This is a genomic window from Streptosporangium sp. H13245 (genome assembly GCF_055690525.1).
Map to the genome: position 1 here is coordinate 56,217 of NZ_JBSZKT010000002.1, position 111,246 is coordinate 167,462.

Genomic DNA, 111,246 nt, shown 5'->3' on the forward strand with positions numbered 1-111,246 from the left:
GACATCTGGTGCGCGCCGGCCGGTGTCCCGGCCAGGACGGGACGCCGCGCCCCGGCCGCGAGGTCGCGGAGCATGTCGGCGAACGCGAGCGCCTGCTCCGGTGTCATGCGGGGCTCGGTGCCGACGTAGAAGACCACGATGTCGCCACTCGGGGACGTCGTGGCCGTGAACGGGAGAGACGGGGAGATGACCATGATGGGACTCATCATCACCTGTCCCACCGACAGTTCGCAGTTCCTTTACGCGCGGCACGAGAGGCGTACAACATCAACTAGAGCCTTCGCGGGAGTATGATGCGCGGAAATGAAGTGTCGGCGACGATCGCCCGACGCGGAACGAAGCGTGAGCGGAGGTCGCCGATGGGCGCGGGATCGTCGTTGCCGCACCGGGAGGAACCGGGCCGGACGGGGTCAGGCCAGAGGTCAGAGCAGAGGCCGGGCCAGGGGTCGGCTCAGGAGACGGGCCGGATGTCGGGCTGGGCGAGTGAGCGGTTCGGCGACCGCGCCGACGTCGTACGGCGGCAGCTGGCCGCGTCGCTGCTGGAGGCGATGGGCAACGCGCAGGACGCGCAGAGCTCCGGGCAGAGCGACAAGCGGTACACCTACGGCTTCACCATGATGGCCAGGCGCTACGAGGCGCTCGCCGAGGGGCTGCGCGACGAGCCGGGTTTCCAGCTGGTCAGGCCGCACGGCTCGCCGCACCATCTGGTGGTCCTGGGTGGCAACCTGCTGCTGCCCTTCCGCTACGCCGAGGACGACCGCACCCCGATCTCCGAGGCCCGCGTCAGCGACGGCCGCATCTCCTCGCTGGTCCGCGAGCTGTTCGACCGGTTCGGCCCGGCGACCTCCTACCGCCAGGAGGAGCTGGACCTCGCACTCGAAGGGCCCGGGGAGCCCGGGGAGGAGGCCGCCCAGGAGGAGCTGGACCTGACCGCCGGGGCGGACGGGCCGGACGGACCCGACGGGCCCGTCACGGTGCGCCCCGCGCTCACCGGGCTGCCCGGCGACACCCGGCTGATCCCCGTCGCCTACGCGGGCAACGCGCAGGCCGGCCTGCTGCGCCTCTACTGGGGCGAGGCGGAGCTCATCGACGAGTTCGGCAGGATCCGGTGGCTGCACCACGAGCCGATCCCGCTGCCCGCCGCCTCCCCCGGCACCCTTCGCGGCCCGGGGGCGGCCGAGGCCGGTGCCGCGTCGCGCTTCGACGACGGCCTCGTCCCGGCACTCGCGCTGAGCACGAGGTCTCCGGCCGAGCGAAAGAATGGCAAGATCTTCCCCGTAAGCAGCGAGGCACCCGAGGAAACCATGGTCACCGGCGACAATGAGCAACCGTAACCAGACCCCGCTGTTCGGCGCTCCCGGCGTCCCCGGGAGTGGCGGGCCGAGCCCGCAGGCCGTCGCCGACGCGTTCGACCAGGGACGGCTCACCCAGGCGCGGCAGCTGGCGGGGATGACGAAGAAGGACCTGGCCGAGCGGATCGGCGTCACTCCCGCGGCGGTGGGGCAGTACGAGACGGGCATGACCCGTCCCCGGCCCGACCTCGTCCCCCGCCTGGCCGACGCGCTCGGCGTGCCACCGGCGTTCTTCCTGCTGGGCCGTCCGCACGGCAAGCTGGACGGGTCCATGGCGCACTTCAGGAGCCTGCGCTCCACCCGCGCGCACCAGCGGGCCAAGGCCGCGGCCTTCGTCGAGCAGGTGTGGGAGCTGGCGCACGCCCTGGAGAGGCAGGTCAGGCTGCCGCACGTCGCCCTTCCCGGCTTCTCGGGCGGCGAGGTCCACTCCGGCGTGGAGCTGCCCGGCGACCCCGCCCAGGCCGCCCGCGCCCTGCGGCGGCTCTGGGGACTGGGCACCGGCCCGCTGTCGCACGTCGTCCGGCACATGGAGGCCCACGGGATCGTCGTGGTCTTCCCGCCGCCCGACGAGGACGCCACCACGGTGGACGCCTTCTCCACCTCCCAGCTGCCCCGCCCGATCGTGGTGCTCACCGCCAACCGGTTCGACGACATCCACCGCTACCGGTTCACCGCCGCCCACGAGCTGGGCCACCTGGTGCTGCACGGCGACACCGCCTCGGGAGACACCCAGCAGGAGCGGGAGGCCGACGTCTTCGCCGCCGAGTTCCTCACCCCGCGCGACAGCATCCTGCCGGAGCTGCCCGGCCGCCTCGACCTGCGCAGGCTGGTCGAGCTCAAGCACACCTGGGGCGTGTCGGTCGACTCCCTGCTGTACCGCTGCCGCGAGGTCGGCCTGATCTCCGACTCGGCGGCGAGCCGCGCCTACCAGCGGCTCAGGACGCTGCGCGACCAGCCGGGCTTCGCCGCCGAGCCGATCAGCGGCTACCCCGGCGAGCAGCCCGTGCTGCTGCGCCAGGCCTTCGAGCTGGCCGTCTCCGAGACGGGCCTGACCATGGCGCGGCTCGCCGCCCAGCTGGCCTGGCCCGTCTCCCGGGTACGCGAGCTGCTCGACCTGCCCGACCACCGCCCGGCGCTGCGCCTGGTGCCCTGACCCCGCTCCGGCGGGCACCGGTCGCCGGTCCCGCCCGGACGGGAAGGCCGACGATTGTCACCGGCAGGACTGCCCTACTCGCCCTCGACGCGCTCCCTGATCCACTCCAGTCCGTCCTGCCAGGAGGCGAAGGCCTGGAGGTAGCGGCCGTCGCGTGCGTGGAAGGCGTGATACCGGAAATCTCCGTCGCTGCCCGTGCGAATCAGGTCGTAGAGATCGCCCTTGGAGCGATACCACACGCACTCGCCGTCAGCGGGACGCGAGGACGATGCGTAGGCGAACTCACGTGTGATGGACATGGGACGGATGCTACGGACCGGCGAATCAGCAGGCAATGCCGTATCTATTTCATTCAGGGATAAAGTTCGCCCTTCCGGGGGCCCGGCCGGAACCGATCGAGCCGGTCCCCTCGGTCAGCGACGCCGCTCGCACACCCGGCACCGCCGTGACAGGCCGGGGAGCCGGTCCGGTCCGCACCGGGCGCGCTCGCCCGGTGCGGACCGGTCCCGCGTGTCATCCGGCGGGCGGCGGCGTGGGGGTCGGGCTCACCCGGTGGTCGGTCAGGTGCAGGTCCCCGCCGAGCGTCACGCGCAGCTCGTCCAGGACCTTCCTGGCACCGAGCACGGTCCACAGCTCCCCGACCAGGTGGGGGTTGTACTCCGGCGCCTGGTCCATCCACTGGTCCTTGCCGGACTGGGTGACGAAGGTGCTGATGAAGAACTGGCCGACGTCGGTCTTGCAGGCTCCCGTGCGGATGTCGACCGCGTCGACCTGGATCTGGGGCTTGCAGTCGACCTTCTTGGCGAGTTGCTCGACGGTCGGGGGCGGGCCCGAGGGGACCGCGGGGGCCGCGTTTCCGGCCGCGGCGGGGGTGCCCGCGGACTGGTCCGCGCTGCAGGCGAGGGAGAAGGACAGGGCGAGAATCACCGTGGCGACCGCTCGGACGTTCCTGGCGACACCGGTCTGGCGCGAATGTGTCAACATCCTTCAGATACGCTCACCGCCCCCGGCGGGTTCACCGTTCCCCGGCCCGCTGTCGGCCGGGGGCGCTCGAAGGGATCCGAGGGCGTCCAAAGCCGGACCTATCCGTCCGCGCTCCCCGCAAGGAACGCGGACGGGACGTGGCCCCCCTACCGCACCCGTCCGACGGCTCCCACGGTGACGGCGCCCGCTCCCGGCGGGATGACGACGTCACCGGAGTCGGGCCGCCAGTCGTAGACGGGCACCAGGCCGGGTTCGAGCATCTCCAGCCCGTCGAACAGGCCGCGGATCTGGGTGAGGGTACGGGGGAAGATGCCGCCCGCGGTGGTCGTACCGTAGACGCCGCGGCCCTGGCGGACCTGCTCCTCGGTGAGGTCGCCGGAGGTTACGTGGGAGATCACCACGTGGCTGCCGGAGGCCAGCCGCTCCCCGAAGGAGGCGGCGATGCCGGAGACCTCCTTGTCGTCGGCGACGAAGTGCAGGATGGACACCATGAGGACGGCGACCGGCAGGTCGAAGTCGATGCGCTCGCGGACGTCCGGGTGGTCGAGGATCGCCCCCGGCTCCCGCAGGTCACCGGGGATCACGATGGTCCGCGTGTTGTCGGCGAGCAGCGCGCGGGCGTGGACGAGCACGATGGGGTCGTTGTCGACGTACACGATCTGGGAGTCCGGCGCCTCGCGCAGGACGACCTGGTGCACGTTCTCCTGCGTCGGCAGGCCCGTGCCGATGTCGATGAACTGGCGGATCCCCGCGGCGGCGAGATGCCGCACGGCGCGTCCGAGGAAGGCGCGGTTGGAGCGGGCCACGTCCTTGACGTTGGGGACGAGCTCGACGATCCTCTCACCGGCGATCCGGTCGGAGGCGAAGTTGTCCTTACCCCCCAGGTAGTAGTCATACATACGAGCCACACTCGGGACCGTAGGGTCGATTCCCGGCGGAGCCTGCTCGTGCTCAGTCATATCCTCGCCTTCGCCATGTCTTTCCCGCATGGTAGACGAGCGATCGACAGCTTTAGATCATGACCCGATATTTCGGCTTATAGCTGGACAAGATGGCCTCAAGTCGTCAGGAATCTTAATTGCCCTGAAACTATGCCAAGCCACATCAGCCCGCGAGTTCCTCGCGGAGGTCGCGCAGGAACCGCTTGCTCTCGGAGACGGAGTACGCCTGGATGCACAGACGGTCCATGACCTGCATGTAGTGGTCGGTCTCTTCGAGCTTGTCCAGGTAGAGGGCGCTCGTGAGCTGCTCCATGTAGACCACGTCGGGCAGGTCCCGCTCGGGGAAGCGCAGGATGGAGAACGGGCCACCGGCCGCGGCGTGGCCGCCCCGCTCGAACGGCATGATCTGCAGCTTGACGTTGGGCATCTCGACCGCTTCGAGCAGGTGGTCGATCTGGGCGCGCAGCACCGTGGGCCCGCCGATGGGCCGCCGCAGCACGGCCTCGTCCATCACGGCCCAGAGTGTCGGGGCGTCCGGCGCGCTCAGGCGCTCCTGGCGGGCCATCCTGAGCGAGACGCGGCGGTCGACCTCGTCCGCGGCGGCGGCGCCGTGCACGAGCATGATGACGGCCCGCGCGTACTCGGGACTCTGCAGGAGACCGGGGATGAACTGCACCTCGTAGGTCCGGACGATCGAGGCGGCCTCTTCGAGCCCGACGTAGACCTGGAACCAGTTGGGCAGCAGGTCCCCGTACTTGTGCCACCAGCCGGGGGCGCTGGCCTGGCGGGCCAGCGTGAGCAGCGGGGCCCTTTCCTGGGTATCGGTCACCCCGTACATCGTCAGCAGGTCCGCGACGTCGCGTTCCTTGAAGCCGACCCTTCCGAGCTCCAGCCTGCTGATCTTGGCGTGGGAGGCGCGGATGGCGTACCCGGCCTGCTCGCGGGTGATGTCCTTGGCGACGCGCAGCCTCCGCAGCTGGGCGCCGAGCAGAATCCGCAGGATGGTGGGGCCACCGCCACCCGCGTACGCGAGAACGCCACCTTGCGCACCGCTGTCTTCCGCGGCCTGTCTGGCCATCTGAGCTCCCTGTCGCACCTTCCTACGGTGCCACAGTTTCACACATATGGCGTGTTTCGCACAGCTCCGGCGCGTATGCGCTTGCGCAAATACTTGCAACCGTACGTGTGAATCGAGACAAATCTCCCCCGTACCGCGCGTTCCCCGTCCGGCGGAGCGTGTCCGAAACCCCTCTGCGCTACAGTCCCGACGCGAGGTCGTACGCGTCCTCGTACACGTCGTCGCGGAAGGTCCCCCGGCTCGCGGCGGTACGGCGCGACAGCATGCCGCGCACGATGTCGCACAGCTCGCTCGTCTCCCTCGGCGACAGCACCTGGCTGAGACGGCGCTCGACCACGCCCCCGCTCAGCGGCCCCGGCGCGCTCGTCACGTTGAGGTAGCCGGACAGGAACGCGATCCTGAACAGCTTCTCCTGCGAGGGCGACTCGGCGGGGGGCCGCCCGGCCATCTTGACCGGCCCCGCCGCGCCCTCCCCCTCGCGGGACACCTCCAGCCCGGGAAGCAGCAGGTACGCGGCGGCCCGCTGCAGGGCCAGCCCGTACGCGCGCATGGACGCGTCGGGGGAGAAGGAGGCGATCGAGCGGCCGACGGCCTCGGCGGAGTCCGGCGACAGGTCGGCGATGCCAGTCTCCTGGCCGAGGCAGGTGTAGACGCGCACCACCCGCTCCCCCACGTACCCCGGCTGGACGTGCTGGGAGAGCGTGACGGTCACCGTGGATCCGTCGGGGTTGCGCAGCTCCGCGATGTCGGCCGCGTGGGTGACGTACGTGGTGGAGTGCTCCCGCTCGCACCACGAGGGGCACGAGTCCTCGGAGCGGGGGCGAAGAGTCCCGACGGAGGCCGTGATGTCGTCCATCCCAATCCTTCCAGCCTTCCAGCGTGGAGATCCGCGGCATCGAGGGCGCGGGGCACGACAGCGGATCGCGCCCGGCCGCGAGCCGGGACCACAGCTCGGGTCCGGGCTCGCGCCGTCGATGTCGAGGTCGCTTTCACTGGCAGGTACGCAGGACCGGCACGCCGGGTTCAGCCGACGTCACACGCCCAGTCCCCGGGGCCCCGTGGTCAGGGGTCAGAAGGTGATCAGCGGGTCACCGATGAAGTCGGCGATGAAATTCGCGAAGAAGAATCCGAAGAACAGGAAGTTCAGCACCAGGATCACGTAGTGCCACCAGCGGGGACGTGCCGGGCGGGGCAACCTGGCGTTGAGGTACATGAGCATGAACGGGTAGATGAGCGCGCCCAGGTTGGACATGTTGGCCGACCACTGCACCAGGCTGATCGGGAGCGCCAGGTGCAGCACGACGGCGATGACCACCATCAGGCCGAACATGAACGGGTAGTAGAACCTGCGGGGATCGCCCTCGATGAGCACCCGCAGCCGGGGGCTGGTGGCGTGGGCGGCGTCGGTCACCACCCGGACCATCGCCTCGAAGATGCCGAGCTGGGTGGAGAAGAGGATCAGCACCCCCAGGATCAGCGCGCCGACGAACATGGCCTGGCCGTACTCGTCGCCCAGGGCGCTCGCCACGAACGTCGGGACGTTCTCCTGGGTCGGCCGCTCGCCGGACAGCTCGACCGCCCTGGACATCAGGATGGTGGGCAGCAGCATCCCGAGGACGGCCCCGACGAAGAAGACGCCCCACATGTCGACCAGCAGGAGGCGGTACCAGCGGCGCCAGCGGCCCGCGTTGGCCTCGTCGTCGGGGAAGGTCACGCCGCTGGCCAGCAGCTCGCTCTTCGGCCCGCGCATCCCGGCGATGAAGCCGGTCCGGTAGCCCATGCCGTAGCCCTTGTCACGGTAGTGGCCCATGACGTACCAGTTCAGCCCGGAGGCGAGCGCGGTGAACCCCGCCAGCGCGCCGAGCTGGGTGGCGGTGATCCCCGCCGGTGGCGCCGAGGGGGTGACGAAACCGCGGATCGCGTCCCACCAGATCTCGAACGGCACCACGAACAGGTCGATGACCAGCAGCGCGACCAGGATCGCGCCGACCATGCCCCAGTTGGCGAGTTCCAGGGCCCGGCTGATCCTGCGGGCGGCGGCGGTGATGACGAAGACGAGCAGGAGCAGGCCGATCGCCCACAGCCTCGGCTCCTCGGCCCCGGCGGGCGCGACCTCCCCGTGGATGAGCGCGTAGACGCCCTGCCCCGCGGAGGCGGCCCAGCCCCCGGCGATGAACGCGAAGATCACGACGAAGACCGAGAGCGGCACCCAGAGCTTGAAGCCGGGCGGGACCCGCCCCCAGCCGACCACCGGCGACTCGCCGGTGGCCAGGACGTACCGGGAGCACTCGACGTTGTAGAAGGTCTGCAGGATGGCCGAGACCAGGATGACCCAGCCCACGCCGACGAACCCGTACTGGCCGACGGCCTGCGGCCCCAGCAGCCACTCGCCGCTGCCGATGGAGATGCCGAGCGCGATGAGGCTGGGGCCGACGGCGTACTTGAACAGCTCCTTCTTGCCGAGCCGGGAGACTCCGAAGACCTCCTCGGGCTCGGGCAGGTCCGCGACGGTGAGATCCGGGCGGCTGACTCCGAGCGGATGGGACCGGGTGACTTCTGTCATGGCGATCCTCCAGGGTTGCGGAATCCCCCCTGCTCCGACAGTGATCCTCGGACCGCACTTCGACAAGACCCCATTCGTGATGTCCCGGCTCCCCGTCCCCGCGCGCCCCCCGGCGACCGGACCGGGTTCCGGACCCGCTCGACGGCCTTAACCTGCCTTCCCCGCGCGCCCCCCGGCGACCGGACCGGGTTCCGGACCCGCTCGACGGCCTTAACCTGCCTTTAGGGTTGCCGCAGCGTGCCGCTAACGGGGACCCCGGCAAGCTTTGGGACATGCGAAACACGACGAAACTCACCATCGCCGCCGCCGGACTCCTCGCCGTCGTCTCCGGGGGTGGCGCGGTAGCCTTCGCCGGAACCTCGACGCCCACCCCGGCCCCCAGCGGTACGGCGACGACTCCCGCGCCGGTCGAGGAGACGCCCGGGACCGGCACCGCTCCCGCGACCCCCGCGCCCGGAGAGGCGGAGGCCAAGGTCAAGCGGGACGCGGCCATCAAGATCGCTCAGGACAAGGTGCCCGGCGCCAAGCTCGTCAAGGCCGAGTTCGACGGCGACGAGACGCCCACCAGCTGGGAGGTCGAGTTCCTCCAGGGTGACGTCGAGCACGAGTTCGACGTCGACGCCACCACCGGCGCGATCCTGGAGCAGGACCAGGAGACCGAGACCGCCGCCGAACGGGCCGCCGACGCCACCGATGACGCCAACGGCACCGACGATGACACCGACGACGACCGGGACGGCCAGAACGGCCAGGACGGTCAGGACGGCCAGGACGACGACTGACGGGAAGGACCCCGGGCCCGGGCCCGTGACGCCTCGCGTGTCACGGGCTCGGTGCCCGGACACGGGAGCAGGTCATCGACGCGGGGTGCCGGTGACCTGCTCCCGGCATGTGGGCACCACCCTGGACGGTTCCGGGAAGAACCGGCCACGGTGACGGACGACGCCCGGCACGCACAAACGGGGAGCACGGGGAACGCGGGCCCACCCGCCGGGCGAGCCCCGCCCGGTGGTCAGCGTCGCCGTACCCGGTAGGCGAGGGCGGAGAGGGCGGCGACCCCCAGGAGCGCCGTCACCACGTACGAGGGCCGCCACCAGGATCGCTGTTCCACGACCGCGACGGTGGTCGTCTCCCCTGACGAGCCCCCGGCGGGCGCCGCCGCCGGGGTGGCGACGGGCGTGGGGGTGGCGGCCCTGGAGGGCGGGACGCCGGGAGTGACGTCGCCGACGGGGACGCTCGGCGGGCGGACGGCACCCCAGTGATCCTTCTGCGGCGGCTGGTTGGCGATCATCTGCCTGAACTCCCGGGGGACCGGGGCGACCTTCAGCCGCCCCGGCACGGTCAGGGTCCCGATCTCGTAGGGCGCGAACCAGCCCTGGATCCCCTTCACCGCCCACGTGCCCTTGGGCAGGGAGACCGCGGCGGCGTAGTGGGCGGGCTCCTTCAGCTCCACGCCGGGGAACCGGAGACTCCTCTCGCCGTCGGTGAACTCCAGCGCGACCTCTCCCAGTTCACTGCCCTGGTACGGGTGGGTGCCGTGCTGGAGCAGCCAGAAGCCGAGCGTGTACGTCGTGTCCGGGCTCGTCGCCGGGACCGGGTCCATCACGGTGAGCGCCCAGCCTCCCGCCCGCGCCGGGGCGCCGAGGGCAAGCAGGGGAACGATGAACGCCAGGAGGAAAAGGATTCGTCTCATGCGGGAGGTACACCGGCCGGGCCGATCGGGTTCCCGGTCACCTCCCGATCACCTTCCCGGTCACCGGGGGCGCGGGACCGACGGGCGGGGCCGTGGAGTCGAGGCCGAAAGCAGGGGTATGGACAGCGAATGAGCCTTCAGGAAGAACTGCGGCAGGTCGAAGAGGATTTGGGGAGACTGCGTGCCGAGGTCGCCGAGTTGCGCAGGCAGGTCGGGGAGGTCGGCCCCACCGACTCCACCGAGCGGGCGATGCTGATCAACCTGGCCGACGAGCAGGACATCCTCATCGGCGAGCTCGAAGCCAGGCGCGAGGGCCTTCTCAAGCGCCTCGGCGAGGAGGGGCACGCGAAACCCCGCGAGACGACGTAGGGCGACGCGGGACGACGCGGCCCACGCCTCCGGCGAAGCTTCCACCTGCGGTTCGCCACATTCGGTTACCACCGATTTCCGAGGGTAACCATAAGAACGAACCATCATCAGGGGGATGAAATGATCAATACGCTTCACAAGATGGGCTTGAAGTCCAGCATGATGTACGTCGCCGGACTCGCCTCGATCGGCGCGTCGGTCGCGGTGTGGTTCACGTCGAACTCGAAGGAGAGCGCGGGGGTCGACCGGGCGGACCGCTGGGGCATCTTCATCGGCGAGTGGGCGCCGACCTTCTTCGCGATAGGGATCGCGCTGCGCATGGAGGAGACCCGCGAGGAGATGCAGCCCTCGTCGGAGTACGACTCGTCCCGCGGTACGTACTCCGAGGGCAGGATGCCCTCACGCGCGGGCGTGTAGCGCCGCCACCGGAGGATCGAAAGCAGGGCGCGTCCCCAGGGGACGCGCCCCGCTTCCACGTCCGGCCTCCGCCCCGCCCCCTCGGTTCCCGTCCCGCTTCCGCGCCTTCCACGCTCAGCCTCGAACCCGGCCTTCGAGGCTCCCGCGCCTTCCACGCTCAGCCCCGGCCTTCGAGGCTTCCGCGTCCGGCCTCCGCCGGGAGACGGCTCACGACGGTGTGACCAGGGCCGGGTGTCTCGGGTCGTCGACGCGGACGACCACGTCGGCGGTCTCCGCGGGGGCGACCTCCTCCTCGTAGCGCGCGTAGGCGGGCAGCGTCCAGTGCTGCTCGTCCGGGGTGCGCCGGGCGAGCGCGCCCGGTGAGAGCCTCAGGTGCACGGTCAGCTCGAACGGCAGCCCCCGGCCCAGCAGCAGGGGTCCGGCCAGCAGCAGCACGCCTCCCGGGGGGACCGTGACGTACGACGCGCGGGTGGCCCTGTCGATGACGCTGTTCCACAGCGTGGGCAGCACCTTCCCCGAGCGGCCGGGGTCGAGCGGCCCCAGGACCTCTCTGACCAGCCCGCCGTAGTCGAACCAGTCGGCGTAGAAGGAGTCCGGGTCGGTCCGGCCGTACTCGAAGCGGAGCGAGGCCGGGCGCAGGAAGTCGGCGGTGGAGACGCGGAGCACCTCCCTGCCGCGCGACCGGAGCGGGTCGGCCAGCGCGGCGGCGAGCTCCTCCGGCCGCGCCGCCGGAGCCCCGTCGAGCGCGACGCGCACCCAGGAGTCGCGGGGCCGCGCGGCCACCCGGTCGGCGAGTTCTTCCACCAGCGACGACGGGGAGATAGGCCGTATGTCCACCCCACCATCCTGGCCGACGCGCGCCCGCCTCCGACCGGTGGCCGGTCAACCATCATGGCCGGGTCAAGGTCGAACGTGATGCCGATCAAATATCGGTCTGTCCGGGTTGTCCCGCCGCTACGGGCGGTAACGATCCATATGGATCGACGGCTCGGCCGTGACCGGGCGTCGGCCTCCCGGTCGCGCCACGTCCATGTCGGCACGATCGGTAGTTGGCGTGATCTTCACGTCTTTCCGCAACCGAGATCACGGCACGTTACGCACGGAGACAGCGATGTCAGGAGGATTTCAGTGATCAAGCGCGGTAAGCCGACCAAGAACGGCCAGGTCAAGCTGACTTTCACCATAGCGGAGAGCCCGACCGTCGGAGGGGTCTCGCTGGTCGGCGACTTCAACGGCTGGGACCCCTACGCCCATCCCATGCAACGCAGGGACGACGGCACCTACCAGGTGAGCCTGATGGTTCCCGCACGGCAGCCCATCCGCTTCCGCTACCTCGCGGACGGCGGTGTGTGGTTCGACGACGCCGACGCCGACCACCACGACGAGCACGGCGGCCGGATCAACCCCGCGAACGTCCAGGAGGCTCCGGAGGGCCCCGGCGCGGCGCGTACTGCCGTCGGCAAGCCGATGCGGCAGACGCTCTCGGCCGGGCAGCCGGTCACGGCCTCGGTGGCCGCCCCCTGAGCACCTCGGTGACCGTTCGCAGGACGTGATCTCCTTCGTGGGACAGACCGTTCCACCGTCTCCGCGATCACCGTGGCGGCCCGCGCCTTCCCATCTCCGAAGAAGCCCGGAAGGGGCGGGCCGTCCCGTGGGGACGCGAGGGAACCCGGGGGAACTCGGGCGGGCCCTCACGGGTGCCGGGCGAGCGCGCCGAGGGTCTCCCTGGCGAGTTGCAGTTCCTCTCTCGGCCGGACCACCAGCACGGGCACAGACGCGCCGGGCGCGCTGACCGTCCCGTCGATGTCGAGGCCGGTACGGGCGGGCGGCTCGACACCGAGCAGCGAGAGCCTGTGGCAGACGGCCTCGCGGACCTCCGGCTGGTCCCAGCCGATCTCCCCGGTGAACACGAGCGCGTCGAGCCGGTCCAGGCTCGTCGCGGCGGCGGCGATCTCCCGGCTCACCCGGTGCGCGAACACCTCCAGGGCCAGCGCGGCGGCGGGGTCCCCGGAGGCGACCAGCTCCCGGGTGTCGCCCGACTTCCCGCCCGAGAGCCCGAGCAGCCCCGACCGGTGTTCCAGGCCGTCGCGCAGCTCGTCGAGCGTGAGCCGGGAGCCGGACAGCAGCCACAGCAGCATGCCGGGATCGACGCTCCCCGACCGCTTGCTCATCGGGACCCCCTCCAGCGGGGTGAACCCCATCGAGGTGTCCACGCTGCGGCCCTCGCGGACGGCGCACACCGAGGAACCTCCGCCGAGGTGGGTCAGCACGACCCGCAGGGTGCTCGCGGGCCGGTCGAGCATCTCCGCGGCCCGTTCCAGCGCCCAGGCGTACGACAGGCCGTGGAAGCCGTAGCGGCGCAGGCCGTAGCGGCTCCTCCACTCCTCGGGAAGCGCGTAGGTGACGGCACTGGCGGGGAGCCCGGCGTGGAAGGCGGTGTCGGGGCAGAGCACGTGCGGGATGCCGGGCAGCCTGCGCCGGGCGGCCTCGACGAGCGCGAGCGCGGGCGGCACGTGCAGCGGGGCGAGGTCGGCGTACTCCCCCACCGCCTCCAGCACGCCGTCGTCGACGACCGTCGGTTTCCGTACTGCCTCGCCCCCGTGGACGAGGCGGTGTCCGGCCGCGGCGAGATCGGGGGCGTCGTCGAGGAAGTCCGCGATCGCCCGCTCGGCCGCTCCGGGGTCGAGGCTCCGCTCGCTGTGCTCGGTGCGCAGGACCTGACCGTCCCGGACGAGGTGGAGCTGGAGGCTCGACGATCCCGCGTTGACGGTGAGCACCGCCGGATCAGTGGTTCCCATCTTCCAGGCGTGCCCGGGGGCGGGTGGGGCAAACGGTACCCGGTGGCGGGCCCGTCTCCCGTCACCCCGCGTGAGCGTCCGGAGGGAGGTCACCGGGGTTCGTCTCACCGCGACGACCTGGGACGGTGAGGTCCGGGAGCGAGGGCCGGAACGGGCCGTGACGTCCGGCCACCGGGCTTCCTGACCGCCGACGGTTCGCAATCACTTGTTGAACTGTCATGAGCGACGGGCGTACGGTGGAGCCAATGGCACCCGTCCTTCGTACGGCTCCCGACAGGGCGCTGTCTCCAACTGCCGTAGACAGCGGGGCAATATGACTCGACTTTCCGTAACCGTGGACGCGCACCCGTACTTCTCCGTGGTGACCCTGGTCGGCGATCTGGACAAGTCCTCGGCACCTCTGCTTGAGGAAAGACTCGCGGAGTTCATGAGGCGTGGTCACATCTGTCTGGTCGTCGACACGACGGGGCTGGGGTTCTGCGATTCCACGGGCATCTGGGTGCTGCTGACGAGCCTGCGGCGCGCCTACGAGCAGAAGGGCTGGCTGCGCCTCGTCGGCGTACACGGGTTCCTCGGCCGCCTGCTCGACCTGACCAGGCTGCGAGAGGCGTTCCCCATCGACTCCACCATCGAGGAGTCACAGCGCGCGGTCTCCGACGGGCACATCCCCGTCCCGCGCTGATCCCCGCCGATTCCGGCCGCCGGGCCGCGTCCACCCCGTGACGGCGTCAAGCGGGCCGAACCGGGACTCCCCCGAACTCCCGGAAGGGCCGCCTGTCCGGGAACGGACAAGGCCGGTCGCTTCCGGGAGCGGGAGACGGATCAGTCGCGGGAGACCAGGCGGACGAACTCCTCGAACGAGAACCTGCCGTCGCCGTCGGAGTCGCCGTTCTGGTTCAGCGACCCGATGGCCTCGGCGGGCATGGCGGGAAAGTGCTCGCCGAACTCCCGCTCCGTGATGAATCCGTCGCCATCGGTGTCGATGGCCGCGAACGCCTGCCTGAGCTCCGCCAGCCGCTCCCCGTTGGGCTCTGTCGACATGGTGACCCGCCTCTCTCAACGACCCGCACTTCGATCAGCAGCCAACTTACGGGAGAAGTCCCCTGTGCAGCCACACGACCCCACATAACACGTTTTATCACCAAAAATCCGGTTTAACGGCCTGGACCGGCCACGGCCCACACCTAGACTTCGGGCATGATTCGCCCCGCAACGCCGGACGACGTCCCGGCGATCATCGACATGATCCGCGGACTCGCGGAGTACGAGAAAGCGCTGGACGAGGTCGAGAACACCCCCGGCATGCTCCACGAGGCGCTCTTCGGCCCCTCCCCCAGCGTGTTCTGCCACATCGCCGTCGACGGGGAGAGAATCGCGGGATTCGCGATCTGGTTCGTCTCCTACTCGACCTGGCTCGGCACCCACGGGATCTACCTCGAAGACCTCTTCGTCCATCCTGACCACCGGGGCGGCGGGTACGGCAAAAAGCTGCTCGCCGAACTGGCGGGCATCTGCGTGGAGCGCGGCTACGGGCGCTTCGAGTGGTCGGTGCTCGACTGGAACACCCCGGCCATCGACTTCTACCGGGCGATCGGCGCGGAACCGCTCGACGAGTGGGACAGGTACCGCCTCTCGGGACCCGCGCTGGAGAAAGTCGCGGCGGGAAGAACCCGGTAGCCCCACCGACGCCCCGCCCTCGCGCCGAAGACCGGCCGAAGCCCCTCTCGGCCGGTTTTCCGTTTTCCCGCTTTCCCTTTCTTCGTTTCCCCGGTTTTCCGATCAGCGTTCTGCCATGCCGCGGAGTCCCGCGCGAAAGCTCACCGCGCCACGCTCCGGCTGTGAACCTTTCATCTCCCGGAACCGCCCCATACCCTCCCTGAGCTGGTACGACGAGCCGTCACCGCGTCGCGGGAAAGGCGCTCCGTTTACACCCCGGGACCGGCGACCTAGAGTCCGTCTCGCGTGAGCGCCTCACCGCCATTGATCAGTGACTCGTCACCCCTCGAAAGGGAGGGTAATTCTGTGAGTAAATGGCGAAGTATGGCTGTCGCCGGTGTGGTCACGTTCATGACCGCGCTGCTCGCCGTCGTCCTCATTCCCCAGTCGGCCTCGGCGCACGGCGCCATGATGACGCCCGGCAGCCGGACCTTCTTCTGCTGGCAGGACGGTCTCTCCCCGCAGGGGAACATCGTGCCCATCAACCCGGCGTGCTCGGCGGCGGTGGCCCAGAGCGGGGCCAACTCGCTGTACAACTGGTTCAGCCTGCTGCGGTCCGACGGGGCCGGGCGAACGCGCGGGTTCATCCCCGACGGCCAGGTGTGCAGCGGCGGCAACCCCGGCTACAGCGGGTTCGACCTCCCGAGCGCCGACTGGCCGGTGACGCATCTGACCTCGGGCGCGTCCATCCAGTTCAAGTACAACAAGTGGGCCGCCCACCCCGGCTGGTTCTACCTCTACATCACCAAGGACGGCTGGAACCCCAACCGGGCGCTGACCTGGGATGACCTGGAGACCAACCCCTTCCACACGGCCGACCACCCGCAGAGCGTCGGCTCCCCGGGCACCAACGACGCCCACTACTACTGGAACGCCACGCTCCCTTCGGGCAAGTCGGGCCGCCACATCATCTACTCGGTGTGGAAGCGCTCCGACAGTAACGAGACGTTCTACAACTGCTCCGACGTCGTCTTCGACGGCGGCAACGGCCAGGTGACCGGCGTCGGACGGCCGGGCACCACGCCCACCCCGAACCCGACCCCCACCCCGACGCCGACGCCGACCGTGACGCCGACCCCCGGGCCCGGCGGAGCGTGCACCGCCTCCTACCGGACCGTCAGCTCCTGGTCGGGCGGCTTCCAGGCCGAGGTGACCGTGAGCAACCCGGGCTCGGCCGCCCTCAACGGCTGGACGGCGAGGTGGACACTCGGCAGCGGTAGCACCGTGAACAGCCTGTGGAACGCCACACACACCACGTCCGGGTCCACCGTCACGGCCAAGAACGTCGACTGGAACCGGACGTTGGCGGGCGGTAGCTCGACCACCTTCGGATTCACCGGCACGGGCACCAGCGGCACCCCCTCCGTCACCTGCTCCAGCCCCTAGCGGGACACGGTCCCCGCCGGGCACCACCCCGGCGGGGACCGACCCGCGCCCGCCCCCTTCCACCGCACCACCGCACCGACAGACCAGCGAACCGGTAGACCGCCGGGCCGCCGGATCCGCGCCGGATCACCGCCTCCCCACGGCCGCCGCGCCCTCGTGAAAGGGCGGAAGGAGTCCTGTGCCGCCCACCACGAAGATCGCGCCACTGCTGGGCCTCGTCTCTCTCGGAGCGGCGGTGGCCCTGGTCTCGTCGGCCTGCGCCGCCCAGACGCCGGAAAAAGGGCACGCCGTGGCGCACCCGCCCTCCCAGCACGCCACCCCGATGCCCCCGCCCGCTCCCGAGAACACTCCCGCTGCCCCCGGAAACACCCCCGCGCCCCCAACCGCCCCCGGAAACACCTCCGCGTCCCCGTCTGCCCCCGGAAACGCCCGCCGGAACACCCCGGCAACGGCCACGACAGCGGCCTCCGCGAGGTGCCGGGCGACGGTCACCCTGGTGGAGTCATGGCCCGGTGGCTACCGGGGCGCCGCGACGATCAGCAACACCACCGACCGGCCGATGCGCGACTGGTACATCCAGTGGATGCAGCCGCGCGAGGCGACCTTCACCCAGTCGTGGAACGGCACCCACATGCAGAGCGGTCCCGTCGCGATGCTCCACGCTCCCCCCGAGAAGCCGTCGCTGCCGCCGGGGGCGACCGTCTCCGACATCGGTTTCGTGGGGGCCGCCACCGCTCCCCCGGACTTCACCGAGATCACCTGCGGCTGACGGGACCGGCGACCGTACCCGGCCCCCACCGGCCCGGACCGTACGCGGCACTCCCACCGCCGCGTGACCCGGCAGGGGCCGGGATCGGTCCGGCGTCAGCTCTTCCCGTAGCGCTGCTTGAAGCGCTCGACGCGCCCCGCCGTGTCGACGACCCGGCTGCGCCCGGTGTAGAAGGGGTGGCTCGCCGAGGAGACGTCGACGTCGACCAGCGGGTAGACGTTGCCGTCCTCCCACTCGACGGTCTTGCGGCTGGTGACGGTCGAACGGGTCAGGAAGGCGAAACCGGCGCTCGGGTCGCGGAAGACGACCGGGTGGTAGTCGGGGTGGATGTCCTTCTTCATAACTATCTGTCCTCTCGGAACGGGACGTGCTGGCGGACGATCGGGTCGTACTTGACGAGGGTGAGCCGGTCGGGGTCGTTACGCCGGTTCTTGCGGGTCACGTAGGTGAAACCGGTGCCCGCCGTGGACCTCAGCCTGATCACTGGGCGCACCTCGTTCCTGGCCACGGTCGGCTCCTCTCGGGGTGGTGGATTGCACGATGCCGACGATAACGGTTTTCATTTGCCCGGTATTCCCGCCCGGACATTCACCCCCGAAGCGGCACAGATCCCGTGTCACCCCGCCGCCGTACCGCACCTGCCGTGAGTGTGAGCGCGGGACGACGGCCGTGTGGGCGTCACCTCCCGGTAACCTCCCGTCCATCCGCCCCCTGTTCGCTGTGATCCATGCCCTGGCCGGAAACCGAGATCGTCGGATCAGATGTCAGCCGTCCAGTCATCGTGTACGGCAAGGTCGACAGGAGTCCCGACGGAGAGCTCGCCCACGAGGGCAACAGGGTTCCCGACATCGTCGCCCTGGACCACCGGCGGCTGGTGGTCGCCTGGCGGGCCGGTGTCAGGGACGCGCGGGACCCGACGCCGACCGATCAGGGATCCATCCTGTACGCCCGCTCGGAGGACGGCGGCCTGACCTGGACGACGGGAACGCTGGCCGCCGCCACCGCCACGACCCGCTACCACTACGTGATCTTCCTCAACGACGCGGGCACGCTGTACGCGCTGCTCGGCCTGATCTCCGTCGAGCGCGACCGCGACCGCGAGGGCGACGTCGACGGCTTCCCCACCTCACTGGTCGTCAGGAGGAGCACCGACGGCGGCCGTACGTGGACCGCCTTCCCCGTCACCGTCGACGTGCCGGACAACGGCAGGGGCGTGGTCGTCGCGGGCAAGCCGCTGCGGCTCGGCGGCGTGTGGCTGGTGCCGTACTGGCGGCACTCCGGCGGTACGAACAAGGCGGGCGTGCTGCGCTCGGCCGACCTGAGGACCTGGACCTCGGGCGGGATCGCGGAGAACCCGCCGGGGGTCGCGATCGAGGAGCCGCAGATCGCGCTCTCCCAGAACGAGCCGGGGACGCTCGTGATGGTGACCCGCGCCCTGGACCTGCGGAGCGGCACCTCGGCGGCGGCGCGCGACGCCCGCTACCGCTCGGGCGCGGCCCACAGCGCCACGGCGACCAGCACCGACGGCGGGCTGACGTGGTCGCCGCTCAGGCTGGACCCGGACCTGCCCAACTACTACGTCAAGACGTTCTTCACCCGAGACTCCGCGGGACGCCACCTGGCCATCTTCAACACGCTGGCCGGGCCGTTCACCGGCTCCTCCGCGAGCAAGCCCGACCAGTACCGCGAGGTGCTCTACTACAAGGTCAGGCGGCCGGGCGAGCCCTGGGAACCGGCGCGGCTCTTCGCCGACGGTCCCCGGCTGACGAAGGGCGCGGCCCGGGGGTGGGACGTCTATCCCAGCGCCGACGAGTACGAGCCCGGCCGGTTCTTCGTCGCCTGGGAGCACAACCAGACCAACATCAAGGTCGCCAGGCTCGACATCTCCCGTCCCGCCTCCGACGCGCCCCTCGCCTCGGGCGACTGGACCGCGGGCGCGAACGCGAGGGGCTGGACGCTGGGCGGCGGCGCGCGGGCCGCCGGTGGCGGGCTCCGGCTCAGAAGCACCGGCACGGCGGCGTGCCGGGCGTCCTTCGCGCTCGACGCTTCCAAGGGATGCGACTTCACCCTGGAGTTCCGCGGCGGGGTGGACGACGACAGCGCGCTCGACCCGCGTACCGGCAACGGTGTCTGCCTCGGCGCGAAGGTGGCCAACGGCGCCAGGCGGCTCATGCTGACCGTGCAGCGGAGCGGGGTCTGGACGATGCGCAAGGGATCCGCCGTCTGGGAGAAGGTCTACTCGCTGGACACCGCCGGCCGGGCGGCGACCTGGAGGGTACGGGTGGACAGCGCCGGGACGGCCCGCCTGTTCAGGGACGGCACCGACACCGGGGCGACCTGGGTGATCCAGGACAGCAGGGAGAGCCCCCAGCTCACGCACTGGGTGACCGGCACCCCCGGCGGCAACGCGGCCGGGGCCACCGTCGAGTGGACCCGGCTGACCCCCACCTTCGAGGTGCTGCCCTGACTCTTCCGCTCCCGATACGGCCACGGGCTTCTTTTCCTGCTCTCATGTGATTCGTCCCTCCGGCTCCCCGGTCCGCCAGGGGGGTGAGGCGGTAGCTTGGGACTGCCATCACAGAGGAAGAGAGATCGTGACCACGTCTATTCATCAGCGGATCGCCGAAGAGCTGGGTGTGCGTGAGCGACAGGTGAGTGCGGCGGTGGACCTGCTCGACGGCGGGGCCACCGTGCCGTTCATCGCCCGCTACCGCAAGGAAGCCACCGAGATGCTCGACGACACGCAGTTGCGCACGCTGGAGGAGCGGCTGCGTTACCTGCGGGAGCTGGAGGAGCGACGCACCGCGATCCTGGAGTCGATCCAGGGCCAGGGCAAGCTCGACGACGACCTGCGGGCGCGGATCCTGGCGGCCGACTCCAAGGCCCGGCTGGAGGACATCTACCTTCCGTACAAGCCCAAGCGGCGGACCAAGGCGCAGATCGCCAGGGAGGCGGGGCTCGAACCGCTCGCCGACGGCCTGCTGGCCGACCCGTCGGTCGATCCGCGGGCCGCGGCGGAGGCGTTCGTCGGCGAGGGGGTGGCCGACGCGGCCGCCGCGCTGGAGGGTGCCCGCGCGATCCTGGTCGAGCGGTTCGGCGAGGACGCCGACCTGGTCGGCGAGCTGCGCGAGCGGATGTGGACGAAGGGCCGCCTGGTCGCGGCGGTCCGCGAGGGCAGGGAGGCGGAGGGCGCCAAGTTCTCCGACTACTTCGACTTCGCCGAGCCGTTCACCAAGCTGCCCTCGCACCGGATCCTGGCGATGTTCCGCGGGGAGAAGGAGGAGGTCCTCACCCTCACCTTGGAGCCGGAGCAGGAGCCCACCGGCACCTACGAGGGCCGCATCGCGCACCGCTTCGGCATCTCCGACCAGGGGCGGCCCGCCGACGCGTGGCTGGCCGACACGGTCCGCTGGGCCTGGCGCACCCGCGTCCTCGTCCACCTCGGCATCGACCTGCGGATGCGCATGTGGCAGGCCGCCGAGGAGGAGGCGGTGCGCGTGTTCGCCGCGAACCTGCGCGACCTGCTGCTCGCCGCGCCCGCCGGGAGCCGCGCGACCATGGGGCTGGACCCCGGGCTGCGCACCGGCGTGAAGGTCGCGGTGGTCGACGCGACCGGCAAGGTGCTGGCCACCGACACGATCTACCCCCACGAGCCGCGCCGCCAGTGGGACCAGTCCCTGGCGACCCTGGCCGCGCTGGCCAAGAAGCACGACGTCGAGCTCGTCTCGATCGGCAACGGCACTGCCTCGCGCGAGACCGACAAGCTCGCGGGCGAGCTGGTGAAGCTCGTCCCCGGCCTGACCAAGATCGTGGTGTCGGAGGCCGGGGCCTCGGTCTACTCCGCCTCCGCGTTCGCCTCCCAGGAGCTGCCCGGCATGGACGTGTCGCTGCGCGGCGCCGTGTCGATCGCCAGGCGGCTCCAGGACCCGCTGGCCGAACTGGTCAAGATCGATCCCAAGTCGATCGGCGTCGGCCAGTACCAGCACGACCTCGCCGAGACCAAGCTCTCCCGCTCGCTCGACGCCGTGGTGGAGGACTGCGTGAACGCGGTCGGCGTCGACGTCAACACCGCTTCCGCGCCGCTGCTCACCCGGGTCTCCGGCATCGGCTCCGGGCTCGCGGACAACATCGTCCAGCACCGCGACGCCAACGGCCCGTTCCGTTCCCGCAAGGCGCTGAAGGAGGTGCCCAGGCTCGGCCCGAAGGCCTTCGAGCAGTGCGCGGGCTTCCTGCGCATCCGCGACGGCGACGACCCGCTCGACACCTCCAGCGTGCACCCGGAGTCGTACCCGGTGGTGCGGCGCATCCTGAAGAGCACCGGCGGCGACCTCGCGTCCCTGATCGGCAACGGTACGGCGCTGCGGGCCCTGCGCCCGCAGGAGTTCGTGGACGACACCTTCGGCCTGCCGACCGTCACCGACATCCTCACCGAGCTGGAGAAGCCGGGTCGCGACCCGCGTCCCGCCTTCAAGACCGCGACCTTCAAGGAGGGCGTGGAGAAGCTCTCCGACCTCACGCCCGGCATGCTGCTGGAGGGCGTGGTCACCAACGTCGCCGCGTTCGGCGCGTTCGTCGACGTCGGCGTGCACCAGGACGGCCTGGTCCACGTGTCGGCGCTGTCGCACACCTTCGTCAAGGACCCGCGCGAGGTGGTCAAGCCCGGCGACATCGTCCGGGTGAAGGTGCTCGACGTCGACATCCCGCGCAAGCGCATCTCGCTCACCCTCCGGCTGGACGACGACGTCAAGCCCTCGGGCCCGCGAGGACCGCGCGACCAGCAGGGCGGCAGGCAGGGCGACGGCGGGCAGGGCGACGGCGGCGGCAGGCGCGGTGGCGGGCAGGGCGGCGCGCAGGGACGCGGCGGGCAGGGCGGCCAGGGCGGACAAGGCGGGCAGGGACGCGGCGACCGGCAGCGCCAGGAGGGCGGGGGACGGCAGCGCAACGCGCCGAGCGGCGCGATGGCCGACGCCCTGCGCCGCGCGGGACTCGACGGCTCCGGCCCCGACTCCGGCGGCAAACGCTAGAGGTCCGTACGGAGCGGTTCACCGGGCTCCGGCGACGAGCACTAAAAGCCCGTACGAGGCTCCGGCGGCGAACACCGGAGCCTCGTACGAAGCGGTTCACCAAGCTCCGGCGGCGGATGCCGGTCGTGGAGCCGCGCCACCGGCGTCCCGGCTCCGGCGGCGTTCGCCGACCTCCGCTCAGCGGGGGCGGCGGCCCCGGCGGAGGGCGGAGACGGCGAGGACGAGGCCGACGGCGAGGGTGGCCAGGCCGATCCAGAACCACTCCCGCGCACCGCTCATGGAGCTGCCGCCCACGTAGCCGAGACCCTGGAGCGCCCAGAGGCCGCCCGCCAGGACGAGCAGGACACCGAGGCCGACCGGCAGCCAGGTCTTCATCGCTCACAGATCCTTCGTCGTGGTGCGCGGGTCGTGGAACTCGGAGGCGAGGAGGCCGAACAGCACCTCGTCGACGAAGGCCCCGGCCACCCAGGCGTGCTCGCGGAGCACGCCCTCACGCCGGAAGCCGGTCTTCTCGGCGGCGGCGATCATCGCGCTGTTGGTGGCGAGCGTCTCCAGGCCCAGCCGGTACAGGCCGCGGATGCGGAAGGCGTAGTCGCACAGCACTCTCAGCGCGTCGGGGGCGTACCCGTGGCCGCGCGCCTCGGGGAGCAGCGAGATGCCCAGGTGCCCGTTGCGGTTGAGGGCGTCGATCCCCCAGACGATGCCGGACCCGAGCAGGTCCCCCGAGAGGGACTGGATGGCGAAGCCGACGTTGGCGGGGTCGGGCTTGCGCTGCTCGTAGCGGGCGATCGCCTGGTCGGCCGTCTGGGGCATCCAGGGCTCCGTGGTGGCCCCGGCCGTCGTCTCCACCTCGTCGTTCAGCCGGTGGAGCAGGCCCACGTCCTCCTTGGTGATGGCCCTGAGCAGGACCCTGTCTCCGCGAAGCATGAACGGAACCCTCACTGTCGATCGCCGGACGACGCGCAAAAGGGCTCGCCACCTTTCCGACATCACACCATACGAAAAGCCGGAAAGGACACCGAATAACGCCACGCCGCAGACGATCTACACGACTTCCACCACAGGGCACCAAACCACGCATGCGACACCGGACCGTACGATGCCACAGCCGGACACCGCGGCCCCGGCCGCCCGTTCCGCGACTTCTGACAGTAAATCCTGACATTGCCGCCCGTTGGAACGTTCCCTCCAGGCTTCCCTCGCCGACACATGCCTCCAGTTCACAGCGTTTCGCACAAACGGGAACCCGGAACCGTGAGGCTTTTTTTACTGCTTGTATTGACTAGAGAACGAAGCCTGCCTTAGGGTCCCGGGCAAGCGAGACCTTGCCGTGAAGGGACCCCCCATGACTCGCTTGCCCCGACGCCGCGTGGCGGCGGGCGCGACGACCGCGCTCACCCCACCGCCCTGACCACACCCGTCACGAGTGTGAGGCGCACTGGCCGCCCCCCGCCCGTGAAGGCTCCCTTCTCCCTGCCGTATCCGTCGCGGCAGGGCCCGGGACGCGCCGAGCAGCGCGTGCCGCCGCATGGCGGGCCCACCAGGGCCACCGTACGGCCGCCCGCGGAAGGCACGCTCGCCGCGTCCGGCACCACCCGCATGTCACCCCCTGATACGGGTCGTGACGTCACGCGCGCGCCGCGTCCCCACCGGGGCGGGGCGTACCCGTACGTCAGCTCCCCAAGACGGAAGGAAACTCGCGCATGGACAACGGACAGCCGTCTCCCCGGCGCCGTCGCATGTCGCTCCCCACCACTCTCGGCGGGATGTTCACCGTCGTCGCCCTCGCCCTCGCCAGCGTGGCGACCGCGTCGCCGGCCGCCGCCGCCACCGGGCAGATCACCGGTATCGGCGGCAAGTGCGTCGACGTCGCCGCGGCCAGCAGCGCCAACGGCACCCCCATCCAGCTGTACGACTGCAACGGCAGCACGGCGCAGCAGTGGAGCCGCAACGGTGACGGCACCGTGCGCGCCCTGGGCAAGTGCCTGGACATCACCGCGGCCTCCACCGCCAACGGGGCGCAGATCCAGCTGTACGACTGCAATGGCACCGCCGCCCAGCAGTGGAGCTACAACGCCACGACCCGGGATCTCGTGAACCCGGCCGCCAACAAGTGCCTGGACGCCACCGGACAGTCCAGCGCCAACGGCACCCGCCTGCAGATCTGGACCTGCACCGGCACCGCCAACCAGAAGTGGACCGCCCCGAGCGACGGCGGCACCCAGCCTCCCCCGGCCGGGAAGATGGCCGGAGCCCCGTACCTCTACATGGGCTGGGGCAACCCGCCGAGCCCGGCGACGATCATGAGCACCACCGGCGTGAAGTCCTTCACCATGGCGTTCATCCTGTCCGGCGGCGGCTGCACCCCGCGCTGGGACGGCTCCAGGCCGCTGACCGGCGGCACCGACCAGGCCGCGATCAACCAGATCAAGGCCGCGGGCGGCAGCGTCCAGGTCTCCTTCGGCGGCTGGTCGGGCAACAAGCTCGGCCCGAACTGCTCCACCCCGGCCGCCTACGCCGGCGCGGTGCAGCAGGTCATCAACGCCGTCGGCCCCGCGGTCGTCGACTTCGACATCGAGAACAACGACGAGTTCGAGAACTTCACCGTCCAGGACCGCATCCTCAACGGCCTGAAGATCGTCAAGCAGAACAACCCGAACGTCAAGATCGCCGTCACCTTCGGCACCGGGATCAACGGCCCCAGCTCGACCGGCGTCCGCCTGATCAACCAGGCCAAGGCGCTCAACGTGCCGATCGACAACTACACGATCATGCCGTTCAACTTCGGCGCCTCGAACATCTACAACGCCACCGTCAGCTCCTCCGAGGGCCTGAAGAACGCGCTCAAGGCCGCCAACGGCTGGACCGACGCGCAGGCGTACGCCCGGATGGGCATCTCCGGCATGAACGGCCTGTCCGACCAGGGCGAGCTGACCACCACCCAGGCGTGGACCCAGATCCGCGACTGGGCCAAGTCCAAGGGCCTGACCCGGCTGGCCTACTGGGCGGTCAACCGCGACCGTCCCTGCCCCGGCGGCAACGCGTCCTCCGAGTGCAGCGGCATCTCCCAGCCCAACTGGGAGTTCACCCGCATCACGGCCGGTTTCTAGGCCGTGGCCCCCTTCCAGCGGACACCGGCTCGAAAGGAACAGCCGATGATCTCCACCAGCCCGGCGCACCTTACCGGCCCCCGCCCCGCGCGGACCCGGCTCGCGCGGATCGGCGGCCTCCTCGCCGCGACGCTCCTCGCCCTCGGCTCCGCCACGCTCGTCCCCTCCCAGGCGGGCGCCGCGCAGTCCACCGCCCAGGCGGCTCTGGCGGCCCCCGCGCCCGGCCCCCTCGTGTGGTCGGACGAGTTCAACGCCGCCTCCGGCGCCGGTCCCGACACCTCCAAGTGGCGCCGGGACGTCGGTGGCGGCGGCTGGGGGAACAACGAGCGGCAGTACTACACGGCGGGCAACGAGAACATCGCCCACGACGGCGCAGGCAACCTGGTCATCACCGCGCGCAAGGGCAACCCCGCGGGGCTCGGCTGCTGGTACGGCTCGTGCGAGTACACCTCGGGCAAGCTGACCACCGCCGCGACCTTCACCCGTGCCTACGGCCGCTTCGAGGCGCGGATGAAGCTCCCCCGGGGCAAGGGCATGTGGCCCGCGTTCTGGATGCTGGGCACCGGGGGCGCCCCCTGGCCGTCCAACGGCGAGATCGACATCATGGAGAACGTCGGCACCGTCCCCGGACAGGTGCTCGGCAGCCTCCACGGCCCCGGCTACTCGGGGGGCAGCCCGCTGAGCGGCAGCTACAACCTCCCCGCGGGCCAGGCCTTCGCCGACGCCTTCCACACCTTCGCCGTCGACTGGGAACCCGGCGCGGTGACCTGGTACATGGACGGCATCCAGTTCTCCAGGAAGACCCCCGCCGACACGCGGGGCAACCCCTGGGTCTACGACCACCCGTTCTTCATGATCCTCAACCTGGCCGTCGGCGGGAACTGGCCCGGCTCGCCCGACGCCTCGACCAGCTTCCCCCAGCAGCTCACCGTCGACTACGTCCGCGTCTACGCCCCGCCCAGCGGTGGCGGCGGCGGCCGTACGGGACAGATCACCGGTATCGGCGGCAAGTGCGTCGACGTCGCCGCGGCCAGCAGCGCCAACGGCACCCCCATCCAGCTGTACGACTGCAACGGCAGCGGCGCCCAGCAGTGGACCCTGGGCACCGACGGCACCGTGCGCGCCCTCGGCAAGTGCCTTGACGTCACCGCCGCCTCCACCGCCGACGGAGCGAAGATCCAGCTGTACGACTGCAACGGCACCGCCGCCCAGCGGTGGAGCTACAACGCCGCGACCCGGGACCTCGTGAACCCGGCCGCCAACAAGTGCCTGGACGCCACCGGCCAGTCCAGCGCCAACGGCACCCGCCTGCAGATCTGGACCTGCACCGGTACCGCCAACCAGAAGTGGACCGCCCCGGCCTGATCCACCCCGCCTCGGGCCGTCTCGGCCCGAGGCGGGCCACCCCGGGCCACCCCGGGCTGTCTCAGGCTGTCTCGGCCCGTCGCGGGCCGGAACCCTCCCCCCTCGGTTCCGGCCCGCGACGGGCTTTCCCGGTCGTGACGGGCTTCCCTGATTCACTCGAAACGCCTCGGGGCGTGTGCTCGATATCTGACATTCCAGGGCGAGAAAAACCTCCCCCAAAACCTCAGGCGGCCCCCCTCACGACGTGGTGACCACGTCGCCGACCGCGATCGTCCCGAAGGCGCGCGGGATGCCGAGCCGCCCGAACATGACGCCTCGGTCGCCGTCGAAGACCCGGGTCCGGTAACCGGCCAGGGTCCGGAGGGGTTCGCCGCCCTTGCGCCCGGAGTCCTGGTCGACGTTGATGATGACGCAACGCCCGCAGGGCTTGGTCAGCTCGACCTCGGCGGCGCCGATTCGCAGCCTGGAGACCGTGTCCTCGCCGTAGGGGCCCAGGCCCTCCAGCACGACGTTGGGCCGGAACCGGTCCATCGGCAGCGGGTGGTCCACGCGCAGGTTCAGGTCGTCGAGGGACTCGCGCGACAGCACGGAGAGCGGATGGCCGTCGGCGAACGCCAGCGTGCCGCCGCCCCGCGCGGTGGGCCGGGTACCGGTGAAACGGACCAGGCGGCAGGGCGGTCCGAGGAGCTCGGAGAACCACACGGCGGCCTCCTCTCCCTGGTCCACGCCCTGGCAGGGCTTCCCGTGCACGGTCACGTCCAGCGCGGGACCGTCCACCGGCTTGTGGGCCAGGGACGCCGCCCCCGGCGCGCCCACGACGAGCTCCACCCCGTCGTACGCGGGCCGCAGCGTCGCCAGCCGGGGCACCTCCCGCTGTGACAGGTGCCGCAGGTCCGGCCGGACCAGCATGAACTCCCGGTCGTGCCGCAGCCCGGCCGGTGTCAGCTCGGCACGGGCCAGGGAGGTGCCGCCCGCGCTCTTGATCGGGAAGACGTTCAACCCAGCGACGACGGCGATCGCGATCGCGCTCTCCCCGCCGCGCGCCGAGCGCTCCCCCGCCTTCGCCCCGGTCTCCTCGCGGATGTCGTGCGTCATGTATCGGACGCTAGGACATCCACCCGGAAAAGAGACCGGGGAGGGGCGGTATCTAACAAAATCTCGTCAGTTTAACGAGCGTCCATCCGGCGGGAGGTCAGAGCAGGCGCCTGATGTCCCCGTACGCGCGGTAGAAACCGCCCCGCTCGGAGAAGCGGACGCCCTCGACGAGGTAGCGGGCCCCGGCCTCGCGGACGCCCTTGGGGAACTGCACGTTCCGCCGTACGTCGTAGCCCTCGCTGAGGACCCGCACCCGGAGCCGGTCACCCTCGCGGAAGCACTCCAGCACCACGCCGTCGCCGGTGTCCGGGACGGTGTCGAACACCACGGTCTCCAGCGTGACGGCGGGCTCCACCACCGCCAGCCCGGCGGACGCCTTGACGTCGACCGCCTCGGGGAGGGTGCCGTCCTGGGCCGCCCTGATCGCCTCCTCGGTGGCGTCGATGCAGGCCAGGGTGCCGTCGGTCGTCACGATGTAGAGGCGGTCGTCGAGATACTGCATGGAGAAGGCGGAACCGCAGCCGGTGGCCAGCTTCCACAGGCGCTCGCCGCTCTGGTCGAAGCAGTAGATCGAGGAGTGGTTGTCCCCGGCGAAGACGTACCGGCCGCCGGGGGCGGTGGCGCAGGAGAAGACGGTGGCGTCGCAGCGGTAGACCGCCTGGGAGGCGCCGTCCGACTTGCGCAGGCGGTGCACGGTGGAGCGCGCGGTGCCCGCGTAGACCGAGTCGGCCTCCTGCCAGCCGAACAGCACCGCGCCGTTGATGGGCGTCTCCCAGACCGGCGCGCCGTCGGCGGCGTCGTAGCGGGCCACCCCGGTGGAGTGACCGTGGTAGACGGCCTCGTCGTCGCAGCGGACCATCCAGGCCGAGTCGCCCCTGCCCTTGCGCGCCCACTGGAACTCGTCCTCGTGGTCGATCGTGGTGATCCGCCCCGCGCGGTCGGAGACGCCCAGCACGCCGTCGTGGATGTCGAGCCAGTAGATGTCGACGTCCTCGGCGATCTCGTACGCGACCCTCGGGACTTTGCCGCCGAGGTCGTAGACCTTGCCGTCGTCGGCGCCCGCGTAGATCCAGAAGTCGTCGCCGACGATGCACTTGACCCCGTCGGGCAGCTTGAAGCGGCCGGTGACGGTGCCGCCGTGGGTGACGGTGTAGACGTCGCCGCGCTGGTTGCCGACCCAGCAGCGCTCGGAGTCGACGAAGATGCCGAACGCCGCCGCGCCGCTGGCGAAGCGCCAGAGCACCGGCGCCTGGGTGGCGGTGGAACGGACGCTCTCCACGCTGCGCCGGGTGACCGCGCGGCGCTGGCGCACCCCCTGGACGGCCGGGGCGTACCCCTTGCGGACCTTCTCGTTGATCTTCTTCGCGGCGGCGGCCTGGGCCTTCGCCTCGCTCGCGAACGCCGACGCCTTGGCCTGGCCCGACTCGCCGATGCGGCCGTACCTGATCGTCACCTCGGTCCCATCGACCACGACCTCGTAGAACTTGTGCGAGCTTCCGCCGTCCTCGGACAGTTCCAGGTAAGTGCTCCGCGCGGCCATGCTCCACCTTCTCGGTCGATCGACTTTCCGGGAGCGTATGGCAGCCGTACGACAAATAATGAAAAGTCAGGAAAAGTAGCGGCGGGGATTGTCGATCAGCATCTGGTCCACCTGCGCGTCGCTCACCCCGGCCGCACGCAGGGCGGGGAGCACGTCGTCGTGGATGTGGCCGAAGTGCCAGTTGGGCGCGGCCAGCGGTATGCCCTCGTCCCACGCCTCGCCGAAGTAGTCCATGAAGCACGCGCTGTCGTGGCTGAGCACCATCCGGTCGGCGTAGCCCCGCTCGCAGAGCGCGGCGACGGTGGCGATCCGCGACGCCGTGGAGTTGTAGGCGTCCAGCCCGAAGCGGTCCATGCCGAGCGTCGCCCCCGTGTCGGCCAGCCGCATCAGGTGGTCGAGGTCGTTGGAGTCGCCCGAGTGCCCGAGCACGACCCTGGCCGGGTCGACCCCCTCCTTCTGGAACAGGTCCAGGACGACCAGCCCGCTCCCGGTGGAGGGGTTGGTGTGCACGGTGATCGGCACGCCGGTCCGCAGGTGGGCCTGGGCGACCGCCCGGCAGATCCGCTCGACGCCGGGGGTGAGTCCCTTGCTCTCGATCGCGCACTTGAGGAGCGCGGCCCTGACCCCGGTGTCGGCGATGCCCTCGACGATGTCGCGGGAGAAGTCCTCGACCATCGGCTCGGGCACGTCCATCATCAGGCCGGGGCCCCGATGCTCGTACTGGTGCGGGACGTCGTCGAAGGTGTAGATGCCGGAGGCGACGACGATGTTCAGCTCCGGGACCTGGTCCGCCACCCGCAGCACGCGCGGGATGTAGCGGCCCAGCCCCCACACGGTCGGGTCGACGATGGTCCGCACCCCCCTGGCCGCGACCGCCCTGAGCTTGGTGACGGCGTCGGCCACCCGGTACTCCTCGTCCCACCACGTGCCCCTGCCGTAGTTGTCGACGTGCTCGGGGGAGAGGACGAAGACGTGCTCGTGCATGAGGGTCTGGCCCAGGTCGGCGACGTCGACGGGACCTCGGACGGTGTTCACGACCGGCATGCGCGTCCTCCGGGGATGGTCCGACCGGACGGCGATGGCGTACCGAGCGGTCGCTTCCTGCGAAGGTAGGCCGGGGCACCGGGACCGTCAACCTGCCACGCCACGCGTCCTACGACCGGGCCGCGCGGGGCGGGCCGGACACGGACGGTCGGACGCGGGAGGTCAAGCGGGAACAGGTCAGGCGCGGACGGTCGGGCGAGGACGGGTCAGGCGCGGGCGGTCGCCGGGAGCGGGTGGCGGGTACGGCCGCCCCGCCTGGCCCCGGCCACCAGCCCCAGCATCGCCAGCACCGCCACCTCGAAGCCCACCACCAGCCGCTGGGTCACCCCGGCGGGGATGTCGTCGTTGGTCAGGTCCACCCCGAACACCCGCACCACGTACGGGAGGACCACCAGGACCAGCACCCCCAGGGCGGCCAGGCTGAGCAGCCGGACGGAACGGGCGTACGGGCTGGTCGCGTACCGCCTGGCCAGGAGCAGCCCGGCGATCGGCATCGTCAGGAAGGCCACGAACGCCGCGTACCTGTGGATGCCACCGGACATCGACAGCGGCACGCCGGGCTCGTCGGTGGGGAAGGCGCCGATCAGCAGCATGCACAGCCCCCAGACCCCGACCAGCAGGGCCGCCGCGCGGTCCTTCCCGCCCCGGGCCAGCATGGCCCCGATGATCGTCGCCGCGGCGGCGAAGAGCGTGAGCGACAGGGGCAGCAGCCAGCCGTCCGCCTCGAACGCGTACTCGCTGATCACGGTGTGCACCGGATCGAGACCGGTGACCACGTGCAGTCCGAGCATCGCGACGGCCCCGGCGCCGATCGCCGCGTAGCCGCCGAGGATCATCGTGTGCCGCGTGAGCGTCTGGCTTCCCATACCTCAACGATGGCGACGATCAAGATCACGGAGTATCGGAGACAGCCCCCGGCCGCCCCTGAGCGGTCCCGGATGGACCCCCGGGCAGGGTGGTGCCCGCCCCCGGGGGACCTCCACCGCGTCACCGCTCTGAGCTGCGCGAAAGCCCCCGGCAGTGAGGCGTTCCCCCTCAGGGTTCCGCCCTGGGAGCGGGTCCCGCGGGGTGATCCGTCCGGGACGCTCGAAGTCGCCGGAGATTTCGATGTGACCTTTCGCCGCCCCGCCTCGTCCCTGAGGGTATGAACGACCATCCCCTCGGAGGCGACCATCAGTGCGAGCATCGAACAGCTTTATCGTGATCACTGGTCCCTGGTGTGCGGATACCTCCTCCGGCGTACCCGTGATCCCCACCTCGCCGAGGATCTCGCGCAGGAGACCTTTCTCAAGGCGACCAGGGCCCTGCTCGGCTGGCGGGGCGAGTCACCGGCCGGGTGGCTGCTCAGTGTCGCCCACAGCGTGCTCGTCGACCACGCGCGGCGGCGCCGTACCGTCCTGTCCCTGCCCTCGGTGGAGGAGCTGGGCGTCGAGGACTCCGAGCCGGACAGGCTCGCGGTCCGCGACGTGCTCTCCCGGCTCGCCGACCCTTACCGGCGGGTGCTCACCTGGGTCTACATCGACGGATTCAGTCTCGCCGAGGTGGCCGCGATGACCGGCCGTACCCCCGGCTCGGTCAAGACCGCACTGTGGCGCGCTCGCGCCGCCTTCGCCGAATCCTACGGAGACAGCCGATGATGACGAAGACGATGACCGCCACCGACGACGGCCTGCCCCCGATCCCCGCCTTCGACCCGCGCAGGACACGGCGCGCGGTGCGGCGCGGCCTGTTCCGTACCGCGCTCAGGTCGGCCGCGCTCCTGGTCGGCGTGGCGCTGCTGCTCAACGCGGGCACGGCGCTGTTCCAGACGAGGGGCGACCGGGAGCAGCGCATGGAACGGGTGCTCGGCGGCGCCTTCCTGATCGCCCACCCCGACTACACCTCCAGCATGAGCTCGCTGGACCTCGGCCTCACCTCGATGACCCTCACCGTCGACGCCGACCCGGTCGAACCGGTGCCCGCGCCGGACGAGGCCACCCGCAGGCCGGGCACCACCACCTTCGAGATCACCCAGAACCTGCTGGGACACGTCACCGACGGCGTGTACGGGTTCCAGACTCGCCTCGGCGGGCCGCTCGGCCTGACGGGAGAACGTACGGGCACCCGTGAGGAGGCGCGCGAGCGGGCGGAGAAGGTGTTCGAGCGCCTCCCGGCGTCGCTGCTCGCGACGGCGGTGGTGGAGTTCGAGCGCCCGCTGACGGGCGAGGAGTTCACGACCTTCCATCGGGACCGCTACGAGCGGGACGACCCGGCGGCCCCCGCCCACACCTTCCTGCTCTCCCGGGCGAGCGGCGGCTCCACCTACCGGGTGCCTCTCGGCTGGCGGCCCCACCACTTCGTCTCACCGGCCCCGCGAGGGGAGACGGAGTACGATCCCGCCGCCGAGGGGGTGGAGGCGGTCGGAGACTTCCGCCGCTGGGTCGGCGAGCTCCGCGACCACGACGCCGAGAACCTGCTGCGGCTCGGCGTACCCCTGAAGAACCTGCGCGCCGCCGCCGCGGAGGGCCGGATCCACGGTTACGTGGCCGCCGGTGAGACGGTCGAGGGCCTTCGCGAGATCCTCGACGATCCCAGGGTCCGGACGGTCCGCCTCGGTGACGTCGCCTTCGACCTCTCCTGACCGCCCGCCCTCTCCCGGAAGGCCGGGAGCGGGCGGGCTCAGACGTCGAAGGGCAGTCCGACGTAGTTCTCCGCGAGCGTGGTCGCGGCGGCCTCGGAGGAGGTGACGTAGTCGAGGTGGGAGGTCTGCAGGCGCCGCCCGTAGGGGTCGTCGGCGTCGAGGGTGTGCAGCAGCGTGGTCATCCACCAGGAGAAGTGCTGGGCACGCCAGACCCGCTTCAGGCAGCTGGCGGAGTACGTGTCCAGCAGCGCGGTGGAGCCCGTCGCGTAGAACTCGTCCAGGGCGGCGGTCAGCAGCCGGACGTCCGCGACGGCCAGGTTGAGCCCCTTGGCACCGGTGGGCGGCACGATGTGGGCGGCGTCCCCGGCGAGGTAGAGGTTGCCGTGGCGCATCGGCTCGGCGACGAACGAGCGCATCGCCGACAGGTCCCTGGAGATGATCGGCCCCTCGGCCAGCGCGAACCCAGGGACCGTCTCCAGGCGCGCCCGCAGCTCGGCCCAGATCCGCTCGTCCGGCCAGTCGTCGAGGGAGGCGTCCGGAGGGACCTGGAGGTAGAAGCGGCTGATCTCCGGGGAGCGCATGCTGTGCAGCGCGAAGCCCCGCTCGCCTCGGGAGTAGATCAGCTCCTCGGACGACGGCGGGACCCGCGCGAGGATGCCGAGCCAGGCGAACGGGTAGTCACGCTCGAAGACCGACAGGACACCCTCGGGGATCGACGGCCGCGAGACGCCGTGGAAGCCGTCGCACCCGGCGATGACGTCGCAGTCGAGGCGCTCGCCCCGGAAGGTGAGGTAGGGGTCCTTCTCCAGTGAGTGCAGGGCGACGTCGGGGACGTCGAAGAGGATCCTTCCGCCGTCGGCCAGCCGCCGGGCGATGAGGTCCTTGACGACCTCCTGCTGGCCGTAGACGGTGATGGCCCGGCCGGGGACCAGCTTCTCGAACGCGATGCGGTGCCCGGCCCCGCCGTAGCGCAGCTCGATGCCGTGGTGCGGCAGCCCCTCGGCGCGCATCCGGTCGCCGACACCCGCCTCGTTGAGCACGTCCACCGTGCCCTGCTCCAGCACCCCGGCCCGCACGCGCTGCTCGACGTACTCCCTGCTCCGCGCCTCCAGGACCACCGAGTCGATGCCCCGCAGGTGCAGCAGATGGGAGAGGAGCAGCCCGGCGGGTCCCGCGCCGACGATCCCGACCTGAGTTCGCATGCACCGAAGCATTCCGCACCGTCGGCTCCTTGACCAGCCGGGGGCGGGAGGCGGCCCGGCCCGGCGGCGGATCCCGGTGGGCGTGAGCCGCACGTCTCCCGGCGGGAACGCGCCGAGGACGGCCAGCCCCTCCCGGTGACCGTGGGCGCCCTCACACGTCCCGCCCGGGTCCCGCCCCGCCGCTCCCCCGCGGCGACGGCGAACCTAGGAGGCGGACTCCAGGCGGGAGGCCAGGACCCCGGCGCGGGCGAGCTGCACCTCGCGGGCCTTCTTCGCGGCGTAGCCCAGCAGCGGCCTGACCCAGGCGTGCACCACGAGGAGGTCCTCGACCTCGGTGCCCCCGTTCTTCTCGCTGAGGGTGAACCGGTAGTCCAGGCGCACCCCGCCGGGACTGTCGACCTCGCCCTCGACGGTCCGCGGCGTGCTCCGCAGCGTCACCTTGATCATGTTGTCGTACTTGACGAAGCCGAGGAACCTGAAGCGCTCCACCGAGGTGTAGCGGGTCTCGGACTCCCCCCGCTCGACGTCCTTGACCGCGACCACCATCGGCGAGAGCCCCACGTAGCTCTGCGGCTGGCTCAGGTGGGCGCGGAGCGCCTCCGGAGTGTTCCGAACATGAAAAGTGTTACGCAGTGTGACCTTTGGCATCTTATGCCCCCGTTTGAAGATCTTTACTGGGAGACACTAACGGGTTCGGCCATGTACCAGCGGGCGTGTTGCTCACCTCGGGTGAGGGAATTCAGCCTGCGGGGAAGCTCGCGCCGGGAGAACGGGTCGGCGGCGGCGTTGCGGATGTGGATGCCCACCGCGTAGATGTCCCTGACCTCCATGAGGGTGGAGTATCCGGGCCAGGAACGCAGGTCACTGCCGTACGCGTCGGCGAAGGCGTCCACGTCGGCGGCGGTCAGGCCGAAGCGCCGCTGGCCGTGGTAGGTGTGGACCAGGTCCCACTCGCGGGGGCCGACCGCGACGCCGTCCCAGTCGCAGAGCACCACGTGACCGTCCGTGCAGCGCAGCAGGTTGTCGATCCACGCGTCGCCGTGCAGCAGCACCGGCGAGTCCTCCATGCCGAGGTCCGACCAGCGCTCCGTCAGCTCCGCGATGCGGTCGCGCAGCCAGGCCCGCTGGCAGGGGGTGAGCTCTTCGGAGCGGTCCACCGCGCGACGTACCTCGCACAGGGGGTCGACGAAACGCCGCAACGCCACCGGCGGCACCGGCAGCAGGTGCAGGCTGCGCAGGATCTCGCCCAGCTCCGTGGTGGTGGGACGGCCGCTGGCCGGGACGTAGTGCCAGAAGGTGACGACCCTGCCCTCGTGCACCACGGGCTGCTCGGAGATCTCGTCGGCCGGGCGCACCGCGGGGAACCCCTGCTCGGCGAGCCAGCGGGCCACCGCGAGGACCAGCGGCAGCCGGGTCAGCGCGTTGGGAGCGGTGGCGATCCTGACCACGATCTCGCTGCGCAGTTTGAAGACGGCGTTGCTGCGCACCCTCAGCAGCTCCGCGTCCCGGTGGTCGATGCCGAGGTTCTCGCAGACCTCCCGCAGGACGGTGAACGCCTCCTCGGCGAGCGAGTTCATCAGCTGACCGGCGCCGCGCCGGTGACCAGGTCGGTCAGGCGTCGCACCGCCGCCGCCCGGTGCCTGGTCTGCGGAACCTCCGACAGCAGCGCCCGCGCGCGGTTGAGCACGATGGAGGTGCGGTGTTCCAGCGGAACCTGGAGCAGGGCCTTCTCCGCGAGGTGGCAGGCGTCGTCGACCTTGCCATCGCGGACCATGTGCGCGGCCTGGTCGAGCAGGAGGAGCACCGGGTCGATGGCGTACGGCATCGAGGGCCCGGCGGGCCCCGGCTTCCAGTCGACGTCCTCGCCCAGCTCGATCAGCGTGCCGATCCTGTAGAACTGCAGCCGCCGCTCGGAGAAGCGGAACGCCAGGTGGTCGTGGCCCTCGGGGGGCATCCTGGCGAAGATCCGCTCCGCCTCGGCCAGCGCGACCCTCGCGGCCTTGTGCTCGCCCATCCTGGCCAGCGCCCGCGCCTCCGCCGCCGCGCCGAGCGCCGCCGGGGAGCTGGGCGCGCTGCCCGCGAGCATCCTGGCCTCGCGGGCCAGCCGCACGGTCTCGGCCAGGTCGCCGTAGTAGTAGGGGAGCATCGCCTGCTGCGCCCGGACGAGGGCGCGCAGCCGCACGTCACCCATGTCGTCGGAGGCGTTACGCGCGGTGCCGTACCAGGCGTGGGCCTGGCGGGTGTCGCCGAGCTTCATCAGCGCGTCGGCCGACAGCAGCGCCAGCATGACGGTCGCGTTGAGCAGGCGGCGCTGGGCCATCGCGGGCTGGCGGGCCAGCGAGAGCGTCCGGACGTCCGACAGCTCCAGCATGAGCCGGTAGAGCATCGGCACCGGCGCGCTGCTGATGTACTCGCGCCGGTAGCGCAGCACCTGCTCGTCGAGCCGGTCGAGCTGCTCCTCGGAGACGGTGGCGACGGCGAGCGTACGGTCCAGGTCCTGGCGGGTCCGCTCGACCTCGGCCAGCAGGCGGCCGGTCATCACCGACCGCGAGCCGAGCAGGGCGTGGTGGAACAGCGCCCGCCGCTCGATGTCGTCCTCGGACCGTTCCCGCTCCTCCGTCTGGTACGGCGTGCGGCTCTCACCGCCGGAGACGACCACGACCTTGGCGCCCCCGCCGTCCTCGCAGTAGTCTCCGGCCAGGCCTAGCCTTACGGCGTTCGCGCGGTACAGTCGGGCCAGTAGATCGATGGTCTGCGGACGCGGCCGTGCCCGGTTGTTCTCCCAGGCGTTGAGCAGGTCGATGCTGGCCCGCGCCTCGCCCAGGTCCTGGCGCTCACAGAGCTCCTCAAGTTCCTGTACGGACTGCCTGGCCGACCACCCCCTGGCCAGCCGGTGTGCCTTGAGCAGGCTCACCCCGCAGCAGCCGTGAATGGCCTGCGCGGTCTGCCAGTGGGTCCACTGCCTGGACGCCGCCTGCTCGCGCCAGCGTCGCGCACATGCCGGCGAATGCTCACCTCGGGCCACGGCGCCCCTCCCGGTCGCTGTTTACACAACATTAACAAGCGCGCACCTCAGCGTAAACGCAGCTGTGCGCGGCATTCCGTTTATTCGTGGTTTCCCCACGGAACATCCACGACTTTCCGGTCTATTCCACTGTTCCCGAGGGGGGTTGAGGAGGGACCGATTGCCTCAAGTGCCGCAAAACCGCACTCTGCAGAGAGGCAAGTCACAAGTGTCCGCCAGGAGTGATCCGGATGATGACAGAGCGCGGCGAGGGCATCGACCACCTGCGTCGGTTGGCCGCCCAGTTGGAGGCGCACGCCTTTCAGGTGCGCCTGAGGTCGGCCGCGGGACTTTATCCACGGCTGCATGTGATCAACCCCATGGCCCCGGCCAGGACCGAGGACGTCCTCGCCGCCCACGAGGAGGACGGCGAGTGGTGGTTCTGGCTGTCCTGGGCGGGGCGCATCGGTCATGCGGAGGACGTCGCGACGGCCGCCGAACGTGTGGCCAGTGTTCTTCATGTGATACGGAGATAGGTGATTCTTGGGCCTGGCATGGGTAACACCCCGGTGATCAAGCCCAGAATGGAGCGGCACCGTGAAAAGGATCCTGGTCATGCAACGTCCGCGTCCGCCCCGTGAGCCGGTGCCGCTCGATCTGCGCAGCCCCTCGGGTCGTACACTCCCCTTCTGAGCCCCCTGAGAGCCCTGGCGGTCCGCATCGGGTCGCGCCTCCCCTTGGAACGGCCGGTGAAGAGACCTTCCCGCTGCCCCCAAGGGGAGGTCAAGAGGCACGATCCTCTGTCACGTACGGGCTTGCAAGAGGCTTTCAAGTGTTCTGCAGGTGGTTCGTTAGACCTTGTGACCATGAACAGCGCCCCTTTCGCCTTCAGTGTCAGCGTGGTCGTCCCCGCCATGAACGAGGCGGAGAACCTCCCTCATGTCTTCGCGACCCTGCCGTCCTGGGTCGACGAGGTGATCCTGGTGGACGGCAACTCCACCGACGACACGGTGGCCGTGGCCAGGTCCCTGCGTCCCGGGCTGCGCGTCGTCACCCAGACCCGCAAGGGCAAGGGCAACGCCCTCACCGAGGGCTTCGCCGCCGCGACCGGTGACATCATCGTCATGATCGACGCCGACGGGTCCACCGACGGCCGGGAGATCCACGCCTTCGTGACCGCGTTGGTCGAGGGCGCCGACTTCGCCAAGGGGTCCCGCTGTGCCCCCGGCGGAGGCTCGGACGACATCAGCCCGATCCGCTCGCTCGGCAACACGATGCTGACCAAGATGACCAACCGGCTGTACGGCACCCGCTACACCGACCTGTGCTACGGCTACAACGCCTTCTGGGCCCGCCACCTCGACGCGCTCGACCTCGACTGCGACGGCTTCGAGATCGAGACCCTCATGAACATCCGCGCCGCCCAGGCCGGTCTCGTCATCCGCGAGGTCCCCAGCCACGAGCGCAGCCGCATCCACGGCGCCAGCAACCTGCACGCCGTCCGCGACGGCCTGCGGGTGCTCCGCACCATCCTCCGCGAGCGCGAGGGACGCGTCGGCGGTGTCCGACTGCGTCAGGAACACGCCACCCACGCCACCGCCTGACCCGACGATTCCAGTAAACTACCGACATGTCTCTCGCCGCCCGTCTCGCTCCTGGTTGCCGCCCTCGCGGCTGCCGGGCGCCCGCGCGGCGAGTGCGCGGCCGGCGGGTCCGGTACGCGATCGGCTCCGATCCCGGTCAGGTCAACGGCATGCGATGGCTTCGCGCGCCGCGCATGACGCAGGGCGTCTGAGGAGTTCTCCTCCGCCCGTCCACCGTCCTCGCCCCTGATCCACCGCCCCCTGCCAGGTCTTCGACGCGTCCGGCGCGTCCGGGCTCGCGGGCGCCACCGGGATGGCGAGACGGCGGGAGCCCTGCCCCTCTGCGTGGAGACGCGACCGGTGACCACCGTTGACCTGACGGCCGGGGCACGCGTCCCGGCGGAGGAGCTGTCGCATGTCCAGCACGTTGTTCATCCCGGCCCCGGAGGGCCACGCCCCTGACTCCGAGGGCTACTTCGGCGCGTTCGGCGGCACGTTCGTCCCGGAGGCGCTCGTCGCCGCGGTGGACGAGGTCGCCGTCGAGTACGAGAGGGCCAAGGCCGACCCGAGCTTCACCGCCGAGCTCGGGGCGCTGCTCGTCGACTACACCGGGCGGCCGAGCGCCCTGACCGAGGTGCCCCGGTTCGCCGAGCACGCCGGTGGCGTCCGGATGTTCCTCAAACGCGAGGACCTCAACCACACCGGCTCCCACAAGATCACGAATGTCCTCGGGCAGGCGCTGCTCGCCCGGCGGATGGGCAAGCCTCGGGTGATCGCCGAAACGGGCGCCGGGTCGCACGGCGTGGCCACGGCCACCGCCTGCGCCCTGTTCGGCCTCGAATGCGTCGTCTACATGGGCGAGGTCGACATGGAGCGCCAGGCGCTGAACGTCGCCCGGATGCGGATGCTCGGCACGAGGGTCGTCCCGGTGACGTCCGGGTCCCGCACCCTGAAGGACGCCATCAACGAGGCGTTCCGGGACTGGGTCGCCAACGTCGGGTCCACGCACTACCTGTTCGGCACCGCGGCGGGCCCGCACCCGTTCCCGGCGATGGTCCGCGACTTCCAGCGCGTCATCGGCGTCGAGGCCCGCCGCCAGCTCCTGGAGCGCACCGGACGCCTGCCCGACGCGGCGATCGCGTGCGTCGGCGGCGGATCCAACGCCCTCGGCCTGTTCCACGCCTTCCTGCCCGACGCCGGGGTGCGCCTGGTCGGCTGCGAGGCCGCCGGGCACGGCGTCGAGTCCGGCAGGCACGCGGCGACGCTGTCGGCGGGCGAGCCTGGCGTCCTGCACGGCTCGCGCTCCTACGTGCTCCAGGACGAGGAGGGCCAGATCTCCGAGCCGCACTCGATCTCCGCCGGTCTGGACTACCCGGGCATCGGCCCCGAGCACGCCCACCTCAACGATCTCGGGCGCGCCGAGTACGTCCCGGTCACCGACGACCAGGCGATGCGGGCGTTCCTGCTCCTGTCGCGCACCGAAGGGATCATCCCGGCGATCGAGAGCGCCCACGCCCTCGCCGGAGCCCTCGACGTCGGCAGGGAACTCGGCGGGGACGGCCTGATCCTGGTCAACCTGTCCGGCCGGGGCGACAAGGACATGGACACCGCCGCCCGCTACTTCGGGCTGTACGACACCGAAGGGGAGTCCAGGTGAGCGGCAACCTCCAGCTGTTGGACGACACCCTCGCTGGTACCAGGGCCGAGGGCCGGGCCGCGCTCGTCGCCTACCTCCCGGCAGGTTTCCCGACCGTCGACGGCGGCATCGCGGCGATCAGGACGGTCCTGGACTCCGGCGCCGACATCGTCGAGGTCGGGCTGCCGCACAGCGACCCGGTCCTGGACGGCCCCGTCATCCAGACCGCCGACAGCCTCGCCCTGCGCGGCGGCCTCAAGATCGCCGACGTCATCCGTACCGTCCGCGAGGCCCACGCCGCCACGGGCAAGCCCGTCCTGGTCATGTCGTACTGGAACCCGATCGCCCGCTACGGCGTCGAGCGCTTCACCACCGAGCTCGCCGACGCGGGCGGGGCGGGCTGCATCCTGTCCGACCTGCCCGTCCAGGAGTCCGCGACCTGGCGCGACCACGCCGGCGAGCGGGGCCTGGCGACCGTCTTCGTCGTCGCGCCCAGCACCGGGGACGAACGGCTGAGGCGGATCACCGCCGCCGGTTCCGGTTTCGTCTACGCCGCCTCGACCATGGGCGTCACCGGCGCCCGTGAGACCGTCGGCGCCTCGGCCGCCGACCTCGTACGGCGGACCAGGGCGACGACCGATCTGCCGGTCTGCGTCGGCATCGGCGTGTCCACCCCCGGCCAGGCCGCCGAGGTGGCGGGCTTCGCCGACGGCGTGGTCGTCGGCACCGCCTTCGTCCAGGCCCTCCTCGACGCCCCCGACGAGAGCACCGGCCTGGCGTCCCTGCGCGCCCTCACCACCGCACTGGCCCGGGGCGTCCGCGAAGGAAGGGCCGCGGCACGATCATGACCGCGAGAACGGGGAAGACCTCCGTCTTCCCCGTTCACCGGCCGGTCGGGTCACGAAGGCGGCGACCTGCCGTTCGGGCACGGGAATCACCCGCGTGATCTCACGCTGAGGCTCCCCTGGGTCTAGACAGACTAGCCAAGGGTGAACGGCTGGACCCTGGTCAGCCGGAACCTCAAGGACTTCGCCGGCACGGGGGTGTCCGTCGTCAGCCCGTTCGACGCGCCGGCCTGATCGGGGCCTCAGGCCACCTCGAGCGCGTCGGCCACGGAGGGGAACACCTCGAACACCTGGATCAGGCCCGCGAGGTGGAGCCGCCGGGCGAGGTTGCCCTGGACGCCGGTGAGGATGACCCGCACTCCCCTGTTCAGGCCCTGGTGGCGCACCTGGAGCAGCTCGCCGATCCCGGAGGAGTCGCAGAAGGTCAGGGCGGAGAGGTCGAGGATGAGCCTCGGCGAGGGCAGGGATCCCCACGCCTTCCCCATCTCCTCGCGCAGCACCGACGTGTGGTAATGGTCAAGCTCTCCACTCGCCCGCACGACGAGCGTCGTACCGTGCAGTCCGGATGTGGCGGTGAAAACCGACTCCGGCTCTTCTCCCACGAACATGACCAACCCTCTGACCGACCCTTTGCCCAAGCAACAATAACTGTCTCATACGGCGTGGATCGCCCTGACGCGAAGAAGCACACCTGTTCACGTCGCCTTGGGAAACGCCTCCATCGCCTCTTCGACCGTGCGCCGGGTGTCGAACAGGTCGGCCACCCCGAGACGCCTCAGCCGTTGCCTCATCACGGTGGAGGGACCGACGAGGACGAGCGAGCCCGCCACCCGGCGGACGCGGGTGAGGGCGTACATGAGCACGCCGTACCCGGTGGAGTCGCAGAAGGTGACCTCGGTGAGATCGATCACCAGGCGCGGGTGGTCCGTCGCCCCCAGCGCGGCGTCGGCCTGCTCCTTCAGCAGCGGGGAGGACCCGTAGTCCAGTGCCCCCACCGCGTGCAGGGCGGTGAAATGGCTGTGCTTGTCGGCTCGGACGCGGAATCTATCGTCCTCTTCGGCCTTCGACATCGGCATCCTCTCCCGCCTAACGTCCCCGGTGCCCCAACCAGGCGGTTCTAATCATGGCGGGCACGGCCGGACCACGGAGGCATGCGGAACAATGGTGACATGGTGAAAGCGCGCCCGGTGGCGGTCACGGTCGTCGGCACGCTCCTGATCACCGCCTGCTCCTCGGCCCCGGCGGCGCCCGGCCCCAGCTCCACACCGGGCGGTACGGCCTCGCGGACCCCCGTCTCCCCCGGCCCGGAGGCCCCTTCGGCGAGTCCCGCGGCGACCGGGGCGATCACCGCGTCCGCCGAGTGGGCGGCCGTGGGGAGCGCGAAACTGTCGGGCGGCACGGCGCTGCTCGACGTGGCCGCGACCGGGCCCCGCGACGCCTGGGCCGTCGGATACCAGGACAGCGCGGAGGATCGCGAGGGCACGCCCGCCGTCCTCCGCTGGAACGGGAGCCGCTGGCGGGAGGTCTCCCTGGGGCGGGAGCCCGGCGCCCACCGCCTGGAGGGGGTCGGCGCGGCCGGGCCCGACGACGTGTGGGTGGTGGGCAACGGCCCGAGCGCGTTCGCCGCGCACTGGGACGGGCGGGCGTGGGCTCCGCACCGGCCCTTCGGGGTGGCCGAGGACTACCGGCTGGCGGACGTCACGACGGGCGGCGGCGGCACGTGGTTCGCCGCGAACGGCCCCTCGGGCGCGGTTGTCCTGGAACGGGCGGGCGGCGAGTTCCGCAACGCGCTGACCACCGGGGGCACCTTCGAGGCGATCACCTCCGGGGAGGGGCACGTCTGGGCGGTGGGGACGAGCGAGGCCCGGACCCCGCTGGTCTGGCACGGTACGGCCGGATCGTGGGAGAGCCTGGAGACGCCCCCGATCCCCGGCGGCCGTCTCAGCGCGGTCTGGCAGGTCTCGCCGTCAGAGGTGTGGGTGGTCGGGCGGGTCTCGGCCACCCCGGAGGCCCAGTCGGAGGCCCAGCCGGGCGCTCAACCGGACGCCCAGGCCGGTGGCGCGGGGGCGCGGCCGCTCGTCCTGCGCTGGGACGGGACCCGCTGGACGCGGGTCGAGGTGCCGGTCTCCCGGGGAGGCCTGCACGGGGTCACCGCCTCAGGCCCCGGCGACCTGTGGATCAGCGGCGTCGACGCCGACCACGCCGGACAGATGCTCATCCTCCACTTCGACGGCACCACCTGGTCACGCGAGTACGGTCCGCTGTTCCGCGCCTACACCGCCACCCAGCAGTACGACGGGAGCGACGACATCGGCGGCACCGTCCTGACCCGGGTGCCGGGCAGCGGCGCGCTGTGGGCGGTGGGCTCGGTCGGCGTGGGCGACGACGAGAAGGCCTTCGTGCTCCGCCGCTGAAGCCCCCGCGGACGCGCAAGGCCCTCAGTTTCCACCGTCGGCGGCGAGCCGACAGCACCGCCGAGGTCGCGGATTTGGAACAAACGGTGCCCCTGCCGGAAACATGGGCCTCTTACTCTGCGGACATGGCGGACTTTTTCCACCAAACGCCACGACAGAGCCCTCGACGCCACAGCCGGGACACCGGAGGCCAGACCTCCACCCCCGCCACCGCTCACCCTCGCGCGATCACGCGCCCCCGGCACGCCCGTACCCTGTCCGGCCAGCACGGATCGACACACGCTTGGTAAAAAATCCGTGAAAAAGTCGGTCAGTTGACGTAGTCTCTCTCAAACTCCAACAAAGAGGGAGTATGACATGAAAAAGGTTCTTATCCTCCAAAAGCCCCGGCCGCCCCGGAAACCCATCGCCCTGGACCTCCGCACCCCGTCAGGACGGGCCCTGCCCTTCTGACCCCCCTGACCCCTCTGACTCCTTTGACAGGAACAGCCGGTTGACGAACCAGAGGACCACCCCGATCACGAGCAGGACTCCCGCGCGGAGGTAGACGTCTCCGCCCCTGCCGGTGACCGGAAGCGCCAGGACGAAGCAGACCACCGCCCCCAGGGCCGGCATCCAGCTCGGCGCCCGGAAGTGATCGTGGTCCACGCGGTCCTTGCGAAGGACCAGCACGGCCACGTTGACCAGCGTGAAGACACACAGCAACAGCAGCACCGTGGTGTCGGCCAGGTTGCCCACGTCACCGGTGGCGACCAGCACCGCCGCGATGCCCACGGTGAAGACGATGGCCACCCACGGGGTGGACCGCGTCGGGTGGACCGCCGCGAAGATCCGCGGCACGATTCCCTCCCGCGCCATGCCGTACACCAGGCGTGAGGCCATGAGCATGTTGATCAGCGCGGTGTTGCCCACCGCGAGCAGCGCTATCAGGGCGAACAACTTGGGCGGGAACGTCAGCCCGGCGACCTTGACGACTTCGAGCAGCGGGCCTGACGAGTTCGTCAGCGTCCTGGTGTCGACCAGCATGGTCGCCGTGAACGCGACGCCCATGTAGATGATCGCCGCGACGGCGAGGCCGCCGAAGAGCGCGCGGGGGAAGTCCCGCTGCGGCTCCTTGGCCTCCTCCGCGAGGTTGACCGAGTCCTCGAAGCCGAGCAGCGCGTAGAAGGCGAGGGCCGTACCTCCCAGGACGCCGAGGAAGGCGCCGTTGGCCGGATGGAACTCCAGGGCGCGCCCCGGGTCGCCGTCACCGGACAGCAGGGCGAAGATCCCGATCGCGATGATCACCAGCAGGCCGAACGCCTCGATGACCGTCAGCACCACGTTGACCTTGATGGACTCGGAGATCCCGGCGAAGTTCACCAGCGTGATCAGGCCGAGGAAGATGAAGGCGCCGACGACGACCGGCAGCGTGACGAACTCCGCCAGGTAGTCGCCGCCGAAGGCCCGCGCGGCGGTGCTCGCCGAGGTGATCCCGCTCATCAGCACCGCGAACGCCACAATGAATGTGACAAAGGGAATGTTGAACGCTTTGTTCGCATAAAGCGCGGCACCGGCCGCCTGAGGATATTTACCGACAAGTTCGGCGTAAGCGGTCGCCGTCAGCGCGGCCAGTACGAACGCCACGAGAAAGGGCACCCACAGCGCCCCGCCGACGTGTCCGGCGACCTTCCCGGCCAGGGCGTAGATCCCCGCGCCGAGGATGTCACCCACCACGAACACGAGCAGGACCTTGCGCCCGATGACCCGCTTGAGCGAGTGCTGACCGGAACCAGGATCGACGATCGCCTCAGCCATGCCCCGCCCTTACCCCCGGCGGGGGCGGAATCACATCGGGTCACCCAAATCCCAGCTGTAAGCGTTGTGAAAGTACCTCGCAAGGAACTCTGCCTACAGTTCCAACTGTCACAAAATGCAATGAAAGGCAGAAATGTTCCGCGTCCTCTCCTCCCGCCGCCTCGCCGTCGCCGCAGCGGGAGCCGCTCTCATATCGATGACCGCCGCCTGTGGCGCGTCGTCCACCAACAGCGCGGTCTGCACCGAGGCCGCCTGGTCGAAGCCGTTCGCGGACTTCACCGCCGCCGCCACGGCGAGCGCCGGTGATCTGAGCAAGTACAACGACGCCACCGCCAAGCTCGCCGCCGACCTCAAGGCGCTGGCGGGCACGGCCGACGGTGAGGTGTCCACCGCCCTCACCGACCTCGCCGCGTCGTTCGAGTCGGTGAAGATCGACCCGAACGACCCCGCCGCGGCCGCCACGGCCGTGGGGTCGCTGGCGACGAAGGCCCAGGAGGCGAGCACCAAGCTCGTCGAGGCCTGCTCCTAGACCTCCTGGACCTCCTGAACGAACCGGGACCCGTGCCTCCCTCCCTCGGGAGGCACTCCGGGTACGGCCGCCGCTCCGCCTGCGGGGGGCAGTGCGGCGCGGCGGCCGTACCACCGATATCCCCCCGTACGGAGTCAGGCGCGGGTGGCGCGGGCCTGCTCGTAGCAGCGTTCGAAGCCTTCGAGCACCGCGGGCCAGGAGCTGCGGACGGGCTCGGTCTCCCGGTTGTTCGCCGCGATCGACTCGCGCAGCTCACGGTCGCGGACCAGCCTCGCCACCGACGCGACCAGGTCGTCGAACGTCCTCCCGAGGAGTCCCTCCTTACCGGGCCGTACGAAGTCGGCCACCCCGCTCTGCGCGCGCGCCACCACCGGCACCCCCGCCGCCCTGGCCTCCAGCGCCGCCAGCCCGAAGGACTCGCGGGGCGCGGGGGCGACGAACACGTCCGTCGAGGCGAGCAGCTCGCGGATCTGGTCGCGGCTGTAGCGGCCGGGGAGCGACACCCAGCCGGTCATGCCGTTGGCCCTCAGGTAGCGCTCCATCTGCGACCGGGCCGGGCCGTCTCCGACGACGGTCGCCCGCATCGGCGTCTCGGCGGGCACCTGGGCGCGGGCCTCCCGCAGGAGTCTCAGCAACCGGACCGGCTGCTTGCGGGGCGCGAGCCGCCCCACCGCGACGACGTGCACCGGCTCGGGCCGCACCGGACCGCCTTCCGGCCCGGACCGCTCGGGCCGTACGGCACCGGCGGGGAGCGAGACGGGAGCCGGGGGAGGGAGGGCCGCGCGCCAGCCGGAGAGGTCCAGGCCGTTGGAGACCACGTGCACCGGCACGCCGGGCCCGGCCACCGCGCGGATCGGCAGGGCCGCGGCCTCGCTCACCGCGGTACCCACCAGCCCCCAGCGGTGCCACCCGAACAGCAGCCGCAGCCCGCGGTAGACCGCCCGCGTGACCGGGTCCCACATGCTGTGCACGGTGACGACCACCGGCAGGCCCGCGCGGGTCGCGGCCCGCACGCCCATCCAGGCGAACGGCGAGACCGCGCCCGTGTGCACGTGCACCACATCGGGGCGCCGCGCCCTCACCAGGCGGAGCAGGTGTCCCGTCCCGAACGGATGGACCGGCAGGTCGAAGGGGAGTCTCGCGACGATCCTGTGCACGCCGGGAAGGCTCTCCCCCGGGGTGGCGGTCGCCACCTCGACGTGGTGGCCCGCCTCCCGCTGCGCCCGGATCAGATCGGCGACCTGCACCTCGATCCCACCGAGGCGCGGCAGGTAACAGTCACTGATGTGGAGGATCCTCACCGTGCCAGCGTAGACCCGCGTGAGATCATGCCAGCGTGCCCGCGAGGGCGCGTCCGAGTCGCGCGAACGGAGTGAGCCTGATCAGCAGCGTCAAGACAGCAGTGTTCTTTCATGCCCATCCCGACGACGAGGCCCTGCTGACCGCGGGCACCATGGCGATGCTCGCCGCCGAGGGCCACCGGGTGGTGCTCGTCGTGGCGACCTCGGGAGAGCGGGGCCAGGCCGACCTCGAACCCGGTGAGGCACTGGGCGCCGCCCGGATGGCCGAGCTGTACAAATCGGCCGCGGCACTCGGCTGCGCCCGCGTGGTGAACCTCGGCTACGGCGACTCCGGTCTCGCGCCCGGCGGCGGGGTCGCCGACGACCGGCCCGACGACGCCTTCATCGACGCCGACGCCGAGGAGGCCGCCCGGCGGCTGGCCGCCATCCTCGTCGAGGAGAGGGCCGAGCTGCTGACGACCTACGACCCGGCGGGCGGCTACGGCCACCCCGACCACGTCCAGGTGCACCGGGTCGGCGGCCGGGCGGCCGAGATCGCGAAGACCCCGATCGTGCTGGAGGCCACCGTGAACCGCGATCCCCTGCTGCGGGGGCTGCGGCTCGTGCGGAGGTTCTACCCGCAGCTCGACATCCGGGCCTTCGAGCGGGCGTACTCCCCCGGCGAGGTGATCACGCACCGGGTCGCCGTGCGGCGGTTCGCCCGCCAGAAGCGGGCGAGCATGGCCGCCCACGCCTCCCAGGCCACCGGCGCCGACACCCGCACGCTCGGGGTGATGCTCAAGATCCCCCAGCCTCTCTACCGCCTCGTCTTCGGCACCGAGTGGTACGTCCGCAGGGACGCCCCCCTGGGCTCCCGGCTGAGGCACCCCTTCGAACTTCCTCCGAAAGGATGAGGCCGGGGGCGGCAGACTTGGCCGGGGGTGCCGGATGACGAGCGGACGGGTCGGATGAAGAGCAGGTTGTTCCAGGTCGGGCTGTCGGTCGTGTCACTGGCACTCGCCGCCACGCTCGTGTTCTTCATGCCCCAGCTCGTGGCGGCCCTGACGGGCAAGCACGTCTCCTGGGCGCAGATCGGCGCGCAGTTCGCCGCGCTGGGCCCGCGGGAGGTCGCGCTGATGACCGCCGTCTGGCTGCTCAGCCTCCTCGCGTACACGTTCGTGCTGACCGCCTCCCTTCCCGGGCTCACCCACACGCAGGCCCTGATGCTGAACGCGGGCGGCAGCGCGGTGAGCAACCTGCTCCCCTTCGGCGGCGCGGCCGGGGTGGCGATGACGTTCGCGATGACCCGGGGCTGGGGGTTCCCGCCGCGGGCGGTCGTGGTCTCCACGCTGACCACCGGCATCTGGAACACCCTGTTCCGCTTCCTGCTGCCCGCGGCCGGCATCGTGGCCCTGCTGTTCAGCGGGCAGCCGCTCAGCCCCTCGGTGACGAGGGCGGGCTGGGCGGGTGTGCTGTCCATCCTGGTCCTGGTCGCCGTGGTGACCGCCGCCCTCTACTGGGACCGCGCCGCGAACGTCCTGGGCCGCGGCCTCGACACCCTGGCCCGGCTGCTCCCCCGCCGGATCCGCCCCCGCGAGCGCGCCGCCTCGGAGGCGCTGGCCAAGTTACGGGCCGACACCTCCGAGGTCGTACGGAGCCGCTGGGCCGGGCTGACCCTGGGCATGGTCTTCTTCCTCGGCTTCCAGTGGCTCATCCTCGTCGTCTGCCTGCACGCGACCGGCGCCTACCCGGGCCTGGCCCAGTCGATCGCCGCCTTCGCCCTGTCCAGGGTGTTGACCACCGCTTTGGTGACTCCGAGCGGTACGGGGATAATGGAGGCCGGGACCATCGGCGCGCTGGTCTTCTTCGGCGCTCCCCTGGACTCCGCCACCGCCGCCGCCCTGCTTTTCGGGTTCTGGACCTACACTGTCGAAATCCCCTTCGGCGGGCTGGCGCTGGGAGCGTGGACTTTCCTGCGCAGGCGTGAGAACGCCGCGACGGCCCCTGAAAAGGAGTCGATCAGCCGCTAGATTGGGAAATACCTTGTATGCGATTGGAAGGCCCGCATAGCGTGGCGGCTGACATGGTGGCGTTCCGAGTTCTCGGCCCGGTCGAGGCGCATTCCGGTGACGACGAGCTCGACCTGGGCGGGCTTCGTCAGCGTGCGGTCCTGGCGCGCCTGCTCGTCGCGCGCGGGCAGGTCGTTCCCGTCGACTCCCTGCTGTACGACCTGTGGGACGACGACGCGGCCAAGGGTGCCCAGTCGGGCCTTCAGGTCTACATCTCCCGGCTGCGCAGGGTGCTGGAGCCGGGGCGTCCGCGCGGGGGTCCCAACCGGCTGCTGGTGACCGTCGCCTCGGGCTACGCGCTGCGCGCCGCTCCCGACCAGGTCGACGCGCTACGTTTCGAGACGCTGGTCCGCACCGCCGGGGAGCACCTGGAGGGCGACGACCCCGCCTCCGCGCGGGCCCGCCTGGAGAAGGCCCTCGGCCTGTGGCGCGGCACCCCCTACTCCGACTTCGCCGACCAGCCGTGGGCCGAGGCCGAGGTCAACCGGCTCACCGAGCTGCGCCTGGTGGCCCGCGAGCGGCACGCCGACAGCGGCCTGCGGATGGGCCTGCCCGCCGAGTCGGTGCCCGACCTGGAGGCGCTGACCACCGAGCACCCGCTCCGCGAGGAGGGCTGGCGGCTGCTCGCCCTCGGCCTGTACCGCTGCGGACGGCAGGGCGACGCGCTGGCGGCGCTGCGCCGGGCGCGCACGATCCTCTCCGACGAGCTGGGCATCGACCCGGGCCCCGCGCTGCGCAAGCTGGAGTCCGACATCCTGTCCCAGGACCACGGCCTGCAGCTCGCCGCCCCGCCGCCGTCCAGGCAGCGCCAGCAGGTGGCCGCGGAGACCTGGCCGCCCAGGCCCACGGTCGCCCAGGTGGAGCTTCCCCCGCTGGAGCCCGAGCCGTTCGTCGGCCGCGACGCCGAGCTGGGCAGGCTCACCACCGCCGCGGCCAGGACCGGCCGCTTCACCGTGGCGGTCATCAGCGGTGACGCGGGCGCGGGCAAGACCACCCTGGTCCGCCAGCTCATCAAACGGCTGTCCGACGACGGGTGGGGCATCTCCTCCGGCGCCTGCCCCGACAGCAGCGCCACACCTCCCGGCTGGGCCTGGGTGGAGATCCTGCGCACCCTGGTGAACGCGGCCGGGCCCGGCGAGTACGCCTCGCTGCTCGCCCCGCTCCTCGACGACGCGGCCCCCGAGCCCGACGACGACCAGGCCTCCGGCGGGTTCCGGCTGCACCGGGCGGTGGGCGGCTACCTCGCCGCCGTCGCCAAGGAGACGCCGATCCTGCTCACCCTGGAGGACCTGCACTGGGCCGACGACCAGACGCTGGCGCTGCTCCGCGCGCTGCCGAGCCTGCTGGCCACCAGCCGGGTGCTGCTGGTGGTGACCTGCCGCGACAGCGAGCTGAGCGACCAGCAGGCCGACGTGCTGGCCGCGCTGGCCAGGCTCGGTCCCGTCAGGGTCGGCCTCACCGGACTCGACACCAAGGCGGTCGCCGAGCTGGTCAGGGCGACCTGCGTGCGCGAGGTCGACGAGGACGCGGTCAACAGCATCGTCGAGCGCACCGGCGGCAACCCCTTCTTCGTCCGCGAGACGGTACGCCTGCTCGACGCCGAGGCGGTGAGCGACCGCGCGACGGCCGCCGAGGTGATCTCCGGCGTACCCTCCGGCGTACGCGACGTGCTGCGCAGGCGCATCTCCCGGCTGCCCACCGTCGCCCAGCAGATCCTGCTGCAGGCCGCGGTGATCGGCCGCGACGTCGACGTGGACGTGCTGGTCGACGTCTCGGGCGACGAGGACGCCGTGGTCGACGCGGTGGAGGCGGCGCTGCTCGCCGGCCTGGTCACCGAGCCGGGTCCCGGCATGCTCCGCTTCGACCACGACCTGGTCCGCGACACCCTTTACTCCGACGCCTCCCGGCTGCGCCGCTCCCGGCTGCACGCCGCGGTGGCCTCGGTGATCGAGCGCAGGAACCCCGGCGACGTGGCCGCGCTGGCCCACCACTACGACTCGGCGGGCACCAGCGAGACCGCGGGCAAGACGGTGCACTACGCCGGGCTCGCCGCCGAACAGGCCGAGCGGCGCTTCGCCCACCGCGAGGCGGCCACCCTGTGGGAGCAGGCCATCGTCGCCTTCGACAGGTCGGGCATCACCCACACGCCCGACAGCACCAGGGAACGGCTGCTGCTGACCCTGCGGCTGATCAAGGCTCTGGCGCTGTGCGGCGACATGGCCGCGGCCCGCAGGCGGCGGCGCGAGGCGATGGACGCGGCGCTGCCGCTGGGCAACCTGGAGCTCACCGCCCGGGTGGCCGCCTCACTGGCGGTGCCGCACAAGGGCATGGCCCGCGACTTCACCCGTACCGCCTGGGAGATCGTCGACGTCGCCGAGCAGGCGCTGGTCGAGCTGCCCGCCGGTGAGCAGTCGCTGCGGGCGAGCCTGCTGGCCACGCTCGCCCTGGAGCTGGAGGGGTCGGCGACCCCCCGGGGCGAGCAGGCCTCGCTGGAGGCCGAGGAGCTGGCCCGCCGCTCCGGTGACCCGGCCCTGCTGGCGACCGCGCTGAGCGGGCGGCTGCGCCAGTCGTACGGCATCACCCCGGTGGGTGAGCGCGAGGTCATCGGCAGGGAGCTGCTGGAGGTCGGCAAGGCGACCGGGCAGATCTCGGTGCAGGCGCTGGCCCACCTGGTGCTGATGGAGTGCGCGGCGGCCTCGGGCGCGTTCGCCGAGGCCGACGCGCACGTGGCCACCGCCGAGCGGCTGGCCAGGCAGTACGGCCTGTCCGCGCCGGCCGCCGTGGTCGCCTGGTACGCCGGGCAGCGCCTGATGATCGCCGGTGACTTCGCCGGGGCGGAGCGCGCCTACCGCGACGCCGCCCGGCTGACCGCGAAGGCCGGGATGCTGGAGGGCCGCCAGGACCTGCCGCTGATCACCACATTCTGCCTGCACCTGGTGAACGGGCGGGCCGCCGAGATGGTCGAGCCGCTGGCCGAGGCGCACCAGCGCGGGGCCAAGTGGACCCTCGACGCCTACGCGGTCGCCCTCGCCTCGGCGGGCCACCAGCGCGACGCCAGGGCCGTGATCGCGGTGAAGACGCCCGTGCGCCCCGACTTCCTCTACGAGCTGGCGATGATCTGGCGGGCTCTGGCGGGCATGCTGCTGGACGACCGGGAGCGGATGATCGAGGCGTACGACACGCTGAAGCCGTTCGCCGACCGGATCGCGGGCGCCGGGACCGGGGTGGTGGCACTCTGGCCGGTCGCCCTCACCCTGGGTGACCTGGCGCTGCGGCTGGGCTTCACCGACGCGGTGAAGCCGCACTACGAGAACGCCCTCGCGGTGGCCGAGCGGGTCGGCGTGGGCCGGTGGGTGGAGGCGGCGCAGCGCTCCCTCGGCAGCTGACGGGCCCTTGAACCGGCGGTTTCAGCAGCTGACGAGGAACTTCTCGCTGCGCAGCGGGGCGTCGCCGGAGACCGACAGCACGACGCGGTACCAGCCGGGGTTGTTGACGACCCTGGGCTGCCACTCGACGGTCTGGCTCTCGCCGCTGAAACCGGAGCCGGTGCCAAGGTAGGTCTGCCAGCGGCGGCTGCCGGGGCTCCAGCGCTCCAGGCGCCAGCCGTAGGAGACCGTGGCCCGGGGGTCGTCGTTCTCCACGAGGCTCTGGGCCCGGTAGGGCCTGTCGCAGGGACCGAACGCCTCGACCGCGCCGACGGTGACCGTACCGGGGGCCATGGCGGGGGCCGCGACGGGAATCGTGGCGGGGGCCTGCTCCGCGATGGCCGGTGTCGATCGCGACGACAGCTCCACCGTCCGCACCGGTGCCCGCTCCGCCGCACCGGCCGGGACCTGGGCCGGGGTGCCGTAGGTGGCCTCCACTCCCAGGTAGGCTCCGGCGAAGGCGAGGGTGGCGATGAGCAGCTTGACGGCGCTCGCGGTCCCGCTCGCCACCATCGGCGCCACACTGCTACGCGGACTCATGACAGACACCTTCTTTCGTTACCCCCAGGTGTACGCCACGGTTCTTGCTTTGGAGTTGACGTCCGCTTGCAGGCGGGGCGCCCAAAAGGGGCTCCGGCATATCGGTTCAGGTAAGCCTGCCCTAATATCGAATCAAGGCAGGTGGGACGACCGTGGCGGTGATGTTCAGAGTGCGACCTGTTGTGGCGATCATCCCCGACCCGACCTCCGCGTCCTTCCTGGGCATGCCCCTGTGGCTCTGGGTGATCGTCGGCGGCGTGGCCCTGTTCGGCGCGTTCCAGGCCTACTACTGGATCGGCCACGTCCTGGGCTCCCGCCTCTACACCTCGCGCCTGGGTGCCAAGATCGGCCAGGAGAACATCACCCGGGTCGAGAACGTCGTCAGGAAGTGGGGCGCGCTCGCCGTCTACGCCTGCTTCTGGGTGCCGGGGCTGCGCCACACGCTGCCCTGGGTGGCCGGGGTGCTGCGGATCTCCTACCCCTGGTACGTCGTGGCCAGCGCGCTCGGCTGCCTGACCTGGGTGCCGGTGACCTCCTTCGGCCTGTACTCGGTGATCTGGGGCTGGCTGGGGCTGGCCGCGCGGTCGCCGCTCCTGGCGGGCCTGGCCGCGCTGGCCGCGGTCGCGGCGGTCGCCGGGTTCGTCCGCTGGCGCCGCCGCCGGGCCGCCCGCCGCGAGGCGGAGAAACACCCGGCGCAGATGCCGACTTTTCAATAACCAAACCGACAACTCCCGAATATCAACGGCGACCTCTGCCAGCATGGCTCGCATGCATCACGGGGGAACACGCCTCATAGCCCGCACCGCGCTGGTCACCGCGGTCACCCTGGTCACCGCGTCTCCGGTGCCCGCCCTGGCCTCGGAGACCTTCGTCACACCCGCGCCGACCGGCGGGCCTCCCGCGCCCGTCCTGACCGCCGGGTCCGCGTCCTCCACCTCGCTCGCCGGGGAGCGCCGCGTCTCCGTGCCCTCGGTGCCGGGACGGGCCGCGTACCTGTACGACGCGGGCACGGGAACGGTCCACCTGAGCAAGCAGGCGGGGAAGCGGATGCCGGTGGCCAGCCTGACCAAGGTCATGACGGCGTACGTGGTGCTCAGGGAGGCGAAGCTGGACGACACCGTCACGATCCAGGCGGCGGACGTGCGGCACGCGGCGGCGAACGGCGCGACCCACGCCTCCTTGCGCGCCGGGGAGCGGCTCACCGTCAGGGACCTGCTCTACGCGGTCATGCTCCCCTCGGGGGCGGACGCCTCCCACGCCCTGGCCCGCGTCTACGGCCCCGGCAACGCGAGGTTCGTCGCGAAGATGAACGCCACGGCCCGCTCCATGGGACTGCTCGACACCCGTTACGCCACCGCGGACGGCCTGCCGAAGCCGGGGCCCGGCTACTCCACCGCCCTGGACCAGGCGAAGCTGGCCGACCTCGCGCTGCGCGACCCGGTGCTGCGGATCATCGCGTCCACCAGGCGTCACGTCGTGGCGAAGTCCAAGGTGCACCGGGCGCACACCTGGACCAACTCCAACAAGCTGCTCGGCAAGGCGCCCGGGGTGATGGGGCTGAAGACCGGCTACACCAGCGCCGCCGGATACTGCCTGTCCTTCGCCGCCGACCGCGACGGCCAGCGGCTCGTCGGTGTCATCCTCGGCGAGTCCAGCGCCGACCGGCGCTTCCAGACCGCGACGCGGCTCCTCGACTGGGCGAGCGAGCAGGCCGCCCTTCCCCAGCTGTGAGGGCGGCGCGTACTCCTGAGTTGTGAGGGCGTCCGAGCCGTGAGAAGCGACGTACTCCCGAGCCGTGAGAGCGGCGAGGAGCGACGCGCCTCCGACCGGTTCGCGACCGCGTCACCCGGCGGTGCCGCCCATCCCGCGCGTGGGGATCCCGCCGTTCTCTGAGAGAGTTTGTTCCACACGTCGAGAGGAGTTGGACGGGTGGAACCCGATGGGGAGCTGAAACACCCCAGCCTGGTCGAGCTTTCGATGCGGCGGCTCCGTCACGAGATCCTCTCCGGCGCCCTCGCGCCGGGCGAGCGGCTGATCGAGGAGCAGCTCACCCAGCGGTTCGGCATCAGCCGGGCGCCGCTGCGCGAGGCGCTGCGGTCGCTCGGGCAGCAGGGGCTGGTGGAGCACCTGCCCCGGCGGGGAGCCCGCGTCACCGAGCTGACCGGGGACGACGTGGACGAGCTGTTCGGGCTGCGCGACGTGCTCGAACGCTACGCGATCGAGACCGCGCTGCCTCTCCCCGCCGCGCACGGCATGACCGCGCTGGCCGAGGCGCTTGAGGGCATGGCGTCGGCGGTACGGCTGGACGACCCGCTCGGCGAGAACGAGGCGCACCGGCGCTTCCACGTCGCGCTGGTCGCGCTGGCGGGTCACCGCCAGCTGCTGATGGCGTACGAGCCCGTCATCCTGAAGCTGCAGCTCTACATGGCCGCGAACCTGCGCAGGGAGGCCGAGCAGCGGGCCCCGTCCGAGGGGGTGGAGCGGCACAGGCGGCTCTTCGAGGCCATCGCCTCCGGCGATCCCGCCGTCGCGCTCGACGCCCTGTCCCGGCACGGGGCGCGCACCTACATCGGCTGAACGCCCGGCCCCGGGGAAACACGACACGATCACGCTCCGGTCCGGGGCGCTAACAGAAGCGTAACCGGATGGGAAACCCACCGACATAATTCTGTCGACAATCGACAAAAGGAGGATCCGAGGAACGGAGTCAACGTGTCCGATCCGCTTCTCGTCGAGGCCGAGCCGTACGCATACGGGTTCGATCCGCGACACACAGCGCTGCTGCTCATCGACATGCAACGGGACTTCGTCGAGCCCGGGGGCTTCGGGGAGACCCTGGGCAACGACGTGTCCATGCTGCGGCGGGTCATCCCGCCGCTCCAGGAGGTGCTGGCCGCCACCCGCGCGGCGGGAATGACCGTCGTCCACACCCGCGAGGGGCACCTGCCCGACCTGTCCGACTGCCCGCCCGCCAAGCTCAACCGCGGCGCGCCGTCGCTGCGCATCGGGGATCCCGGTCCCGGGGGACGGATCCTGATCCGCGGCGAGTACGGCCACGACATCATCGACGAGCTGGCCCCCATCGAGGGCGAACTCGTCGTCGACAAGCCCGGCAAGGGCTCCTTCCACGCCACCGACCTGGACCGGACCCTGCGGGCGGCGGACATCCGCAGCCTGATCGTCACCGGCGTCACGACCGAGGTGTGCGTGCACACCACCGTCCGCGAGGCGAACGACCGGGGGTACGAGTGCCTGGTCCTGTCCGACTGCGTGGGCTCGTACTTCGCCGAGTTCCAGCGGTACGGGCTCGAAATGATCGCCGCGCAGGGCGGCATCTTCGGCTGGGTCGCCCCCTCCGGCGGCTATCTCAAGGCACTCGAAACACGGAGCTGACCGATGACCACGACAACCGGCCCCGGCAAACTCAAGCTCCCCTGGTGGGTCGGCGGGGACACCAACGCCTTCTTCGGCCTCGGCTTCAACGTGATGGTCAACGTGCTGGTGCTGAGCGGCCTCTGCCTCGGGGTCGTCCACCTGCCAGGCTCCGACGTCTTCGGCGTCATCCTCCCGGCGATGGGCATCCAGCTCCTGATCGGCAACGTGTACTACACCTACCTCGCCCGGCGGCTGGCCCGCCGGGAGAACCGCACCGACGTGTGCGCGATGCCGTACGGCCCCAGCGTCCCGCACATGTTCATCGTCGTGTTCGTGATCATGCTGCCGACCTACCTGGCGACCAAGAACCCCCTGCAGGCGTGGGTGGCGGGGCTGGCCTGGTGCTTCATCATCGGCGTCATCGTGCTGATCGGCGCCTTCGTGGGCCCGTACATCCGCCGGTTCACCCCCAGGGCGGCGATGCTCGGCACCCTGGCGGGCATCTCGATCGCCTTCATCTCGATGCGGCCCGCCGCGCAGATGTGGGAGGCGGCCTGGATCGCGCTGCCGGTACTGGTGATCATCATGGTCGGCTTCTTCACCGACCTGAGGCTGCCGGGCAACATCCCCGTCGGGCTCGCCGCGCTCCTGGCCGGTACCGCGATCGCCTGGATCGGCGGCTACATGAACCCCGCCGACGTGGGCGCCGCCGCCGAGAACATCGCGGTGAGCCTGCCGTCGCTGAACGTCGACCGCCTCCTCGAAGGGCTCGGCCAGGTCTCGCCGCTGCTGGCCACCGCCATCCCGCTGGGCATCTACAACTTCACCGAGGGCATGAGCAACGTGGAGAGCGCCGCCGCCGCGGGTGACTCGTACAACCTGCGCTCGGTGCTCCTGGCCGACGGCGCGGGCGCGGTGGTCGGCTCGATGCTGGGCTCGCCGTTCCCGCCCGCCGTCTACATCGGCCACCCGGGGTGGAAGTCCGCGGGCGGCCGGACGAGCTACTCGATGGCGAGCGGCGTCGTCATCGCGCTGTTCTGCTTCCTCGGCATGTTCGCGCTGCTCGGCGCGGTGCTTCCGGCGCCCGCGATCGTACCGATCCTGCTCTACATCGGGCTGCTCATCGGCGCCCAGGCCTTCCAGTCGGTGCCGAAGGCGCACGCGGTGGCCGTGGTGATCGCGATCATCCCCAACATCGCCTCCTGGGCGCAGGGCTACATGGACAACGCGCTCGCCGCCGCGGGCACCAGCGCGCGGGAGGTCGGGTACGGCACGATCGCGCAGAGCGGGACGGTCTACGAGGGAACGGCCCTGCTCGGCGGGGGTGCCGTGCTCGCCGGTCTGGTGCTCGGCTCGATCACGGCCTTCATCATCGACCGGTCGTTCCTGTGGGCCGCCGGGTACGCGTTCGTCGGCGCGGCCCTGGCCTTCATCGGCCTGATCCACGGCGAACGGGTCGAGTGGAACGCCAACGGCCAGGTCTCCCTGGGATACCTCTTCGCGGGGCTGATCCTGCTCGCCTTCGTCTTCCTCAAGCCCAAGCCGTCGGACGAGACGGCGGTCGCCGTCGACGAATCCGAGCCGACGGCCGCGAGACCGGTCGCCACCTCGTGAGCGATACCACCGGGAACCACGTACACACAGGAAAGGCACATGCGCACTCCGCCTGATCCGGACAGCATGCCCACCCCGCTCCGCCTGGACCTGGAGAGCCTCTCCGAGCTCTACCGCTCCGGGGCGGCCAGCCCCGCCGACGTCGCCGGGGAGGTGCTCGCCCGGATCGCGGCGCGGGGTGACAACCACGTGTGGATCACCCTGCGCCCGGCGGCGGACCTGCTCGGCGACGCGGCCGAGCTGGCCCGCCGCTGGCCCGACCCGGACGCCCGCCCGCCGCTCTACGGCGTCCCGTTCGCGGTCAAGGACAACGTGGACGTGGCCGGGCTGCCCACCACCGCGGCCTGCCCGGCCTACTCCTACGTCCCGGAACGCGGTGCGCCGCTGGTGGAGCGGCTGCTCGCGGCGGGTGCCCTCCTCGTCGGCAAGACCAACCTGGACCAGTTCGCCACCGGGCTGTCGGGCACCCGCAGCCCGTACGGCGCGTGCGAGTCTCCGCTGGTACCGGGCCTGATCTCCGGCGGGTCCAGCTCGGGCTCCGCGGTGGCGGTGGCCGCGGACCTGGTCTCGTTCGCCATCGGCACCGACACGGCCGGGTCGGGCCGGGTACCCGCCGCGCTCACCGGCACCGTCGGGGTCAAGCCGAGCCGGGGCCTCGTCAGCACGCTCGGCGTGGTGCCCGCGTGCGCGTCGCTGGACTGCCCGAGTGTCTTCGCCCGCTCGGCCGCCGACGGCCTGGCCGTCCTGTCGGTCATCGCCGCCTTCGAGCCCGCCGACCCCTGGTCACGCCCGCTGCCCGTCCCCGGTCCTGTGCCGCCCTCCGCGTACCCCCTGCGGATCGGGGTGCCGCGCGAGCCGGAGTTCTTCGGCGACACCGCCGCCGGGGCGGCCTTCGCGGAGGCGGCGGAACGGCTCACCGGCCTCGGTCACCGGCTCGTCCCCGTCGACCTCGACCCGTTCCTGGCCGCAGGACGGCTGCTGTACGAGGGGCCGTGGCTCGCCGAGCGGCTCGCCGCGGTCGGCGACTTCGTCGCCCGCAACCCCGGCGAGGTCCACCCGGTCACCCTGAAGGTGCTGTCCGGCGGCGGCGCGCTCAGCGCCGTGGACGCCTTCGAGGGGCTCTACCGCCTGCGCGCGCTGGACGCGGAGACCCGGGAGGCGTGGGCCTCGATGGACGTCCTCGCGGTCCCGACCGTGCCCACCACCTTCACCGTCGCGGAGATGCTCGAAAGCCCGATCGAACGCAACGCGATCCTCGGCCACTACACGACCTTCACCAACCTCCTCGACCTGGCCGGAGTCTCCGTACCCGCGGGAACGACGACCACCGGCCGCCCCCACGGCGTCACCTTCCTGGGCCCGGCGGGCTCCGACGAACTCCTCGCCGCTCTCGGCGCCACCTTCCACACCCTGACCGGCGGCCCCGCGATCCCCGCCCCGGACCCGCGACCGGCGGCCGTACACATCCCAGAGGCTCGACCGGCGACGGCCACGCCCCTTGCCCACCCCACCGAGGCGCGAACGGTGCTCGCCGTGGTCGGCGCCCACCGTTCGGGCCAGCCCCTGCACGACCGGCTCGTCTCCCTGGGGGTCACCGGTCTGGGAACCGCCCTCACCGCCCCCCTCTACCGCCTCTACGCCCTCGACGGCGACGGCCTGCCGCGCCCCGGCCTGGTCCGCACCGCCTCCGGCGGGGTCCCGGTGGAGGTGGAACTGTACGACCTGAGCGCCTCGGCACTCGGCGTCCTCCTGACGCAGACCACCCCGCCCCTCGGCCTCGGCACGATCCACCTCGCCGACGGCCGCGCGGTGCACGGCTTCCTCTGCGAGGCGTACGCCACCCGGGACGCCCCCGACATCAGCCACCACGGCAACTGGCCGGACTATCTCCTCTCCCTGCCTCGGTCCTGACACCTCACGGTCGTTCCGCGCCCGCTGAGGCGCGGGCGCGGGCGCGGGACGACCGTACGCCGACGCTGGTTGCTACGGTTTCCGCATGACTGAGCGGTTCGCGATCCTGAGCGGTTCGACCTTCGAGGAGCGGATCGGATACGCGCGGGCGGTGGTCGACGGCGACCGGGTCCACGTGTCCGGGACGACCGGCTACGACTACGCGACCATGACGATCTCCGACGACGTGGTCGAGCAGGCCGAGCAGTGCCTGCGCAACATCGGAGAGGCACTGTCCAAGGCGGGCTGCTCGTTCGCCGACGTCGTCCGGGTTCGGTACATGCTGCCCGACCGCGAGGACTTCGAGCCCTGCTGGCCGACCCTGCGCCGCCACTTCGGCGAGGTCCGCCCGGCCGCGACGATGCTCGTGTGCGGCCTCGCCGACCCCCGCATGAGAATCGAGATCGAGGTGGAGGCACGACGCCCCACGGCGCCGGGATCCGCCCTGCCGTAGGAGTTCAGCTCGCGCGCATGAGGCCGTGGCAGGCGATGGCGGCGGCGGCCACGACATTGAGCGAGTCCACGCCCGACGCCATCGCGGCCGGGCTCATCGGGATGCAGACCGCTTCGTCGGCCTCGCGCAGCCAGCGGGAGGAGAGGCCGTCCCCCTCCGAGCCGAGCAGCAGGGCCACCCGGTCGGCCATGGTGACCTTGTCCATAGGTGTGACGGACTGGTCCGGGGTGAGGGCCAGCGTCTGAAAACCCGCCGCGCGCAGTTCGGCCAGGCCCGCGTACCAGTCGGTCATCCGCGCGTACGGGATCGCGAAGACCGCGCCCATGGACACCTTCACCGAGCGCCGGTAGAGAGGGTCGGCGCAGCGCGGTGAGAGGATCACCGCCTCCACGCCCAGGGCCGCGGCGCAGCGGAAGATGGCGCCGACGTTGCCGTGGTCGACGAGGTCTTCGAGGACCAGGATGCGCCGGGGCGGTGAGCCGGTCCGTGCCACGGGCTCGACGTCCTCGCGGGCGGAACCCGTCGCGGAACCGCGCGAGGAACGCGCCGTGAATTCGGCGGTCTCGGGATCGGGCCCCACCTGGGCGGGGTGCCTTCCATCGCCGGGAGCGGCCCTGCCGGACAGGAGATCCTCCACCCCGGGAAGGGGGAGGCGTTCCATGGCGGCGAGGGCGCCTCGGTGGACCTGGAAGCCGGTGATCTCCTCCACGACGGCGTCGTCCACGATGTGGACCCGGTCGCCGAGCGGGCCGAGGAGGTCGGCGAGGGGTCCGGCCCAGCGGGGGGTGAGGAGGACGGAGCGCACGGGGTAGCCCGCCGCGACGGCGCGGCGGATGACCTTCTCCCCCTCGGCGATGAAGAGACCGTGTTCGGCCTCCATGCTCTTGCGTAGCTCGACGTCGCGCAGGTTGGCGTAGTCGGCCAGGTGGGGGTCGATGGCTTCAGGCACCCTGGAATACTGCCATGACCCGCCTGAGCTGCCATATCAGCGCGTAGACGAGCAGCAGGGCGGAGCAGCCGACGACCACCCCCGCGCCCAGCCTCGTCACGAGCTCGGCGGTGCTGCCCGGGGGGAAGGCCAGGGACCAGGCGACCGCGCCCAGCGGGATCGACACGGCGGTGGCCAGGAGCACGGCCACGCGTCCCCGGGCGGGGAGGAGCAGCCGTTCCGGCACCGGCCGCGGCTCCATCCGGGTCAGTCCGCGCCAGGCCCACCAGAGGACGATCGCCAGGCCGACCACGGTGGAGGTGTACTGCAGCAGGCGAAACAGGGGGACCACTCCCGCCACCCGGGTGTCCAGCCAGCTCCAGCCCCACAGGGCCGAGCTGTAGGAGTGGGTGAAGGAGTCCCAGACCTTGTGGGTGAGGGCGCCCACGACACCTCCGGCGATCACGGCGGGCAGCCGCCGCAGCCCGTACATGCCCGGGGTCAGCGAGGCGGCGCGCCCGGCGAGGGCGGGGGGCAGGAGCGCGGTCAGCGGGTCGCGGAGCATCAGGTGGAAGACGGCGAGCAGCACCACGACGGCGAACGGGTCGAGCGTGAGGACGCCTTCGAGGGAGTGCCAGATCATGTAGTCGGGCAGGAAGGGAAAGAAGATCGGCAGGTCGGGCACCATGGCGCCCAGGGCGAGGGCCCAGGGGTCGAGGAACCGGCGCGTCCGCTCCGAGGAGATCAGCGGCAGCACGGCCGCGACATGACTGGGCGTGAACGGCACGGATTTCCCTCCGACGATCTGCTGGACAGGATCCATCTTGCGGCATGGCCGCCTCCCGGCAGCGGGCTTTCACCGGCCCGCGAAACCCCGCCGTTCTCCCGCGACGCCCCGTGGCCCCTCCTCGCCGTCCGGCATGCCGCCGTACGAGAGGCGTGTCAGGCGCGTCACACGGGAGGCACGTCGCGCAGGACACACCGTGCGAGAGGCGCGCCGCCGTCGCCGTGAGGAGTTTTGCCGCTTCCCCGCCCTTCGACACTCTGTGACGTATAAATTACCGAGCGCCGTCGAGCGGGTACCGGAGGCCGTCGTGACCGACCAGATCGTGCTGGCGCCGCCGAGCGCCGAGTGGCTGCGTGACGCCCGCAGGGCTCGCGCGCTCTCCCTGGCCACCCTGGTCTGGCTGGGCGCCGAGAGCGTGCTCGGCATCGCCGCCGGTCTGGGGGCGCACTCGGTCGCCCTCATCGGCTGGGGCGCGTCGGCCCTGGTGGAGGCGGCGGCCAGCCTGATCGTGGTCTGGCGGTTCACCGGTACGAGGACCGGTTCCGCGCACGCGGAGGAACGGGCCCGCAAGGCCGTGGCGATCAGCTTCTGGATCCTCGCCCCCTACCTGGTGCTGCACGTGGCGCACGACCTGGACGCCGGTCACCGGGCCGTGCCGAGCGTGCTCGGGATCGTGGTGACGGCGGCCAGCGTGGTCGGCATGCCGTTCCTGGGGATGGCCAAGCGGCGACTGGGCGTCCGGCTGCACTCCGCGGCGACCGCAGGGGAGGGAACGCAGAACCTCATGTGTGCCCTGCTCGCGGCGGGGGTGCTGGCCGGGCTCGCGCTGAACCCCGCCGGGTGGTGGTGGCTCGATCCCGCCATGGCGGTCCTGCTGGCGGCGGTGGCGGCACGCGAGGGCCTCAGGGCGTGGCGCGGACATTCCTGCTGCCACTGATCGCCCGTTTCCCGGCGCCGGTCATTCGTCCCGGTCGTTGGTCGTCTGTTTTCCCGCGCCGGGCGTCCATTCCTCCCGGTCATCGATCATCCGTTTCCCCGTCGCGGATCTTCCGGCGTTTCCGACACCTGACCAGGTGATCCCCGCCGCCGCCGACCACCGGGCGTCCTCACGGACACAGGGTTCAATGATCAATACATACGGTAACAGCTGTACCAAAATGTGTTTTTTGCCCCAGTAATCATTCCAAGTACGGTTCCCTGAATATTGCGGACGACCTCCCGGTAGGGTGACCCGCTAGCTCCAGACATCGACACCAAAGAGGACATCGTGGGCGGACGTCACCGGACGGATGAACTCGAGGACGGCTACACCCCGTACAAGGAACCGCAGCCGAGGCGCAGGCGCGGGGGGCGCGGCAAGGTGCTGGTCCCGCTGGCCGGGTCCGTCGCCCTCGCGGTGCTGCTCGGCGTCGCCGCGTTCGTGGTCATCAACCGCGACCGCGACCCCGCCGGTGGGTGCGCGGGCGAGGCGCTCCCGCTGCGGATCACCGCCTCCCCGGACATCCAGCCCGCCCTGTCCCAGATCGCCGAGCGCTTCAACAAGGCGGCCCACGACGTCGACGGCAGGTGCGCCGCGGTCACGGTGACCAAGGGCGCCTCGGCGGCCGTGGCCTCCTCCTTCAGCGGCGGCAAGGCCGTCGCGATGGACATGTGGGTCCCCGACTCGAAGCTGTGGGTGACGAACCTGCGGGCGAGGAACCAGGAGATCCCCGAGGCGGGCGCGTCCATCGCCCACTCCCCCATCGTCATGGTCGCCTCGGGCTCGGTGGTGCCGAACCTGAAGAAGAGCTTCGGCGAGGCCAGCTGGGGCGGCATGATCAACGCCGCCAACGTGGCCAACGTGGACGGCCCCGGCCGCAAGGTGCGCGTGCTCGTGCTGGACCCCTCGCTCAACGCCGCCGGGCTCGGCGCGCTCCTGGCCGCCGCCGGAGTGGCCACGGCCTCGGGGGCGGGCGAGGAGCAGCTGGTCGGCGCGCTGAAGAGCCTGTCGGGATCGACGTCGACGGTCCGCGACCAGGACGCGCTGCTGTCCAGCCTCGGCGTCCAGGGCAGCAAGGCCCCCCTGGGCATCTCCTCGGAGCAGGGCGTCTGGGCGTTCAACAAGGTCAAGAAGCCCGAGGTTCCGGCCGTGCCGCTCTATCCGGCCGAGGGGACCATCAACCTCGACTACCCGGTGGTGGTCACCGCCGGGGACGCCTCCGTCCGCAAGGCCGCCGAGGCGTTCCAGAAGGAGCTCGGCAGCGAGGCGTCCAGGAAGACGCTGCAGGACCAGGGGTTCCGCACCCCGGACGGCAAGGGCGGCAAGGCGATCTCCGGCTCCGCGGGCTTCCAGGCCAAGGCTCCGCAGGTGATCGAGCCGCCCGACGACAAGACCGTCGCGAGGATGGCCCAGACCTGGTCCCGGATCAAGCTCGGTTCGAGGCTCCTCACCCTGCTGGACGTCTCGGGGACCATGGCCCGTCCCGTGCCGGGCACCGGCCTGACCCGGATGCAGGCGATCACCAGGATCGCCGTCGAGGGCATGAAGCTCTTCCCCGTCAAGAGTGAGCTGGGGCTGTGGGAGTTCTCCACCCATCTCAACGGCCGGGGGGTCGACTACCGCGAGACGATTCCGGTGGGACCGCTCACCCAGGAGATCAACGGCGTCCTGCGCAGGGACGCGCTCAACCAGAGGCTGGTCACGACCCGGGCCAGGACGACCGGCGACACCGGGCTCAACGACACCCTCGCCGCCGCCTACAAGCAGATGACCGACGAGTACCAGAGCGACAAGATCAACACGGTGCTGATCCTCACCGACGGGGCCGGTAACGACGACCCCGACGGCGGGATCAGCAACCAGCAGATCCTGAAGCGGCTCAGGGACCAGTTCGACCCGGAGAAGCCGGTCAGCGTCCTGATCATCGCCTTCGGCCCCGACGCCCCCAAGGGCAAGCGCCAGATGGACGCCCTCGCCAAGGCGACCGCCGGTGACGCGTACATCGCCAAGGACATCCTGGAGGTCAGGAAGTTCTTCCTGGAGGGCATGAAGCGCCGGCTCTGCGCGCCCAACTGCTGACTCTCCCGCATCACTTTCATCCTGTACGGCTGGTGCCACATTGGTACCAGCCGTATCAGTTTTCCCAGGTCATACCGTATCGGCATGATATCGACCCCTTTGGTCAACCGGTTGCCGGGAGGTGACGTCCTACGCGTGTGGCCTGGAACGGGTGAGTGGTGAAACCCGTGAACGAGCCCGTCTCGCGGGGGAGGAATGTCCGTGCCCGGATGGCCGACCGTCGGCCGAACCGACGATCAACAACTCGTTGAGGCGCTGCGGCGTGCCGACACAACGGCACCCGCGAGCCTCTACGACTCCTATGCCGAACGTCTCAACGACTACGCCCACTCGCTGCTGGGCGACCGTGAGGCCGCCGCCGGTGCCGTCCACGACGCCCTGGTAACGGCCCAGGGCAGCGTGGACCGCCTGCGTGAGCCCGGCCGCCTGCGCGCGTGGCTGTACGCGCTCGTACGGACCCGGTGCGCGGACGGGGAGCGCGGCTCGCGGGGATCGGAGCCGCCGCCCGACATCCACGACGACCCGGGCGAGCGGGAGCTGGCGGCCCTGGTCCACGAGGCGATGGCGGAGCTGAGCGGGCAGGAGCGCGAGGTACTCGAACTGTCGCTCCGCCATGACCTCGCGAGCGGCGAGGTCGGCGCGGTGCTGGGGCTGACCTCCCGCCAGGTCGCGGCGAGGCTCGGCCGGGCCCGCGACCACCTGGAGAACGCGGCCGCGGCCGTGGTGCTCGCCAAGGTCGGCCGGGCGCACTGTCCCGACCTGTCGGCGATGGTGGACTCGTGGGAGGGCCCCCTCACCACGATGCTGCGCAGGCGGCTGTCGGCTCACATCGGCCGCTGCGAGGTCTGCGTCGAGCGCAGGGACCGGCACGTCTCGGCCGGGCGGCTGCTGGACCTGCTCCCCCTGGCCTACCCGCCGCTCTCCCTGCGCCGCCGGGTGATCGAGACCTGCGTGAACCCGGAACTGCGCGAGGAGCGCGCCGCCGTCGTCGCCGGGAACGGCTTCGACAAGGCCGGTTTCCCCACGGTGCCCGAACGGCGTACGGGAGGCCGCCGGTGGGGCGGCAAGAGGGGCGGCAGGCGGGCGCGCGACGAGGGCGACTCCAGGGGCGGGGAGTCCACACCGCCCGCGGGCACCCGCTCCCGGCACGCGGCACCCCCCTCGGACGCGAGGGCGTGGCCTGCCGGGACGGAGGCCCGGTACGAGGAAGGCCCGGCGGGGTACGCGGAGACCGGGACACGCTTCCCGGAGAGCGCGCCGCGCCGCGCGGAGGGCGGGACGGCGCCCCGGTACGTGATGGCGTCGCCCACGGACGGCGAGCCCGGCCGCGCGGCACCGTGGGCGGACACCGGGACCCGGCACGCGGCACGACCGGCGGACGGCGAGGTGCTGCACACGCCGCCCCCCGTGGACGTCGACGCCTGGCCGGCCCCGCCGGTGAGCGCCGAGGCGTGGCCGACACCGACCGAGAACGCCGAAGCCTGGCCGGCACCCCCCTCGGACGACCGGGCGTGGCAGATGGCGTCGCCGGTGGACACCGGAGCCTGGCCCGCGCCGTCCCCGGAGGACGATGCCCGACCGGCGCGTCCCGCGGAGGGTGAGACGTGGCGCACGACACCACCCGCGGGCGGCGAGGCGTGGCACGCGACACCACCCTCTGACGACCGGGCATGGCAGGCGACGCCATCCTCGGACGGCGAGGCGTGGCGCGTGGCACAGTCCTCGGACGACCAGGCGTGGCGCGCGGCACAGTCCTCGGACGACCAGGCGTGGCACGCGTCATGGCCGTCGGACGACGCGTCCCGGCGCACCCCGCCGGACGGTGGCACCGCGCTCTGGAACGCGCCACCGGCGGAGGCTCCATCGTCCGCGGGAAGCCCCGAGGACCGGCGTACGCCACCGGCGGGAAGCCCCGGGGCGGGGCGTGCGTCGTCGGCGGGGAAGACCGAGACCCGGCGTACGCCGCTCCCGGGCGGGGGGAGGCGGGGCGCGGAGACGCCGCCCGCGCAGCGGCGGAGGCAGCGCGGGCGCAGGGGGCCGGTGCTGCTCGCGGCGGTGTGCGTGCTGGCCGCCACCGGGGCGGTCGTCGTGGTGGGCGGGCAGGACCTGGCCGGAGGGGCGTTGAGGGACCCCCGGACCGCGCCGGGAGCGGAACCCGCGCTGATCACGCTGGAGCCCGGCCCCGGCCCCGAGCCCGACCCCATGCTGGAGGACCCGGAGGCGGAGGCCGCGCCGACACCCACACCGAGGAGAAGCCGGAGGGCCGAGACGCCCGTTCCCGCCGTCCCCACCGCCACCGCGACGCGACCGGCACCGAGCCGCGCCCCCACGGCCGGACGGCCCCGCCCCACCCGTACCGCCACCACGCCGCCCGCGGCCGGGCGGCTGAGCGTCTCGTGTCCGGGCGACATCGGGGAGGGCGCCGGGCAGATCCGGCTCGCGGCCCGCGGCGCCACGGTCTCGTGGTCGGCGACCACCTCCGGCGGGCTCGACGTGCACCCCGCGCAGGGGCGGTTGAAGGCGGGCACGAGAAGCGTGATTTGGGTCACTGCCAAGGACCCGTCGGAGAGCGGCACGGGACGGGTCGCGTTCAAGTCCGCCGGGGGTAACGCCGGATGCGCGATTTCGTGGGAAAGTCCTGACCCCGACGCCTCCGCGCCCCCGGACGACCCGGCCCCCGAGCCGACTCCGACCCCCTCCGCCGGGGCGAGCTCCGAGGGGGCGACGGGCTGAATCCCGCATCTCGTTTTACCTAACACCGAGACTTCTCTCAGAGATCCGGTAAACCATGGACTGGTGCCGAGCGTCGGCATTGACGTCCATGCTGAGTGATTGGTCACATGAAGAGCGCGATCAGTCACATCATTACCAACCAGGAGCTCGGAGATGTCGATCAACCGCAGGGTGCTCAGGTGGGCGCTCACCTTCGCGTGCGTCGCGGGGGCCGTGATCGCCTTAGCCGACATCGACACTCCGTTACGCTTGATCCTTACGCCCCTGTTCCTGTTGGTAGTTCCCGGCGCCGCGGTGGTAGGACTGTTGCGTGATCGTGACCCGCTTGCGGCACTATCAGTGGGTGCAGCGGCGAGCCTGGTCGTAAACGTTCTCCTGGCCGCTGCCATGCTTACTTTTGACGCATGGTCGCCCCGCGCCGGAGTCGCGACCATCGCGGTGCTCGGCGGCTTCATATACGTATTACGCGTGTTGTATCGGGGGAGCGGGAGCTTGCAGACCGAACAGGGGGCCAGGTCAAGGTGAACATCGTCATCGTTCGCCCGGGAGACCTCGGGGAACCCGAGATCTCCCGATGGCGGGAGTTGCAGGTGGCGGACCCGTCGCTGGACAACCCCTTCCTCTCCGTGGAGTTCACCCTCGCCATGGGGCGGCTGCGTGACTACGTTCGTGTCGCGGTCATCCAGGACGGCGGCAAGATCGTGGGGTTCTTCCCCTACGAGCGCCACAACTTCGGGATCGGCAAGCCTCTCGGCGGTTTCCTGACCACCTGCCACGGACTGATCGCGGTCTCCGGCCTCAAGCTGGACGTCCGGACGCTCCTGCGCGCCTGCAAGCTCTCCGTCTTCGACTTCGACCACCTGGTTCCCGGCCAGCCGACGTTCGCGCCGTACGAGTCGGACGTGCGACCGGCTCCGGTGATGGACCTCAGCGTGGGCTTCGAGACCTACATCGAGCAGGTCAAGGCCAACTCGCCGAAGAACCTCAAGACGGTCCGCTACAAGGAGCGCAAGCTCGGCCGCGAGCAGGGCGAGATCCGCTTCGAGTGGTACTCACCCGACCCCGGCACCCTCCGCACGCTCACCAACTGGAAGTCCGACCAGTACCGCAGGACCGGCCGGGTCGACCGTTTCGCCCAGCCGTGGATCGTCCAGTTGCTCGACGAGATGCACGCGCAGAGGTCCGAGAGCTTCGCGGGCGTCCTGACCATGGTCTACGCCGGGGACAGGCCCGTCGCCGGTCACTTCGGCCTCCGGACGGCGACGACCCTGGTGGGCTGGTTCCCGGCCTACGACACCGAGTTCGCGCGTTACTCGCCCGGCATCATGCACCACCTGCACATGGCCGAGCACGCCGCGAACTCCGGGCTGCAGCAGGTCGACATGGGCAAGGGCGGGCGCGAGTACAAGAGCTGGTTGAAAAGCGGTGACCTCTTCGTCGCGGAAGGCCGCGTGTCGCGTCCCTCCCCGGCCGCCGCCGTCCACTGGATCGGCCGCACCCCGGTCAACAAGGCACGAACGATCGTCACAGATCGCCCGAATTTGTACAGGCTTGCTGACCGTGTGCTGAAGGGTTTCGGCCGTATGCGCTCCCCCGCGCAGAACCAATCAGGCACTCCGGTCGTCAAGGAACCATGGGGAGTGGGCTAACCGCTCCCGTTCATCGCCACTCCACCCGCCAGGACCCTCGCATGCATCCCTCATCGCATTCGCCGTTTCCGCCGGTCGTCCCGACCGGCCATGGCACCGGGTCCGTCCGCCAGTCGCCCCTGACGACCGACCGCCCGGAAGGACATCCGTCACAATGAGTCCCGAGATCACCAAGCACTACAACAACAAGAAGCCACCGCTGAGGGCGGTGCCACCCATCGAGCGGTTCACCCCCATCACCCCCAACATGGCGATCTCCCCCACCGTCAGCGTCGTCGTACCGGCCATGAACGAGGCGGAGAACCTCCCGCACGTCTTCGCGACGCTGCCGCAGTGGATCGACGAGATCGTCCTGGTCGACGGCAACTCCAAGGACGACACCGTGGCCGTGGCCAGGAGGCTGCGTCCCAACGTCCGGGTGGTCCACCAGACGGGCAAGGGCAAGGGCAACGCGCTGACGGCCGGATTCGCCGCCTGCACCGGCGACATCATCGTGATGATCGACGCCGACGGCTCCACCGACGGCCGCGAGATCATCCAGTTCGTGGGCGCGCTGGTCACCGGGGCCGACTTCGTCAAGGGCTCGCGCTACGCGTCCGGCGGCGGCAGCGACGACCTGACGTTCATCCGCAAGTTCGGCAACAAGTCGCTGACCGCGCTGGTCAACAGGATGTACGGCACCAGCTACAGCGACCTCTGCTACGGCTACAACGCCTTCTGGGCCCGCCACCTGGACGTCCTCAACCTCGACTGCGACGGCTTCGAGATCGAGACCCTGATGAACGTCCGCGCCGCCAAGGCCGGGCTCAAGGTGCACGAGGTTCCCAGCCACGAGCGCTGCCGCATCCACGGCGAGAGCAACCTGCACGCCGTCCGCGACGGCATCCGGGTGCTGAAGACCATCATCCGCGAGTGGCGGAGCAACCCGGCTCCCGTCGTTCACGAGCCGGCCGCCGCCACTCCGGCCGCCGACCAGGGTGCCGCGTAGCCATGAGAAGCAGCGTCGTCATCTGCGTCTACACCGAGGACCGCTGGGAGGACATCCGAGCAGCCGTCGAGTCGGTCCAGAACCAGACGCGCGAGCCGCACGAGATCATCCTGGTCGTTGACTACAACCCGGATCTCCACCTGAGGCTCAAGAAGGAGTATCCCGGCGCGATCGTGGTGGAGAACGCTCAGGAGAAGGGGCTGTCCGGTGGCAAGAACACCGGCGCGGCGACCGCCTCCGGCGACATCGTGGCGTATCTGGACGACGACGCCGTCGCGGAGCCTGGCTGGCTGGAAGCACTGGAGGAGGGCTTCCAGGACCCGACCATCGTGGGGGTGGGCGGGCTGACCAGGCCGCTGTGGGGCACCGCGACCGGGCAACGGCCCGGCTGGTATCCCCACGAGTTCGACTGGACCATCGGGTGCAGCTATCTCGGTATGCCCACGCAGCGGGCGCGGATCCGCAACGTCATGGGCGGTAACGCGGCCTTCCGCAGGGAGGCCATCGGCGGTGTCGGCGGGTTCCACACCGGCATCGGGCGCAGCGTGCAGGGGCGCAAGCCCCGCCCGCTGGGCTGCGAGGAGACCGAGTTCTGCATCCGGCTCTCACAGCGGATGCCGGGGTCGGGCATGCTCTTCGAACCCGCCGCGGTGATCGGCCACAAGGTGCCGCCCGTACGCGCGACGTTCGCCTACTTCCGCTCGCGCTGTTTCGCCGAGGGCCTGTCCAAGGCGCTGGTCGCGCAGAGCGTGGGAGCGGGCGACGGGCTCTCCAGCGAGCGGGCCCACGCGATGAAGGCGCTGCCGCTGGGCGCGCTGCGCGGGGTCGGCGAGGCGCTGCGGGGCGACGCGTCCGGCCTCGGCAGGGCGGGCGCGATCGTCGTCGGCCTGGCCTGGACGACCTGGGGATACGTCGTCGGTTCCGTACGGCTGAAGCTGAAGCGGGTGCGTTCGTCATGATCCGTGTACCGATCCTGATGTACCACTCGGTCTCCAACCGGCCCAACGCCGAGACGAAGCCGCTGGCGGTACGGCCCTCGGACTTCGCCGAGCAGCTGGCCTACCTGAAGGAGACCGGCTTCACGCCGCTGACGGTGGCCGACCTGGTCGCCTCGCTGCACAACAACGGCCGTTCCATCCCGGAGCGGCCGGTCGTGGTGACCTTCGACGACGGCTACGCCGACTTCCACAGCGAGGCGCTGCCCCTGCTCGAACGCTACGAGTTCCCCGCGACGGTCTTCCTGACCAGCGGGTGGGTCAGCGACGCGGGCAAGGACGCGGCGGGCAGGCCCCTCGACACGATGCTGTCGTGGAGCCAGGCCCGCGAGGCCGCCTCGTGCGGCATGGAGATCGGCGGGCACAGCCACAGCCACCCCCAGCTCGACCAGTTGCCCGACGACGAGCTCCGCCAGGAGCTGCGGCGCAACAAGGCCCTGCTCGAGGACAAGATCGGCTCCCTGGTCTCGACGATGGCGTACCCGTACGGCTACTCCAGCGTGCGCGTGCGGCGCGAGGTCAGGAAGGCCGGATACTGGGCCGCCTGCGCGGTGAACAACGCCATCGCCGCCGACCGGCACGACGTGCTCGCGCTGCCGCGCCTGACCGTCGCCGAGGGCACGTCGATGAAGATGTTCAGCCGGGCGGTCGAGGGAAACCAGGTCCCGCTGATCTACATGCGGGAGCGGATGCTGACGAAGGGGTACGCCGTCGTCAGGCGCACGAGATACGGTCTGCGCAAGGTACGCGGCCAGGCCTGAACGACCGGGCACGCCCCGGGGACGGCGCGATCCGCGGGGCGGGTCGCGCCCCCGTGGCCGACCCGGTGAGATCGACGGTCCCCGCTCCGTCCGGCGCCCTCCCTCCTTCGGGAACGGAGGCGCCGGGAGGGGGCCGCCCGGCCGGAACACGGCCGAGGTAGCGCTTTTCACCGGTCTACGCGAAGCACCCGGGCATGACGGATATCCATGGCGGCTCGTCACACCCCGGTCCGCGTAGCCGCCATGATGTTAGACGTGAGGCAACGGGCAGGTAATGACGTGACGACGACGGGGGCGGCGGAAACTGCCGAGGTCGGGGAGATCGATCCCACCCACCCCGCGCCTTCTGACGGGACCCCGGCCGGGTCCGACGGCGAGCCCACCGGCACGGCGCCCTTCGAGGCGCCCGAGGACGAGGCTCCCGACGAGACCCCGGACGGCGAGATCCCCGACGGCGACGCTCCGGGCGACGAGACCTCCGAGGGCAGGACGCCCGGCGCAAGTCCGTACGGCAGGAGTCCGTATGGCGGGAATCCGTACGGCGGGACCTCCGGCGCCGGGAGTCCGGACGACGAGACTCCCGGCGACGAGACCTCTGAGCGCCGGGCGCCCGGCGGCGGGGGTCCGTACGGCGAGGAGGCTCCGGGAGCCGACCCTCGTGACGACGACACGTCACCGGCCTCCGCCGACAACGTGGACGCCGACGATGACGCTGACGTCTATAGCGCCTATAGCGCCGCCGACGCCGACGCGCCACCGGTCTCCAAGGACGGCACCGACGACGTGAGCGCCTCTCGGGATGAGGGCCTCCACGGCGACGACCCCGAGGTCACGGCCGTCATCAGGCTCCCCCTCCGCCCGGTGTCCTCGCCCCCCGCCGAAGCCCCGGAGGATCCCGAGGACGCCGAGGACCCTGAGGATCCCGAGGACGCCGAGGACGCCGAGGACAGGGCCGACACGACGACGGAGATGCGCCTGCCCGGCCGGGCCGCGTCCTCCGTCACGGCCCCTCCCGCCCCCTCGAAGCCCCTGGACTCCCCGGACTCCGACTTCTCGGAGGCCCCGGACTCCCCGAGGGCCTCGGGGCTTCCGGGTGTGGAGCCGAAGGAAGGGCTCACCGAGACTCCCAGGCAGCCCCTGGGAGTCTCGAAGCCCCTCCCCGAGGTCTCAGAGGCCCCAGAGGCCCACCGGGCCCCACAGGGCACGCAGAGGAGCTCGGGGACCGGTTCCGGGACGGAAAGGAAAACGGGCAAGGGCAAAGCCGGGAAGGCCGCACCGGCGACCAGCGCCATGCCCCCGGTCGCGACGCCCACCGCCGAACCGCCCGCCGCGACGCCCGCCGCCAAGCCCTCGCGCCTGCAGACCGTGACGCGGTCGGCCATGGTCTGGCTGCCGCCGCTGCTCACCGTCGAGGGCCTGATCATGTACGTGCTGGCCCTGCGCGTGGCGCCGGGCCCGCTGCGGGGCGTCGACCTGACCGAGATCGACGGTGTGGGCCTGATCTCGGCCATGCCGCTGACCGCGTTCGCCGCGATCCTGCTGATGCTCGTCGCGTTCTTCGTCACGATCGCGCAGAACACCGACCGCAAGTTCCTGCTGCTCTTCCAGATCGCGGCGATCACCTTCGCCCTGCACGGGGCGGCGGCCCTGATCGAGGACGAGGCCAGGTTCCACACGGCCTACGTCCACGCGGGCTTCGTGGAGTACATCAACCGCACCGGTGAGGCCTCCGCCATCCTCGACGCCCGCCTGGCGTGGCCGGGGTTCTTCGCGCTGGTGGCGTTCGTCACCAAGGCCGCCGGGGTCACCGACCTGACGATGATCATGCGGTGGACGCCGCTGCTGTCGAACCTGCTGTACCTCCTGCCGTTCGTGCTCATCCTGCGCCAGGTCGTCGCCACCACCAGGGCCCGCTGGTTCGCCGCCCTGCTGTTCGTCATCGTGCAGTGGATCGGCCAGGACTACTTCTCCTCCCAGGGCTTCACGTACGCGATCTACCTGGCCTTCGTGGCGATCGTGCTGCGCTGGTTCGGCAAGGTGGAGCCCCGCGACAAGCCGATGCCGGTCAAGGGGCCGATCCGGCGGCTGCTCGCCCACCTGGACGGGCTGACGCCGGGTGAGCTGCCCCACTCCACCGGCGTCTACGACCGGGCCATCATGCTGATCGTGCTGATCGGCCTGTTCGCGACCGCGACCGCCTCGCACCAGATCACCCCGTTCATGATGCTCGGCGCGCTGACCGGGCTGATCCTGCTCAGGCGCTCCTCGCTCAGCTGGGGGCTGCCCTTCTTCCTGGGCCTGATGGTGCTGGCGTGGATCAGCTACCAGACGGTCACCTTCTGGAGCGGGCACATCGACCAGCTCTTCGGCGGTCTGGGCCGGATCCTGGAGAACCTGCAGAGCAACACCGGCGACCGGATCGACGGCAGCGATCCCAAGCACGCGCTCGTCCTGATGGCCCGCCTGGGCATCTGCGGCGTCATCCTGGTGCTGGCCGCCGCCGGGCTGTTCCGCCGCCTGCGGCGCGGCGTCGGCGACCGCGCGGCCCTGCTGCTGCTGTGCATCCCCGTGCTCGCCCTCGGCCTGCAGAACTACGGCGGCGAGATCGGCCTGCGCATCTACCTGTTCGCGCTGCCCGGCGCCTGCATCCTGGCCGCGTACGCCTTCTTCCCGAACCTCCCGGCGGGCACCGAGGACGCGCCGGAGGAGACGGTGCCGATCCGCAGGCGCAACATCCGGTTCAACCCGGAGCTGACGCGGCGGATCTCGCTGCTGCTGGCCGCCGGGTGCGCCATGGTGCTGGCGATGGTCTTCCTGGTCGCGCGCTACGGCAACGAGCAGTTCGAGCGGGTCTCCGCCAGCGAGGTCGCGGCGATGCACTACGTCTACGAGCACGACAAGCCGAGTGCCCGCGTCCTGTACCTGGTCCCGCTGCTCGGCGAGGAGGTCACCCCGAGCATCCCGTGGGGCGAACGCGACTTCGACAAGATCTCCTACCAGCAGGTGCTGGTGGAGAAGGACCCGGCCCAGCTCCGCTGGGTGATCGAGAAGCTCCGGCTGTCGCCGCCCAACACCTACCTGGTGGCCACCCGGGGGCAGGCCGGGTACCTGCAGCTCAACCACGGCTTCCCGCAGGACTGGGCACCAAGGTTCCGCACCGCGCTCGACGCCAGCAAGGACCTCAAACGGGTCTTCAACGGCGAGGACGCGGCCGTCTACACGCTGAGGTCCTACCCCGCGGGGGCCGAGATCCCCGAGCCGGGGGTGCCGGTCGGCGGCAGCGACCCGACCTCGCCGTGGACGCCGGTCGGCCTGGCCGCGCTGGGCCTGACGTGGATCGCGCTGTTCGGCTACGAGGTGGTCCGCCTGCGGGGCCGCGACCAGGCGACCCGGACGAGGAGGCGCATCCTGTTCGTCGCGGTGCCCGCGTTCGTGCTGGCCGTGGCGGTGATCGCGGAGCGGTTCGTCGTCATCGGCTACCAGCTTCAATAAGGAACAAAGTCTCTCGGCGGGCGGCCGGGCCGCGCCATACTGGGCACCGTTCGCCGGGGGGACGCACGTCCCGAAGCTGCTCGAAGGACGGTCAGATGCTCGCAGGAGAGCCCCGCGGCCGGGCGGGGACCTCCACCGAGGCCACAGGGCGGCGGATCGCGGCGGTCGACGCGCTACGCGGTTTCGCGCTGTTCGGCATCGTGGTGGTCAACATCACCTATCTCGCCTCGGGATACCGGATGGCGGGGCTGGCGGCGCCGACGTTCTCCGCGCCGCTCGACTGGGAGGTGCGCTGGGTCGTCTCGGTGCTCTTCGAGAACAAGTTCTATCTGCTGTTCGCCTTCCTGTTCGGCTACAGCTTCACCCTCCAGATCGACTCGGCCCGCAAATCGGCGGCGGCGTTCACGCCCAGGTTCCTGCGCCGCCTGGGAGGGCTGTTCCTGCTCGGCCTGGCCCACGGGATCCTGCTGTTCCCCGGTGACATCCTGGCGACGTACGCGATCGTGGGGCTGGTCCTGCTGGCGGTGCGGCGGATCACCCCGCGCACCGCGGTGATCGCCGCGCTCGCGCTGACGGTGGCGCTCGCCGTGGGGGTGCTGCTGCTGGCCGTGCTGGCGACGCTGGGCACCGACGCCTCGGAGGCCGTGTCGGAGAGCGCGGCGCAGGCCGCCCTGTCGGACCGGGCCCTGCACGGCTCCGCGTCCATGATCATCAATGAGCACCTGCACAAGCTCGCCAAGATCTTCGTGCTGCGGGTCTTCTTCCAGGGGCCCACGGTCCTGGCGGCCTGCCTGGTCGGGCTGGCCGTGGGCAAGCTGCGGCTGCTGACCGACCTGTCCGGGCACACGGCCACGCTGCGGCGGCTGCAGTGGGCGGGGTTCACCGCCGGGTTCGCCGGGGCGCTGGTCTACGCGCACTCGACCTGGTCGGGCGGCGGGCACGCGTACCACATGGTCGGTCAGGCGGTGAACCTGGTGACCGCGCCGCTGCTGGCCGCTGCCTACGCCGCCACCCTGCTGCGCCTGCTCCCGGCGGTGCCGCGCCTGGCCGGGGCGCTCGCGGCGCCCGGCAGGCTGGCGCTGACGAACTATCTGGGGCAGTCGCTGATCAGTTCGTTGATCTTCACCGGTTACGGGCTGAGCCTGGTCGACCAGCTCAGCCCGTTCCGTGTCGTGTCGATCGGCGTCGGCATCTTCGCCGCGCAGGCCGTCTGGAGCCTGTGGTGGCTGCGCCGCCACCGCTACGGGCCCGTGGAGTGGCTGCTGCGCTGGTTCACCAACTGGCGCAGGCCCTCCCGTTCCCCGGGGTCCACCTAGTAGGACTTTGTCATTTCAAGATTGTTTGACGTCGTTCTCGGATGACTCCCCGAAAAACACCGCTTCGCCGATGTCCAGCGCGGTCGGAAGATCAGCCATCAGCCGCACGGGACGAATCAACCCGTAGCGGAGTCGAAGGCCTCGGGGGTATCGGGCATTTCAAAACGGACAATACGGGTACGGCACTTCGTACCCCAGATCCATGCCTGCTCGACCACCAGTTTCACGAGGGCCCGGCCGGTGGGTCCGTGTCCGATGACGCGCAGCCTGCCAGCACGCAGGCGTCACCGGCCTCATGGTGCTCTCAGACGTCGGGCAGGAAACCGCTGAACCCGACATCGCGCACGTTCTGAACATCGCCGCAGGCGACACGGTCGTTCACCGCTTCCGGCGCGCCGTCATCACTGATCGGCCCGCCATCGAGCGAGTCCTGTGCGACGAGGCCGGTCGCCGGACCACGCTGCAGAGGTGCGTCGCGAACCCGCTGCGGATTCAGCTCCTCGAAGAGGACCTGCCACTGAAAGCACCCGTATAGCGGCTTGTTCGCATGGCTCCGCGTACTGGTACGCGGGTACCGTGCTGCTAGAGGCTGAACTTCACGAACTGAGGCGGAGTCGAATATGCCATACGAGCTGGAAGAGCAGGAGGCCATTGGCCAGCGCATCAAGAGGCGGCGGCTTCGTCTCAAGATGGGGCAGGCCACCCTTGCCACAGCCGTAGGTAAGACGCAGGGGTGGATGTCCAAGGTTGAATCTGGACGTCTCGAACTGGACCGGACAGGGCTGATCAACCAGATCGCAAAAGCCTTGCACTGTCATCCCAACGATCTCATCGAGCGACCGTATACGGGCTCAGCCTCCGAAAGTGAATGGCGGGCATCGGCAGCATCGATTCTCCGGGAGCTGCGCCGCTACGACCTCACCCCCGATTTTGACGGCGCCCCCCGCTCATCCCACGACCTGTGGCAAGCAATGAAGCGACTTCACCGGCTGAGAGACGCAGCGGCGAACGTGGCCATCTTGCGTAGCCTGCCTGACCTCTTACAGGAATGCCGCGCTCTGGCCGAAGCCGCTGATGGCCACAAGCGAGAAGAAGCATTCGCTATCTACACAGTGTGTTGCAAATTCGCCCATACCGCCGCTCATGTACTCGGCCTCCCAGAGCTCGTGGCCATGGCCTGTGAGCGTGCCTCATGGTCTGCGCAGCTCTCCGGCGACTCCCTGATGCCCGCCGTCGTCGACTGGATGCGGGTGTGGGACATGTGGGCCACCGCCGACTGGGACGATTCCATCGCTCTGTCCGACAAAGCACTGCGTAACGTGGAGGGCAGTTATGAACGAGGAGAACCTCTCTCGTTGCGCCTATGGGGCTCCCTGCAGCTGAGAGCAGCCGTGTCAGCAGCACGGGCGAACAATGCCTCCGAAGCTGAGCACCGTCTCGTCATGGCCAAGCAGGCAAGCCAGCGGGTAGCCGCCTATAGCGGACCAGAAGTCTATGACCGGCACTCTTTGACATTTAGTGCTGGAAACGTACAAATCCACGCAATTAGTGTGGCATTAGAAATGAGCGACCAGACCAAGGCCCTTCAACTCAACGCGAGCGCCGACCCTGAGCACCTGGCGACTCTGCCCGCTTCCCGTCAAGGGCACCACCGCATGGATCTGGCTCGCGCTTGGCTGTGGGATGGAAACCGCACCAAAGCTCTTGCCGAACTAGAGGAAGCCGAGCGGCTGGCACCACAATTGGTCCGTAATCACCCCATTGCTCGGGCCACGCTACGAAAAATCGTATATGCCGAAAGGGCCGCTACGCGCCAGCGCCTGAGGGCGATGGCAAGTCGATTTCAGCTGGACGACCAGGCGTTATTCCCCTGATTCATATTCGCTGACAGCGGCGCTTCTACTGTCACCTGCATGACGGGACGACGTAGACTCCCAAAAGCTCAAGATCTGGCTGCGGCAGATGCGGACCCTGCGTGGACTCCTCAACGTGGAGACCTCGCCCTTGATACGGCCGTTAACCGTATCGGGGTTGTGGTTGCCGTGCCGGAGGATACGGGCACTAATGTCTATTACCTGCACCCCCTTACTGGTGGAAGTGATTGGGTAGCGCAGCTCGACAACCTTCAGCCGCACCCGGATGTTGCCGCTGTAGCGTTCTTCGCAACGCCATGCTTCCGCATTCAACAGGTGGAATCACCTTTCCAAAGATCCCCGCCTCAAGGCGTCATTCCACTCACGCTCGATGCGGTCGGCCACCTGGACTTGCCGATTCATGTGGTTCTAGGAACCTGTAGGACTCGCAGCCTGCCGCCAGACCAGCTGCGACAAATCCCGGGAGCGCGCTTCCTTGCAAGCGGGAGGGTCCAGTTGTGATCCCACCCCCCAAGACGCCGACAGACCAGCTGATAGAAGCGATGATCGTACGCGGAGACGCCCTCCAACTCCTGCGTAACCGCTTGCATAAATACCGTCTCTACCCGGCCATGAGCTACAACGAAGGGCCGGGGCTGCACGTGGCCAGCGACGTGACGGTACGGGTCAGTGAAAACAACGGCGTCTTGGCCTACACCTGGAAAATTAAACCGGGCTTGAGCGCCGCCACGCAGGACGCGGCCACGACCGCTCCGGTGAGCGACGTGGACGAGGCCGCCCGGCTGATCGCCGAGGCCCTCGGTCGTGTTCCCCATCCAGACGAGAACCGAAAGTCGTGAGACCGGTGCGTCGGCAGGGAGTGCCGGAACTCCTGGTCGCCGCGCTGCATCACCCGTGCCGCCCGAGTGCCACGGCGAGGTAGGTCGCACAGGGCGCGGTACGGACTCGCCGCGGTGTCAGGCGGGCTCGTACCGCGCAGCACGAAATTTCACCCGCCTGAGAAAAGAGCACCGCCATGGTTGTCGTCGCACAACTCACCCCCGGTGAACTGGCCAACCGCGACCCCTCATCCCCGACTTGCTGTTCGGGCACCTGACCGGCCGCGTCGCCCGCGAGGAGGACCTCTCCCAGCAGACCGCCGAGCAGATCGTGAAGCAGGCACTGGCGTTCCTCATCGCGTGCGGACGCCACCCGGACGTGCGGTTGTCTCCGTCCAAGCCGGTCGACGTCGACTGACACACCTTCATCCTCTGCACCCGGACCTACGCCGAGTTCTGCCAGCGAACTCACCGACACATCCCCGCCACTGGCGATCTGCTCGTAAATCTGAAATCCCAGAGAAAGAGGAGAACGATGTCACGTCACATCCTGGTGACCGGCGGTGCCGGATTCATCGGCTCCCACCTGTGCGCTGCCCTGCTCGACCGGGGCGACCGGGTCACCGCGCTGGACAACCTCTCGGCCGGGCGCCTGCCCGCCCTGGACGTCCTGCTTGACAGGGAGAACTTCGTCTTGCTGGAGCAGGACGTCGCCGAGCCGATCGACTGCGGCCAGGTGGACGCGGTCATGCACATGGCCATCCCGGTCGGGCCCGAGGTCGTGCTGAGCCACCCGATCGACACGATGCGCGCCGGAGCGACCGGCACGTTCAACACGCTGGAGGTGGCCAGGAAGTACGGCGCACGGTTCGTGCTCGCCTCCACCTCCGAAATCTACGGCGACCCTCTCGTGCATCCACAGAGCGAGGACTACACCGGCAACGTCGATCCCACGGCGCCGCTGTCGTGCTACGACGAGGCCAAGCGGTTCTCCGAAGCCCTTACCTTCTCCTACCTGCGCGAGCACGGTCTCAACATCGGCGTGGTGCGGCCGTTCAACGTCTACGGGCCCGGCATGTACCCCGACGACCGGCGGGTGGTCCCGGCGTTCATCCGGCAGGCGATGGCGGGCCGTACGCTGACGCTGCACGGCGACGGCGCCCAGACCCGGTCGCTGTGCTACATCGAGGACTTCATCACTGGACTGCTGGCCATGCTCGGCAGCGACGAGGCGGGCCCCATCAACCTCGGCTCCGACGAGGAGATCACCGTCCGTGCCCTGGCCGATCTGGTCATCGAGGTGGTCGGCTCCGGGGCTGTCGAGACCGTCCCGGGCCGACAGCAGGACTCCCACGTGCGTTGCCCGGACATCAGTCGCGCACGTAGGCTGCTCAGCTGGGCACCGACGGTGCCGTTGCGCATGGGCATCGAGCGCACCGTGGCCCAGGTCCGTGCCCAGCAGGCCGCTTGACCGCTATGGCCGTCATCGTGATCCCTGCGGCGTGGCGCACCGCCGCGGGAATCCCCCACGGAAAACTGGAATGCGCAGCGGAAACGGTCGGTGACGCTGTTGAGTGGCTGATCGCGGCCCATCCCGAACTGGAGTCGCGGGTTCTGGCCGAGCCGGGTCGGCTGGTCAGTTGGGTCAACCTCTACCTCGGTGCGGACGACATCCGCGACCTGGACGGCCTGAACACCGCCGTGCCACCCGAGAGCGAGATCGTCGTGCTGCCCGCGCTGGCCGGAGGCTGACGTGGGCGATGAGAACAGCGAGATGGTGCTCATCCCGGGCGGGCAGGTAGCGATCGGTGCGCCCGGCCACCACCTGGACCAGGTCAGCGACGCTCAGCCCTACCCGCGGTCCTGGTTCGCCGACGAAACACCGCAACACCACCGCTGGGTGTCACCGTTCCTGCTGGATCGCCACCCGGTCACCAACACCGCCTTCGCCGTCTTCGTCCAGGACAGCGGCTACCGGACGGCGGCCGAGCAGCGCGGCTTCGGCCTGGTGTACGGCGAGACCTTCTGGGAAGAGCGTCCCGGCGCCTGCTGGAGACATCCCACCGGCCCCGACAGTGATCTTTCGGGGCGCCTCCAGCACCCGGTGGTGCACATCGCCCGCGCCGACGCTGACACGTACTGCGTCTGGGCAGGACGTCGCCTGCCCACCGAGGAGGAATGGGAGTATGCCGCGCACGGCCCGACCTGGCACCCGTGGCCCTGGGGAGAGGAGTTCGATCCTGGGCTCGTCAACTGCGCCGACCACTGGGCGGGCCAGCTAGTGGACGGCCTGACCGGCTGGCGCCGCTGGTGGACCCAGCAGGGCAGGCGGCGAGGTGACCTCCCGGCGACCACACCGGTCGGCACGTTCTCCCCGTACGGCGACTCGGTGTTCGGCCTTGCCGACATGGCGGGCAACGTCGGCGAATGGACCGCCACCACCTACCGGTTGTACGCCGAACAGGTGGACTGCAATCCGATCCTGCGCCAAGCCCAGGGACGCTACGACGTGCTGCGCGGCGGCGGCTGGATGAACCTGCGCTGGCAGACGCGCACCACCGAGCGCATCGCCTGCGACCCGGCCTACAGCACCTGGGCGTCAGGGTTCAGGTGCGCGGCCACCCTCCCCTCCGGACTCTCTTAATCCCCCCTCCACCACGATGAGCCCCCCTAGGCTGCCTACCATGCACGCACTCGTCACCGGCGGGGCCGGGTTCATCGGCTCCCACCTCACCGATGCCCTTTTGTCCCGGGGGACCGCCGTCACCGTGATCGACAACCTGTCGACCGGGCGCACCGGCCGGTTGCCCGTCGACATCGATCTGCGGAAGGTGGACATCACCGACACCGCCGCGGTCACGGCCGTGGCCGAGGAAGTGCGGCCACAGGTCATTTTCCACCTGGCCGCCCAGATCGACGTGAGAGCCTCGGTCGAGGACCCGGCCCGGGACGCGGCCATCAACATCGGCGGCACCATCAACCTGCTCCAGGCGGCACTCGCGGTGGGGGCGAAGCTGGTCTTCGCCTCCACCGGCGGCGCCCTGTACGGCGTGCAGGCGCCCATCCCTTCAGACGAGAGGGTCCTGCCCGCTCCGGAGGCACCGTACGACACCGCGAAGTACGGCGCCGAGCAGTACCTCGGCCTGTTCAACCGCCTGCACGGCACCGGGCACACCGCGCTGCGGCTGGGAAACGTCTACGGGCCCCGTCAGGACCCGAGCGGCGAAGCCGGGGTGGTGGCGATCTTCGCCGGGTGTGCCCACCGAGGGCAGCAGCCCACGATCTTCGGTGACGGCGTGCAGACCCGCGACTACGTGTACGTCGGCGACGTCGTCGCCGCGTTCATCGCCGCGGCGGCCACCGAGCGCGGCGGGATCTGGAACATCGGCACCGGCCAGGAGACCAGCGTCCTGGAACTGGTCGGGCACATCGGCCAGGCCGCAGGCCGGGTGGTGGATCCGGTCTTCGCCGCGGCCCGGCCCGGGGAACTGCAGCGCAGCGCCCTGGACGCGGGCGCCGCACAGCGGGATCTGGGCTGGACGGCCACCACTGCCATCGAGGAGGGCATCGCCCGCGTATATACGTGGGTGCGAGACGGCCAGCCCGAGCAGGGCGGCCTGTAGGTCGCGTCGGCTACGCCATCAGCCGCACGCACTCGTACGCCTCGGCTGCCTCCGCGCCGCACTGCATGCCGCGCAGGGTGGCCAGGCCGCGTAGCGTCTCGTCCGAGCGGGTGTGCGGGTGCTCCCGGCGCTGGCTGGCGTACAGGTCCATCGCGGTGATCTTCGCGTCCATGTGCCGAGGCTCCAGTGTCACGTAGAAGTTCGGCGGCGCGGTGGGCGCCATGCGCCACTGATCAGCGGCTTGCTCGTAGGCCAGCACCACCGGCGGGTGGTGTCGCCTGCGACGGTCGCTGGGGCGCAACGCGGTGATGGCGGCCTCGGCGACCGCCCGGTGGTCCTGGTTGTAGCTGGTCGGGTGCGGGAACGCGATCAGCGTGGGCTTCAGCGTGGCCAGCGAGATCGGTGTGGTGTCCTCGATCACACGCGACAACTCCAGGCGCGGTACCTGGTCGAGAGTCAGTTGAGCCGCCTTCGGCAACGCGACGTGCCAGGACGTGATGCCGAGGTGGGCGGCGACCTTCTCGATCTCCTCCCGGTTCTCCGTCTCGGTGGAGAACCCTGCCGCCGCCTGTGGCACGTCCGCGCCGATGGTGATGTACAGAACATGCGTCTCTCCACCGGCTTCGCTGATCCGGGAGATGAGGCCGCCGCACCCCGATGACCTCGTCATCGGGGTGCGGAGCGATGACGAGTGCCCGCTGGTCGGCCCAGTTGATCGTCATATCGTGCTCACGACTCCTTCTGCCGTCAACACCTCTGGAGACAGGGCAGGGACCGGCCAGGAGGGATTAGCGCGCCAGTTCGGCCAGTCGGCACCGAAGGCCCCGCGACGGTCTTGAATCATCGCCAGCACTTCGTCACGGGCTTCCTGCACCTCCTGGTGTTCGTCGTCGGTGACGACGCCCATCCGTCTGGCGTGGCGGTACTCGTCTTCATCTTTCCAAGCCCACCGCGCCAGGTCCGGCGTTACGACCAGATCGAGGAACAGGTCGAAGGTGTCGATTCCAGTGGCGGTGCGCTGGCAGGGGCGTTGGAAGTTGACGTACCAGCGGTCCAACTGGTGATCGGGGGTGAAGAACAGGTTGACACTGAAGAAGGCGTGCTCGCTGAGGATGCTGAGCCAGATGCTTTCGCGCCACGTCCAGTGGCCCAGCTCCCATTGCCGGGCGGCGAGGTTTACGACCGCCGCATCACGTGATGCGGCATCTTCGTTCTGCGACCAGCTGATCCACGTGATCGGGGCGAGACTTCGGATACCGGGCCAGTAGGCCAGGGCGAGTTCGTGGCCGGTGTCGTGGACGACGCGGTGAGGGGAAGCCGTCCACACCCGACCATCGAAGACATCGCGCCGGATCACTGTGACTCCTTCGGGAAACCGTGCTGCTACGGGGAGCGCCATGGGCGCATGATGCCATGCCACAGGCGCTACCAAACTTGAAAGGGTATGGCCCTTTGGGGCTTAGTAAACTCTTTGACCTGCGGTGATGTCATGAATGAAGCTCAGGAGTCAGTGAATGGCACACTGGCGGCTACCAGCGGCCGGTGTTCGCCCCTCCGACGATGCCCGCCGACTCCTCTGGAGTGAGGTGCGTGCGGCGCTGGAGCAGGTGTGGGAGGTCGCCCACCCGCATGTCCACACCGCACACGGCCGCGCTCTGCAAGGGTATGAGCTGAGCCCCGACGAGCGGCGGCAGCTCGACGAGGCACGGGACCACCTCGCCGCCTCCGCCCGCTACGACGACGACTGACCCGCCAGGAGAGACGCGCCATGCACGACCAGCCATGGACTACCGCGCGCCTGGTCGCCTTTGACCTGGAGGGCACCGGCAGCCAGGACCGCGAAGACGAGGCGATCCTGGAAGTCGGGGCAGTTCCGCTGTCCGATGGGCGCACGGATCTGCGAGGCGCCTACGACTCGATCGTGAACCCGGGGCGGCACGTCCCGCGTCGCCCCTGGTCCTCGCCCGGTCTCACGAACGACGTGCTCGCCTCCGCCCCCTCGCTGGAACACATCACCCCAGAGCTGACGGCCCGCCTGGATGGGGCGTACATCGTCGGCCACAACGTGCACGTGGACTGGCGGCTGCTGTCGTCGCGCTGCCCCGGCATCCGCCCGGCCGGACTGATCGACACACTGAAACTCGCCAGGCGCGTCCATAAGGGCAAGCAGTCGCGGAGCCTCACCGCGCTCCTCGACCACTACCAGCTCACCGACGAAGTGACTCGACTTGCTGGCGGGCAACCACATCGTGCCCTGTGGGACGCGGCCGGTGCCGGTCTCCTGCTCGGCGAACTCCTCGGTGACCTACCCGGCAGTGGAACTCTCACCATCGCTGGGCTTCGGGACGTCGCCGACTCACCGCTCGGCGACGGCGGCGAACAGCCCGTACCGCTGTTTTGATCTCGGGTGGGTAAGCGGCTCCCTGTCGGTCGGGGACTCCCAGGGGAAGAGCCGCCCGGCACGGTGACGTCGTGGTCAGCCAGGTACGGCTTGTGGCCGCCCGGTGGGCAGGACGGGTTGCACAGTACGTCGACCCAGACATGGGCGACCGGCGCGGTGATCTGTTCGACGGTCTCCGCCGGGAGTACGTCGTCGGTGATGTCGGCCCAGATCATACGTACGGCGGCGGCCAGCGTGACGATGCGGGTGCCGCAGCGCACGCAGACTCGCACGTCGCCGGGCATGTCCAGAACGGACAGCGGTCCGCTCATCGGGATCCCGGCTCCACGCAGACGAACCATACGGTTTTGCCCTGCGGCGCGGACTCGACACCCCACCGGTCGGCGTAGGCCGCGACGATCGCCAGCCCGCGCCCGTGCTCCGCGTCCAGACCGGCCGGGAACGGGTTCGGCCACACGGCGCTGTGGTCGGTGACCTCTCCGCATACGATCCGCCCGTGCCGGTGCAGCGAGAGGGCGATCGGCGCCCTCCCGTGCACGACCGCGTTGCTCACCAACTCGGACACGACCATCGTCACGTCCTCCGCCACGGCGGAGATGCCCCAGGCGACGAGCACTTCACGCGCCACCCGACGCGCCGCGCCGACCGTTTCGGGATCGGCGGGCAGATCCCAGTACGCCTCCCGGGTGTTCTTGTCGTCTCTTACAGGGGATGGAGGGATGAAGCTAGGGTTCTTCATAGGTCAGAGGACTCCGAGTTCCTGATCCAGTCCTCGGGCTGGTGGTTGCGTCACCATGCCCGAGGACGCCGAGAATTGTTTGCGCTCGTTGCTACAGAAACGAGCGCATACACATAAGCCACACGGCGGGTACGCCCGGCCACGCGCCAGGTAGGCCCACAGATGCGTCGACTGTCGGCCCGAGTCGCGATCAAAGGTCCGTCGTGGATCTACCTCGCCTCGATCTCGATGGTCAGCACGCCACGCATGTGCATGACTGACGTGCTCTCCATGCGTCGCTCGCGATCGTTCAAACCAACCCCTCTCACGCATGGTTACGAGTACTCTCTCGATAGTGACCGATCGCATAGATACTTTCAAGGCGATAGTTTCAATGCGTCAATATGTCCTATTTTCGAAATAAGAGGGGAAATCATGATGAGTCCTACAATCCGCCGACGCCGTCTCTCCGCCGAACTCATCCGTCTTCGCGAGCAGACGGGGCTCAGCGTCGAAGAGGCGGGACGCCGACTGGAGTGGTCACGTGGCCGCCTCAACAAGATGGAGGCCAACAAGTGGACCAGGCCCGATCTGGGGAACATCCGGGCTCTTTTGGACCTGTACTCGGTAACGGACCCGACACAACGTGAGGCCGTCCTGACGCTGGCTCGCCAGTCACGCGAGAAGGGATGGTGGGCTAACTACCAGGACATTTGGCGTGGATCCCTAGCCGGATTCGAAGCAGGGACATCCTTGATCAACACTTACGAGGATCTCCGCGTGCCCGGGTTGCTCCAGACCGAGGAGTACGCCACGGCCATGTTCAAAGGTGGCCGGGTGATGGAAGACGCCCAAATTCGTCGCCGCGTAGAGGCGCGGCTGGCGAGGCAGGCCGTTCTGTACAGCGAGACCCCGCCCACGTTGTGGGCGGTGATCGATGAAGCCGCACTTACCAAAACGGTAGGCAGTCCGCCGGTGATGCGTCGGCAACTGCGGCATATCATCGAAATGAGCGCCAAGCCAAACATCTACCTGCAAGTCCTACCGGATTCAGTCGGAGCCCATGCCGCCATGGACGGCGCGTTCACCATATTGAACTTCCCGGATCAGAATGATCCGAGCATTGTTTATATCGAGACCGCGACAAGTGACCTGTACCTGGAGACCTCCGAAGAGCTTGAGCACTACAGGCTCATCTTCGACCTCATACGCTCGTCCGCACTGGGCCCAGACTCGTCCGTGGCGCGCCTGTCCAACCTGATAGATCAACTCGGTTAAGAGGTATTCATGAATTCCCCCCAGCCCCTCACCTGGCGAAAGAGTTCATATTCCGGTTCAGGTGATAACTGTGTTGAGGTCGCGGCACTTCCCGGCGGAGGGCAGGCCGTACGGGACTCCAAGAACCCCAGCGGCCCCGTCCTGAGATTCACCCCGGGTCAATGGAACAGCTTCATCAAAGGTCTCAGGAACGGCGAGTTCGACTAGATGGGTGATTCCACGGCGTAATGGCACGGAGACGTGGACGCAGAGATAGAACGTGGGTGTCCACGCTCAGCTTGTCCGGCCAGGCCATACCGTGCTCACCGACCGCCCATGGCCACTGATTCCCCTCGGAATCACCCACCCAGCTAGGCTCCCGCGCGCTCGCTCCACCTGACCTCGTACGGCTTCAGCTGGAACTGCCTGCCGTCCACGACGGTGGCGGCGGCGGCGTTGGTGGTGTTGACCATCACGAGCTGGCGCTCCTGGGCCAGGACGCGCACCCGCGCGTTGGAGGAGGCGACCGTCTCCAGTGCGACCCCGAGGGGGAACCACTTGGTGAAGCCGCTCATGATGCCCGCCATGGGCATCTCGACGCCGGTGCTCGGGTGCCACAGGCAGCCGGGGCAGACCTGGTCGTCGCTGGTGGACTTGCGCTGGGGGTTCCAGAAGAGGGAGGTGGTGACGCCGCTGGTGGCGAACTCCATCATCGCGGCCGTGTGGACGGCGATGCGGCGGTCCTCCTCCCAGTCGCTGTTGTTGGGTTCGACGTACCACTCGGCCCACCAGACCGGCAGGTCGCCGCTCTTCTCCCGAAGCCACGTGGTGAGGGCGCCGAACTTGCCCAGGGCGGTGAACTCGTCGGGGAAGGCCCCGGCCTCCTTGGTGACCGAGGCGCCGTCGACGACGATGAAGTCGGCGCCCTTCTTGTTCTGGATCCAGTACTTGACCGCCTCCAGGTCACGCTGGACGATGCTGCCCCACGCGCCCTGGATCTCCGCTCCCCTCTCGGGGACGGTGGTGCTGCCGACCGACACGTAGGGGCCGCCGACCTTGATGTCCTTGTCGACGGCCTTCAGGGCGTCGTAGACCTTGTTGTACAGCTCGGTGTAGCCCTCGATGTCCCAGCGGTTCTGCGGGGTGTTCCAGAAACCCTTCAGCTCGTTCCAGACCATGAAGTGCTTGACGGTCGGGTAGCGCCTGGCGACGGTCGCGGCCAGCTTGGCGTAGTCGTCGAAGTGCTCGCGCCGGGGCGCGGTCTCCAGCTGCGTCCAGTCGGTCCTGCCCGAGCTGCCGCCCTTCATCCAGTCGGGCGAGCAGCACAGCGTGATGATCGGGATGGCCTGGGAGCCGGACATGAACCTGATCCGGCGGTCGAGGTCGCGGAAGTCGTTCTTGCCCGGTGCGGGCTCGGGGTTGCCCGCGCCCCAGCCCATGATGTGCTGGTTCTGCAGCATCGGGACCCGGCTCAGCAGGTGGGAGGCGGCCTCGGTGACCTCGCCGCCCTCGTTGTCGGCGCTGAACTCCGTGTGGGTGATGCCCCAGCGCGGCCACTCCTGGAAGACGGGGGGCGCCGCCAGCACGGGTGCCGCCTCCGTCGGGGCCATCGTCATGGTCTGCCCACGGGGAACGTCCGGCTTCGCGGCGTAGGCGATGATGCCGACCACGAGCGCCGCCGTCACAACCATGGCCCCCAGCGCGACCGGCCAGGCCGGGCGCCGTCGCTGGTGCCGTCCGTTAGTCGGTATCACCGATTCCTCGATCCTCGCAGGTCAACGAATGTAGCGTTCCATAGCGGCATTGGGCGTGACGGTGCCCCCGAATGGTTCACAGGCAAGCGTTACCCGCCGCGCCGTCAGCGTATCCGGGGCGGCTTGCATGACGCTTGAAACTTCTACCGAAGGCCCGCGGCTCAGCCTCCCAGGACCCTCAGGGCCCGGTCGATCAGCGTGGGGACGGCGGCGCCGATGTGCTCGAAGCCCTCGCCGACGGTCTTGCCCTGCGTGAACCTGGCGTGGATGCCCTCCACGATGACGGCGAGCTTGTAGTTGCCGAAGGCCACGTAGAAGTCCAGGTCGGACAGGTCCGCGCCGGAGACCTTGGCGTAGTGGGCGGCGAACTCGCGGCCGGTGAGGAAGCCCGGGGCCACGGTGACGCCCGCCGCGACCGGGACCGAGGCGCGCTCCTCGTCCCCGGGGTCCTGCCAGTAGGTGAGGGTGAGGCCGAGATCGGCCAGGGGGTCGCCGAGCGTGGACATCTCCCAGTCGACGACGGCGAGGATGTCGGGGTCCGGGGAGAGCCGCACGAGCGTGTTGTCGAGCCGGTAGTCGCCGTGGACCAGCGTCGAGGCGGACCGCGCGGGCAGGCGCTCGCGCAGCCGGGCCACCAGGCGGTCGTACGCGGGCATGTCCGCGGTCTTCGACCGTTCCCACTGCTGTCCCCAGCGCTCCAGCTGGCGGGCCATGTATCCCTCGGGACGCCCGAAGTCCCCCAGCCCCACCTCCCGGTAGTCGATCGCGTGGATCGCGGCGAGCACCTCGGCCAGCCGCTCGGACAGCCGCCGGTTCTGGCCGGGGGTGAGCCCCCGGGCGTCCTCCCGGGTCCGCACGGCCGCGCCGTCGACGTATCCCATGAGGTAGAAGGGCGCCCCGATCACCTCAGGGTCGTCGCAGAAGGCGACCGGCTCGGGCACCGGGACCGAGGTCGGCGCGAGCGCCGAGATCACCCGCCACTCGCGCCTCATGTCGTGGGCGGTCGGCAGCACGTGCCCCAGCGGCGGGCGGCGCAGCACCAGGCGGCGCCCGGGGGTCTCGACGACGTACGTCAGGTTGGATCTGCCGCCCGCGATCAGGGAGACCCCGGTAGGCTCGCCGGCGCCGGGGACATTGGCCGCGATCCATCCGACAAGGGGTGGCCAGTCGATGCCAGGGGTGCTCATAGCCACCAATTAGAACGTTACTCGGGTCAGTGGCGCCAGCCGGGGTTACTCAATGAGATCCCGAAACGTTGCAAGGGGCGCCGCCCGACCCCGGTTCCGTCCTTTATCGTTACATTACGTGCCTACCAGCATGCTTGGGCTTTACGGCATTCTTCACAGGATGACGTAGGGGACCCCGCACATCCCAGTAGGAGCTCATGCGCGTCTCAATTGTTCAGCCCCGTGACCTCGGCCCGGCCGACATCGACCGATGGAGAACCCTTCAGGGCGCCGACCCCGCCTTCGACACCCCGTTCCTGTCTCCGGAGTTCACCGTCACCGTGGGCGCGCTCCAGGAACGTGTGCGGGTGGCGGTGCTGTACGACGGGGCGGACGTGGTCGGGTTCTTCCCCTTCGAGCGTCATCCGATGGGCATCGGCATGCCGGTCGCCGCGGGCCTGACCGACGCGCAGGGGCTGGTGCACGCCAAGGACGTCGAGATCGACGCGCAACGGCTGATCAGGGCGTGCGGCCTGGCCGTCTACGAGTTCGACCACCTGGTCGCCGGGCAGCCGCTGCTCCAGCCGGGGCACGACAGGCACCCCTCGCCGATCATCGATCTGCGCGACGGCTTCGAGCCGTACATCGAGACGATCAAGGCGACCTCCGGCAAGACCTACCGCTCGACGGCGTACAAGAGCCGCAAGCTCCAGCGTGACGTCGGGCCGCTCCGGCACGACTACGCCACCACCGACCTGACGCCGCTGCGCACGCTGCTCGGCTGGAAGACCGAGCAGTACCGCCGCACCGGCCGCACCGACCGGTTCGCCCGGCCGTGGATCGTGGAGCTGGTCGAGCGCTTCCTCGCCACCGACACCGAGCACTTCGGCGGGGTCCTCGACATGCTGTACGCGGACGGGAAGCCGGTCGCCGGGCACTTCGGGCTGCGCACCGGCACCACCCTCGCGGGCTGGTTCCCCGCCTACGACACCTCCTTCGCGAAATACTCCCCCGGCCTGATCCACCACCTGGCCATGGCGGAGAAGGCCGCCGACGCCGGGATCGAGGTCATCGACATGGGCCGCGGCGAGAAGGAGTACAAGGAGAAGCTCAAGAACGGCGAGTACGAGGTCGCGGAGGGCCGGGTCGCCCGGCTGAGCCCCGGCGCCGGGGTCCACTGGATGCTGCGGGTGCCGGTGCGCAAGGCGCGTGGCACGGTCCTGGCCAGCCCGCTCCTGCGCACCACCGCCGACCGCGCGCTCAAGACGTACGGCCGCCTGAGAACATCCCTGCAAGCGTGACACGTCCCGCCGCGGCGTGGGAACGGTCCTTCCGCGCCGTGGCGGACCCGGTGGCGGGAGGCCGGGGGCACGCGGTAGCCGTTCCCGCGACCCGCCCGGACGGGCCGCTCACCGGTCAGCCGATCAGCTCGGCGATCACCGAGACGCCCCGCCCGACGTCGGCCCGCGACGCGGAGCCGTAGCCGATCACCAGGCCGTGCCGCAGCCGGGGCCCGTGGTAGTGGCGGGCTGTCGAGTCGAGCAGCACGCCCCGGGCGCGGGCGGCCTCGACCAGGGGCGTGACCGCGTGCTCCGGCAGCTCCACCATGACGTGCAGGCCCGCGGTGTCGCCCATGACCCTGGAGCCGAGGATCTCGACGACCACGGCGCGGCGGCGCGCGTACTCCAGGCGCATCCGACGCAGGTGCCGGTCCAGGTCCCCCTTCTCCAGGAGCACCGCCACCGCCTGCTGGGCCGGGCCGCCCGTGCGGTCGGCCAGGGCGTCCCTGGTCACGGCGAGGGCTTCGACGAAACTCGGGCGCGCGACCAGCCAGCCGACGCCGATGTCGGGCGTCAGGACCTTGCTCAGGCTGCCCAGCAGCACCACCTGGTCGGGGTCGAGGCCGTGGAGGGCGGGCAGCGGGGCGACGTCGTAGCGGAACTCGGCGTCGTAGTCGTCCTCCACGACGATCGCGCCGGTGCGGCGGGCCCAGGCGAGGAGGCGTTCCCTGCGCGGGATGGGCAGGCGCCCGCCGAGGGGGTACTGGTGGGCGGGGGTGGTGTACAGGACGCGCAGGTCACCGGGGAGGCCGTCCACGACGACGCCGTCCTCGTCGACCGGGCAGGGCACGATCTCGGCGCCCCGCCCGGCGAAGACGTTCCTGGCGACGCGGTAGCCGGGCTCCTCGACCCCCGCCCGGTCACCGGGCCGCAGGAGGGTGGCGGCGACCAGGTCGAGCCCGTTGCCGGTGCCCCGGGTGACCATGACGTTCTCCGGCCCGACGGGGATCGCCCTGGTCCTGCGGAGGTGCTCGGCCAGCGCGGCGCGCAGCCTGGGCAGGCCGCGGGGATCGGGGTCGCTCACCGGCGGCAGGTCGGCCGCCCCCCGCCAGGCCCTGCGCCAGGCCGCCCTGTCGTAGTCGTGGACCCACGGCTTTCCCGGGCGCAGGTCGATCACGCCGGGCCCGTTCTCGTTCCCGTACCCGCTCCCGGCGACCGGCTCGGGAACGACGGGGAGCGAGGGAACGGGTTCCCGTGGCGTCCCCTCCCCCCCGGCGGGGGCCGCCATGTCGGCCACGTAGGTGCCCGAGCCGTGGCGTCCTTCGAGCCAGCCCTCCGCGTACAGCTGCTGGTAGGCCTCGGTGACGACGGTGCGGCTGACCGCGAGCTGGCGGGCGAGGGCGCGGGTGGAGGGCAGGCGCTCCCCTGAGGCGAGGGCGCCCGCGCGCATGGCGTCCCTGAGCCGGTCGCCGAGCTGGACGGCGAGCGCCGTACCGGCCTCGCGGTCCACCGATACGGGCAGGTCGACGGAGGGGCGCGACAAAGTGGTCTCCTGTAAGAGCATAAAAGTGGACGTGTTCTGGATATCCACTTCCTTCTAGGTTAGTGCCATGCTCTCTACGACTTCCCGTACCACCCTCAACCGCGCGAAGGACAGGGGCAGGACCTCCCGCGAGGACCTGTACGCGGTGCTGGACGCCGGGCTGGTCTGCCACCTGGGCGTCGTGGCCGGAGGATCGCCCATGGTCGTCCCCACCGGCTACGGCCGGATCGGCGACACCCTCTACCTGCACGGCTCCACCGGCTCCGCCTCCCTGCGCAACGCGGAGGAGGTCTGCGTCACGGTGACCCACGTGGACGGTGTCGTGCTGGCCCGCTCGTCCTTCCACCACTCGATCAACTACCGCTCCGCCATGGTCTACGGCCGTCCCCGGCGGGTGGAGGACGCCGAGGAGCGTTTGGCCGGGCTGCGGGCGATCACCGAGCAGCTCGCCCCCGGCCAGTGGGACGCCACCCGCAAGCCCACCGGCAAGGAGCTCGCCGCGACCATGGTGCTCGCCCTCTCCCTCTCCGAGGCGTCGGTGAAGGTGCGCCAGGGCCCGCCGATCGACGACGAGGAGGACTACGGGCTGCCGATCTGGGCCGGGGTCCTGCCGCTCCACCAGGTCTGGGGGACCCCCGAGCCCGACCCCGCGCTGACCGGGGACCCGGCCGTGCCGGAGCACATCGCGTCGCGAACCATGCCCGTTCGGTAAGCCTTCCCGGCAAACCCGCCCCACGCGCCACGCGTCTCCATGACGAGCGAACCATGGAGGCGGCCATGACGGCCATCGGCTGGACACCCCCCGGCTACACCGAGCTGCGCGAGCTCGGCGCGGGCGGCGGCGGGCGGGTGGTCCTCGCCCGCCACGACGAGTCGGGCACCCGGGTGGCGATCAAGTACCTGGCCGAGCGGCTCAGGGACGACCCGGGCTTCCTCGCCCGCTTCCGCGAGGAGGCCCGGCTCCTGGTGGAGCTGGCGGACGAGAACGTGGCCCGGCTGTACGAGTACGTCGAGACGCCCGGCGGGGCCGCCATCGTGATGGAGGCCGTCGACGGCGTCTCCCTGCGCGCGCTGCTGCGCGAGCACGGCCCGACGGGGCCGGAGGCGGCGCTGGCGGTGCTCAAGGGCTCGCTGGCGGGGCTGGCCACCGCCCACGGGGCCGGGCTGGTGCACCGCGACTACAAACCGGAGAACGTGCTCGTCCAGGCCACCGGCGCCAGCAAGCTGGTCGACTTCGGCATCGCCGTACGGGCCGGAGGGGGCGGCAGGGCCGCGGGCACCCCGCCCTACATGGCTCCCGAGCAGTGGGCGGGCGCCCCGGCCTCTCCCGCCTCCGACGTCTACGCCGCGACGGCGGTCTTCTTCGAGTGCCTGGCCGGGCGCCGCCCGTACCCCTCCGGTGAGCGGGTGGTGCTGATGCACCAGCACATGACCGCGCCGATCCCGGTGGGCGACGTGCCGGAGCCGGTCAGGTCCCTGGTCGCCAGGGGCATGGCGAAGAGGGCCGGTGACCGTCCGGCCACCGCCGGGGAGTTCCTGACGGAGCTGGAGGGCGCCGCGGTCGCGGGGTACGGGGAGGAGTGGGAGGAGCGCGGGCGGGCCGGGCTGGCCGCCCTGGCGGCGCTGCTCCCGTCGCTGTTCCCGCCCGGCGCCCCCGCCCCCGTGGCCGGGACCACGCTGTTCAGGACGACGCTGGGCACGCTGCGCTCGAAGGCCGCCGGGGTGGCGCTGGGTGCCGCGGGGGTGGTGCTGGTCGCGGGCGGCGCCGGGGTGTACGCCCTGACCTCGGGAGGGCCCGAGCGACCTCACAGGATCGACGTGGCCGCCGCGGCCCCGCCCACGCCTCCCTCGCCCGGCCCGCGGAGCCAGGTGCCGCCGCCCCTGCCCGCGCCCTCCTCCGCGACGTTCTCCCCTCCCGCGCCCGCCGGACCGGCCGCGTCCCCCGACCCCACCGCCGGGCAGGCCTCGCCGTCCGGGCGGAGCACTCCCTCCACGGGTCCCACCGCCGCCGAGACGTCCGGTGGGCCGACGCCCCGGCCGTCCGCCTCCCCGCCGACGCCTCCGCCGACGCCGACGACCGGTCCCTCCACCGCGCCGCCGGAGACGGGGGTGCGCCGGGTGGAGGTGCTGCGTGCCCGGGTCGGCGCGCGGGGCGCGGCCCGGGTCTCGGTCCTGGTCGACACCGCGAACGCCCGGCAGGTACGCCTGCGCGTGGTCTTCCGCGCGGGCCGGGCCGTACGGAGGACGGTCGTGCCGCTGTCGGGGGCGACGAGCTACTCGCCCACGGTCAGGTTCGGCTTCCCCCGGGTGGGGTGCGGATCCCCCTGGAGGGTGGTGGTGACCGGCCTCCCCTCGGGCCGTACGAGCGGCGCGAGCGGCAGGACCTCCCCGTGCGCCGGGCCGACACGCGCGCCGAGGCCGGTCCCTGAGGTGACCAGGACGGCCGCGCCCGCGCCGAGCCCCACACCGAGGCCCACGGCCACCCGCACCCCGCGTCCCGCGCCGAACCCCACGGCCACCCGCGATCCGCGCCCCCGGCCGGAGGCGACGGTCACCCGCGCCCCGAGGGCCACCGTGAAACCGTCGGCCACCCGCAACGTAAGCCCGAAAACCGGTATTTCGGTCATACCTCCACCACCGGGGGGATCGGCCCGCTTATAGCGGATAACCACTGATCAGCTCCACCCTTTGAGACTGATTCACGGTTAATGAGCGGAATGCGGCTATCTATGGTTAGGCTACGGTCCGTCTGTTATGGGTGGGGGCCCAGACAACTGAGGAGACCGTTATGTACGGCACGCCATCGGCCTGGCGAGTCCCCGGATACACCGAGATCCGCGAGTTGGGCTCCGGTGCGGCCGGGCGTGTGGTGATGGCTCGGCACGACGCCGACGACATCATGGTGGCGATCAAGTATCTGTCCGACGAGCTCAGGAGCGACGTCGGGTTCGTCGCGCGCTTCCGGCACGAGGCGCGGGTGCTCAACGCCCTGAGCAGCCCGCACTCCGTCCGGCTGTACGACTACGTCGAGAGCGGCGACGGCGCGGCCATCGTCATGGAGCTGGTCAACGGTGTCGCCCTGCGGGCGCTGCTGCGCTCGGAGGGGCCGACCGGTCCCGAGGCGGCGCTGCTCGTGCTCAAGGGCTCGCTCCTGGGACTGGCCGCCGCGCACTCGGCGGGCGTGGTGCACCGCGACTTCAAGCCAGAGAACGTGATGGTGGAGGCCGACGGGCGGAGCAAGCTCGTCGACTTCGGCATCGCGGTCCGCTCCGGCGACGGCGACACCCCGGCCGGTACGCCGCCCTACATGGCTCCCGAGCAGTGGGTGGGCGGACCCGCCGGGCCCGCCACCGACGTCTACGCCGCCACCGTCGTGTTCTTCGAGTGCCTGACCGGCACCCGCCCCTTCCGGGCCACGAACATCGCCGCGCTGGCCCGTCAGCACCAGGTCATGCCGCCGCCGGTCGAGGAGGTGCCCCCCGCCCTTCAGGGGCTGGTCGAGCGCGGCCTGGCCAAGCACCCCGCCGACCGGCCGCCGACCGCCAGCGCGTTCCTCACCGAGCTTGAGGCGGTGGCCGCCGACGCCTACGGCCCCGAGTGGCAGGAGCGCGGCCGGCGCCGCCTGGCCGGGATCGCCGGGCTGCTGGCCGCGATGTTCCCGATGGACGCGCCCGTCCCCGGAGCCGACACCTCGCTGGCCATGACCGAGCTCGGCGGCGACAGTGGCGGCGGCGTCGAGAGGACCTCCTCGGTCGGCAGGCTGAGCGTCAAGATCCTCGTCGGCGTCGGCTGCATCGCGGTGATCGGCGGGCTGACCGCGGTGCTGGTCGGCTCCGGTGACCCCACCGAGATCCAGTCGCAGAGCTCTGTCACCTCGCAGAGCCCGACCCCCTCGGAGCCGCTGGAGACGCTCGCCCCCGAGGACGAGACCGACGAGATCGACGAGCCGGTGGAGGAGACGCCGTCCGCGGGCACGCCCACCCCGACGCCGACCCCGAGCACCACCGCCACCTCGGGTCTTCCGCCCGTGGCGCCCACCGCGACGTCGGCGGCCGCGACACCCACCCCGTCGGCGAGGCCCACCAGAAGGCCCACCACCCGGCCGACGAGGCAGCAGACGCAGGCGCCGCCGTCCACGGCCCCCACCCCGGACGAGAACACCACCCTGGACGGCCCCCGCGACCCCGGCCGTCCCACGACCCGGCCGCCGTCGGCCACCCCGACCCGGCCGACGACCGCCCCGCCCCAGCCCACGACCCGCCCGACCCGGCCCACGACCCGGCCCACCGAGCCGACGGGGGAGCCGACCGTGACCTCGCCCCCGCCCTCCCCCACCGTCACGGATCCCTCGTCACCGGGCACCGACACGCCCAGCCTCACCTCCTCGCCCCTGCCGCCCCTGGAGACGGCTCCCGCGGCGTTCCTCGCGCTGGGCCTGGTGACGAGCGGCGCCGTACCCTTCACACTGGCCGTCAGGCGCGGCATGGCGGGACGGCACCGGAAACGCCGGTAGACAGGGGAACGATCGCGATCATGAACACCGACCCATGAGCACCGATCGCGGAGGCGTCGCCGGGTTCCGGCTGACCGGCCGTACCTGGGCGGACGACCTGGGGACCTGGTCGTCGGCCGTCGCGGCCGACGGGCGGCCGGGGAGCGCGCTCAGGTTCGATCCTCGGCTGGTCGCCGATCCCTCGGCGCGCGAGCGGCTGGTCGCGGCCGTGGTCGCCGACCGCAGGCTCGCGCAGAGCGGCGTGACCGGCCTGGTCCCGGTGGCCGACCTCATCACGGCCAGGGACGAGATCTGGCTGATCACCTCCGAACCGGCCGGGCCGACGGTGGGCGACCTGCTCTCGGCGGGCCGGCCCGGGGCACCCCGGCCCGACGCGGGCAGCGCGGCCACCGTCCTGGTGGAGACCGCGCAGGCGCTGCTGGCCCTGCACTCCTCCGGGCTCGCCCACGGGGAGCTCCACCCGGGCACGGTGGTGATCGCCCCGGACGGGTCGGCGCTGCTCGCGGAGCGGGGGCTGGCCGACGCCCTGCGAGGCCGCCCTCCCGCGCCGGAACGCGACGTGGCGGCCTGGGCGTCGCTCGCCCGGGGGCTCGCCGCGACCTGGGCGTCGGCCGACCGGGGGGCCGCGGAGCTGCTGGAGAGGGCGGCGGCGACGGCCTCCATCAGGGGGCTCGCTCCCGCGCGCGACGCGCTGCTCGCCGGGCGCGACGTCCTGCCGTCCGGGTTCACCACCCGCGACCGGCTCGTGGAGACCCTGCACCGGTGGCCCGCGCACGATTCGCCCGCCCCCGGCGGGCATCCGGCCCCCGTACGGTCCGCCCCCGACGCCCCCGACGAAGGGGAGATCGTCACCCTGCTGCACGTCCCGAGGAGCGGTGACCCGCGCGCCGCCGGGGACGACGGGAACGCCGGGAACGTGATCATGCGGTTCGGTCCCGGGGTGCCCTCGGAGACCACGGCCGCCCAGCTCTGGCGGGCCGGCCGGGACCAGCAGCGGACCGAGCCGCCCTCCGGCAGGCTCGGCGTCGGCGCGGTCCCCCTCGCGCGTCGCGGGCGCGGCCGTACGGTCCTCGCCTCGGTGATCCTCGCGCTGATGGTCGTGGGCGCGCTGGCGCTCTGGCTGTTCCGGGGTCCGGCGACGCCCCTGGAGGTGACCAAGGTGGACGTGAGCGCCCCGAAGCAGGCCCAGGGGTGCGACGCGACGGTCAGGATCACCGGGGTGCTGTCCACCAACGGCGCGGGCGGGGAGGTCCGCTACCAGTGGAAGCGGAGCGACCGCAAGAAGCCGATCACGCAGACCGACCTCGTCGAGTCCGGGACGGCCTCGCACGAGGTGAGCCTGGAGTGGACGGTCAAGGGCGAGGGAAGTTTCAAGGGGACCGCCACCCTGACGTTGCTCTCACCGGTCCCGGAGGGGGAGAAGCTCCAGGACAGAGCCACCTTCACCTATAAATGTTCATGAGTGATCACCAAGGTCCACAATGCGGCACAAAGCCGTTCTTACTACTCTGGCGGCCATGACCACGCAGACCCCTCCCGGCTGGTATCCCGATCCCTACGGCTCGCCGCTGCTGCGGTGGTGGGACGGCTCCCAGTGGACCGACGCCACCCATCAGACGGACGCCCCCGCCGGACAGGGCACGGCGCAGGGGCCGCAGACCGGCCCCTCCCCCCAGCCGCACCTCGCGGGCCCCGGCCCCCAGCGGACAGGACCGCACCCCACCGGGCTCGGCCCCCGGCAGATGGGGCCACCCCCCGTGCAGGAAGGGCCCCACGGGGCGGGTCCCACCGGCCAGTGGGGCCACCAGGCCGGGCCGGGACCGGCGGGCACGGGACAGACGCAGTGGGGCGGGCCGCCGAACGGCAACACGGCGCAGATGCCCCTCCCGCCGTACGACGGCTACCCGGCGGGGCCGCCGCCGCGCAAGGGCGGCGCTCTCCCGTGGGTCCTGGGCGGCGGAGGCGTGCTGATCCTGATCGTGGTGACCGTGATCGCCGCGATGTACCTGATCAACCCCGATCGTACGAACACCGCGGGCGAGTCCACCGTGCCGCGGACGCCGCCTCCCACGGCGAGCCCTGAGCCCAGCCAGGAGCCGACTCCGCAGACGACCCCCGCGCCCTCGGGGAGCGCGCCGCCCAAGGCGGTGGACGGGCGCGTCACGGACCCGGTGACCGGCCTGTCGTACGAGATGCCCGGCGGCGCCTGGGAGGTGCCCCCCGCCATCGGCGGCGGCAGCGGCGGGCTCGGGTTCGTCTGGACCAGCGCGGCCGTCGCCGTCGCCCAGGAGAACTTCAACGGCAGGGGCGACAAGTGGCTCGGCAACGTGCTGACCAGCGAGCTTCCCGACCAGTACGGCTACCAGGGCGTCGGCAGCATGCGTTCGGTCGCCGCGACGCTGCTGCAGGTCGTGGAGCCCGCCTTCTACAGCCCCCCGCACAGCCGGAAGATCGTCGAGGACAAGGCCGTCAAGGTCAGCGGCAAGGACGCCTGGCTGTTCGTCTTCGACCTGGACTTCTCCGAGCAGGCCGAGGCCAACGGCTGGAAGTGGAAGCGGGAGCGGGCCGCGTTCCTGATCGTCGACCGTGGCGAGAACGTCCGTCCGGCGCTGGCCTACATCTCCGTACCGGACAATCTAGACATATCTGTAGCAGACAAGGTGATCAAGTCATTCAAGCTCTCATGAAGTGAGTACTACCCTGAGGGCTATGAGTGACCTGCTGGTCTGGATCGACTGTGAGATGACCGGGCTCGACCTTGGCCGTGACGCGCTTGTCGAGGTGGCCTGCGTGGTCACCGACGGCGAGCTGAATCAGCTTGACGAGGGTGTGGACGTGGTCATCAAGCCCCCGCCCGAGTCCCTTGAGCAGATGTCGGAGGTGGTGCGGGAGATGCACACCGCCTCCGGCCTGCTGGACGCGCTGGAGGGCGGTGTCACGCTGGCCGAGGCCGAGTCCATGGTGCTCGAATACATCAGGAGCCACATCCGGGAGCCGAAGAAGGCCCCGCTGTGCGGCAACTCCATCTCCACGGACCGGTCGTTCCTCTCCCGCGACATGCCCGCCGTGGACGGTTTCCTGCACTACCGGATGATCGACGTCTCCTCGGTGAAGGAGCTGGCCCGCCGCTGGTATCCCCGGGTCTACTTCGCCTCACCCGAGAAGCAGGGCGGCCACCGGGCGCTGGCCGACATCGTCGAGAGCATCAGGGAGCTGCGCTACTACCGCGCGGCGGTCTTCGTGTCCCAGCCGGGCCCCGACTCCGCCACCGCCAGGGAGCTGGCCGAGGGCGTGTCCACCCGCAGGTCTTGAGCGTTTCACGAGAAACCCGGTACGAAACGACTCCCAAAGACCGCTACACTTTTCATGTGCTGCTGCGGCGGCGATGGTGGGTGTAGCTCAGTTGGCAGAGCGCTAGGTTGTGGTCCTAGATGCCGGGGGTTCAAGTCCCCTCACTCACCCCATGAGAACGGCCGGTCCCCAGGGACCGGCCGTTCTGCATTTCTAGCCCCACTACCCACCAAAAGTGGATATTGCGGGTTATGCTCGCTGCTATCGCTACGCCGTGAGGATCGGGGGTTCGGCGACCTGACCGTGTTGCAGCCACGGAGGCCGGATGAGAGTCGACGATGCCCCGTTCGACGCAGAGCCCAGAGTCGTGACGGGTCTGAGCAGGCGTGAGACCGAGGTCATGGAACTGATCGCGACGGGTCGCTCCAACGGGCAGATCGCCCAGCACCTGTTCCTGAGCGAGAAGACCGTGAAGAACCACGTGAACCGGATATACGCCAAGCTCGGCGTCGACTCGCGGGTCACCGCGATCGACCTGTGGCTGGAACGGGCCGCGCGCGAGGAACCCCAGCCCCACTAGGGCCCCGTACGGGTTTCCGATCTTCAGGGGGTTGAAGGCCCCGGATCCGCCCGACGGCTCCGCACGTGGCCGTCGAGGGCCTCGCCGAAGCGGAAACCCGGCTTGATCTGGTTGATACGGCGATCCGGCTGACGCGACGATCCAGCCGGGACGGGCTGTCACGCGTCCACGCGGTCACACAGCCACGCGTCCACGCCGAGCTGTGCCCCCCGCCCACCTGCGGCGATCCAGCCGACCCTTCGGCGGGCCATGCGTGTAAGAAATCGAAGGATCCCAGCGGGATTCTGCATGGTCCTGCGGGTGCGGGCTTCGTACGTTGCTCCAACAAAGGACACGCGGTTGATACGGCACCGTAACGCTTTGCGTGTCCTTCCCGTATCCAACGGGAGCAAAGGTACATATGACGCAATATGGCAGAAATGCCGCAGAACGCAGAAGAAGGGAGCCGGCGATGATCTATCGGTCCCCCGGAAGAACACGGCCGGCCACAGCGCCCGGGACCGCCGTGGAACCGGCCGGCCGCCCCGAGGCGTCCGGCACGGGCGTCGGCGAGGGGTTCGCCAGGACGGCGTCACCGGTGTCACCGGCGTTCGAGACCGGTGCGGGGGGTCGGGGGTGACCGCGGCGACCCTCCTGGACGAGGGCCGCAGCCGACGGCGCAGGCGGAGGCTGGTGGCCATCGCCTTCGCCTTCCCGGCGCTCGCGATCAACCTGCTGGTCATCGCCGGTCCGGCGGTGAGCAGCCTCTACTACGCCTGGACCGACTGGAACGGCTTCTCCGCCCCCAACTTCACCGGCCTGGACAACGCCAGGCGGCTGGTCGAGGACCCGACCTTCTGGAACGCCCTCGGCCACAACCTCATCTGGCTGGTGCTGTTCCTGACCGTGCCGATGGCGATGGGCCTGCTCGGGGCGTTCATGCTGTCGCGCGTCCGCCGTGGCGCCTCCCTGTTCCGGGTGGTCTTCTTCATCCCGTACGTGATCGCCAGCGTCGTCAACGCGCAGATCTGGAAGAGCCTGCTCGACCCGGCCACCGGGATCGCCGCGCAGCTCGACAAGATGGGCATCACCTGGCTCAACGACGTCTACTTCTTCGGCGACTCGAACCTGTCGCTCTACAGCGTCGCGTTCGTCGACAACTGGCACTTCTGGGGCTTCCTGGTGGTGCTGTTCCTCGCCGCCATGCAGAGTGTCGACCCGTCGTTGTTCGAGGCGGCCCGGATCGACGGGGCCGGGCCGTTCCGCGAGTTCTGGCACGTCACGCTGCCCGGCATCCGGGCGACCCTGATGTTCGCCATCATGATCATCTCGCTCGGCTCGCTGCTGGCCTTCGACTACTCCTTCGCGCTCACCGCCGGTGGCCCCGCCGGATCCAGTGACCTGGTGTCGCTGCTGGTCAACCGGACCGCCTTCACCGCGCTCGAACCCGGCTACGCCTCGTTCATGGCGCTGGTGATCTCGCTGCTCGGCGGCGTCCTCCTGGTGATCTTCCACTTCATCCGCAGAAACGAGGACTCGCGGTGACCTCCAGGACGTCGGGCGGGGTCCGGCGGACCCCCATCTCCTACTTCGTGCTGACCCTGCTGGCGCTGTTCGCCGGGCTGCCCCTGCTGATCCTGGTGTTCAACTCGTTCAAGTCGGACCTGGAACTCGGCCTGAACCCGCTGGGCCTGCCCTCGGGCCTGGAGTTCGGCAACTACGTCGAGGCCTGGACGCGGGGCAGTATCGGCCGGGGCATGTGGAACAGCGTCGTCCTGGTGGGCGGCACCGTGATCGGCACCTGCGTGTGCGCGGGCGCCTGCGCCTACTCGATGGCGCGGCTCGACCTGCCGTTCAAGCGGGGTGTGGAGAACTACCTGTTCGTGGTGATCTCGCTGCCGGTGCAGATGTTCATCGTGCCGCTGTTCTTCCTCTGGTCGAACCTGGCCCTGATCGACAGCCTGTTCGGCCTGATCATCATCTACGTGGCGCTGAACACGCCGTTCTCGGTGCTGCTGTTGCGCACGTTCCTGGTCGGCATCCCGAGGGAGCTCGACGAGGCGGCCAGGATCGACGGCGCCAACGAGTGGCAGATCGCCTGGCGCGTCATCCTGCCCCTGGCCAGGCCGGGGCTGCTGACCGTGGGACTGGTGGCGGGCCTGGGGGCGTACTCGGAGCTGCTCTTCGCGGTCATCTTCGTGACCACGCCGGAGAAGCTGCCGATGGCCACCGCGCTGCTGCAGTACAGCCAGGGGCACACCCAGCTCTTCGGGCTGGTCAACGCGGCGGCGGTCATCATGACGCTGCCCGCCGTGCTGCTGTTCCTTTTCATGCAGCGCAAGTTCATCGCGGGCCTGGCCAGCGGTGGGGTGAAGGGCTAACGCGAGTGGTGCGCCCGGCGGTACTCGCCCGGCGACTTGCCGGTGAACTTCTTGAAGGCCACGCCCATGTACTCGGAGTGGCTGAAGTTCATCCGCCCGGCGAGCTGCGGCAGCGACCAGTCGGTCTGGATCAGCAGGTCGGCGAGGCGCTCCATGCGGACCCGGGTGATCTCCTCGTGGACGGTACGGCCCAGCACCCGCGTGAACCGGTAGTCGAGCGAGCGCCGCGAGAGTCCCACGTGGCGCTGCACGGCCTCCACCGCCAGGCAGTCGTCGACGCGGTCGCGGATGAGCTGGAGCGCGCTGGCCACGATCGGGTCGTCGACGGCCAGGATGTCGCTCGACTGCCGGGTGACCACCCTGAGCGGCTCGATCAGGTGCAGCCTCGGCGCGAGGGCCTGGCCGGACATCATCTGGTCGAGCAGCGAGGCGGCCAGGAAACCGGTGTGGGTGGTGTCGGGCTGGATGCTCGACAGCGGCGGCGTGGTCAGGTTGCAGATCAGCTCGTCGTTGTCGACGCCCAGCACGGCGACGGTGTCCGGCACCGCCAGACCGGCGATCTTGCAGGCTTCCAGGATCTCCTGCCCGGCGATGTCGTAGCAGGCCAGCACGCCCACCGGTTTGGGCAGCCCGAGCAGCCATCCGGCCATCGCCTCGCGTTCCGCGGCCAGGTGGCGGGTGTGCTCCATCTGGAACTCGGACGCGGCCAGGTCGTGCCGGGCGGCGTGCGCGGCGAACCCGGTGCCGCGTTTCACCGACCAGCCGAACCGGGCGTCGCCGCAGTAGGCGACGTTCCGCAGGCCCCGTACGGCGAAGTGCTCGACGGCGAGCCGGGCGATCACGTCGTCGTCGGTCTCCACGCAGGACAGCTCGGGCGCCAGGTAGGCGGCGCTCAGGTCGATGGCGGGCACCCCGAGGCGGCGCACCTGGCGGGCGGTCTCGGCGTTCTCGATGCGGGCGATCACCCCGTCGCCCTGCCAGCCGTCGAGCCACGACAGGTCGGTCTCCTGGCGGCTGTGCTCGCCCAGGTAGATCGACCATCCGGGGTGGGTGACGAGGTACTTCTTGATGCCCACCAGCAGGCCCCTGGCGTACGCGTTGGAGGTCTCGACGAGCAGGGCGACGTGTCGGGTTTCCGCCATTTTCACAATGTACTAAATCGAAGGAAGGCTGCGAGAAATTGCATGGTCCCAGTTCAGCGTCGTTCGTACCTTTGACGCCATGACAGAGAAGGTACGGGTCGCCATCGCGGGCCTCGGGTTCGGCGCCGAGTTCATCCCGATCTACCAGGCGCATCCGAACGCCGAGCTGGTCGCCGTGTGCCAGCGGTCGGAGGGCCCCCTCAACGAGATCGCCGACCGGTTCGGCATCGAGGGCCGGTACACCGACTACGACGCCATGCTGGAGGACCCGGGCATCGACGCGGTGCACATCAACACCCCGATCGGCGCCCACGCCGACCAGTCGGTGGCCGCGCTGAACGCGGGCAAGCACGTCGCGTGCACGGTGCCCATGGCGGTCTCGGTGGAGGACTGCGCCCGGGTGGTCGCCGCCCAGGAGGCGTCGGGCAGGGCGTACATGATGATGGAGACCGCCGTCTACACGCGGGAGTTCCTCTACGCGAAGGAGCTGCTGGACAGCGGTGCGCTGGGCCGCATCCAGTTCCTGCGCGGCGCCCACATGCAGGAGATGGCGGGCTGGCCGGACTACTGGCGGAGCATGGCGCCGATGCACTACGCCACCCACGCGGTGGCGCCGTTGCTGGCGCTGGCCGGGGCGCGGGCGGCCTCGGTGCGCTGCGTGGGATCGGGGCTGGTCGGCGGTCGCGATCCCGGGTCCGGCCTGCACTTCGCCGTGGAGAGCGCGGTGTTCTCGCTGCGCGACTCCGACCTGGCGATGGAGGTCACGCGGTCCCTGTACGACGTCGCCCGCGAGTACGTGGAGAGCTTCGACGTGTACGGCTCCCTGCGGAGCTACGAGTGGCAGCAGCTCGAACGGGAGCACCCCGTGGTCTTCACCGGTGAGGACGGCGAGCGGAGCGAGGTCCCCGACTTCGCCCGCCTGCTCCCCGAGGAGATCCGCCACTTCACCACCAAGGGCGTCTACGACGCCGACGGCAACCAGCACCTGTCCTTCACCCAGGGCGGCGGCCACGGCGGCTCCCACCCCCACCTGGCGCACGAGTTCCTGATGGCCGTCATCGAGAACCGCCGCCCCTTCCCCGACGTGTACGCCTCCGCCAACTGGACCAGCGCCGGAATCCGCGCCCACCAGTCGGCCCTGGAAGGCGTCGAACTCGACATCCCGGTGTACGGCAATGACCACTGAACTCACCGTCCTCGCGGACGCCGGATGGGCCGGTGTCTTCCACAAGGGGTCCCGGACCCCGATCGTGGTGCAGAACGCCACCCCCGGCAGGCGTCCCTTCGTCCACCCGATCGTGGTGCCCGGCGGCACCGCGGCGATCACCGAGGACGCGCCCGGCCACCACCCGTGGCAGCACGGCCTCTACGTCGGCCTCAACGACGTCAACGGCGTCGGCTTCTGGCTGGAGGGCCTGCGCCCCGCCCACGCCGCCACCGACGGCACCTTCCACCCCCGCCTCCAGGGCACCCCCGGGGCCCGGGACAACAGGGCGTGGTGGTCGGTCGGCACCGACTACCGCCACCCCGACGGCTCCCCGCTCATGCGGGAGACCCAGGACTGGCTGCTCACCGACCACGGCGACCGCTACGACCTGGACGTCGTGCTCACCTTCCAGGCGGAGGTCCCGCTGACGTTCGGGCAGTACCCGTACGGCGGGCTGTTCCTGCGCATGCCGTATCGCGAGGAGACCGGCGGCCACGCGGTCAACAGCGAGGGGCAGCGGGACATGGCGGCCGAGGGGCGGCGGGCCCGCTGGGTGGCGGTGAGCATGGCGGTGCCCGGCCACACCGGCGAGGTACAGGTCGCGGTGATGGACCACCCCGGCAACCTCGAACACCCCGTGCCCTGGCGGGTCGACAACGAGTTCGGCGTCGCGCCCAGCGCCTGCGTCGCCGGGCCGTGGACGCTCGGCGAGGGCGAGAGCCGGGCCTTCCGGCACCGGGTCGCGGTGTTCGCCGAACCCGCCGGCACCGAGACCATCGACGAGATCTGGACGTCGTTCACCACATGAGGACCACGATGAAGACGACGATCGCCGCCACCCCGGAGTTCGAGTGGCACTGGCCCTTCACGGCCGACCACCTGCTCGGCCTGCTGCCCGGGGCCACCCTGACCCGCCAGGCCACCCTGGAGGACCTCCCCCCGGACACCGAGCGGCTGATCTCCCTGGGCGCGCTCCCCACCGCGGAGGACCTCGACCGGTTCCCGGCGCTGGCCGAGATGTACGCCAGCTCCGGCTACCGGGCCCCGGAGGAGACGGACGAGCTGCTGAGGTCGCGGGGCATCCGGCAGCTCAAACTGCCGTCGGAGGGCTACTGGGGCCAGTCGGTCTCCGAGTTCGCCCTCGGCCTGACGATCGGCGCGCTGCGGCGCATCCCGCAGACGCACCACGAGATCGTCCAGAGCCTCGACCCGTGGAACTACTCCTACGGCCAGTACTCCGACAACCCCGGCTTCACCGCGGGCACCGTGGAGGGCACCCGGGTGCGGATCGTCGGCGCGGGCAACATCGCCAGCCGTTACGCCTCCTTCACCCACATGCTGGGCGCGGACGTCGCCGCCTGGGACCCGTTCGCCGCCGAGCCGTCCTTCCACCGGTCGGGCGCGCGCCGGGTCCACCACCTGGAGAACCTGCTCGCCGACGCGGAGATCTTCGCGCCGATGGTGCCGCTGCTGCCGGGCACCGAGGGGCTGGTCACCGCCGAGCACATCCGGGCCCTGCCCAAGGGCTGCCTGGTCGTGCTGGTGACCCGGGCGGCCGTCGTCGACATGCCGGAACTGCGCCGGAGGGTGCTCGCCGACGAGCTCGCCCTGGCCGCCGACGTGTTCGACGTCGAACCGGTGCCGCTGGACGACCCGCTCCTCGGACGGCACAACGTCGTGCACACCCCGCACAACGCGGGCCGCACCCGCGAGTCCAACCTCCGTCTCGCCGAGGCGCTGGCCGCGCTGTTCCCGGAGTCAGGGCGATGATCAAGGTCGCGGTGGCGGGACTGGGGTTCGGACGACAGTTCGTCCCGATCTACCGCGACCATCCCCTGGTGTCGTCCGTGGTGACGGCCGACCCGACCGAGGGTTCTTCGCTGGACGACGTGCTGGCCGACCCCACGGTCGACGCGGTGCACGTCGTCACCGGGCTGACCGACCGGGCCGACCACGTCGTGGCCGCCCTGGAGGCGGGCAAGCACGTGGCGAGCACGGTGCCGATGGCCCTGTCCTTCGAGGACCTCTCCCGCGTCGTCGAGGCTCGGGAACGGTCCGGGACGACGTACATGATGATGGAGACCGCGGTCTACACGCGGGCCTGCCTGTACGCCGCGGGCCTCGCCTTCGGGAAGATCAACCTCGCCCGGGGGGTGCACACCCAGGACATGACCGGCTGGCCCGGCTACTGGCGCGGCCTGCCGCCCATGCACTACGCCACCCACGCGATCGCGCCGATCCTGCACCTGCTCGACGCCCCCGCCCTGGAGGTCGCCGCCCTCGGGGGTGGCCTGCTCGAACCGGAGAACCGGGGCGGCTACGACAACGAGTTCGCCGTCGAGTCGGCGCTGGTCCGGGTGGCGGGCGGGGACACCGTCGTCGAGCTGACCCGCTCGCTCTACCAGGTGGCCCGCCCCTACGCCGAGACCTTCTCCGTCTACGGTGACCGGCTCGGTTTCGAATGGGACCGCGACATGGTCCTCCACACACTCCGGCCTCCGACGGAGGCCAGGGGCCGTCAGGTCACGACCGAACCGGTGATCCCGCCGGACCGGCCCGACCTGCTGCCCGAGGAGATCCGCAGGTACACGAGCGGCGGCCACGACGGTTCGCATCCGCATCTCGTGCACGAATTCGTGTCCGCCGTCGTCGAGGGCCGCCCGCCCGTGATCGACCATATCCGGGCCGCGAACTGGACGGCGGTCGGCATCGCCGCCCACGCCTCGGCCCAACGCGGCGGCGTGCCCGTCGCGGTCCCTCCCTTCTGACCGGCGAAAAGGAGCCAGACATGGTCACACGTCGCTGTGTGCTCGCGTTGGCGGCCGCACTCACCCTGCTCGGCGGTTGCGCCGCAGAGCCCCCCGCGGTCAAGAACAACACCGTCGTGCCCACCGCCGCCGCCCCCGCGGAGCTCGGCGGCAAGGTCACGATGTGGTACGACCTCGATTCCAACGACGAGAAGTCGGTCAAGGACTTCGAGAAGTGGTATATCGAGCCGTACAAGAAGATGTATCCGAAGGTCACGGTCGACGCGATCCCCAGCACCGGCGGCACCCTCGGGCAGAAGGTCAAGACCGCCCTCGCGGCCGGGCGCGGCCCCGACTTCATCGAGACCCCCGGCTCCTCCACCGCCATCCCCTACGCCGAGGCGGGCTACCTCGCCGACCTCGGGCCGCTGGCCGAGAAGGAGGGCTGGAAGGAACGCATCCTGCCGTGGGCCTACGACATGGGCGTCATCGACGGGAAGTTCCTGGCCGTCCCGCTCTACTACGAGACCCTCGCGCTCTTCTACAACAAGACCCTCTTCGACCAGAACGGCTGGACCCCGCCGACCGACCGCGCCTCCCTGGAGAAGCTCGCGGGCGAGATGCAGGCCAAGGGCATCGTGCCGTTCGTCAACGCCAACGCCACCTTCCAGGGCGCCACCGACTGGCTGGTCAGCTCGTTCATGAACGGCGTGGCCGGACCCGGCAAGATCCACGACGCGCTCACCGGCAAACTGCCCTTCACCGACCAGTCGTTCGTCGACTCGATCCAGCTCCTGGCCGACTACTTCGGCAAGGGCTACTTCGCGGGCGGCGCCAAGCAGTACTTCTCCCTCCAGGACCCGCAGAAGTACGCCATGCTCGCCCAGGGCAAGGCCGGAATGTACATCTCCGGAAGCTGGGAGTTCGAAGCCATGGACGAGTACTTCAAGGCGGCGGGCTCGGAGTGGGCCGACGCGCCGCTGCCCCCGCTCGCACCCGGCGTGCCCTCCGACGTCTACCCGCTGTCGGTCGGCGGCACCATGTCGCTCAACGCCGCCTCCAAGAACCTCCCGGCCGCCGCGGCCTACCTGAGCTGGATGCTCTCGGACGTCACGACCATGTGGGAGGCCACCGCGGCGAACCTGCGGGTGCCGCTCCCGATCAAGTTCACCCAGGCCGACGTGCCCCCGGGCGTCGACCAGCGGGTCGTCGACCACTATCTGAGGATCAACAACGCCTCGGAGAAGGGCAACGTCGGGTACACCACCTGGACCTCCTACGGAGGCAAGGCCGAGCAGTACATCCTGGAGAACATCGACAAGGTGGTGAACGGCGACCAGACGGCGGCGGCGTTCTGCGCCGGTATGGACAAGGCGTTCAAGGCCGACCTCGCCGCGGGCCTCATCCCGCCCGTCTTCGCCACCACCGCGACGGGCTGACCCTGTTCGCCCGGCCGCCGGTCCCCGCCCGGGACCGGCGGCCCTCACCCGCGAGCACGTCCGGGTGAAAGCACAACACCCCGTGCCACCGG

106 protein-coding genes and 1 tRNA gene (1 of these 107 cut by a window edge) are annotated in these 111,246 nt (G+C 70.6%); 70 read left to right on the plus strand and 37 right to left on the minus strand.

Annotated features, from left to right (window positions below; genetic code table 11):
- Positions 1–209 carry the 5' portion of a hypothetical protein gene (locus ACW9TB_RS04265; RefSeq protein ID WP_472746588.1) on the minus strand. The gene continues 4 nt to the left of window position 1, outside the view, so 209 of the gene's 213 nt are visible here — the first part of the coding sequence; its start codon is at positions 207–209; its stop codon lies off the left edge, out of view.
- A 258-nt stretch (positions 210–467) separates the two neighbouring features.
- On the opposite strand from ACW9TB_RS04265, the gene ACW9TB_RS04270 reads away from it, so the two are divergent.
- Together ACW9TB_RS04270 and ACW9TB_RS04275 are read left to right on the plus strand one after the other, a co-directional pair.
- Positions 468–1,334, plus strand: a complete 867-nt coding sequence (locus tag ACW9TB_RS04270) for a hypothetical protein (RefSeq protein ID WP_472746589.1) — start codon at positions 468–470, stop codon at positions 1,332–1,334.
- Positions 1,321–2,505, plus strand: coding sequence for a helix-turn-helix domain-containing protein (locus tag ACW9TB_RS04275; protein ID WP_472746590.1), 1,185 nt, complete (start codon positions 1,321–1,323; stop codon positions 2,503–2,505). The genes ACW9TB_RS04270 and ACW9TB_RS04275 overlap by 14 nt, the downstream gene beginning before the upstream one ends.
- A gap of 74 nt (positions 2,506–2,579) precedes the next feature.
- Here the strand turns inward: ACW9TB_RS04275 and ACW9TB_RS04280 are convergent, their stop codons facing one another.
- The 6 genes from ACW9TB_RS04280 to ACW9TB_RS04305 all read right to left on the minus strand — a co-directional run bounded on the left by ACW9TB_RS04280 (position 2,580) and on the right by ACW9TB_RS04305 (position 8,071).
- Entirely contained in the window at positions 2,580–2,804 is a 225-nt protein-coding gene (locus ACW9TB_RS04280) for a hypothetical protein (protein WP_329084567.1), read from the minus strand.
- Positions 2,805–3,018: 214 nt separating this feature from the next.
- Complete coding sequence (locus ACW9TB_RS04285; RefSeq protein WP_472746591.1) at positions 3,019–3,489, minus strand: hypothetical protein; 471 nt, start codon at positions 3,487–3,489, stop codon at positions 3,019–3,021.
- A gap of 146 nt (positions 3,490–3,635) precedes the next feature.
- Positions 3,636–4,478, minus strand: coding sequence for an SAM-dependent methyltransferase (locus ACW9TB_RS04290; RefSeq protein WP_472746592.1), 843 nt, complete (start codon positions 4,476–4,478; stop codon positions 3,636–3,638).
- A gap of 115 nt (positions 4,479–4,593) precedes the next feature.
- The gene (locus ACW9TB_RS04295) at positions 4,594–5,508 is read right to left on the minus strand and encodes a helix-turn-helix domain-containing protein (RefSeq protein ID WP_472746593.1); all 915 of its coding nucleotides are present in this window, start codon (positions 5,506–5,508) and stop codon (positions 4,594–4,596) included.
- Between the two features lie 178 nt (positions 5,509–5,686).
- A complete protein-coding gene (locus ACW9TB_RS04300) occupies positions 5,687–6,364 on the minus strand; it encodes a hypothetical protein (RefSeq protein ID WP_472746594.1) in 678 nt (225 codons plus the stop codon).
- Positions 6,365–6,577: 213 nt separating this feature from the next.
- On the minus strand, positions 6,578–8,071 hold the full coding sequence (locus ACW9TB_RS04305; protein WP_472746595.1) for an Nramp family divalent metal transporter: 1,494 nt from the start codon (positions 8,069–8,071) through the stop codon (positions 6,578–6,580).
- 272 nt (positions 8,072–8,343) lie between these two features.
- Here ACW9TB_RS04305 and ACW9TB_RS04310 point away from each other — a divergent pair, with 272 nt between their 5' ends.
- Positions 8,344–8,853 (plus strand): PepSY domain-containing protein, encoded by a 510-nt coding sequence (locus ACW9TB_RS04310; protein ID WP_472746596.1) that lies wholly within the window; start codon positions 8,344–8,346, stop codon positions 8,851–8,853.
- A 230-nt stretch (positions 8,854–9,083) separates the two neighbouring features.
- Here the strand turns inward: ACW9TB_RS04310 and ACW9TB_RS04315 are convergent, their stop codons facing one another.
- Positions 9,084–9,764, minus strand: a complete 681-nt coding sequence (locus tag ACW9TB_RS04315; protein ID WP_472746597.1) for a hypothetical protein — start codon at positions 9,762–9,764, stop codon at positions 9,084–9,086.
- Positions 9,765–9,893: 129 nt separating this feature from the next.
- Between ACW9TB_RS04315 and ACW9TB_RS04320 the strand changes: the two genes are divergently transcribed.
- Positions 9,894–10,133, plus strand: coding sequence for a hypothetical protein (locus ACW9TB_RS04320; RefSeq protein ID WP_472746598.1), 240 nt, complete (start codon positions 9,894–9,896; stop codon positions 10,131–10,133).
- Between the two features lie 120 nt (positions 10,134–10,253).
- A complete protein-coding gene (locus ACW9TB_RS04325; RefSeq protein ID WP_472746599.1) occupies positions 10,254–10,550 on the plus strand; it encodes a hypothetical protein in 297 nt (98 codons plus the stop codon).
- A gap of 207 nt (positions 10,551–10,757) precedes the next feature.
- On the opposite strand, the gene ACW9TB_RS04330 is transcribed toward ACW9TB_RS04325, so the two are convergent.
- Entirely contained in the window at positions 10,758–11,387 is a 630-nt protein-coding gene (locus tag ACW9TB_RS04330) for a nucleoside/nucleotide kinase family protein (protein ID WP_472746600.1), read from the minus strand.
- Positions 11,388–11,678: 291 nt separating this feature from the next.
- Here ACW9TB_RS04330 and ACW9TB_RS04335 point away from each other — a divergent pair, with 291 nt between their 5' ends.
- Positions 11,679–12,074 carry an isoamylase early set domain-containing protein gene (locus ACW9TB_RS04335; protein ID WP_472746601.1) on the plus strand — a complete coding sequence of 132 codons (396 nt, stop codon included), beginning with the start codon at positions 11,679–11,681 and terminating at the stop codon, positions 12,072–12,074.
- A gap of 167 nt (positions 12,075–12,241) precedes the next feature.
- Here the strand turns inward: ACW9TB_RS04335 and ACW9TB_RS04340 are convergent, their stop codons facing one another.
- Positions 12,242–13,348: an acetate/propionate family kinase gene (locus tag ACW9TB_RS04340; protein WP_472746602.1), complete on the minus strand. Its 1,107-nt coding sequence runs from the start codon at positions 13,346–13,348 to the stop codon at positions 12,242–12,244.
- Between the two features lie 313 nt (positions 13,349–13,661).
- On the opposite strand from ACW9TB_RS04340, the gene ACW9TB_RS04345 reads away from it, so the two are divergent.
- Positions 13,662–14,030, plus strand: a complete 369-nt coding sequence (locus ACW9TB_RS04345) for an STAS domain-containing protein (RefSeq protein WP_472746603.1) — start codon at positions 13,662–13,664, stop codon at positions 14,028–14,030.
- Between the two features lie 140 nt (positions 14,031–14,170).
- On the opposite strand, the gene ACW9TB_RS04350 is transcribed toward ACW9TB_RS04345, so the two are convergent.
- Positions 14,171–14,389, minus strand: a complete 219-nt coding sequence (locus ACW9TB_RS04350) for an EF-hand domain-containing protein (protein ID WP_472746604.1) — start codon at positions 14,387–14,389, stop codon at positions 14,171–14,173.
- A gap of 156 nt (positions 14,390–14,545) precedes the next feature.
- Here ACW9TB_RS04350 and ACW9TB_RS04355 point away from each other — a divergent pair, with 156 nt between their 5' ends.
- The 3 genes from ACW9TB_RS04355 to ACW9TB_RS04365 all read left to right on the plus strand — a co-directional run bounded on the left by ACW9TB_RS04355 (position 14,546) and on the right by ACW9TB_RS04365 (position 17,219).
- Positions 14,546–15,025, plus strand: coding sequence for a GNAT family N-acetyltransferase (locus ACW9TB_RS04355; RefSeq protein WP_472746605.1), 480 nt, complete (start codon positions 14,546–14,548; stop codon positions 15,023–15,025).
- A gap of 363 nt (positions 15,026–15,388) precedes the next feature.
- Positions 15,389–16,450, plus strand: a complete 1,062-nt coding sequence (locus ACW9TB_RS04360) for a lytic polysaccharide monooxygenase (RefSeq protein WP_472746606.1) — start codon at positions 15,389–15,391, stop codon at positions 16,448–16,450.
- A 178-nt stretch (positions 16,451–16,628) separates the two neighbouring features.
- Positions 16,629–17,219, plus strand: a complete 591-nt coding sequence (locus tag ACW9TB_RS04365) for a cellulose binding domain-containing protein (protein ID WP_472746607.1) — start codon at positions 16,629–16,631, stop codon at positions 17,217–17,219.
- Between the two features lie 95 nt (positions 17,220–17,314).
- Here ACW9TB_RS04365 and ACW9TB_RS04370 read toward each other — a convergent pair whose 3' ends face one another.
- Both ACW9TB_RS04370 and rpmG read right to left on the minus strand, forming a co-directional pair.
- Positions 17,315–17,560, minus strand: coding sequence for a type B 50S ribosomal protein L31 (locus tag ACW9TB_RS04370; RefSeq protein WP_472746608.1), 246 nt, complete (start codon positions 17,558–17,560; stop codon positions 17,315–17,317).
- A 2-nt stretch (positions 17,561–17,562) separates the two neighbouring features.
- On the minus strand, positions 17,563–17,727 hold the full coding sequence (rpmG, locus tag ACW9TB_RS04375; RefSeq protein WP_472746609.1) for a 50S ribosomal protein L33: 165 nt from the start codon (positions 17,725–17,727) through the stop codon (positions 17,563–17,565).
- Between the two features lie 219 nt (positions 17,728–17,946).
- On the opposite strand from rpmG, the gene ACW9TB_RS04380 reads away from it, so the two are divergent.
- Both ACW9TB_RS04380 and ACW9TB_RS04385 read left to right on the plus strand, forming a co-directional pair.
- Positions 17,947–19,686, plus strand: coding sequence for a sialidase family protein (locus ACW9TB_RS04380; protein ID WP_472746610.1), 1,740 nt, complete (start codon positions 17,947–17,949; stop codon positions 19,684–19,686).
- Between the two features lie 127 nt (positions 19,687–19,813).
- Positions 19,814–22,243: a Tex family protein gene (locus tag ACW9TB_RS04385; protein WP_472746611.1), complete on the plus strand. Its 2,430-nt coding sequence runs from the start codon at positions 19,814–19,816 to the stop codon at positions 22,241–22,243.
- A 177-nt stretch (positions 22,244–22,420) separates the two neighbouring features.
- On the opposite strand, the gene ACW9TB_RS04390 is transcribed toward ACW9TB_RS04385, so the two are convergent.
- Together ACW9TB_RS04390 and ACW9TB_RS04395 are read right to left on the minus strand one after the other, a co-directional pair.
- Positions 22,421–22,618, minus strand: a complete 198-nt coding sequence (locus ACW9TB_RS04390) for a hypothetical protein (protein WP_472746612.1) — start codon at positions 22,616–22,618, stop codon at positions 22,421–22,423.
- Positions 22,619–22,621: 3 nt separating this feature from the next.
- Positions 22,622–23,170, minus strand: coding sequence for a GNAT family N-acetyltransferase (locus ACW9TB_RS04395; protein WP_472746613.1), 549 nt, complete (start codon positions 23,168–23,170; stop codon positions 22,622–22,624).
- Positions 23,171–23,946: 776 nt separating this feature from the next.
- On the opposite strand from ACW9TB_RS04395, the gene ACW9TB_RS04400 reads away from it, so the two are divergent.
- Both ACW9TB_RS04400 and ACW9TB_RS04405 read left to right on the plus strand, forming a co-directional pair.
- On the plus strand, positions 23,947–25,353 hold the full coding sequence (locus ACW9TB_RS04400) for a ricin-type beta-trefoil lectin domain protein (RefSeq protein WP_472746614.1): 1,407 nt from the start codon (positions 23,947–23,949) through the stop codon (positions 25,351–25,353).
- 45 nt (positions 25,354–25,398) lie between these two features.
- Entirely contained in the window at positions 25,399–26,718 is a 1,320-nt protein-coding gene (locus ACW9TB_RS04405; RefSeq protein WP_472746615.1) for a ricin-type beta-trefoil lectin domain protein, read from the plus strand.
- A gap of 237 nt (positions 26,719–26,955) precedes the next feature.
- Here ACW9TB_RS04405 and ACW9TB_RS04410 read toward each other — a convergent pair whose 3' ends face one another.
- From ACW9TB_RS04410 to ACW9TB_RS04425, 4 genes are all read right to left on the minus strand, one after another.
- Positions 26,956–27,813, minus strand: coding sequence for an MOSC domain-containing protein (locus ACW9TB_RS04410; protein ID WP_472746616.1), 858 nt, complete (start codon positions 27,811–27,813; stop codon positions 26,956–26,958).
- Between the two features lie 97 nt (positions 27,814–27,910).
- Complete coding sequence (locus ACW9TB_RS04415) at positions 27,911–29,353, minus strand: WGR domain-containing protein (RefSeq protein WP_472746617.1); 1,443 nt, start codon at positions 29,351–29,353, stop codon at positions 27,911–27,913.
- Positions 29,354–29,419: 66 nt separating this feature from the next.
- On the minus strand, positions 29,420–30,397 hold the full coding sequence (locus ACW9TB_RS04420) for a phosphotriesterase family protein (RefSeq protein ID WP_472746618.1): 978 nt from the start codon (positions 30,395–30,397) through the stop codon (positions 29,420–29,422).
- Between the two features lie 206 nt (positions 30,398–30,603).
- Complete coding sequence (locus ACW9TB_RS04425; protein WP_472746619.1) at positions 30,604–31,263, minus strand: DUF998 domain-containing protein; 660 nt, start codon at positions 31,261–31,263, stop codon at positions 30,604–30,606.
- Between the two features lie 318 nt (positions 31,264–31,581).
- Between ACW9TB_RS04425 and ACW9TB_RS04430 the strand changes: the two genes are divergently transcribed.
- Entirely contained in the window at positions 31,582–32,034 is a 453-nt protein-coding gene (locus tag ACW9TB_RS04430) for an RNA polymerase sigma factor (RefSeq protein WP_472747105.1), read from the plus strand.
- Positions 32,031–33,017 carry a hypothetical protein gene (locus ACW9TB_RS04435; protein WP_472746620.1) on the plus strand — a complete coding sequence of 329 codons (987 nt, stop codon included), beginning with the start codon at positions 32,031–32,033 and terminating at the stop codon, positions 33,015–33,017. Before ACW9TB_RS04430 ends, ACW9TB_RS04435 begins: the two co-directional genes overlap by 4 nt.
- 38 nt (positions 33,018–33,055) lie before the next feature.
- Here ACW9TB_RS04435 and ACW9TB_RS04440 read toward each other — a convergent pair whose 3' ends face one another.
- The 4 genes from ACW9TB_RS04440 to ACW9TB_RS04455 all read right to left on the minus strand — a co-directional run bounded on the left by ACW9TB_RS04440 (position 33,056) and on the right by ACW9TB_RS04455 (position 37,244).
- Positions 33,056–34,219 carry a 4-hydroxybenzoate 3-monooxygenase gene (locus ACW9TB_RS04440; protein WP_472746621.1) on the minus strand — a complete coding sequence of 388 codons (1,164 nt, stop codon included), beginning with the start codon at positions 34,217–34,219 and terminating at the stop codon, positions 33,056–33,058.
- Positions 34,220–34,423: 204 nt separating this feature from the next.
- Positions 34,424–34,867 carry an SRPBCC family protein gene (locus ACW9TB_RS04445; protein ID WP_472746622.1) on the minus strand — a complete coding sequence of 148 codons (444 nt, stop codon included), beginning with the start codon at positions 34,865–34,867 and terminating at the stop codon, positions 34,424–34,426.
- Positions 34,868–34,890: 23 nt separating this feature from the next.
- A complete protein-coding gene (locus ACW9TB_RS04450) occupies positions 34,891–35,796 on the minus strand; it encodes a phosphotransferase enzyme family protein (protein ID WP_472746623.1) in 906 nt (301 codons plus the stop codon).
- The gene (locus ACW9TB_RS04455) at positions 35,796–37,244 is read right to left on the minus strand and encodes a helix-turn-helix domain-containing protein (RefSeq protein WP_472746624.1); all 1,449 of its coding nucleotides are present in this window, start codon (positions 37,242–37,244) and stop codon (positions 35,796–35,798) included. The genes ACW9TB_RS04450 and ACW9TB_RS04455 overlap by 1 nt, the downstream gene beginning before the upstream one ends.
- A gap of 230 nt (positions 37,245–37,474) precedes the next feature.
- Between ACW9TB_RS04455 and ACW9TB_RS04460 the strand changes: the two genes are divergently transcribed.
- The 5 genes from ACW9TB_RS04460 to trpA all read left to right on the plus strand — a co-directional run bounded on the left by ACW9TB_RS04460 (position 37,475) and on the right by trpA (position 41,290).
- Complete coding sequence (locus ACW9TB_RS04460; RefSeq protein WP_350968244.1) at positions 37,475–37,759, plus strand: hypothetical protein; 285 nt, start codon at positions 37,475–37,477, stop codon at positions 37,757–37,759.
- A gap of 330 nt (positions 37,760–38,089) precedes the next feature.
- The gene (locus tag ACW9TB_RS04465; RefSeq protein ID WP_472746625.1) at positions 38,090–38,827 is read left to right on the plus strand and encodes a glycosyltransferase family 2 protein; all 738 of its coding nucleotides are present in this window, start codon (positions 38,090–38,092) and stop codon (positions 38,825–38,827) included.
- A gap of 26 nt (positions 38,828–38,853) precedes the next feature.
- Positions 38,854–39,018 (plus strand): tryptophan biosynthesis modulator TrpM, encoded by a 165-nt coding sequence (trpM, locus tag ACW9TB_RS04470; protein WP_472746626.1) that lies wholly within the window; start codon positions 38,854–38,856, stop codon positions 39,016–39,018.
- Positions 39,019–39,221: 203 nt separating this feature from the next.
- The gene (gene trpB / locus ACW9TB_RS04475) at positions 39,222–40,463 is read left to right on the plus strand and encodes a tryptophan synthase subunit beta (RefSeq protein WP_472746627.1); all 1,242 of its coding nucleotides are present in this window, start codon (positions 39,222–39,224) and stop codon (positions 40,461–40,463) included.
- Positions 40,460–41,290 (plus strand): tryptophan synthase subunit alpha, encoded by an 831-nt coding sequence (gene trpA / locus ACW9TB_RS04480; protein ID WP_472746628.1) that lies wholly within the window; start codon positions 40,460–40,462, stop codon positions 41,288–41,290. The genes trpB and trpA overlap by 4 nt, the downstream gene beginning before the upstream one ends.
- Positions 41,291–41,529: 239 nt before the next feature.
- On the opposite strand, the gene ACW9TB_RS04485 is transcribed toward trpA, so the two are convergent.
- Together ACW9TB_RS04485 and ACW9TB_RS04490 are read right to left on the minus strand one after the other, a co-directional pair.
- Complete coding sequence (locus ACW9TB_RS04485) at positions 41,530–41,895, minus strand: STAS domain-containing protein (protein WP_472746629.1); 366 nt, start codon at positions 41,893–41,895, stop codon at positions 41,530–41,532.
- Between the two features lie 87 nt (positions 41,896–41,982).
- A complete protein-coding gene (locus ACW9TB_RS04490) occupies positions 41,983–42,357 on the minus strand; it encodes an STAS domain-containing protein (protein ID WP_472746630.1) in 375 nt (124 codons plus the stop codon).
- A 99-nt stretch (positions 42,358–42,456) separates the two neighbouring features.
- Between ACW9TB_RS04490 and ACW9TB_RS04495 the strand changes: the two genes are divergently transcribed.
- Entirely contained in the window at positions 42,457–43,701 is a 1,245-nt protein-coding gene (locus tag ACW9TB_RS04495) for a hypothetical protein (protein WP_472746631.1), read from the plus strand.
- A 429-nt stretch (positions 43,702–44,130) separates the two neighbouring features.
- Here ACW9TB_RS04495 and ACW9TB_RS04500 read toward each other — a convergent pair whose 3' ends face one another.
- Positions 44,131–45,498 carry an APC family permease gene (locus tag ACW9TB_RS04500; protein WP_472746632.1) on the minus strand — a complete coding sequence of 456 codons (1,368 nt, stop codon included), beginning with the start codon at positions 45,496–45,498 and terminating at the stop codon, positions 44,131–44,133.
- Positions 45,499–45,694: 196 nt separating this feature from the next.
- Here ACW9TB_RS04500 and ACW9TB_RS04505 point away from each other — a divergent pair, with 196 nt between their 5' ends.
- Positions 45,695–46,027, plus strand: a complete 333-nt coding sequence (locus ACW9TB_RS04505; protein ID WP_472746633.1) for a hypothetical protein — start codon at positions 45,695–45,697, stop codon at positions 46,025–46,027.
- A gap of 134 nt (positions 46,028–46,161) precedes the next feature.
- On the opposite strand, the gene ACW9TB_RS04510 is transcribed toward ACW9TB_RS04505, so the two are convergent.
- Positions 46,162–47,328 carry a glycosyltransferase family 4 protein gene (locus ACW9TB_RS04510; RefSeq protein WP_472746634.1) on the minus strand — a complete coding sequence of 389 codons (1,167 nt, stop codon included), beginning with the start codon at positions 47,326–47,328 and terminating at the stop codon, positions 46,162–46,164.
- A 71-nt stretch (positions 47,329–47,399) separates the two neighbouring features.
- On the opposite strand from ACW9TB_RS04510, the gene ACW9TB_RS04515 reads away from it, so the two are divergent.
- The 3 genes from ACW9TB_RS04515 to ACW9TB_RS04525 are packed head-to-tail and all read left to right on the plus strand — an operon-like array spanning position 47,400 to position 52,762.
- Positions 47,400–48,221: a PIG-L deacetylase family protein gene (locus ACW9TB_RS04515; RefSeq protein ID WP_472746635.1), complete on the plus strand. Its 822-nt coding sequence runs from the start codon at positions 47,400–47,402 to the stop codon at positions 48,219–48,221.
- Between the two features lie 54 nt (positions 48,222–48,275).
- Positions 48,276–49,337 carry a lysylphosphatidylglycerol synthase domain-containing protein gene (locus ACW9TB_RS04520; RefSeq protein WP_472746636.1) on the plus strand — a complete coding sequence of 354 codons (1,062 nt, stop codon included), beginning with the start codon at positions 48,276–48,278 and terminating at the stop codon, positions 49,335–49,337.
- A gap of 53 nt (positions 49,338–49,390) precedes the next feature.
- Positions 49,391–52,762, plus strand: coding sequence for a BTAD domain-containing putative transcriptional regulator (locus ACW9TB_RS04525; RefSeq protein ID WP_472746637.1), 3,372 nt, complete (start codon positions 49,391–49,393; stop codon positions 52,760–52,762).
- Positions 52,763–52,783: 21 nt separating this feature from the next.
- Here ACW9TB_RS04525 and ACW9TB_RS04530 read toward each other — a convergent pair whose 3' ends face one another.
- Positions 52,784–53,341 carry a hypothetical protein gene (locus ACW9TB_RS04530; protein ID WP_472746638.1) on the minus strand — a complete coding sequence of 186 codons (558 nt, stop codon included), beginning with the start codon at positions 53,339–53,341 and terminating at the stop codon, positions 52,784–52,786.
- 161 nt (positions 53,342–53,502) lie between these two features.
- Between ACW9TB_RS04530 and ACW9TB_RS04535 the strand changes: the two genes are divergently transcribed.
- From ACW9TB_RS04535 to ACW9TB_RS04565, 7 genes are all read left to right on the plus strand, one after another.
- On the plus strand, positions 53,503–54,057 hold the full coding sequence (locus ACW9TB_RS04535; protein WP_472746639.1) for a DedA family protein: 555 nt from the start codon (positions 53,503–53,505) through the stop codon (positions 54,055–54,057).
- Positions 54,058–54,100: 43 nt separating this feature from the next.
- Positions 54,101–55,072 carry a D-alanyl-D-alanine carboxypeptidase family protein gene (locus ACW9TB_RS04540; RefSeq protein ID WP_472746640.1) on the plus strand — a complete coding sequence of 324 codons (972 nt, stop codon included), beginning with the start codon at positions 54,101–54,103 and terminating at the stop codon, positions 55,070–55,072.
- Between the two features lie 198 nt (positions 55,073–55,270).
- A complete protein-coding gene (locus ACW9TB_RS04545) occupies positions 55,271–55,918 on the plus strand; it encodes a GntR family transcriptional regulator (protein WP_472746641.1) in 648 nt (215 codons plus the stop codon).
- Between the two features lie 135 nt (positions 55,919–56,053).
- Positions 56,054–56,734 (plus strand): cysteine hydrolase family protein, encoded by a 681-nt coding sequence (locus ACW9TB_RS04550; protein WP_472746642.1) that lies wholly within the window; start codon positions 56,054–56,056, stop codon positions 56,732–56,734.
- Positions 56,735–56,737: 3 nt separating this feature from the next.
- Positions 56,738–58,330, plus strand: a complete 1,593-nt coding sequence (locus ACW9TB_RS04555) for a SulP family inorganic anion transporter (protein ID WP_472746643.1) — start codon at positions 56,738–56,740, stop codon at positions 58,328–58,330.
- A gap of 39 nt (positions 58,331–58,369) precedes the next feature.
- On the plus strand, positions 58,370–60,241 hold the full coding sequence (atzF, locus tag ACW9TB_RS04560) for an allophanate hydrolase (protein ID WP_472746644.1): 1,872 nt from the start codon (positions 58,370–58,372) through the stop codon (positions 60,239–60,241).
- Between the two features lie 85 nt (positions 60,242–60,326).
- Positions 60,327–60,734 carry a RidA family protein gene (locus ACW9TB_RS04565; protein WP_472746645.1) on the plus strand — a complete coding sequence of 136 codons (408 nt, stop codon included), beginning with the start codon at positions 60,327–60,329 and terminating at the stop codon, positions 60,732–60,734.
- 4 nt (positions 60,735–60,738) lie between these two features.
- Here ACW9TB_RS04565 and ACW9TB_RS04570 read toward each other — a convergent pair whose 3' ends face one another.
- Both ACW9TB_RS04570 and ACW9TB_RS04575 read right to left on the minus strand, forming a co-directional pair.
- Positions 60,739–61,683 (minus strand): TrmH family RNA methyltransferase, encoded by a 945-nt coding sequence (locus tag ACW9TB_RS04570; protein ID WP_472746646.1) that lies wholly within the window; start codon positions 61,681–61,683, stop codon positions 60,739–60,741.
- Positions 61,676–62,449, minus strand: coding sequence for a DUF4184 family protein (locus ACW9TB_RS04575; RefSeq protein WP_472746647.1), 774 nt, complete (start codon positions 62,447–62,449; stop codon positions 61,676–61,678). Before ACW9TB_RS04575 ends, ACW9TB_RS04570 begins: the two co-directional genes overlap by 8 nt.
- Positions 62,450–62,756: 307 nt before the next feature.
- Here ACW9TB_RS04575 and ACW9TB_RS04580 point away from each other — a divergent pair, with 307 nt between their 5' ends.
- The 17 genes from ACW9TB_RS04580 to ACW9TB_RS04660 all read left to right on the plus strand — a co-directional run bounded on the left by ACW9TB_RS04580 (position 62,757) and on the right by ACW9TB_RS04660 (position 83,756).
- Positions 62,757–63,386, plus strand: a complete 630-nt coding sequence (locus ACW9TB_RS04580; RefSeq protein WP_472746648.1) for a cation diffusion facilitator family transporter — start codon at positions 62,757–62,759, stop codon at positions 63,384–63,386.
- A gap of 330 nt (positions 63,387–63,716) precedes the next feature.
- Positions 63,717–65,507 carry a substrate-binding and VWA domain-containing protein gene (locus ACW9TB_RS04585; protein ID WP_472746649.1) on the plus strand — a complete coding sequence of 597 codons (1,791 nt, stop codon included), beginning with the start codon at positions 63,717–63,719 and terminating at the stop codon, positions 65,505–65,507.
- Positions 65,508–65,708: 201 nt separating this feature from the next.
- Positions 65,709–68,240 carry an RNA polymerase sigma factor gene (locus ACW9TB_RS04590; protein WP_472746650.1) on the plus strand — a complete coding sequence of 844 codons (2,532 nt, stop codon included), beginning with the start codon at positions 65,709–65,711 and terminating at the stop codon, positions 68,238–68,240.
- A 521-nt stretch (positions 68,241–68,761) separates the two neighbouring features.
- The gene (locus ACW9TB_RS04595; protein ID WP_472746651.1) at positions 68,762–69,889 is read left to right on the plus strand and encodes a GNAT family N-acetyltransferase; all 1,128 of its coding nucleotides are present in this window, start codon (positions 68,762–68,764) and stop codon (positions 69,887–69,889) included.
- A gap of 154 nt (positions 69,890–70,043) precedes the next feature.
- On the plus strand, positions 70,044–70,877 hold the full coding sequence (locus ACW9TB_RS04600) for a glycosyltransferase family 2 protein (protein ID WP_472746652.1): 834 nt from the start codon (positions 70,044–70,046) through the stop codon (positions 70,875–70,877).
- Between the two features lie 2 nt (positions 70,878–70,879).
- A complete protein-coding gene (locus tag ACW9TB_RS04605; RefSeq protein ID WP_472746653.1) occupies positions 70,880–71,836 on the plus strand; it encodes a glycosyltransferase family 2 protein in 957 nt (318 codons plus the stop codon).
- Positions 71,833–72,633: a polysaccharide deacetylase family protein gene (locus ACW9TB_RS04610; RefSeq protein WP_472746654.1), complete on the plus strand. Its 801-nt coding sequence runs from the start codon at positions 71,833–71,835 to the stop codon at positions 72,631–72,633. The genes ACW9TB_RS04605 and ACW9TB_RS04610 overlap by 4 nt, the downstream gene beginning before the upstream one ends.
- 279 nt (positions 72,634–72,912) lie before the next feature.
- Positions 72,913–76,125 carry a hypothetical protein gene (locus ACW9TB_RS04615; RefSeq protein ID WP_472746655.1) on the plus strand — a complete coding sequence of 1,071 codons (3,213 nt, stop codon included), beginning with the start codon at positions 72,913–72,915 and terminating at the stop codon, positions 76,123–76,125.
- A gap of 95 nt (positions 76,126–76,220) precedes the next feature.
- The gene (locus ACW9TB_RS04620) at positions 76,221–77,441 is read left to right on the plus strand and encodes a DUF418 domain-containing protein (protein WP_472746656.1); all 1,221 of its coding nucleotides are present in this window, start codon (positions 76,221–76,223) and stop codon (positions 77,439–77,441) included.
- A 295-nt stretch (positions 77,442–77,736) separates the two neighbouring features.
- Complete coding sequence (locus ACW9TB_RS04625; RefSeq protein ID WP_472746657.1) at positions 77,737–77,976, plus strand: hypothetical protein; 240 nt, start codon at positions 77,737–77,739, stop codon at positions 77,974–77,976.
- 85 nt (positions 77,977–78,061) lie between these two features.
- The gene (locus ACW9TB_RS04630) at positions 78,062–79,315 is read left to right on the plus strand and encodes a helix-turn-helix domain-containing protein (RefSeq protein WP_472746658.1); all 1,254 of its coding nucleotides are present in this window, start codon (positions 78,062–78,064) and stop codon (positions 79,313–79,315) included.
- Positions 79,316–79,926: 611 nt separating this feature from the next.
- Positions 79,927–80,154: a hypothetical protein gene (locus tag ACW9TB_RS04635; protein ID WP_472746659.1), complete on the plus strand. Its 228-nt coding sequence runs from the start codon at positions 79,927–79,929 to the stop codon at positions 80,152–80,154.
- 238 nt (positions 80,155–80,392) lie between these two features.
- A complete protein-coding gene (locus ACW9TB_RS04640) occupies positions 80,393–80,551 on the plus strand; it encodes a hypothetical protein (RefSeq protein WP_472746660.1) in 159 nt (52 codons plus the stop codon).
- A 117-nt stretch (positions 80,552–80,668) separates the two neighbouring features.
- Positions 80,669–81,604, plus strand: a complete 936-nt coding sequence (locus tag ACW9TB_RS04645; protein WP_472746661.1) for an NAD-dependent epimerase/dehydratase family protein — start codon at positions 80,669–80,671, stop codon at positions 81,602–81,604.
- Positions 81,605–81,609: 5 nt separating this feature from the next.
- Entirely contained in the window at positions 81,610–81,885 is a 276-nt protein-coding gene (locus tag ACW9TB_RS04650; RefSeq protein WP_472746662.1) for a MoaD/ThiS family protein, read from the plus strand.
- Position 81,886: 1 nt separating this feature from the next.
- Positions 81,887–82,777, plus strand: coding sequence for a formylglycine-generating enzyme family protein (locus ACW9TB_RS04655; protein WP_472746663.1), 891 nt, complete (start codon positions 81,887–81,889; stop codon positions 82,775–82,777).
- 40 nt (positions 82,778–82,817) lie between these two features.
- On the plus strand, positions 82,818–83,756 hold the full coding sequence (locus ACW9TB_RS04660) for an NAD-dependent epimerase/dehydratase family protein (RefSeq protein WP_472746664.1): 939 nt from the start codon (positions 82,818–82,820) through the stop codon (positions 83,754–83,756).
- 10 nt (positions 83,757–83,766) lie between these two features.
- Here ACW9TB_RS04660 and ACW9TB_RS04665 read toward each other — a convergent pair whose 3' ends face one another.
- Positions 83,767–84,426 (minus strand): PIG-L deacetylase family protein, encoded by a 660-nt coding sequence (locus ACW9TB_RS04665; protein WP_472746665.1) that lies wholly within the window; start codon positions 84,424–84,426, stop codon positions 83,767–83,769.
- Between the two features lie 48 nt (positions 84,427–84,474).
- On the minus strand, positions 84,475–85,113 hold the full coding sequence (locus ACW9TB_RS04670; protein ID WP_472746666.1) for a ribonuclease FAU-1 family protein: 639 nt from the start codon (positions 85,111–85,113) through the stop codon (positions 84,475–84,477).
- Between the two features lie 229 nt (positions 85,114–85,342).
- Here ACW9TB_RS04670 and ACW9TB_RS04675 point away from each other — a divergent pair, with 229 nt between their 5' ends.
- The gene (locus tag ACW9TB_RS04675; RefSeq protein WP_472746667.1) at positions 85,343–85,504 is read left to right on the plus strand and encodes a hypothetical protein; all 162 of its coding nucleotides are present in this window, start codon (positions 85,343–85,345) and stop codon (positions 85,502–85,504) included.
- Positions 85,505–85,524: 20 nt separating this feature from the next.
- Positions 85,525–86,157: a 3'-5' exonuclease gene (locus ACW9TB_RS04680; protein WP_472746668.1), complete on the plus strand. Its 633-nt coding sequence runs from the start codon at positions 85,525–85,527 to the stop codon at positions 86,155–86,157.
- 307 nt (positions 86,158–86,464) lie between these two features.
- Here ACW9TB_RS04680 and ACW9TB_RS04685 read toward each other — a convergent pair whose 3' ends face one another.
- The gene (locus ACW9TB_RS04685) at positions 86,465–86,896 is read right to left on the minus strand and encodes an ATP-binding protein (protein WP_472746669.1); all 432 of its coding nucleotides are present in this window, start codon (positions 86,894–86,896) and stop codon (positions 86,465–86,467) included.
- 417 nt (positions 86,897–87,313) lie between these two features.
- On the opposite strand from ACW9TB_RS04685, the gene ACW9TB_RS04690 reads away from it, so the two are divergent.
- Together ACW9TB_RS04690 and ACW9TB_RS04695 are read left to right on the plus strand one after the other, a co-directional pair.
- Entirely contained in the window at positions 87,314–88,153 is an 840-nt protein-coding gene (locus ACW9TB_RS04690) for a helix-turn-helix domain-containing protein (protein ID WP_472746670.1), read from the plus strand.
- A gap of 9 nt (positions 88,154–88,162) precedes the next feature.
- Positions 88,163–88,360, plus strand: coding sequence for a DUF397 domain-containing protein (locus ACW9TB_RS04695; RefSeq protein ID WP_472746671.1), 198 nt, complete (start codon positions 88,163–88,165; stop codon positions 88,358–88,360).
- A gap of 143 nt (positions 88,361–88,503) precedes the next feature.
- Here ACW9TB_RS04695 and ACW9TB_RS04700 read toward each other — a convergent pair whose 3' ends face one another.
- The gene (locus ACW9TB_RS04700; RefSeq protein WP_472746672.1) at positions 88,504–89,886 is read right to left on the minus strand and encodes a GH39 family glycosyl hydrolase; all 1,383 of its coding nucleotides are present in this window, start codon (positions 89,884–89,886) and stop codon (positions 88,504–88,506) included.
- A gap of 161 nt (positions 89,887–90,047) precedes the next feature.
- Complete coding sequence (locus tag ACW9TB_RS04705) at positions 90,048–91,073, minus strand: phosphotransferase family protein (protein ID WP_472746673.1); 1,026 nt, start codon at positions 91,071–91,073, stop codon at positions 90,048–90,050.
- Positions 91,074–91,270: 197 nt separating this feature from the next.
- On the opposite strand from ACW9TB_RS04705, the gene ACW9TB_RS04710 reads away from it, so the two are divergent.
- A complete protein-coding gene (locus ACW9TB_RS04710) occupies positions 91,271–92,353 on the plus strand; it encodes a GNAT family N-acetyltransferase (protein WP_472746674.1) in 1,083 nt (360 codons plus the stop codon).
- A gap of 115 nt (positions 92,354–92,468) precedes the next feature.
- On the opposite strand, the gene pdxR is transcribed toward ACW9TB_RS04710, so the two are convergent.
- Entirely contained in the window at positions 92,469–93,875 is a 1,407-nt protein-coding gene (pdxR, locus tag ACW9TB_RS04715; protein WP_472746675.1) for a MocR-like pyridoxine biosynthesis transcription factor PdxR, read from the minus strand.
- A gap of 67 nt (positions 93,876–93,942) precedes the next feature.
- On the opposite strand from pdxR, the gene ACW9TB_RS04720 reads away from it, so the two are divergent.
- From ACW9TB_RS04720 to ACW9TB_RS04765, 10 genes are all read left to right on the plus strand, one after another.
- Complete coding sequence (locus ACW9TB_RS04720) at positions 93,943–94,587, plus strand: pyridoxamine 5'-phosphate oxidase family protein (protein ID WP_472746676.1); 645 nt, start codon at positions 93,943–93,945, stop codon at positions 94,585–94,587.
- Between the two features lie 65 nt (positions 94,588–94,652).
- On the plus strand, positions 94,653–96,536 hold the full coding sequence (locus ACW9TB_RS04725; protein ID WP_472746677.1) for a serine/threonine-protein kinase: 1,884 nt from the start codon (positions 94,653–94,655) through the stop codon (positions 96,534–96,536).
- Between the two features lie 127 nt (positions 96,537–96,663).
- Positions 96,664–98,388: a protein kinase domain-containing protein gene (locus ACW9TB_RS04730; RefSeq protein ID WP_472746678.1), complete on the plus strand. Its 1,725-nt coding sequence runs from the start codon at positions 96,664–96,666 to the stop codon at positions 98,386–98,388.
- Positions 98,389–98,422: 34 nt separating this feature from the next.
- Positions 98,423–99,850, plus strand: a complete 1,428-nt coding sequence (locus tag ACW9TB_RS04735; protein WP_472746679.1) for a protein kinase family protein — start codon at positions 98,423–98,425, stop codon at positions 99,848–99,850.
- A 55-nt stretch (positions 99,851–99,905) separates the two neighbouring features.
- Positions 99,906–101,075, plus strand: coding sequence for a DUF2510 domain-containing protein (locus tag ACW9TB_RS04740; RefSeq protein ID WP_472746680.1), 1,170 nt, complete (start codon positions 99,906–99,908; stop codon positions 101,073–101,075).
- 22 nt (positions 101,076–101,097) lie between these two features.
- Positions 101,098–101,700 carry an oligoribonuclease gene (gene orn, locus ACW9TB_RS04745; RefSeq protein WP_472746681.1) on the plus strand — a complete coding sequence of 201 codons (603 nt, stop codon included), beginning with the start codon at positions 101,098–101,100 and terminating at the stop codon, positions 101,698–101,700.
- A gap of 76 nt (positions 101,701–101,776) precedes the next feature.
- A tRNA-His gene (locus ACW9TB_RS04750) sits at positions 101,777–101,852 on the plus strand.
- Positions 101,853–102,004: 152 nt separating this feature from the next.
- Positions 102,005–102,259: a helix-turn-helix domain-containing protein gene (locus ACW9TB_RS04755; protein WP_362687442.1), complete on the plus strand. Its 255-nt coding sequence runs from the start codon at positions 102,005–102,007 to the stop codon at positions 102,257–102,259.
- 615 nt (positions 102,260–102,874) lie between these two features.
- Entirely contained in the window at positions 102,875–103,783 is a 909-nt protein-coding gene (locus ACW9TB_RS04760) for a carbohydrate ABC transporter permease (RefSeq protein WP_472746682.1), read from the plus strand.
- Entirely contained in the window at positions 103,780–104,619 is an 840-nt protein-coding gene (locus tag ACW9TB_RS04765) for a carbohydrate ABC transporter permease (RefSeq protein WP_472746683.1), read from the plus strand. The genes ACW9TB_RS04760 and ACW9TB_RS04765 overlap by 4 nt, the downstream gene beginning before the upstream one ends.
- Here ACW9TB_RS04765 and ACW9TB_RS04770 read toward each other — a convergent pair.
- Complete coding sequence (locus ACW9TB_RS04770; RefSeq protein ID WP_472746684.1) at positions 104,616–105,761, minus strand: DNA-binding transcriptional regulator; 1,146 nt, start codon at positions 105,759–105,761, stop codon at positions 104,616–104,618. The genes ACW9TB_RS04765 and ACW9TB_RS04770 overlap by 4 nt on opposite strands.
- A 79-nt stretch (positions 105,762–105,840) precedes the next feature.
- On the opposite strand from ACW9TB_RS04770, the gene ACW9TB_RS04775 reads away from it, so the two are divergent.
- From ACW9TB_RS04775 to ACW9TB_RS04795, 5 genes are read left to right on the plus strand one after another with little or no spacing between them, the layout of a single operon-like run.
- Complete coding sequence (locus tag ACW9TB_RS04775) at positions 105,841–106,947, plus strand: Gfo/Idh/MocA family protein (protein ID WP_472746685.1); 1,107 nt, start codon at positions 105,841–105,843, stop codon at positions 106,945–106,947.
- The gene (locus ACW9TB_RS04780; protein ID WP_472746686.1) at positions 106,937–107,776 is read left to right on the plus strand and encodes a DUF6807 family protein; all 840 of its coding nucleotides are present in this window, start codon (positions 106,937–106,939) and stop codon (positions 107,774–107,776) included. The genes ACW9TB_RS04775 and ACW9TB_RS04780 overlap by 11 nt, the downstream gene beginning before the upstream one ends.
- Positions 107,773–108,738, plus strand: coding sequence for an NAD(P)-dependent oxidoreductase (locus ACW9TB_RS04785; RefSeq protein ID WP_472746687.1), 966 nt, complete (start codon positions 107,773–107,775; stop codon positions 108,736–108,738). The genes ACW9TB_RS04780 and ACW9TB_RS04785 overlap by 4 nt, the downstream gene beginning before the upstream one ends.
- A complete protein-coding gene (locus tag ACW9TB_RS04790) occupies positions 108,735–109,736 on the plus strand; it encodes a Gfo/Idh/MocA family protein (RefSeq protein WP_472746688.1) in 1,002 nt (333 codons plus the stop codon). The genes ACW9TB_RS04785 and ACW9TB_RS04790 overlap by 4 nt, the downstream gene beginning before the upstream one ends.
- A 20-nt stretch (positions 109,737–109,756) precedes the next feature.
- On the plus strand, positions 109,757–111,154 hold the full coding sequence (locus tag ACW9TB_RS04795) for an ABC transporter substrate-binding protein (protein WP_472746689.1): 1,398 nt from the start codon (positions 109,757–109,759) through the stop codon (positions 111,152–111,154).
- The last annotated feature ends 92 nt before the right edge of the window (positions 111,155–111,246 follow it).

What these genes read in the sequence shown, in the direction of transcription:
- ACW9TB_RS04270 (WP_472746589.1), top strand. Translation starts at nt 468, where the DNA reads ATGTCGGGCTGGGCGAGTGAGCGGTTCGGCGACCGCGCCGACGTCGTA.
- ACW9TB_RS04275 (WP_472746590.1), top strand. Translation starts at nt 1,321, where the DNA reads ATGAGCAACCGTAACCAGACCCCGCTGTTCGGCGCTCCCGGCGTCCCC.
- ACW9TB_RS04280 (WP_329084567.1), bottom strand. Translation starts at nt 2,804, where the DNA reads ATGTCCATCACACGTGAGTTCGCCTACGCATCGTCCTCGCGTCCCGCT.
- ACW9TB_RS04285 (WP_472746591.1), bottom strand. Translation starts at nt 3,489, where the DNA reads ATGTTGACACATTCGCGCCAGACCGGTGTCGCCAGGAACGTCCGAGCG.
- ACW9TB_RS04290 (WP_472746592.1), bottom strand. Translation starts at nt 4,478, where the DNA reads ATGCGGGAAAGACATGGCGAAGGCGAGGATATGACTGAGCACGAGCAG.
- ACW9TB_RS04295 (WP_472746593.1), bottom strand. Translation starts at nt 5,508, where the DNA reads ATGGCCAGACAGGCCGCGGAAGACAGCGGTGCGCAAGGTGGCGTTCTC.
- ACW9TB_RS04300 (WP_472746594.1), bottom strand. Translation starts at nt 6,364, where the DNA reads ATGGACGACATCACGGCCTCCGTCGGGACTCTTCGCCCCCGCTCCGAG.
- ACW9TB_RS04305 (WP_472746595.1), bottom strand. Translation starts at nt 8,071, where the DNA reads ATGACAGAAGTCACCCGGTCCCATCCGCTCGGAGTCAGCCGCCCGGAT.
- ACW9TB_RS04310 (WP_472746596.1), top strand. Translation starts at nt 8,344, where the DNA reads ATGCGAAACACGACGAAACTCACCATCGCCGCCGCCGGACTCCTCGCC.
- ACW9TB_RS04315 (WP_472746597.1), bottom strand. Translation starts at nt 9,764, where the DNA reads ATGAGACGAATCCTTTTCCTCCTGGCGTTCATCGTTCCCCTGCTTGCC.
- ACW9TB_RS04320 (WP_472746598.1), top strand. Translation starts at nt 9,894, where the DNA reads ATGAGCCTTCAGGAAGAACTGCGGCAGGTCGAAGAGGATTTGGGGAGA.
- ACW9TB_RS04325 (WP_472746599.1), top strand. Translation starts at nt 10,254, where the DNA reads ATGATCAATACGCTTCACAAGATGGGCTTGAAGTCCAGCATGATGTAC.
- ACW9TB_RS04340 (WP_472746602.1), bottom strand. Translation starts at nt 13,348, where the DNA reads ATGGGAACCACTGATCCGGCGGTGCTCACCGTCAACGCGGGATCGTCG.
- ACW9TB_RS04345 (WP_472746603.1), top strand. Translation starts at nt 13,662, where the DNA reads ATGACTCGACTTTCCGTAACCGTGGACGCGCACCCGTACTTCTCCGTG.
- ACW9TB_RS04350 (WP_472746604.1), bottom strand. Translation starts at nt 14,389, where the DNA reads ATGTCGACAGAGCCCAACGGGGAGCGGCTGGCGGAGCTCAGGCAGGCG.
- ACW9TB_RS04355 (WP_472746605.1), top strand. Translation starts at nt 14,546, where the DNA reads ATGATTCGCCCCGCAACGCCGGACGACGTCCCGGCGATCATCGACATG.
- ACW9TB_RS04360 (WP_472746606.1), top strand. Translation starts at nt 15,389, where the DNA reads ATGGCTGTCGCCGGTGTGGTCACGTTCATGACCGCGCTGCTCGCCGTC.
- ACW9TB_RS04370 (WP_472746608.1), bottom strand. Translation starts at nt 17,560, where the DNA reads ATGAAGAAGGACATCCACCCCGACTACCACCCGGTCGTCTTCCGCGAC.
- ACW9TB_RS04380 (WP_472746610.1), top strand. Translation starts at nt 17,947, where the DNA reads ATGCCCTGGCCGGAAACCGAGATCGTCGGATCAGATGTCAGCCGTCCA.
- ACW9TB_RS04390 (WP_472746612.1), bottom strand. Translation starts at nt 22,618, where the DNA reads ATGAAGACCTGGCTGCCGGTCGGCCTCGGTGTCCTGCTCGTCCTGGCG.
- ACW9TB_RS04395 (WP_472746613.1), bottom strand. Translation starts at nt 23,170, where the DNA reads ATGCTTCGCGGAGACAGGGTCCTGCTCAGGGCCATCACCAAGGAGGAC.
- ACW9TB_RS04400 (WP_472746614.1), top strand. Translation starts at nt 23,947, where the DNA reads ATGGACAACGGACAGCCGTCTCCCCGGCGCCGTCGCATGTCGCTCCCC.
- ACW9TB_RS04405 (WP_472746615.1), top strand. Translation starts at nt 25,399, where the DNA reads ATGATCTCCACCAGCCCGGCGCACCTTACCGGCCCCCGCCCCGCGCGG.
- ACW9TB_RS04410 (WP_472746616.1), bottom strand. Translation starts at nt 27,813, where the DNA reads ATGACGCACGACATCCGCGAGGAGACCGGGGCGAAGGCGGGGGAGCGC.
- ACW9TB_RS04415 (WP_472746617.1), bottom strand. Translation starts at nt 29,353, where the DNA reads ATGGCCGCGCGGAGCACTTACCTGGAACTGTCCGAGGACGGCGGAAGC.
- ACW9TB_RS04420 (WP_472746618.1), bottom strand. Translation starts at nt 30,397, where the DNA reads ATGCCGGTCGTGAACACCGTCCGAGGTCCCGTCGACGTCGCCGACCTG.
- ACW9TB_RS04425 (WP_472746619.1), bottom strand. Translation starts at nt 31,263, where the DNA reads ATGGGAAGCCAGACGCTCACGCGGCACACGATGATCCTCGGCGGCTAC.
- ACW9TB_RS04435 (WP_472746620.1), top strand. Translation starts at nt 32,031, where the DNA reads ATGATGACGAAGACGATGACCGCCACCGACGACGGCCTGCCCCCGATC.
- ACW9TB_RS04440 (WP_472746621.1), bottom strand. Translation starts at nt 34,219, where the DNA reads ATGCGAACTCAGGTCGGGATCGTCGGCGCGGGACCCGCCGGGCTGCTC.
- ACW9TB_RS04445 (WP_472746622.1), bottom strand. Translation starts at nt 34,867, where the DNA reads ATGCCAAAGGTCACACTGCGTAACACTTTTCATGTTCGGAACACTCCG.
- ACW9TB_RS04450 (WP_472746623.1), bottom strand. Translation starts at nt 35,796, where the DNA reads ATGAACTCGCTCGCCGAGGAGGCGTTCACCGTCCTGCGGGAGGTCTGC.
- ACW9TB_RS04460 (WP_350968244.1), top strand. Translation starts at nt 37,475, where the DNA reads ATGATGACAGAGCGCGGCGAGGGCATCGACCACCTGCGTCGGTTGGCC.
- ACW9TB_RS04465 (WP_472746625.1), top strand. Translation starts at nt 38,090, where the DNA reads ATGAACAGCGCCCCTTTCGCCTTCAGTGTCAGCGTGGTCGTCCCCGCC.
- trpM (WP_472746626.1), top strand. Translation starts at nt 38,854, where the DNA reads ATGTCTCTCGCCGCCCGTCTCGCTCCTGGTTGCCGCCCTCGCGGCTGC.
- trpB (WP_472746627.1), top strand. Translation starts at nt 39,222, where the DNA reads ATGTCCAGCACGTTGTTCATCCCGGCCCCGGAGGGCCACGCCCCTGAC.
- ACW9TB_RS04485 (WP_472746629.1), bottom strand. Translation starts at nt 41,895, where the DNA reads ATGTTCGTGGGAGAAGAGCCGGAGTCGGTTTTCACCGCCACATCCGGA.
- ACW9TB_RS04490 (WP_472746630.1), bottom strand. Translation starts at nt 42,357, where the DNA reads ATGTCGAAGGCCGAAGAGGACGATAGATTCCGCGTCCGAGCCGACAAG.
- ACW9TB_RS04495 (WP_472746631.1), top strand. Translation starts at nt 42,457, where the DNA reads ATGGTGAAAGCGCGCCCGGTGGCGGTCACGGTCGTCGGCACGCTCCTG.
- ACW9TB_RS04500 (WP_472746632.1), bottom strand. Translation starts at nt 45,498, where the DNA reads ATGGCTGAGGCGATCGTCGATCCTGGTTCCGGTCAGCACTCGCTCAAG.
- ACW9TB_RS04505 (WP_472746633.1), top strand. Translation starts at nt 45,695, where the DNA reads ATGACCGCCGCCTGTGGCGCGTCGTCCACCAACAGCGCGGTCTGCACC.
- ACW9TB_RS04520 (WP_472746636.1), top strand. Translation starts at nt 48,276, where the DNA reads ATGAAGAGCAGGTTGTTCCAGGTCGGGCTGTCGGTCGTGTCACTGGCA.
- ACW9TB_RS04525 (WP_472746637.1), top strand. Translation starts at nt 49,391, where the DNA reads ATGGTGGCGTTCCGAGTTCTCGGCCCGGTCGAGGCGCATTCCGGTGAC.
- ACW9TB_RS04530 (WP_472746638.1), bottom strand. Translation starts at nt 53,341, where the DNA reads ATGAGTCCGCGTAGCAGTGTGGCGCCGATGGTGGCGAGCGGGACCGCG.
- ACW9TB_RS04535 (WP_472746639.1), top strand. Translation starts at nt 53,503, where the DNA reads ATGTTCAGAGTGCGACCTGTTGTGGCGATCATCCCCGACCCGACCTCC.
- ACW9TB_RS04540 (WP_472746640.1), top strand. Translation starts at nt 54,101, where the DNA reads ATGGCTCGCATGCATCACGGGGGAACACGCCTCATAGCCCGCACCGCG.
- ACW9TB_RS04555 (WP_472746643.1), top strand. Translation starts at nt 56,738, where the DNA reads ATGACCACGACAACCGGCCCCGGCAAACTCAAGCTCCCCTGGTGGGTC.
- atzF (WP_472746644.1), top strand. Translation starts at nt 58,370, where the DNA reads ATGCGCACTCCGCCTGATCCGGACAGCATGCCCACCCCGCTCCGCCTG.
- ACW9TB_RS04565 (WP_472746645.1), top strand. Translation starts at nt 60,327, where the DNA reads ATGACTGAGCGGTTCGCGATCCTGAGCGGTTCGACCTTCGAGGAGCGG.
- ACW9TB_RS04600 (WP_472746652.1), top strand. Translation starts at nt 70,044, where the DNA reads ATGAGTCCCGAGATCACCAAGCACTACAACAACAAGAAGCCACCGCTG.
- ACW9TB_RS04605 (WP_472746653.1), top strand. Translation starts at nt 70,880, where the DNA reads ATGAGAAGCAGCGTCGTCATCTGCGTCTACACCGAGGACCGCTGGGAG.
- ACW9TB_RS04610 (WP_472746654.1), top strand. Translation starts at nt 71,833, where the DNA reads ATGATCCGTGTACCGATCCTGATGTACCACTCGGTCTCCAACCGGCCC.
- ACW9TB_RS04620 (WP_472746656.1), top strand. Translation starts at nt 76,221, where the DNA reads ATGCTCGCAGGAGAGCCCCGCGGCCGGGCGGGGACCTCCACCGAGGCC.
- ACW9TB_RS04625 (WP_472746657.1), top strand. Translation starts at nt 77,737, where the DNA reads ATGGTGCTCTCAGACGTCGGGCAGGAAACCGCTGAACCCGACATCGCG.
- ACW9TB_RS04630 (WP_472746658.1), top strand. Translation starts at nt 78,062, where the DNA reads ATGCCATACGAGCTGGAAGAGCAGGAGGCCATTGGCCAGCGCATCAAG.
- ACW9TB_RS04635 (WP_472746659.1), top strand. Translation starts at nt 79,927, where the DNA reads ATGAGCTACAACGAAGGGCCGGGGCTGCACGTGGCCAGCGACGTGACG.
- ACW9TB_RS04645 (WP_472746661.1), top strand. Translation starts at nt 80,669, where the DNA reads ATGTCACGTCACATCCTGGTGACCGGCGGTGCCGGATTCATCGGCTCC.
- ACW9TB_RS04650 (WP_472746662.1), top strand. Translation starts at nt 81,610, where the DNA reads ATGGCCGTCATCGTGATCCCTGCGGCGTGGCGCACCGCCGCGGGAATC.
- ACW9TB_RS04660 (WP_472746664.1), top strand. Translation starts at nt 82,818, where the DNA reads ATGCACGCACTCGTCACCGGCGGGGCCGGGTTCATCGGCTCCCACCTC.
- ACW9TB_RS04665 (WP_472746665.1), bottom strand. Translation starts at nt 84,426, where the DNA reads ATGACGAGGTCATCGGGGTGCGGCGGCCTCATCTCCCGGATCAGCGAA.
- ACW9TB_RS04680 (WP_472746668.1), top strand. Translation starts at nt 85,525, where the DNA reads ATGCACGACCAGCCATGGACTACCGCGCGCCTGGTCGCCTTTGACCTG.
- ACW9TB_RS04685 (WP_472746669.1), bottom strand. Translation starts at nt 86,896, where the DNA reads ATGAAGAACCCTAGCTTCATCCCTCCATCCCCTGTAAGAGACGACAAG.
- ACW9TB_RS04690 (WP_472746670.1), top strand. Translation starts at nt 87,314, where the DNA reads ATGAGTCCTACAATCCGCCGACGCCGTCTCTCCGCCGAACTCATCCGT.
- ACW9TB_RS04695 (WP_472746671.1), top strand. Translation starts at nt 88,163, where the DNA reads ATGAATTCCCCCCAGCCCCTCACCTGGCGAAAGAGTTCATATTCCGGT.
- ACW9TB_RS04705 (WP_472746673.1), bottom strand. Translation starts at nt 91,073, where the DNA reads ATGAGCACCCCTGGCATCGACTGGCCACCCCTTGTCGGATGGATCGCG.
- ACW9TB_RS04710 (WP_472746674.1), top strand. Translation starts at nt 91,271, where the DNA reads ATGCGCGTCTCAATTGTTCAGCCCCGTGACCTCGGCCCGGCCGACATC.
- ACW9TB_RS04720 (WP_472746676.1), top strand. Translation starts at nt 93,943, where the DNA reads ATGCTCTCTACGACTTCCCGTACCACCCTCAACCGCGCGAAGGACAGG.
- ACW9TB_RS04725 (WP_472746677.1), top strand. Translation starts at nt 94,653, where the DNA reads ATGACGGCCATCGGCTGGACACCCCCCGGCTACACCGAGCTGCGCGAG.
- ACW9TB_RS04730 (WP_472746678.1), top strand. Translation starts at nt 96,664, where the DNA reads ATGTACGGCACGCCATCGGCCTGGCGAGTCCCCGGATACACCGAGATC.
- ACW9TB_RS04735 (WP_472746679.1), top strand. Translation starts at nt 98,423, where the DNA reads ATGAGCACCGATCGCGGAGGCGTCGCCGGGTTCCGGCTGACCGGCCGT.
- ACW9TB_RS04740 (WP_472746680.1), top strand. Translation starts at nt 99,906, where the DNA reads ATGACCACGCAGACCCCTCCCGGCTGGTATCCCGATCCCTACGGCTCG.
- orn (WP_472746681.1), top strand. Translation starts at nt 101,098, where the DNA reads ATGAGTGACCTGCTGGTCTGGATCGACTGTGAGATGACCGGGCTCGAC.
- ACW9TB_RS04755 (WP_362687442.1), top strand. Translation starts at nt 102,005, where the DNA reads ATGAGAGTCGACGATGCCCCGTTCGACGCAGAGCCCAGAGTCGTGACG.
- ACW9TB_RS04770 (WP_472746684.1), bottom strand. Translation starts at nt 105,761, where the DNA reads ATGGCGGAAACCCGACACGTCGCCCTGCTCGTCGAGACCTCCAACGCG.
- ACW9TB_RS04775 (WP_472746685.1), top strand. Translation starts at nt 105,841, where the DNA reads ATGACAGAGAAGGTACGGGTCGCCATCGCGGGCCTCGGGTTCGGCGCC.
- ACW9TB_RS04780 (WP_472746686.1), top strand. Translation starts at nt 106,937, where the DNA reads ATGACCACTGAACTCACCGTCCTCGCGGACGCCGGATGGGCCGGTGTC.
- ACW9TB_RS04785 (WP_472746687.1), top strand. Translation starts at nt 107,773, where the DNA reads ATGAGGACCACGATGAAGACGACGATCGCCGCCACCCCGGAGTTCGAG.
- ACW9TB_RS04790 (WP_472746688.1), top strand. Translation starts at nt 108,735, where the DNA reads ATGATCAAGGTCGCGGTGGCGGGACTGGGGTTCGGACGACAGTTCGTC.
- ACW9TB_RS04795 (WP_472746689.1), top strand. Translation starts at nt 109,757, where the DNA reads ATGGTCACACGTCGCTGTGTGCTCGCGTTGGCGGCCGCACTCACCCTG.